Origin of the sequence: Streptomyces sp. 135, assembly GCF_020026305.1 — a bacterium.
Taxonomy (GTDB): Bacteria; Actinomycetota; Actinomycetes; order Streptomycetales; family Streptomycetaceae; genus Streptomyces.
Genome location: NZ_CP075691.1, coordinates 2735472 through 2847582, shown reverse-complemented (window position 1 = coordinate 2847582; position 112111 = coordinate 2735472). Strand labels below are relative to the sequence as shown.

Sequence of the window (112111 nt, the reverse complement as noted above, 5' to 3'; positions counted from 1 at the left end):
AGTGGTCGCAGGCGACGGCCGCCGTCGTGCCGTCCTTCACCCGGCCCGGCACGGCCGTGAACGCGTCCCAGACCGATGCGCCCCGCTCATCGGCGGCGCCCTCGATCTGGTGGGCCGAGGTGGACACGCCCCACAGGAAGTCACGGGGAAATGAAGGCAAGGGGGACATGGGGGATATCGGGCTCGCCGTGGTCGCTGCCATGGGCGGGATCTTCCGTACCGCCGAGTACGGAAGTCAATGGGCGTGCGCCGAAAAGATGAACAGTGCTCATGTTTCACTGCTCATGTTTTACTGCGCAGGTTTTACTGTGCAGGTTTTACGAACCCTCCTTCAGGACCCGCGAGATCAGCTGCCGCTGCGCCTCGGACAGCCGCGGATCCGAGCAGTACACCGTGCGCCCGTCCACCGTCAGCTGGTACTGGAAGCCGTCCGGCACCCCTATGGGCGGTGTGCTCCGGCCCTCGGCCATGGCCTGTTCCGCCAGCGCGTGCCACTCGGGGGCATCGGCCAGCGCCGAGGTGTCGACCTCGGCGTGCCGGTCGATGCCCGCGAATCCTCCCGTGCGCTTCACCTGGATACGCATGGGTCCTGTTTACTCCACCCCGTGGGCGGCCGGTAGCGCGCCATCAGCCGTCCGTGGCCGGCACCTTGACGGCGGACCACGCGTCGGTGACGGCCTTGAGCTCTTCGCCCTCGCCGTACTTCTGGCGCGCCGCGGCGACCGTCAGCTTCGCGAAGTCCTCGAACGACGCGTCCTGCGCCAGCTCCCCGCCGGTCAGCACGGCGTACCAGATCTGCCCGGCCCGCTCCCACGAATGGCCGCCGAGCGCCTCCGCGACCAGGTAGAACGCGCGGTTGGGGATGCCGGAGTTGATGTGCACGCCGCCGTTGTCGCGGCCCGTGCGCACGTAGTGGTCCATGTCGGCGGGCTGCGGGTCCTTGCCGAGCACGTCGTCGTCGTACGCCGTGCCTGGCTCCTTCATCGAACGCAGGGCCTTGCCGGTGACGCGCGGCGCGAGCAGGCCCGCGCCGATCAGCCAGTCGGCCTCCCGGGCGGTCTGGCCGAGCGTGTACTGCTTGATCATCGAGCCGAAGACGTCCGCCATGGACTCGTTCAGGGCGCCGGGCTGGCCGAAGTAGGTGAGGTTCGCCGTGTACTGCACGACGCCGTGGGTCAGCTCGTGGCCGATGACGTCCACGGCGATGGTGAAGTCGAGGAAGATCTCCTTGTCCCCGTCGCCGAAGACCATCTGCTCGCCGTTCCAGAACGCGTTCCCGTAGTCCTCGCCGTAGTGGACCGTCGCGTTCAGCGGCAGGCCGCTGCCGTCGATGGAGTCCCGCTCGTACGACTTCTGGAAGAGTTCGAAGGTCGCGCCGAGGCCCGCGTACGCCCGGTTGACGGTGGCGTCCTTGCCCGGCTTGTCGCCTTCGCCGCGCACCTTGCGGCCCGGCAGCTCGGTGCGGCGCTCGGCGTCGTGGATGGTGCGGTGGGGCTTGCCCGCCGCGGCCTCCTCGGGTGCGGCGACCGCGGGCGCGCCGATGACGGTCGTCAGCCGGCGGCGGGTGCGCTCGATGGAGTCCCGCTCCAGGGTGCGGCGGGCGGGTGCGGCGAGTGCCGGGTCCTGGCTCCGGGCCAGGGTGTCCAGGACGTGGGGCGGCACGATGGTGCAGAAGACGGGGTCGAAGCCCGTGGGGTTGGCGGTCATGGCGGCAATGTGGCACTGGGTCATGCCGCTGTCACTAGCTGCAACCATGATTGCTGAAATAGAGGGATTGATCACCACTAGGGGTTTATCCGGCGGCGGTCCCGCATACTGATACGGGCCCGCGCACAGAGCGCGGCTCGGCTAGGCTGCGGCACATCATGCGATTCGGGCTGCTTCTCCTTAGCTGCCGCGGCGAGGGCCTGTAGTCGAGGCCGACCCCCTCCCCGCGGAGTTCGGCGTTGCGCTAAGACCGTCGGCCGTCCTTCAGGACACTTCCGAGGAGCCCCGCACATGCCGAACTTCCAGCGCCCCACGTCCATGCCGATCCACAAGTACGGCCAGTACGAGCAGGTCGGCATCCCGGACCGCACCTGGCCGGACAAGCGGATCACCGTCGCCCCCCGCTGGCTCTCCACCGACCTGCGCGACGGCAACCAAGCGCTGATCGACCCCATGTCCCCGGCCCGCAAGCGCGCCATGTTCGACCTGCTGGTACGCATGGGCTACAAGGAGATCGAGGTCGGCTTCCCCTCCTCGGGCCAGACCGACTTCGACTTCGTGCGCTCCATCATCGAGGACGAGGACGCGATCCCCGAGGACGTGACGATCTCCGTCCTGACGCAGGCCCGTGAAGAGCTGATCGAGCGCACCGTGGAGTCCCTGAAGGGCGCCCGCCGCGCGACCGTCCACCTGTACAACGCGACCGCGCCCGTCTGGCGCGACGTCGTCTTCCGCGGCTCGCGCGACGCCGTCAAGCAGATCGCCGTGGACGGCACGCGGCTGGTGATGGAGTACGCCGACAAGCTGCTGGACGACCGTACGACGTTCGGATACCAGTACAGCCCCGAGATCTTCACCGACACCGAGCTGGACTTCGCCCTGGAGGTCTGCGAAGGCGTCATGGACGTCTGGCAGCCCGACGCCGACCGCGAGATCATCCTGAACCTGCCCGCCACGGTCGAGCGCTCCACGCCCTCCACCCACGCGGACCGCTTCGAGTGGATGTCCCGCAACCTCTCGCGGCGCGAGTTCGTCTGCCTGTCCATCCACCCGCACAACGACCGCGGCACCGCCGTCGCCGCCGCCGAGCTGGCCGTCATGGCCGGCGGCGACCGCGTCGAGGGCTGCCTGTTCGGCCAGGGCGAGCGCACCGGCAACGTCGACCTGGTCACCCTGGGCATGAACCTCTTCTCCCAGGGCGTCGACCCGCAGATCGACTTCTCGGACATCGACGAGGTCCGGCGCGTGTACGAGTACTGCACGCAGATGGAGGTCCACCCCCGCCACCCCTACGCGGGCGACCTGGTCTACACCGCCTTCTCCGGCTCCCACCAGGACGCCATCAAGAAGGGCTTCGACGCGCTGGAGACCCGGGCGGCGGCCGCGGGCAAGACCGTCGACGACATCGAGTGGGCCGTGCCGTACCTGCCCATCGACCCCAAGGACGTCGGCCGCTCCTATGAGGCCGTCATCCGCGTCAACTCGCAGTCCGGCAAGGGCGGCATCGCGTACGTCCTGAAGAACGACCACAAGCTGGACCTGCCGCGCCGCATGCAGATCGAGTTCTCGAAGATCATCCAGGCGAAGACCGACGCCGAGGGCGGCGAGGTCACGCCGGGCGCGATCTGGAGCGTCTTCCAGGATGAGTACCTGCCCAACCCCGAGAACCCCTGGGGTCGGATTCAGGTCAAGAACGGCCAGACGACGACCGACACCGACGGCGTCGACACCCTCACCGTCGAGGCCACGCTGGACGGCGCGGACACCGTTCTGACCGGTTGCGGCAACGGCCCGATCTCCGCGTTCTTCGACGCGCTGCAGGGCATCGGCATCGACGTACGCCTGCTGGACTACCAGGAGCACACGATGAGCGAGGGCGCGTCCGCGCAGGCCGCCTCGTACATCGAGTGCGCGATCGGCGACAAGGTGCTGTGGGGCATCGGCATCGACGCCAACACCACGCGCGCCTCGCTGAAGGCCGTCGTGTCGGCCGTCAACCGCGCCGCGCGCTGACTCTCCCACCGGCTCTCCACCGGCCCCGCCCGCCTCCGTGGCGGGCGGGGCCGCGTCGTCTCCCGGCCACCTCCGGCTCGCTCTCCTGTACGAGCTACTGACGCGGCATCATCGATGTGGCTAACATCACGCCAACGCGGCAATGCAGCCGGGGAGTTACGGAGGTGCGTGGTGCTGCCAGAACGGGGACTGAACGGCCGGAAAGCCCGCATCTCCGCCAGGCCCGTCTCACGCGGGCGGGCCCTGTGCCGGCGGGTGGTCGGAATGCACACCGCCTGGGACGCCGTCGGCGACGGCGAGTTCTTCTGCCCCGCCTGCGGCGGCGACCGCAACTACCAGCGGCTCACCGGACGGCGCCGCTTCGTCCTGCTCGGCCTGCCCCTCGTGCCGCGCGGCGCCGCGGGACCCGTCGTCCAGTGCGCCGCCTGCCAGGACCTCTTCGACCCCGACGTCCTGGACCACCCCACCACCACGCGGCTCTCCGCGATGCTGCGCGACGCCGTCCACACCGTGGTCCTCGCCGTCCTGTCCACGGGCGGCGCCGCCACGCGCGCCGCGCTCGACACGGCCGTCGGCACGCTGCGGGCCGCGGGCTACGACGACTGCACCGAGGAGCAGCTCGTCGCCCTCGTCGACGCGCTCGCCGCCGACACCGGCCGCGCCACCGAGCCCGACTGCGGCCCCGGCCTCGCCATCGAACTCCACGAGGCCCTCGGCCCCCTCGCCCCGCACCTCGCCCCCGCGGGACGCGAGGCGCTGCTCCTCCAGGGCGCCCGGATCGCCCTGGCCGACGGCCCCTACACCCCCGCCGAACGCGACGTCCTCGCCACGGCGGGCTGCGCGCTCACCATCTGCTCCGAGGACGTGACCCGGCTCCTCGTGGCGGCGCGTACGCCGTCCTGACGCCCGGCGCGTGACACCCCCGCGCGTACTCCGCCGGGAGTAGTCACCGCCCCGCGCCTCCCGGCGGTGTAACCGCGGACTCGCCCCCGGGCCCGACGGAACGCGGCCCGCTTCCCGGAAGGGTTGACCCCGAACACGTCACCCCTGCCGAAGGAGGCCCGTCATGGGGGCCGCACCGTCCATCACCGCGTCACGACGGCGCCGACGCGCCGTTCCCTGGGTGTTCCTGGGCCTGTGGATCGTCGTCTTCGCCCTCGCCTCGCCCTTCGCCGCCAAACTCTCCGACGTCCAGAAGGACCGGCCCGTCGACTACCTCCCCGCGAGCGCCGACTCGACGGAGGTCGCGAAGCTCCAGGACCAGCTGCCGGGCGGCGGCGCCACCGAGCTGGTGCTCGTCTACCACCGGGACGGCGGACTCACCGCCGCCGACCGCACGACCGCGGGTGAGCAGGTCGCCGAGATAGCGGGGGCGCACAAGCTCGTCGCCGAGCCCAAGGGCGTGCCCTCCAAGGACGGCACCACCCTGATGTACCCGGTGGCCTCCACCGAGCCAGGACAGGACGAGGAGAAACGGGACGCCCTCGTCGACGACGTGCGGGACGTCGCCCGGGGCGAGGGCGGGCTGAGCGTCGACGTCGGCGGCAACGGCGCCTTCGACACCGACGCGAGCGAGGTCTACAACGCGCTGGGCGGCCCCCTGCTCTACACCACCGCGGGCGTCGTCGCGCTGCTCCTGATCCTCATCTACCGCAGCCCGTTCCTGTGGCTCGTGCCGCTCGCCGTCGCCGGCATCGCGGACTACTTCGCGATGGCCGCCGCCTACGGCCTCAACCAGGCCTTCGGCACCGCCGTCAGCGGCCAGAGCTCCGGCATCATGACCATCCTCGTCTTCGGCGCGGGCACCGACTACGCCCTGCTGCTCGTCTCCCGCTACCGGGAGGAACTGCGCAGGATCGAACAGCCCTACGACGCCATGGCCGCCGCCCTGCGCGGCTGCGGGCCCGCCGTGCTCGCCTCCTCGGGGACCGTCGCCGCCGGGCTGCTCTGCCTGCTCGCCGCCGACCTCAACAGCAGCCGCGGCATGGGCCCGCTCGGCACCGTCGGTGTGCTGTGCGCGCTCGTCGCCATGCTGACGCTGCTCCCCGCGATCCTGGTGCTCCTCGGCCGACGGGTGTTCTGGCCGCTGATCCCCGCCTTCGGCAGCACGCCCAAGCGGCGGCGCTCCCTCTTCGCCGCCATGGGCAGCTCGGCCGGGCGCAGGCCGCTCGCCGTCCTCGCCTCCGGAGCCGTCCTGCTCGGCGCGCTCGCCCTCGGCGCCTTCAACCTGCCCGGCTCCCTCAAGCAGGAGGACTCCTTCACCAAGACCCCGGACTCGGTCGCGGCCATGGAGACGCTCGCCGCCGCCTACCCCGAACGCGGCACGCAGCCCATCACCGTCATGACCCCCGCGGGCCGCGTCCCCGACGCCCTCGCCGAGATCCGCGGCACCAAGGGCGTCGACAGCGCGGAGAAGGGACGTACCGCCAAGGGGTGGACCGAGATCTCCGTCCTCGCCTCGTCCGCGCCCGAGACCCCGGGGGAGACCGCCACCATCGAGGCGCTGCGGGACGGACTCGACGGCTCGTACGTCGGCGGAGCCAGCGCCCAGCAACTGGACCTGAAGGACACCAACGCCCGGGACCGGGCCATCGTCGTGCCGCTCGTGCTCGCGGCCGTGCTGCTGATCCTCGTCGCCCTGCTGCGCAGCCTCGTCGCGCCGCTGCTGCTGCTCGCCGCGGTCGTCGCCGTGTGGGGCGCCTCGCTCGGCATCGCCGGACTCGTCTTCGAACCCCTGCTCGGCTTCGAGGGCACCGACCCGGGGCTCGGGCTGCTCTCCTTCGTCTTCCTCGTCGCCCTCGGCGTCGACTACGGCATCTTCCTCATGCACCGCATGCGGGAAGAGAGCCTGAACGGCGCCGAACCGGGGGCGGCCGCGCTCACCGCGCTGCGCACCACCGGCGGCGTCATCGCCTCCGCCGGGCTCGTGCTGGCCGCGACGTTCGCCGTACTCACCAACATGCCCCTCGTCCAACTCGTCGAGCTGGGCTTCGTCATCGCGGTCGGCGTCCTGCTCGACACCTTCCTGGTGCGTACGTACCTGGTGACGAGCGCCGGCGTGGCACTCGGCCGCAAGGTGTGGTGGCCAGGCCCCCTGTCCAAGCCCCCGGCGGCGGCCCCCGCCCCCGAGGCCGAACGCGTCCGGGTGCCCTCGCCTTGATCCCCGCCTTCCTGGCGCCCCTCCTCTCCCGGAGGGGCGCCCCCGTACCCGAAGATGGGCCGGTGGACTCACCCGGCACAGGCCCGCGCACCGCCCCGGACACCGCACGCCGCAACCTCGCCGAGCGGGTCCTCGGCCCCGCCGCCCCGGGCGAACGGCTGCGCACCGACGCCCTGTTCGCCCTCGCCATGGCGGCGAGCGCCGTCGTCGTCGTCCAGGTCGTACGGGACAACGGCCATCCGCCCGGCGTCGCCGGCTGGGCCCTGCTGATCGCCGCGCACATCACCATCGTGTGGCGCCGCCGCGCCCCCATGCGCGTCATGGTCGTCCTGATGGCGATCCTGCTGACCTACCACTCCCTCGACGCCAACCACACCGCGCCCATGGCGGTCTCGATGGCCGGTCTCTTCACCGTCGCCTCCCGGTCCCGGCCGCGCAACACCGTCCTCGTCGGCGCCGCGGTCATCGGCGTCATGCTGGGCGTCAAGTTCTCCGAGGGCATCGCCGAAGGCGCCGAATCGCTGCGGATAACGGGCTGGATCGTCTCCTTCCTGCTGCTCGGCGTCTACGTCCGCATCCACCGCCAGTACGTAGCCTCCGTCGTGGAGCGCGCCGAACGGGCCGAACGCACCCGCGAGGAGGAGGCCCGCCGCCGGGTCGCGGAGGAGCGGCTGCGGGTCGCCCGCGATCTGCACGACCTCCTCGCCCACAGCATCACCCTCGTCGGCGTCCAGACGTCCGTTGCCGCGCACGTCCTCGCCGCCGCCCCCGACCGCCTGGACCGCGCGGCCGTCGCCAAGGCGCTCGACGACGTCGCCGAGACCTGCCGCACCGCCCGCGGCGAACTGCGGGCCACCCTGGAGGTGTTGCGCTCCGGCACCGACGACGGCACCGACGAGGCCAGGGGCCCGCTGCCCGGCCTCGGCTCGCTGCCCGACCTCGCCGAAGCGGCCCGCACCGCCGGAGCCCGCGTCGAGCTGAGCGTGACGGAGTGCGGGGCACCGCCGGCCGTGGGTGCCGCCGCCTACCGCATCGTGCAGGAGGCGCTCACCAACGCCGTGCGGCACGCGGGGCCCGGCCCCACCGTCCGGGTGGACGTCACCACCGGGGAGGCGGCGCTGAACGTGACGGTGACGGACGACGGTGCCGGTGCCGGCGTACGGGAACGCGGGGGCACGCCGGGGTATGGCCTTGTCGGGATGCGGGAGCGGGCCCGTACCGTCGGCGGCACCCTGGAGGCGGGCCCGCGACCGGAGGGGGGTTTCATGGTGTCCGCAGTGCTGCCCCTCGCGTCCGCGCCCCTGGGAGGCCTGACATGACGATCCGTGTGCTGCTCGCCGACGACCAGACGCTGGTGCGCGCGGCGTTCGCGATGCTCGTCGACTCCGCGCCCGGCATGGAGGTCGTGGGACAGGCAGGCACGGGGCGCTCGGCGGTCGACCTGGCCCGCTCGGCACGCGCCGACCTCGTCGTCATGGACATCCGCATGCCCGACCTCGACGGGATCGAGGCGACGCGGCTCCTCGCGGCGGACGAGGACCTCGCGGGCGTCAAGGTCCTGATGCTGACGACGTACGACACGGACGAGCACGTCGTGGACGCGCTGCGCGCCGGGGCGTCCGGCTTCCTGGTCAAGGACACCAGGCCCGCCGAACTCCTGGACGCCATCCGCACGGTGGCCGCCGGTGAGTCCCTGCTCTCACCGGGGCCGACCTCGCGGCTGATCGCCCGCGTACTGCGGGCGCCCGACACCGCCGGTCTGACGGTGGCGGGCGGGCCCGAGGGTCTCTCGGACCGTGAGCGGCAGGTGCTGGCACTCGTCGCGCGTGGCCTGAACAACACGGAGATCGCCGAGACCCTGGGCCTGAGCCCGCTCACGGCGAAGACGCACGTGAGCCGCATCATGGGCAAGCTGGGCGCCCGTGACCGGGCGCAACTGGTCATCGTGGCGTATGAGACGGGGTTGGTGGCGCCGGGTTCACGCTTCGGTGGTGGACGTCGCTGATGCCCGGTGGGGCGACGCCGGAGTCGCCGGCAGTTCTCGCAGTGCACGGAGGGGGGAGCAGAAGACCGGGAGGAAGGCGCCGGCCAGGCATACCGCGCCTGCCCATACGGCGATGCGTATGTTCGCGGCCTCACCGATGAGGCCGCCCAGGGCGGAGCCGATGGCCAGGGCGCCGGTGAGCAGGAAGCGGAAGGTGGCGTTCATGCGGCCGAGCAGCGGGTCCGGGGTCAGGTGCTGGCGCAAGGTGACGCCGAGGACGTTGTCGATGCCCGTCTTTGTCATGGCGGCCAGCCACCCGGCGCCGGCCACCCACAACCACGGACCGGTGTCGACCAGTGCGATGGCCGGTGCGGCGGGTGCGAACCACAGCCCGGCCAGGGCCAGGGTGCGGCCATGGCCGAGGCGGGCGGCGAGGGGGCGGGCGAGGCGGGCACCGAGCAGGATGCCCAGGCCGCCGGCTGCCCAGTACAGGCCGAGTGCCGCGGCGGGCAGGTGCAGTTCGCGGGTGAACAGCACCGGCAGCATGGCGTTGATCATCTGTGCGCCGAGGTTGCCGAGGGTCGCGGTGAGCGCCAGGGGCCGCAGTTCACGTGTGCCGAGGACATGGCGCAGCCCTTCCGTGATCTCGGTCCGGAGCCGTCGCTTGGCAGCCGAGGTCTCCGCGCGAGCGTGGTGACGGGCGATACCGGTGAGGCTGCAGGCGGAGGCGAGGTAGGCGAGGGAACCGCCGAGAATCGCCAGGGGTGCCGTGAGGAGTTGGACCATGAAGCCGCCGGCGCCGCGGCCGGCGATGTTGGCGCCGGCCATCAGGCTGACGATGGCGGCGTTCGCCGGCACCAGGCGCTCGCGGCCGACCAGTTCGGGCAGGACGCTCTGCGAGGCGACGTCGAAGAACACGGTGGCACAGCCCGTCAGCAGTACCACTGCGTACAGCTGCGGCAGCGAGAGCACGCCCAGCCACCAGGCCAGCGGGATCGAGGCGAGCAACACCGCGCGAGCGGCGTCGGCGGCCACCAGCAGGCGGCGCCCCGGCAGGCGGTCCACCCACGCGCCTGCGGGCAGCCCGATGAGCAGGAAGGCGGCGGTGGACAGCGCAGCCAGCGCACCGGCCTGGCCGGGGCCGGCGTCGAGCGTCGTGACGGCGAGCAGTGGTATCGCCACATAGCCGACGTTGCTGCCGAGGTGGCTGAGGGCGCTTGCGGCAAAGAGCGTGCGGAAGGCGCCCATGCGCCACGGGGAATCTGGGGCTTCGGTCATGCGGCGTACGGTGCGGGACCCGCGCGGGTCTCCCTAAGGATTTACGCTGAGCTAAATGATCGAGATCGAGTTCGCCACGGAGGACGTGGCCCGCACCCGCTTCGCGATCTCCCCGCTGTGGGAGGTGGTGGCAAGCATCCGGGTACTCAAGGGTGCGGACGCGCACGGCCTGCACCACACCTGGGCAGACCAGGTACGCCCGCGGCTGGCGGCGGCCGGCCTCGACCTGAGCCCGCTGTTCGACCTCGTCCCGATGCCCGTTCGCTCGCCCTGGGCCGGCCGCATCCCGGGGTTCATCTGCCCGCCGCCCACGACGCCGCTGCCGTCGCTGGACATCGAGCTGGCCACGGTGCGGGCCATGCCGCCGGCCCTTCTGCACACCACGGCCGAGGTGCCGGAATCGCGGATGGCGGCTCTGCTCGGTGACCCGGCCGCCGAGCTCGCGCGGCTGGCAGAGGTGATCGAGGCATACTGGGAGCTGGCGCTGGCCCCGTACTGGTCGCGCATCCTCACCCTGCTGGAGGGCGACATCCGCTACCGCGCCGGCCGCCTGGTCGCCGGCGGCGCGCAGCACTTGTTCACCGACCTCGACCCGCAGGTCAACTGGGCTCAAGGCACCCTGCACCTGGAACACCGCACCGTGCGCGGAGCACGTCGGCTCGACGGCCGGGGCCTGCTGCTGGTGCCCTCCGCCTTCGTCTGGCCGCGTGTCTTCTCCGTGCTCAGCGAACCGTGGCAGCCCTCGCTGCGCTATCCGCCCCGCGCCGTCGGCACGCTCTGGCACACCCGGCCCGCGACCGTCCCCAACGCCCTGGCGGGGGTGCTGGGCCGCTCCCGCGCGATGATCCTGACCGAGCTGACCGCCCCCGCGTCCACCACCGAACTCGCCCGCCGCACCGGCCTGACCCCCGGCGGCACCTCCCAGCACCTCACCGCCCTGCGGAACGCCGGGCTGGTCAGCGCGCACCGCGCGGGCAGGCAGGTCCTGTACGCACGCACCCAAGCCGGCCAGACAGTGACGGAGGCCGCGGAGCCAGGCTCCCCTCCCTCCACTACGACCGCGCAAACCCCTCCAGTTGGCCCCTGACCGGTTGAGTCGGCCCGGCTGGGCGTAGCGCTCAGTGACAGCGGACCGGGTCCGGGCATCCCGCGGCCTTGAGCGGCCTCGCGTGGCCCTTGAGCGGTCTCAGCCGCCGAGGACGACGGCGGCCGCGATGGCCGGCCCGAAGGCGCCGCCCAGCTGGTAGCAGAGGTTGAACAGCCCGATCGCGGTGGGGCGCAGGCCGGCCGGCGTGGGAGCCGTCGCGTACACGGCGAGCGTCGCCTGGCCCGCGCTGGTGGCGAAGACGGCCAGCGCCGCGACGAGCAGGAGCGGCGGCCCCCAAGGAGTCAGCGCGGCGGTGAGCGGGGCGAGCGCGCCGACGGTGAGCAGGATCGTCAGCACGCGGGGGCGGCTCATCCGCGCGGAGGCCGCGGCCAGCGCCATGGAGAGCACCGAGCCGGTCAGCAGGGCGGCCAGCTGGCCGGTGCCGATGGCGGCCGCCGACCAGCCGGTGCGCTCGCGCAGCAGTTGCGGCACGGTGAACAGCAGCGTGAAGTACGAGGTCGCGAGGGTGCAGGCGAGCGCGGCCGACAGGATGAACGCACGGGTGCGCAGCAGGGAGACCGGGACGAAACCGGTGGGGCGGGACCGGATGTGCAGGGTCAGCGGTATCGCGGCGGCGAGCGCGGCGGCCACCGCCGGGAGCGGGTAGCGGGGGACGAGGACCAGGGCCGTCACCATCAGGACCAGCAGGGCGGCGCCCCGGCCGTCGAAGGGGGCGCTGCGGGGCGGTGGCGTGAGGTCGGCGCGGCGCATGACCATCGGCAGGGCGAGGAGGGCGACCCCGCCGACGGCCAGGGAGACCCGCCAGGAGGCGGCGCCCGCGAGCACCGAGCCCAGCAGCGGCCCACCCGCGCCGAGGACGCCGAACCCCGCAGTGATCACGCCCATCCTGCGGACCGAGCCCGCGAGGCTCATCGCCGCCGTGATCAGGCCCGCGGCGCCCGCGGCCTGGGCCGCCCGGCCGGCCATGGCGGGTGACAGCCAGGGCGACACGGCGAGGACCGCGGTGCCGGTGACGATCAGGGCGGCGCTCAGCTTCAGCGTGGCGCCGAGGCCGCGGCGGCGCAGCAGGCCGGCCATCAGCGGCGTGCCGACCGCCATGGCCCAGGCGAAGACCGTGACGAGCCAGGTCGCGGAGGCGGTGCGGGCACCGAGTGAGTCCGCCATGTCGGGGAGGATCAGGACGGGGCTGTTGGCGCTCGCGGCAGCGGGGGCGGCGAGCAACGCCAGCCAGCCGACCGGGACGTGCCGCTGTGCCGCCGCAGGGGGCTTCGACGGAGGCTTCGCGAGCGGCTTCGTCAGGGGGGCGGGGTGGTTTCGGGTACGGATCAGCGGGGGCATGGCGGGCGGCTCCTGGGATCGGGGTGGCCGGTGGCGAGGGCAGGGGTGGCCCGGATGGACTGGAGCGCTCAGACCGTGGTGACGACCTCGTCGTAGGCGAGGCGGGGCGAGCGCGGGTACCAGGCGTCGTCGCCGGGCTTGCCGATGTTGACGATCATCAGCGGGGTGTGGTCGTCGTCCAGGAACTCCTTCTGGACGTCCGCGAAGTCGAAGCCGGTCATCGGGCCCGCGGCGAGACCGGCGGCGCGCACGCCCACGATGAAGTAGCCGGCCTGGAGCGTGGCGTTCACCAGCGCGGCCTGCTCACGGACCGGACGTTCGGCGAAGAAGAGGTCCTTGGCCTGCGGGAAGTGGGGGAGCAGGGAGGGGAGTTCCTCGTGGAACTCGTTGTCGGCGGAGAGGATCGCGACGAGCGGGGCCGCCAAGGTCTTCGCCCGGTTGCCCTCGTCCATGAGCCGCCCAAGCCGCTCGCGGGCCTCGGGGGAGCGGACCAGGGTGACGCGCAGCGGCCGTGGACGCGATCATCGGCCAGTGGGTCAAGGAGCGCCCCGACCTGGTGGGTGACCTCTGGCCGGTGGAGCTCTTCGGCCGCATCCAGCGGCTGGGCCTGACGGTCGACAGGATGGTCAAGGCGACGGCGGCCGAACACGGCCTGGATGTCGGCGAGTTCGACGTCCTCACCACCTTGCAGCGCTCCGGACCGCCCTACGCCCTCACCGCCGGTACCTTCCTGAAGGCCTCCATGGTGTCGTCAGGCACGATCACCAACCGCATCGACAAGATGGAGGCCAAGGGCCTGGTCAAGCGGGTGCGGGACGGAGCGGACCGGCGCACCGTCAAGATCCACCTCACCGAGCGCGGGCATGAGGTCACCCGGGCCGCCTTCGCCGACCACCTGGCGAAGTACACCCTGTTGCTCGCGGACCTGGACCGTGAACTGGTCGAGGACGCGGCCAACGGTCTCCGGTCCGTCCTGGAGGCGCTCGGCGACACCAGCATCAGGTGATGCCGGCGCGCGTTCAGAAGCCGTACGGTTCGTCATTTCTGTGGACGGATCCGTCGGTGAGCAAGTAGCGTCTGGCCCCGGACCACGCCGCGTGATGACGAACGGAAGGAGGCGAGTGCCGTGCAGTTCCCGACCATCCAGCGCTCCCTCCCCGCTACCCCGGTGTGGCACCTCTGATCCGACCGGGAGCGCTCCTGCCGTACGCATCCCGGAGGAACCCATGACCGATATGGTCATCCGCGCGCTCGACGAGAGCGACGCCCATCTGTTCGACGCACACCCCGACCCACTGAACGCCCGTGCCGCGCACCAGCGGACCACGCACCGCCCGCACTGGAAGCGGGTGGCCCTGCGCGACGGCGCCGTCGTCGCCCGCGGCGCCTGGTGGGGTGGTTCCGATGATGAGGAACCCGTCAACCTCAACTGGTTCGACGTCGCCGAGGGCGAGGTCGAGGCGGGGGCCGAACTCCTGCGCTCCGCCCCGTGGCAGGTCGAACTCGAGATCAATCTGCCCAGCGACTGGCGCGAGCAGCCCGCCCTGGCCGCGGCCGCCGAGACGCGCTTCGCCGCCGCCCGGGCCGCCGGCTACGAACTCCTGGTGGAACGCCTCCTGTACCGCTGGACCCAGGAACGCGGGCTGCCCGAGCGGCCCGGCCGCCTCGTCTTCGGCCCCGAGCCCGACGACGCGGTCTTCTTCGACGCGCTGCGCCGCATCCACGCGGCCACGCTGGACGCCCACGCGCTGAAGGCCGTCGCGGCGGGCGGCCTCGACCAGGCCGCGCGGCAAGAAATGGAGTTCTTCCACTGGTGCCCGTCCCCGCGGGAATGGTGGCAGCTCGCCCGCACCCCGGAAGGCGAACTGGCCGGCATCCACATCCCGGCGCACAACCCCTCCGGACCGACCATCGGGTTCATCGGTGTCCTGCCGGAACACCGCGGCCACGGCTACGCCTACGACCTCCTCGCCGAGTGCACACACTTCCTGGTGGAACAGGGTGCGGAGGTCGTCACCGGAGCCACGGACCGGGGCAACTTCCCCATGGCCGCGAACTTCACCAAGGCCGGTTTCCCCGTGGTGCGCGAACGCATCAACTTCCACCCCGTCGCCCGGACCGCCTCCAGTGACCGCTGACATCACGGGCTGACACCAACGGTGGCGGTCGTGGGCGATCACAGCAGAGACTCAGCGATCACGTCCGGGAAGACAACGGCTTCTCAGAGCAGCCCCGCCGCCGCCAAGCGCTTGCCCACCGTCTCCGTCTCGCGCTGCGAGAGGGGGATCTGCGGCTCCGCCGTCGCCGGGCAGGCGATCACGCCGCGCAGGTGCAGCGCCGCCTTGAAGGCTCCGAGCGCCGACGAACTGCCGCCCATCCGTGCCGGGTCGCCCGCCGTCACCATCCCGAACAGGCCGCACAGCCGCTCCTGTTCGGCCCGCGCCCGCACCCAGTCGCCCTCCCGGCAGGCCGCGTAGAGGCGTACGTACCCCGCGGGGTCGACGTTCCCGAGTCCCGGCACCACCCCGTCCGCGCCCATCGCGAGCGCCGAGTCGACCGTCAGCTCCGAACCGGTCAGCACGCTGAAAGCCCTCGGTACCGACCGCTTGCCGATGACCACGCTCCGGAAGGCGCCCTCGCCGCCGCTGGAGTCCTTCAGGCCCGCCAGCACGCCCTCCGCGGCCAGCTCCAGGACCAGGTCCGCGCCCAGTTTCACGTGCACCGACACCGGCAGGTCGTACGCGAGGACCGGCACCGGAGAGTGGGCCGCGATCAGCCGGAAGTGGCGGGCGATCTCGGCCGGGTGGGTGCGGGTGTAGAAGGGCGCGGTGACCACGGCCGCGTCGGCGCCCGCCTCGGTGAGCATCCGCACGTGGTCCAGGACGCGGGGCGTGGTCATGTCGATCGCCCCGGCGAGCACGGGCAGCTGGCCGCCGACGTGCCGGACCACCGTGTCGACGACGACGGCCCGCTGCCGGTCCGTCAGGTAGGCGACCTCCGACGTCGAGCCGAGCACGAACAGGCCGTTGACGCCGCCCGCGACCAGATGGTCGACGAGCCGCACCAGGGAGGCGGTGTCCACCTCGCGGTCCGGTGTCAGCGGTGTGCAGACGGGTGGTACGACACCGGTCAACAAGGTGGGAAGGGTCATGGGCGCTCCCTGCGGGTTCGGGCCGTGGCGGCGGCCTGGGCGGCCAGTTCGTGGGTCGACTGTCCTTCGGCCACGGGATGGTGACAGCGGAATCGATGCCCCGCCCCCGCCGACTCGACACCCGGCATCGCATCGGCGCACGTCTCGTCCGCTTTCCAGCAGCGCGTACGGAACGGGCAGCCGCTCGGCGGCCGGGTCGCCGACGGGACCGGGCCGGACAGCGGGATCGGGTCGATGGGGTCGAGCAGGCCGGGCGTGGCGGAGAACAGGGCGCGTGTGTACGGGTGCCGGGCGCGGGCAAGGATCTCGGCGGCCGGGGACTCCTCCACGATCCGCCCGAGGTACATGGTGATGACGCGGTCGCTCATCCTGCGCACGGTCTGGATGTCGTGCGAGACGAAGACGAGGGCGAGGCCGAGGCGTTCCTTGAGGTCCAGCAGGAGGTTGAGGATCTGGGCGCGTACCGACACGTCGAGCGCGCTGGTCGGCTCGTCGGCGATGACCAGGTCCGGTTCGAGGGCCAGGGCGCGGGCGATCGCGACGCGTTGGCGTTGGCCGCCGGAGAGTTGGCCGGGGAGGCCGTCGGCGAGGGCCTCGGGCAGGCCGACCAGGGACATCAACTCCCTTACGCGCGCTTCGCGGTCCCTTGCCGTGCCGCGTCTGTGCACGTCCAGGGGGTCACGCAGGATCTGGCGGACGGACAGTCTGCGGTTCAGGGCGGTCGAGGGGTCCTGGAAGATCATGCCGGTGCGGGTGCCGAGCTCCGTCCGCCGGGCGGCGGGGCTCATCGTCCAGAGGTCGCTGCCTTCGAACGACACCGTGCCGGTGGTGGGGCGCTGTACGCCGACCAGGACCTTGGCCAGGGTGGATTTGCCGCAGCCGGATTCTCCTACGACGCCCAGGGTTTCGCCGGGGGCGAGGGTCAGGTCCGCCGCCGTCAGGGCGTGGACGCGGTCGCGGGAGAGGAGGGTGCCGGAGCGGGCCCTGTGCGTGACGTGGACGTCGCTCAGTTCGATGAGGGGGGTGGTCATCGTGGCGGCTCTCCGGGTGCGGGTGTGTGGGGGCTGGACGCGCAGTTCCCCGCGCCCCTTCGGGGCGCCGGTGGTTCCGCCGGGTGGTGGCAGGCCGTCTCGTGGAGCGTGGCACCCACCAGCGTCGGGGTCACGTCGTGGCACACCGCCGTCGCCAGCGGGCAGCGGTTCGAGAAGCGGCAGCCCGGTGGGAAGTCCGCCGGGGACGGCACCACGCCCCTGATCTGCGTGAGCCGTTGCTGCGCCGACTCCAGGGAGAGCACGGAACCGAGCAGGCCGCGCGTGTAGTGGTGTGCCGGGGACCCCACCAGGTCGGCGGTGACGCCCGTCTCGACGATCTGTCCGCCGTACATCACCACCACCCGGTCGGTGACGTCGGCGACGAGCGCCAGGTCGTGCGAGACGAGGACCAGCGCGAAGCCCAGCTCCGCGCGCAGTCGCAGCAGCAGTTCGATGATCTGCGCCTGCACGGTGACGTCGAGCGCCGTCGTCGGCTCGTCGGCGATGATCAGCTTCGGGTCGCGGGAGAGGGCCATGGCGATCAGTACGCGTTGGCGCTGGCCGCCGGAGAGTTCGTGCGGGTAGCTGCGCAGGGTCCGGTCGGGGTCCAGGCCCACCAGTTCGAGCAGTTCGGTGGAGGTGCGGCGCCCACCCCTGCGTACGACCTGCTTGAGCTGGGAGCGGACCGTCATCGCCGGGTTCAGGGACGACAGGGCGTCCTGGTAGATCATCGCCATGTCGTGGCCGAGCAGCCGGCGCCGGGCCCGGGCCGGCAGGCCGGTCAGCTCCTGGCCGTCGAAGGTGACGCTGCCGGTGACGCGGGCGCCCTTGGGCTCAAGGCCCATCACCGTCAGCGCGGTCAGCGACTTGCCGCAGCCCGACTCGCCGACGAGGCCGAGGACCTCGCCGGGGCGCAGGTCGAAGGAGATGCCGTCCACGATGTCCACGCCGTCGTGCCGCCCGGGGAAGGCGACCCGCAGGTCGCGTACGTCCAGGACCGGCGCGCCGGACGGCAGGGGCCGGGCCCGCGCCCGCAGCCGGTCCGAGGCCTCGGCGAGGCCGGGCAGCTCCAGGACTTCGCCGGTGCCCGGCTCGGGCGCTTCGAGGGGGTCCTCGTCGCGGGCCGCGCCCGGCACGTCGCGCGTGGAGGGTGCCGCCCACGCGTCCGAGACGCCCTCGGAGAGGATGTTCAGGGCGAGGACCGTGATGAGCATGAGCAGGCCGGGGAAGACGGTCGCCCACCAGCCGCCGATCAGGACCATGTTCTTGCCGTCGGCGATGACGCTGCCCCAGGACGGGTCGGGCGGCCGCACCCCCGCGCCGATGAAGGAGAGCGACGCCTCGAAGACGATGGCCTCGGCGACCTGCACGGTGCAGAAGACCAGGATGGGCGCCGCGCAGTTCACGGCGACGTGCCGGATCAGGATGTGCGGGGTGCGCGCGCCGACGACGCGCTCGGCGACCACGTAGTCCTCGCCGTACTGGTCGAGGACGTTGGCCCGCACCACCCGGGCGATCGGCGGCGTGAACAGGAACGCGATCGCGCAGATCAGTACGGTGATGCCGCCGCCGAAGACCGCGACGAGCACGGCGGCGAGCGCGATGCCGGGGAAGGCCATGACGACGTCCAGGCAGCGCATCAGCGTCTCGTCGACGGCCTTGCGGGAGGTGGCCGCGACCGCGCCGATCAGTGCCCCGACGAGCAGCGCGAGCAGCGTGGCGCCGAGGCCGATGGCCAGCGACCAGCGCGCCCCGTACATCAGCCGGCTGAGGATGTCGCGGCCCAGGCTGTCCTGCCCCATCCAGTGGCGGGCCGAAGGGTGGCCTGTGCCGTCGACCTGGCTCTGCTGGTCGAGCGGGTCGTGCGGGGCGATGAGCGGCGCGAGGAGGGCGACCAGGACGACGAGGCCGACGACGCCGACCGCGATCCGGGACAGCACGGGCAGCTTGCGCAGCGAGCGCAGGCGGAGGCCGGGGACGGCGAGGCGTTCCGTGAGCTGCTTGCGGGTCATGAGCATCAGCTCGTCCCCCTCAGGCGCGGGTTGACCAGGAGGTGGAGGATGTCGATGACGAGGTTGACGACGACGAAGCCCACGGCGGTGGTGATGACGACGCCCTGGACGACGGCCGGGTCACCGTTCTTGACGGCGTCGATCATCAGTTTCCCCATCCCCGGCAGCGAGAAGATCGTCTCGATGACGACGGCGCCGCCCAGCAGATAGCCGACGCGCAGACCGAGCACGGTGAGCGGGTTGATGAGGGCGTTGCGCAGGACGTTGCGGCCGACGACCACCACCGGCGGCAGGCCGCTGCCGATGGCCGTGCGGACGTAGTCCTTGTCGAGCTCCTCGACCACGGCGGTGCGGATGATGCGGGTGAGGCCGGCCGCCACCGGCAGGGAGAGCGCGAGGGCGGGCAGCGTCATGGTCCTGAGCCAGCCGGTGAGGGAGTCCGCGGGGTTGATGTAGCCGCCGGTCGGGAACCAGCCGAAGTCCACCGCCAGGTACTGGATCATCAGCAGCGCCAGCCAGAAGCCGGGCGCCGCGACCCCGGTCAGCGAGACGACGCGGATGAGCTGGTCCGGCAGCCGGTCGCGGTAGATCGCGGCGGTCACGCCGAGGGCCAGCGAGAGGACGACCGCGATGCCGAGCCCCAGGAAGGTCAGCTGCATGGTGAGCGGCAGGGCGGTGGTGACCTGGTCGAGGACGGGGGAGCGGTTGAGGACGCTGATGCCCATGTCGCCCTGGAGGAGGTCGCCGACAAAGGCGATGTAGCGCACGGGCAGCGGGTCGAGGAGCCCGTTCTCCTGACGGAACTGATGCAGCTGCTCGGGGGTCGGGTTCGCGCCCTGGAAGAACGCGGAGGCCGGGTCGACGTCCGAGAACCGCATCACGAGGAAGACGAAGAGCACGATGCCGAGCAGCAGCGGGACGAGCAGGGCGATGCGGCGGGCGAGGATTCTGAGGACTGCGGTCACGGCGTGCGCCTCCCGAACCGGCCGTTCGTCAGGCCCACTTGGCCTGGAGCAGGTTGATCCCCGGATAGGGCTGGGCCTGGACGCCGCTGATCTTCTTCGGGTCCCAGGCCGTCATGAGTTCGTTGTGCACGACCGGATAGAGCACGGCCTGCTCGGCCACGACGTCGATGTAGTCCTGGATCATGGCCCGCTTCCTGCCCGCCTCCGGCTCGCGCGTGGCCTGCGCCATGTCCTTGAAGAGCTTCTTGGCGGTGGGGTTCTGGGCCCAGCGGGCGTAGCCCATCCAGAGGTTCTCGGGGCCGTAGTTGTAGTGCATGATCAGGTCGGCGTCGAGCCCGAACTGGTTGGGGTTCGAGGCGGCCGCGACGACCTGGAAGTCCTTCTTCTGGTCCAGCTTGGTGAAGACGGCGGTGGTCTCCTGCGGGTCGAGGGTGACCTCGACGCCGAGCTTCTCCCAGCCGTCCTGGATGGTCGGCAGGCAGTCCACGATCCAGCTCACGTTGACCGCCATGAGGTTGACCGTCAGCTTGCCGACGCCCGCCTCCCCCAGCAGCTTCCTCGCCTTCGCCAGGTCGTGGGCGTAGACGGTTTTGGCGGGCCGGTAGGAGGGGTTGGCCTCGTTGAGGAAGGACGTCGACGCCTTGCCGTGCCCCTTGAGGGCGGCCTCGATCATCTTGTCGCGGTCGATGGCGTAGTGCAGGGCCTGCCGCACGCGTACGTCGTCGAACGGCTTGTGCGCGGTGTTGAAGAGCAGGAAGAGGTTGTTCATGCCGGCGCCGCCCTCGACGGTCATGCCGCTCTTCTTCAGCTGCCCGATGTTGGCGTACGGGATGTTGTCGGCGATCTCCGCGTCCGCGCCGGAGCCGGAAATCTTGGCGACGCGCGGCGCGGCGTCCACGATCGTCAGCCAGTTCATCTTCTTGAAGGCGGCCTTGCGCGGGCCGTTGTAGTCCTCGAAGGCCTCGAAGGTGGTGTTCGACTTCGGGTGGTGCGCGGTCTGCCGGTACGGACCTGAGCCGATCGCCTTGCCCTTGGTCGCGTCCTCCCACGCGCCGGGCCGCGAGAAGACGTGCTTGGGCATGATCTTCGCGAGGGAGAGCCGCGCGGCGCCGTCGGGGAAGGGGAATTTGAGGATCAGCTCCACGGACAGGGCGTCGACCTTCCTGACCTCCTTCAGCCAGCTCGCGAAGAACCCCTTGGCGAGGGTCTGGGTCTTCGGGTCGAGGATCCGGTCGAATACGAACACCACGTCATCGGCGGTGACGGGCTTGCCGTCGTGCCACTTGGCGCCCGGCCGCAGGGAGAACTTCCACGTGGTCGCCTTGAGGTCGTCGGGGATCTCGGTGGCGAGCGCGGCATAGGGCTCACGGCTGATCGGGTCCGTGCCGAGCAGACCCTCGTAGATGTGTTCGTTGCCCGCCATGGCGAAGGCGGACGCGGTCTGGGTCGGGTCCCAGCTGCCGTCGTTGCCGTAGCCGATCACGGCCGTGAGCGTGGAGTCGCCGCCCTGGCCGCCGCCACCGGTCTCGTTCGTGGACTCGGGTCCCGCGGAGCAGGCGGAGAGCGTGGTGGTGACGGCGGCGGCCGCGCCCAGCGCTCCGGTGTACTTGAGGAAGGCCCGCCGGTCGGTCGGCGCGGCCGGGCGGGGGACGGTCCCGGTGGCCGGGCGGGGGCCCTCCTGGGCCGAGGTCCGAGGGATCAGGTGGCTCAGGTCGCTCTGGTCGCTCACTGTTTCTCCCCTTGTCTCCCTTGAGAGATCCCACGTCCTACGTCGTGGGTGGCGTGGCGACGATAGGAGGGGCAGGGGGGCCGGTCAAGGTCCCGCACACGGCATATCGACGCGTCGGCGGCCGGGCCCTTCTCACGGGTGAAAAGCCGGGGTGCCCGGTTTTGTATTCTCGGCAGGCGCGACCCATCGATGCGGCACCTGCGAGAGGCAACACCATGACCACCGAGCTGAGCCCCGACGCCCCGGCCCTGGCCGGCCTCCTGGAGCGGGCCAGGAAGGACTACGAGGACCTCGCGGGGCGCGGGCTCTCCCTGGACCTCACCCGGGGCAAGCCCGCACCGGAGCAGCTCGACCTCAGCGAGGACCTGCTGAGCCTGCCCGGCGGACGCCACACCTCCGCCGACGGCACGGACGTACGCAACTACGGCGGCCTCCAGGGCCTGCCCGAGCTCCGCGAGATCTTCGCCGAGCTGCTCCAGGTGCCCGCCGCCCAGCTGCTCGCCCTCGGCAACTCCAGCCTGGAGCTGATGCACGACTGCCTCGTGCACGCCCTCCTCGGCGTGCTGCCCGGCGCCACCTCGCGCTGGGTGGACCAGGAGCGCGTCGCGTTCCTGTGCCCCGTGCCCGGCTACGACCGGCACTTCGCGCTCTGCGAGCGGTTCGGCATCGACATGATCCCGGTGCCGATGACGGCCGACGGGCCCGACATGGACGAGGTCGAGCGCCTCGCCGCCGAGAACCCGGCGGTCAAGGGCATCTGGTGCGTGCCGAAGTACAGCAACCCCGACGGCGTCGTCTACAGCGACGAGACCGTGGCCCGCCTCGCCCGCATGGAGACCGCGGCCCCCGACTTCCGGATCTTCTGGGACAACGCCTACGCCGCCCACCACCTCACCGACGAGCCCGCCGAGATCGCCGACCTGCTCGGCGCCTGCGCCGAGGCCGGGAACCCGGACCGGGCGTTCGTCTTCGGCTCCACCTCCAAGATCACCGCGGCGGGCGCGGGCGTCGCCTTCTTCGGCTCCTCGCCCGCCAACGTCAAGTGGCTCCTCGCCAACAACCAGAAGCGCTCGATCGGCCCCGACAAGATCAACCAGCTGCGCCACGTGCTGTTCCTGCGGGACGCCGACGGTGTGCGGGCCCACATGGAGCGCCAGCGCGCCCTGCTCCAGCCCAAGTTCGAGGCCGTGGCCCGGATCCTCGACGCCGAGCTGGGCGGCACCGGCCTCGCGACCTGGACCTCCCCCAAGGGCGGCTACTTCGTGACCCTCCAGGTCCCCGACGGCTGCGCCAAGGACGTGGTGCGCCGCGCCGCCGAGGCCGGCATCGTGCTGACCCCGGCCGGCGCCACGCACCCCTACGGCGACGACCCGCGGGACGCCGTCATCCGCATCGCCCCCAGCTACCCGTCCCTCGCTGAGCTGGAGCAGGCCATGCACGGCCTGACCGTCTGCGTCCGCCTCGCCGGATACGAGCAGCGGGAGCGGGAGCAGCGGGAGCGCCGGGCCGTCTGACGCTTCGCTCAGGTGAGGGCCCCGGTGGGCGCGGGAGTGCGCGGCGGCACTCAGTGCTGCTGCGCCTTCTGCGGCGTCACCTCGCTCGGCCGCACGATGACGTGGCCCTCACCCCGAAGCATCAGCTGCACCGCCTCGCCCGAGCCGCCGCGGATCATCGAACCGATGGACTGCGAGCGGTGCAGGGACGTGGCGAGATCGGCGGTCCAGCCGACCACCGCGTCCGTGTCCACGTACACCGGCTGCTGCGGGGAGACGGGGATCACCAGCGGGTTGCCGTCGCAGACCAGGCCGAGGCGGCCAGCGCCCGTGAAGACGCTGTTGAACAGCCCGCCCCCGGCGATCCCCGAGCCCTTCACCGTCTTGATCTCGTACGAGAGGGTGGCGTCGAAGCACAGGACGTTGCGGCCGTTGACCGTGAGGACGTCGCCCGGTTCGACGTCGACGATGAAGCAGTTCTGCGCCTCGTGCGCGAACCACGCCTCGCCCTGGCCGCGCACGGCCATCAGCGGCAGTCCCTCACCGGTCATCGCGCGCTTGAGCATGCCGCCCACGCCCTGGCCCTTGCGCTCGAACTGCAAGTCACCGCGGTACGCGATCATCGCGCCCTGCCGCGCGAACATCTCACCGCTCACCGCGTACTTGATGGACTTGGCGTTCTGAAGGGTCATTCCGGGGGCCAGGGCCGGCTGCGCCATGTGGTCACTGGAGAACAAGTCACTCTTCATAGGGGCATCTTGGGCCAAGGGCGCCCCCACGCGGAAGCTAGGCGTTGGTGCCCGAGTCGACCGTTATCGCCGTGCCCGTGATGTTCCGCCCGCCGGGGCCCGCCAGGTGCAGGACCTGGGCCGCGACGTCGTCCGGGTCGAGGAAGCGGCCCAGGGCGGACAGGTCCCGCTGGAATTCCGCCTCGGGGGAGTCCGAGGGGTTCATGTCCGTGTCGGTGGAGCCCGGGTGCACGACGTTCGCAGTGATCCCCCTCGGGCCCAGCTCGCGGGCCAGCCCCCGGGTGAGTCCGGACAGGGCCGCCTTGCTCATCGCGTAGAGCGCTATGCCGCCGAAGGGTGTCCGCTCCGCCAGATTGCTGCCGATGCTGATGATCCGGCCGCCCTCCGGCAGGTGCCGCACCGCGCTCTGCGCCGCGAGGAACGCCGCGCTGACATGAATGGCCAGCGTGCGCTCCAACTCCTCGCGGGTGACGTCCTCCAACGGGCCGCTCGGAAATACGCCCGCGTTGTTCACCAGGATGTCCAGGCCTCCCAGCTCCGCCGCCGCGCGGTCCACCGCGCCCGTGACCGCGTCGGCGTCCGCCGCGTCCGCCTGGAGCGCCACGGCGCGCCGCCCCAGCGCCGCGACGTCCGCCACCACGTCCTTCGCCTTCGCCTCGCCGGCCGCGCTGACGTACGTGAACGCCACGTCCGCGCCCTCCGCCGCGAGCCGCCGCACGATCGCCGCGCCGATGCCCCTGCTGCCGCCCGTCACCAGCGCGGCCTTCCCCGCCAACGTCAACTCGCCCATCGCGCGCACGCCCCCCGCTTCTCGGCCCGTCACTGTGCCGGGCAACCGTCCGTGCCGGTCAGCTTTCTGTGCCGATCGACACAGAAATCGTCACACGCCCGCCCTCCCCCGTCAAGAGATATATTGAGTGAACGACACAGAAATCACCGCGCCAAGATCCTTAAGGGGTAGAGGTCATGACGGCGGCACGCGGGCGCCCCAGGAGCTTCGACCGGACCACCGCGCTGGAGCGCGCCATGGCCGTGTTCTGGGAGCAGGGGTATGAGGCGACGTCCATGACCGACCTGACCTCCGCCATGGAGATCCGCTCGCCCAGCCTCTACGCCGCGTTCGGCTCCAAGGAGAAACTGTTCCTGGAGGCCGTGGCCCTGTACGGCGCCACCGAGGGGGAGTTCATCGCCCGCGCCCTCGCCGACGAGCCGACCGCCAGGGAGGCCGTCGCGGCGATCCTCCGGGGGAACGTGCGCGCGTACACGGACGAGGCCAAGCCCGGCGGCTGCATGATCGTGCAGGCCGCCGCCAACTGCTCGGCGGAGAACGCGCCCATACAGGAGAGGCTCGCCCAGTGGCGCGAGGACGGAATCAGCAGCATCGCCCGCCGGGTCGAACAGGGCATCCTGAACGGCGAGTTGCCCGCCGACACGGACACCCGGGCGGTCGCCTCCTTCTACACCGCCGTACTTCAGGGCATGTCCGTCCAGGCCCGTGACGGCGCCACCCGCAGCGACCTGGAGAAGGTCGCGGAGCGGGCGATAGCGGCGTGGGACGTGGTCACGGGCGCGGTCAGCTCCTCGGCGACGGGGTAGAGCTCGCCCCCTGATTTGCCCCCTCCCGTGCCGTGGTGACAAGCAGCAGCTCGCGCAGGGCCGCACCCGGCGGCCCCGGCCGGACGGCGAGGCAGGTGACCACCGACGGCCCCGCCAGTGGTCGCACCGCCACGCGGGGCAGCGACGGCAGACCGCTCACCTCGTAGAACACGGTCCACGACGACTCACCCGGGCCGCCGATCGCCGTCAGTGTTTCCTGGAGTGTCGTGAACGGCGGCCCCAGAAGCGGCCGTTCCGCTCCCGCCGCACGCAGGGCCCCGGTGATCAGGTCGTGGAAGGGCGGGTTGTTCTCGCGCGGCGCGAGCCGCAGCGCCAGCCCGGCCGCCGTGAGCCGATCGAGCCGTAGGACCGTTTCTTCCGCCAGTGGATGGCCGGCGGGCAGCGCCACGTACAGCGGGTCGCTCCACACCGGCAGCAGTTCCAGCCCGGGGGCCGCGTCCAGCGCGCGTACGAAAGCGGCGTCCAGTTCGCCCGCCCGTACCGCCGCGAGCCGCTCGGCGGGCGGCAGGCGTCGCAGCGTGACCTGGAGGCCGGGCGCCCGCTCCGCCAGCTCGTTCAGTACGCCGAAGATCCGACCGCCAGGGGCCTGCACTCCGCCCACGCGCAGCACGCCGTCCGAGCCGCCCGCAACGTCGGCGGCGACCTGCCGGGCCCGCCGGGCCGCCGCGAGTACGGCCCGCGCCTCCGGCAGCAGCCGCTCGCCCGCCCCGGACAGCCGTACGTGCCGCGTGGACCGCTCGAAGAGGAGTACGCCCCACTCCCGCTCCAGGCGCCGCACTTGCTGGCTCACCGCCGACTGCACGATCCCGCAGCGCTCGGCGGCACGCGCGAACCCGCCCTCCTCGGCCACCGCCACGAAGTACTCCAGCTGCCGTAGCTCCATGCCCCCGCCTCGCTCCCGACTGGCCCCCGCCCCTGCCTGGATTGATCACGATCCGTGATTTCTGTGGGCGACAACAGCCGGTGGTACGCGATTGCTTCCCGGGTTCGAATGGCGTGCCAGACCGAATTCGCGCCCGCTCACCCACCCATATCCCCGAAAGGCCAGGACCCGTGGTCATACCCAACGGCAGCCCCAAGACACGCCCGCCGTTCGTCCGCCGCCCCACCGACGCCGAGTGCGTGCCCCTCCCGCATGGCGGCGGCTTCTCGCTGCTCGCCGACGCGAGCGACACCGGCGGCGCGCTCGGCGCGAACGCGCTGACCCTCGGCGAGGGCGCCGATGGTGCGCGCCCGCACTTCCACGCCCTGTCGCACGAACTGTTCTACGTCGCCTCGGGCACCGCCGAGTTCCTGCTCGACGGGGAGCTGTCGACCGTGGAGGAGGGCGGCCTCGTCGTGGTCCCGCCCCGCGTGCCGCACGCGTTCGGCGCGGCACGCGGCTCCACCGCCCGGCTGCTGGCCGTGCTGACGCCGGGCGTCGAGCGCTTCGGGTACTTCCGCGCGCTGGGCCGCATCCAGCACGGCCTGGAGTCCTTCGACAGTCTCCGCTCCGAACAGGACCTCTACGACGTGCACTTCCTGCCCACGTCGGCACCCTGGCGATGACGCTGCGGCCCGTACCGAAGCGTCGCCGCCGTACGGTCGGACCATGACGCTTCGCCACAAGGAATTCCGCGACCTGCACCGCCCCGGCGCACCCCTGCTGCTCCCCAACGCCTGGGACCACGCCTCGGCCGCCGCGCTGGCCGCCGCCGGGTTCCGCGCGGTCGGCACGACGAGCCTGGGGGTGGCCGCCGCCGCGGGGCTGCCGGACGGGGTGGGCGGTACGCGCGCGGAGACCGTACGGCTCGCCCGTGGCCTCGCCCGTCTCGACGTCCTGGTCAGCGTCGACGTCGAGGGCGGCTTCAGCGACCGCCCGCAGGACGTCGCGGCGCTCGCCGTCGAGTTGGCGGAGGCGGGCGTGGTCGGCGTCAACATCGAGGACGGCCGCCCCGACGGCACCCTCGCCGACCTGGACCGGCAGTGCGCGGTGATCCGGGCGGTGAAGGAGGCGACGGACGGCTGCCTCTTCGTCAACGCCCGCACGGACACGCACTGGCTGCCGGGGGACCACACGGCTGGGACCGAGGACCGGCTCCGCGCGTACGAACAGGCGGGCGCGGACGGCCTGTTCGTCCCCGGCCTGCGTGACGTACGCGTCATCGCCGAGCTGGCGTCGGCGCTCGACGCCCCCCTCAACATCCTCTACGCGCACGGCGGCCCCACCCTTCCCGAACTGGCCGAGGCGGGCGTGCGGCGCGTCAGCTGCGGGTCGCTGCTGTTCCGCGCGGCGCTGCACGGTGCCCTCGCCGCGGCCGAGGCGGTGCGGCAGGGGACGCCGCTCCCGGCGGGCATCCCTTCGTACGCCGACACGCAGGCACTGTCCGACAGCTTCTCCTGACAGCCGCTGCGCGCCCTTGCGGGGAAGGGCCGATTCCGCACCGTGTCAGGGGCATGTTCGAGGGCAACGGGGCCTCACCGGGCTGTGCGAGCCCGGAAGAACCGGAGAGAGAGGCCCCCTCCATGGCCGTGGTGTTCCTGTGCCTGTTCATCGTGATGGCGACGGTCCAAGTGGTGAAACCACAGCTTCTGTGGAGGGTGAACCGCCCTCTACAGAAGCCGTTCGTGAAGGACTACGACGCCACCGAGCCCAATCGCGCCGGCTACATGATGGAGCGGGCGGTGGGCTCGCTGGTGCTGGTCGCGGCGGTGGTCATGCTGGTCATCGAGCTGACCTGAGCGGTCTCACCGCAGGTCCGCCGTGACCGCGCCGGTGACGAACGCCTGCCAGGCGGCGGCGCCGATCACCAGGGCGGGGCCGTGCGGGACCTTGCTGTCCCGCACGGGGACGACGCCGGGGACTCCGTCGGCCACCTCGACGCAGTCTCCGCCCTGGCCGTTGCTGTAACTGCTCTTGCGCCAACGGGCGGCGCCGATGAAGTCGTAGGCGACCTCGACGCAGCTGCCGCCTTCGCCGTTGCTGTAGCTGCTCTTGCGCCAGCGGGCGGTGCTCAGGTCGTACTTGCGCATCGTCTGTAGTCCTCAGCCGCCGAGGTGATCAGGGCGAGGGACGCCTCCGGCGACAGCGCGGCGCCCCTGAGCAGATCGTATGTGCGCTGTGCGCGCTTCACCACTACTGGTTCGTCGACCAGGGTTCCCGCATACTCCGTTTCTGTATAGCCGGTTGGCGGCGCATCCTCGAACTCCATGAGCTTCAGCATCCCGCCCATGGAGGCGTGCGCCCCTGCCTCATACGGAAGCACCATCACCAACACGTGCCGCTCCCGCATCAGCGCTGCAACGTGGTCCAGTTGCTGCGCCATGACCGCCGGGCCGCCCACCGGGACGTAAAGCACATTCTCGTGCAGCACCACCCAATACTCGGGCCGTGTAGCGTCCTTGAGGATGCTCGCCCGCTCCAGCCTCGCGGCCACCTTCTCCTCGACGTACTCGTCCGTGACGAACGGGTTGGCTGCGATCATGACCGCACTGGCGTACTCCGCCGTCTGCAACAGCCCCGGAATCAGCGTCGGCGCGAACTCACAGATGCGCGTCGCCAGGGCCTCCAGCTCCACGACCGCCGCGAAATAATCCGCATACCGCTTGTCATCGATCAGCTTCCGGCACATTCGCTCGAAAAAACCACCGGTTTGCAGTACCTCGTCGATCCGCTGCGCCACATCCAACTGTGGCTTGCGAATGGCCTGTTCGAACTGCCCGACGTAGCCACCGGAGACGAAAACCCTTGTGCCCAGGGCCGATTGAGTGAACCCCGCGTCCTCCCGTCGCCGCTTCAGCTCCGTGCCGAAGAACTCCCACGCTGCCTGACGTGAACCATTGGCCATGGCCAACCGCCTTCCGCTGCCCCGCAGTTGTAGAGGGCAGACTCCTGCCAAGTGTAGATGCGGTGCGTCACCGTAGGGGCACGAAGAGTGAAAGCCGGAAGTGAAGGGGAGTGACGTGACGGCGGAATCCAAGCGCCACGCAGAGGTATGCGTCGAACTGGCGGAGGAAACATTGAGGGAATTGCGCGCCGCACTCGCACGAGCGGGAATTGCTCTGCCGTCCTTGCGGATCGACCCGGCGTCGGTCGCCAGGGAGGCACCGTGTCCGCGTATCGAATTGGGCGGTTGTTCCGCCGACGTGGCGGCGCGTCTGGCCGCCGCGCTGAGGAGCGCGCCGTGAACCATCCCGTGAACCTCCCCGTCGGCTCGTACGTCGTCGACACCCGCAATGGCCGCGTCGGCAGGGTCATGGGCTACGAGGGGCCCTACGTCCAGCTGCGGCCCTACGGCGGCGGCCGGGAGTGGGACTGCGCCCCGGAGGCGATCCGGGCGGCGACGACGGCGGAGCGGCTGCGCGCGGCGACGGCGTACGCGAACGCGCGGAGCCGGGGGGAGGTGCCTTGACGCTCAGCCGTACCGGGTGACGTTGCAGACGTAGACGCACTCGTGACGCGGCACGGGCAGGAAGCTGATGAAGCCGCGCCCGCCGAGGAGATCGAACTCACGCAGCCGGCCTTCGCGGTCGATCGGTCGGCCGACCCCGTCGGTGAGCTACTCCTCGCTCGGGTTCCAGTCCCAGGACCAGTCGGTCACAGGCAGGCCTCGGCTTCCGCCTCGTCCCGGATGCGGCGGATCTCGGCGATGGCGTCCGCCGGGTCTTGGTCCGCAGCGTTCACTGCTCCCCCCGGACCTGTGACCCCCTCGCGTACGCGAGAATGGCCCCATGAGTCTGTTCCGCGACGACGGCATCGTGCTGCGCACCCAGAAGCTGGGTGAGGCGGACCGGATCATCACGCTGCTCACGCGCGGTCACGGGCGGGTACGCGCCGTGGCGCGCGGCGTGCGGCGCACCAAGTCGAAGTTCGGGGCGCGGCTCGAACCGTTCTCCCACGTCGACGTCCAGTTCTTCGCGCGCGGCAGCGACCTGGTCGGGCGCGGCCTGCCGCTGTGCACCCAGAGCGAGACCATCGCTCCCTACGGTGGCGGGATCGTGACCGACTACGCCCGCTACACCGCCGGCACGGCCATGCTGGAGACGGCGGAACGGTTCACCGACAACGAGGGAGAGCCCGCCGTGCAGCAGTATCTGCTGCTCGTGGGCGGCCTCCGGGTGCTCGCCAGGGGTGAGCACGAGCCGCACCTCGTCCTCGACGCCTTCCTGCTGCGCTCCCTCGCCGTGAACGGCTACGCGCCCAGCTTCAACGACTGCGCCAAGTGCGGTCTGCCGGGGCCGAACCGGTTCTTCTCGGTCGCGGCGGGCGGCTCCGTCTGCGTCGACTGCCGGGTGCCCGGCAGCGTCGTACCGTCGGCGGAGACCCTGACCCTGCTGGGCGCGCTCCTCACGGGCGACTGGGAGACGGCGGACGCGTGCGAGGCGCGGCACGCACGCGAGGGCAGTGGGCTCGTTTCGGCCTATCTGCACTGGCACCTGGAGCGCGGACTGCGGTCTCTGCGATACGTAGAGAAAAGCTGAGACAAGCTGAGCAGCATCACCTGTGACGTAGGAGAGAGAGCCCCATGGCACGACGCGGAATCCTCGGACGGTCCCGCCGTGAGTACAAGACCCCCGAGCCGCACCCCACGGGCGCACGGCCGCCGAAGATCCCCGGCGAGCTGGTGCCGAAGCATGTCGCCATCGTCATGGACGGCAACGGCCGGTGGGCGAAGGAGCGCGGGCTGCCGCGCACCGAGGGGCACAAGGTCGGCGCGGAGCGCGTCCTCGACGTCCTCCAGGGCGGCATCGAGATGGGCGTCGGCGCGATCTCGCTCTACGCCTTCTCCACCGAGAACTGGAAGCGGTCCCCGGACGAGGTGAAGTTCCTGATGAACTTCAACCGCGACTTCATCCGCAAGACCCGCGACCAGCTCGACGAGCTCGGCATCCGCGTGCGCTGGGTCGGCCGCATGCCGAAGCTGTGGAAGTCGGTCGCCAAGGAGCTGGAGATCTCCCAGGAGCAGACCAAGGGCAACGACAAGCTCACCCTGTACTTCTGCATGAACTACGGCGGCCGCGCCGAGATCGCCGACGCCGCCCAGGCCCTCGCCGAGGACGTGAAGGCGGGCCGTCTCGACCCGTCCAAGGTCAGCGAGAAGACCTTCGCGAAGTACCTGTACTACCCGGACATGCCGGACGTCGACCTGTTCCTGCGCCCGAGCGGCGAGCAGCGCACCTCCAACTACCTGCTGTGGCAGAGCGCGTACGCCGAGATGGTCTTCCAGGACGTGCTGTGGCCGGACTTCGACCGCCGTGACCTGTGGCGGGCCTGCCTCGAATACGCCTCGCGCGACCGCCGCTTCGGCGGGGCGATCCCCAACGAGCAGCAGATCGCCGACAGCTAGGCACACGCGGCGGAGGGGGCCCGCGCCGGTCCGGCGCGGGCCCCCTCATGCACGTACGTACCGCTACTTGCTCGCGCAGTCCGCGCAGGTGCCGAAGATCTCGACCGTGTGCGCCACGTTCACGAAGCCGTGCTCGGCGGCGATCGACTCGGCCCACGTCTCGACCGCGGGGCCCTCCACCTCCACGGCCTTGCCGCAGACACGGCAGACCAGGTGGTGGTGGTGCTCGCCCGTCGAGCAGCGGCGGTAGACCGTCTCGCCGTCGCTCGTGCGCAGCGCGTCCACCTCGCCGGCGTCGGCGAGGGACTGGAGCGTGCGGTAGACGGTGGTCAGTCCGACCGAGTCACCCTTGTGCTTGAGCATGTCGTGCAGCTCCTGCGCACTGCGGAACTCGTCCACGTCGTCGAGTGCCGCGGCCACTGCCGCACGCTGGCGGGTGGACCTGCCTCGAACCGGGGCTCCCACGGTTGTCTCCTCGTGTCTGCGCTCTGGTCTGGGCCTGCTGGGCTTGCCGGGCCATTGTGCCAGGTCGCCCAGAACTCAGGTCAGAGCTTGGCTGCCGGCTGGGCCGGAACCGAGCACTCCGCGGGATCGCCGGTCGCCTCCGCGGCGGCCACGGCCCGCGCCCTGCGCCGGGCCAGCGGCGTCGCGAGCACCGTCAGCGCGATGAAGACACCGATGGTGAGCAGCACGATCGTCGCGCCGGGCGGCACGTCCTGGTAGTACGACGTCGCCGTGCCGCCGATCGTCACCGAGACGCCGATCGCCACCGAGATCGCGAAAGTCGCCGCGAAACTGCGGGTGAGCTGCTGCGCCGCCGCCACCGGCACCACCATCAGCGCGGAGACCAGGAGCAGGCCCACGACCCGCATGGCGACCGTGACCGTCACCGCGGCGGTGACGGCGGTGAGCAGGTTCAGGGCGCGCACCGGCAGGCCCGTCACGCGCGCGAACTCCTCGTCCTGGCTGACCGCGAAGAGCTGGCGGCGCAGACCGATCGTGACGAGGACCACAAACGCGGCGAGCAGGCAGATCGCGGTGACGTCCTCCTCGGAGACCGTGGAGAGCGAGCCGAAGAGGTACGACTGGAGGTTCGCGTTCGAGCCGCCGGGCGCGAGGTTGATGAACATCACGCCGCCCGCCATGCCGCCGTAGAACAGCATGGCGAGCGCGATGTCACCGCGCGTCTTGCCGTACCAGCGGATCAGCTCCATCACCACGGCGCCGACGATCGCGACCGCCGTCGCCATCCACACGGGCGAGGTCGAGAGCAGGAAGCCGAGGCCGACGCCCGTCATCGCCACGTGGCCGATGCCGTCGCCCATCAGGGCCTGGCGGCGCTGCACGAGGTAGATGCCGACGGCGGGCGCGGTGATGCCGACCAGGACGGCGGCGAGCAGGGCCCGCTGCATGAAGGCGTATTCGAGGATTTCCATCGTTCTTGCTCGCCCTCAGGTCAGCAGGCCGGTACGGACCGGTTCCGTGTCGGCGGGGTGCGGGTGGACGTGGTCGTGGCCGGGCAGGGCGTGCTGGCCGACGGCCCGCGGGGGCGGCCCGTCGTGCAGGACGCAGCCGTCGCGCAGCACCACGGCGCGGTCGATCAGCGGCTCGAGCGGCCCCAGTTCATGGAGGACTAGCAGGACCGAGGTGCCCTTCGCGACCTGCTCGCGCAGGGTGGCCGCGAGGACCTCCTGGCTCGCCAGGTCGACGCCCGCCATCGGCTCGTCCATGATCAGCAGCTCGGGCTCGGAGGCCAGTGCGCGGGCGATCAGGACCCGCTGGTGCTGGCCGCCGGAGAGGGCGTTCACGGAGTCCTTGGCGCGGTCGGCCAGGCCCACCAGGTCGATGGCGCGGGCGACGGCCTCGCGGTCGGCCTTGCGGAGCAGGCCGAAGCGGGCCCGGGAGAGCCGCCCCGACGTGACGACCTCGCTGATCGTGGCGGGCACGCCGCCCGCGGCTGTGGTGCGCTGCGGGACGTACCCGACGCGGGCCCAGTCGCGGAAGCGGCGGCGCGGGGTGCCGAAGATCTCGACCTCGCCGCCGCTGACCGGGACCTGCCCGATGACCGTGCGGACGGCGGTGGACTTGCCCGAGCCGTTGGCGCCGAGCAGGGCGACGACCTCGCCTCGGCCCACGGTGAGGTCGATGCCGCGCAGCACGGGGCGCGAGCCGAGCTCGGCCGTCACCTTGCGCAGGGATATGACGGCTTCACCTGAGCCGGGGGAGTCAGGGGACTTGCTCATGGCTCGTGCCTCCGTAGCCACAGGGGGTGGGGTCACTTGGCGCCCAGGGCCTTCCGCAGGGCCTGGAGGTTGGAGTCCATGACCTCGATGTAGTCGTCGCCCCTGGACTTCTTGGTGATGCCCTCGATCGGGTCGAGTACATCAGTCTTCAGGTTCGCGTCCTTCGCCAGGGTCCTGGGGTCCTGGCTCGTCGTCGTCGTGACGAGCTGATGGCCTCCTCGGTGAGGCCGTAGCGCTCGGCGAGGTAGCCGAAGGCGGCGTGGGTGGTGATGAAGACCTTCGGAGGCGCCGCCTTGGTGTTCTTCAAGCCGTCTTCGAAGCGCTTGTTCAGGCCATCGAGCTTCTTCACCAGCTTCGCGGTGTTCTTCTCGTACGTCGCCGCGTGGTCCGGGTCGGCCTTCTGAAGGGCCTTGCCGACGCCCTCGGCGACCTCGGCGTACCGCACCGGGTCGAGCCAGATGTGGGGGTCGGAGCCTTCGTGGGAGTGCTCGTGGCCGTGGTCTTCGTGGCCCTCTTCCTCGTGGCCTTCCTCGCCGTGCTCGGCATGCTCGTCCTCGTGGCCGTCGGCGTGGCCGCCGACCTCGGTGCCGTGCTTCTCCATGCTGGTCAGGGAGGCGGCGTCGACCTTGGTCTTGATGCCGGACTGGTCGATCGCGTCGTCGACGGCGGGCTGGAGGCCCTTGAGGTACAGGGCGACGTCGGACTCCTCCAGCTGCCCGCGCTGCTTGGCGGAGACGTCGAGGTCGTGCGGCTCCTGGCCGGCGTCGGTGAGGTTCGTGACGGAGACGTGGTCGCCGCCTATCTGCTCCGCGAGGTACTGCATGGGGTAGAACGACGCCACCACGTCGAGCTTGCCGTCCTTGTCGTCCGCGGCGGAGGAGGAGCAGGCGGTCAGTGCCGTGAGGCCGAGGACCGTCGCGGAGGCAAGGGCGGCGGTGGGTATCAGGCGTCGTCGTACGTTCATGACACTCATTTTCAACAAATGTGGAAACGATTGTCAACAAGGGGCCCCGGTGAAGGTCCCGGCAAGGAGCCCGAGGCCGCTTGTGGGGAACCGATTTGATTAGGGGGGTCTGGCCGCCGGTAACCTGAGGCATTCGCCTCGCCCACCGTCTTATGAAGAGAGCACCGTGGCCGCCGACAAGATCGACACCATCGTCAGCCTGAGCAAGCGCCGTGGCTTCGTTTTCCCGTGCAGTGAGATCTACGGCGGCCAGCGCGCCGCCTGGGACTACGGACCGCTGGGCGTCGAGCTGAAGGAGAACCTCAAGCGCCAGTGGTGGCGCTACATGGTCACCTCGCGCGAGGACGTCGTCGGCATCGACTCGTCGGTGATCCTGGCGAGCGAGGTCTGGCAGGCCTCCGGCCATGTCGCGACCTTCTCCGACCCGCTCACCGAGTGCCTCTCCTGTCACAAGCGCCACCGCGCCGACCACCTGGAAGAGGCCTACGAGGCCAAGCACAACCGCCCCCCGGCGAACGGCCTCGCGGACATCAACTGCCCCAACTGCGGTACCAAGGGCCAGTTCACCGAGCCCAAGCAGTTCTCCGGCATGCTCGCCACGCACCTCGGCCCGACGCAGGACACCGGCTCCGTCGCCTACCTGCGCCCCGAGACCGCGCAGGGCATCTTCACCAACTTCGCCCAGGTCCAGCAGACCTCGCGCCGCAAGCCGCCGTTCGGCATCGCGCAGATGGGCAAGTCCTTCCGCAACGAGATCACGCCCGGCAACTTCATCTTCCGCACCCGCGAGTTCGAGCAGATGGAGATGGAGTTCTTCGTCAAGCCGGGCGAGGACGAGCAGTGGCAGGAATACTGGATGGAGCAGCGCTGGAACTGGTACACCGGCCTCGGCCTGCGCGAGGAGAACATGCGGTGGTACGAGCACCCGAAGGAGAAGCTCTCCCACTACTCCAAGCGCACCGCTGACATCGAGTACCGCTTCCAGTTCGGCGGCAGCGAGTGGGGCGAGCTGGAAGGCGTCGCCAACCGCACCGACTACGACCTGTCGGCGCACTCCAAGGCGTCCGGCCAGGACCTCTCGTACTTCGACCAGGAGGCCGGCGAGCGCTACACCCCGTACGTCATCGAGCCCGCCGCCGGTGTCGGCCGCACCATGCTCGCCTTCCTGCTCGACTCGTACTTCGAGGACGAGGCGCCCAACGCCAAGGGCAAGCTGGAGAAGCGCACGGTCATGCGCTTCGACCACCGCATCGCCCCGGTGAAGGTCGCGGTGCTTCCGCTCTCCCGCAACCCGGAGCTGTCCCCGAAGGCCAAGGGCCTCGCGACCGCCCTGCGGCAGAACTGGAACATCGAGTTCGACGACGCGGGCGCCATCGGCCGCCGCTACCGCCGCCAGGACGAGATCGGCACCCCGTACTGCGTCACCGTCGACTTCGACACCCTCGACGACAACGCCGTGACGGTGCGCGAGCGCGACTCCATGAAGCAGGAGCGCGTCTCCCTCGACCAGATCGAGGGCTACCTCGCGACGCGGCTCGTGGGCTGCTGACCCTCTTCGCGCGGTGCGTGAAGCCCCCGGTTCCTCTCATGGAGCCGGGGGCTTCGCCGTATGTGTGCGTGCCTGGGTCTGCTTCTGTGTCTGTACGAGGATCGCGGCGTCCTGCGGCCGGGGCGCGAGGAGCAGGGTCATGCCGTACGCGCGGGGCGAGCCGCCGTCCTCGGTGATGTCCACCGTGCGCGGGGCGAAGTCGCCGACCGAGCGGCAGGCCCACCAGTCCGCCAGGTCCGGCCGCGCGGACCGCAGCAGCCCGGTGAGGTGCCGGAAGCCCTCGGCGTCGGGGCGGCGGTCCGCCCGTGTGCGCAGGTGCCGGTACAGGTCCATGGCGACCGGCTCCCAGCCGGGCAGCAGCCGCTGATGCCGCGCGTCGGTGACCAGCAGGAGCAGCAGATTCCGCCGGTCCTCGGGGAAGGCCGCCGGGTCGGGCCACAGCGAGGTGTACGCGTGGTTCCAGGCGAGGATGCCCAGGGCGGGGCCCAGGAGCAGCGCCGGACTGTCGGGCCAACTGTCCAGCACGGCCCTCAACTCGGGGTCGTACGCGGGCCGCGCGTCGCCCGGCGCCGGGGCGAACCCGGCGAGGGCCAGCGCGTGCCGGTGGGAGGCGTCGTCCAGGCGCAGGGCGCGGGCGACGGCGTCGAGCACCTGCCGGGAGGTGTCCACGCGGCCCTGCTCCAGCCACGTGTACCAGGCGACGGAGACCCCGGCGAGCACGGCGACCTCCTCGCGGCGCAGCCCCTTCGCGCGGCGGCGTGCGGTGCCCGGCAGCCCGACGTCACCGGGCGTGAGGCGCTCGCGGTGGGCGCGCAGGAAGCCGCCGAGTCCCGACCGGAGCGTCGCCGAGGTTGCCGTCGTGGTCGCCATGGGCCCAGCCTATGACCTGGACTCACCCCCACCGATGCCTCTCTGGCAGCGGCGGGCGGCCGGGCCGAGGCTGGTCCCATGACTGACACCCCGACGATGTGGCGCCGCCGCAACGACTCCACGGACCTGCCCGCCCCCCGCCCCTTCCTCCGCGTCTACACCGGCCCCGGCACGCTGGACGCGCTGGCGGCCTCGTACGAGCGGCTGCTCGGCACCGAGCGGGACATGTGGTTCACGTATCCGGAGAAGAACCTCGCCCTCGCGGCGGTCGGCGCCTTCCTCCTGATCGAGGGCACGGAGGAGACCCTGGCCCCCTTCCGCGCGACGCACGGCACGCTGCTCGTCGACTCGGCGCGGGCGTACCTGGAGCGCCTGGCGGCGGAGGGCGCGGAGATCACGGAGCCACTGATCAAGGTCCCGACGGGCTCGGGGTTCACGGCGCGGCACCGGGACGGGACGGTGATCGAGTACGTGGAGCACCGGCCGACGGAGGAGGGGTTGTAAGGGTTGTAACGGAGGAGGGGGGAAGCCGTCGGTGCCGGAGGCGGCGCCTGAGGCCCACGTGCGGGCCGGTGGCGCCGGGCGTCACGTGTCAGCCGTTCGATGACCGGCGTCCGGTGCCGTCTCCGGTGCCTCCAGGCGTTCCGCCGTCCGCTCCGCCGTCCCCCGCGCCCACCGCCCGCTGGACAGCGCCCCGATGAGCAGTACCGCCAGGCCGCAGCCCGCGATGATCCACCAGGCGGGGCGGCTCGCCTCGGTGAAGGTTGTCGCGTACGAGGACGTGGCGACCCCGGATGCCAGTACCGCGCCGATCACCGCCACCCCCAAGGTCTGGCCGATCTGGCGGCTGGTGGAGGCGACCGCCGCGGCGACGCCCGCCTGGGCGCGTGGCATGCCGGCGACCGCCGTGTTGGTGATGGGGGCGTTGACGAAGCCGAAGCCCAGGCCGAAGACGACGTATGCGGCCAGGCGCGTCCCGCCCGAGTCCTCCGCCTCGAACGCGGCGAAGAGGACGCCCGAGACCGTCATCGCCACCCCCGCGATCAGCAGCGGCAGGCGCGGCCCGCGGCTGCCGACCAGGCGGCCCGACAGCGGCGCGCAGACGAACGTCATGGCCGCCATCGGCAGCATCCACAGGCCGGCGTGGAGTGCGTCGAGGCCGCGTACGTCCTGGAGGTAGAGCGTCGAGAGAAAGAAGAAGCCGCTCAGGGACGCGAAGGCGCAGACCGCGATGGCCGTCGCCCCGCTGAACGGCGCCGACCCGAAGAAGCGCAGGTCGATGAGGGGTTCGGCGCGGCGAGGTTCGTAGGCGAGCAGGCCGAGCAGGGCCGCCAGGGCCGCGCCCGCGAAGGCGAGGGTCAGCGGGGAGGTCCAGCCCACGCTGGGCGCCTCGATGATCGCGTACGTCACCGCGCCGAGCAGCACGATCACCAGGAGCTGTCCGACCGGGTCCGGGCGGCGCGGCCGAGGGGCGCGGGACTCGGGGACGTACCGGATGGTCAGCAGGAGCGCGGCGAGGCCGACCGGCAGGTTGACCCAGAAGATCGAGCGCCAGCCGACCGAGTCGACGAGCAGACCGCCGACCAGCGGGCCCGCCGCCATGGAGATGCCGACGACGCCGCCCCAGACGCCGATGGCGCGGGCCCGTTCGCGGGGCTCGGTGAAGGTGTTGGTGATGATCGACATGGCGACGGGGTTGAGCATCGAGCCGCCCACCGCCTGGATCATGCGGAACGCCACCAGGCATTCGAGGTTCGGCGCGAGGGAGCAGAGCACCGAGCCGAGGGTGAAGACGACAAGCCCCGTCTTGAAGACCCTGCGGCGGCCGACGCGGTCGGCGGTGGAGCCGGCGAGCATGAGGAGCGAGGCGAGGACGAGGGTGTACGCGTCGATCGTCCACTGCATGCCCGAGACGCTCGCGTCGAACTCCTCGCGCATGGTGGGGAGCGCGACGTTCAGGACGGTGTTGTCGAGGCTGACGATCAGCAGGCTCATGCAGCAGATCGCGAGGACGAGCATCCGTCGGCGGGGGGTGAGTTCATCGGGCATGTAAGCGACGGTAGTCCTCAGGCGTGGGCAGGGCCCGGCTCAGCTCAGCCGTCGTGGCAGCCCCAGGCTCAGCACCGCCAGGCCGAGCAGGCCCACGCACTGCACACCGAGTACGACGGCGAACGCGTCGCGCATGCCGAGTCCCGGCACCAGCGCGAGGAAGAGCGAGCCGACCGTCGCCACGCCCACCGCCAGGCAGGACTGCTGCACGGTGGCCGCCAGACCGCTGCCCGCGCCCGCCCGCGCGGCGGGCACCGCGGCGAGCACGATCCGGTAGTAGAGGGCGAGTTCGACGCCCTGGCCGAGGCCGCACAGGGCCAGATCGGGCGCGAGCGCCAAGGGGCCGAGCGAGGGCCACGGCAGCCACAGGACCGTCAGGGCGAGCACCACCAGGCCCGAGCCGTGCACCAGCGCGCAGAGCGTCATCGCCCGGCCGCCGAGCCGGGCCACCAGGCGCGGCGCGAACATCGACGCCGCGATCTGCGTGACGCCCATCGGGACGATGGTCAGGCCCGCCTTGAGCGCGCCGTAGCCGAGGCCCTGCTGGAGCACGATCGCGCTGACGAACATCCAGCCGCTGAACCCGATGAAGATCGGCAGGCCGAGGACGAGGCCCCTGCGGACGCCGGGCGCGCGCAGCAGGGACGGGGGCAGCAGCGGGGCGCCGCCGGTGTGCTCCGCGCGGCGTTCGACGGCGAAGAACGCCCAGGCCAGCGGCGGGGCGGCGGCGAGCGTCAGCAGCGACCAGAGGGGCCAGCCGGTGGCCCGTCCCTCGGACAGGGGCAGGAGCAGGGCGGTCAGCGTGGCGCCGAGCAGGAGGGTGCCGCAGATGTCGCCGCGGCGGGGCTGCCCGGCCCGGCTGTCCGGTACCGCGCGCAGTGCGCACAGCAGGGCGGCGACCGCGACCGGCACGTTGACGAGGAACGCCATGCGCCAGCCGGTGCCCGCGAGGTCGGCGGCGACCAGGACCCCGCCGAGCACCTGCCCGAGGAGGACGCCGAGTCCGCTCACCGAGCCGTACAGCGCGACGGCCTTCGCGCGCCGCTCGCCCCCCGTCGTGGCGTGGATGGTGGCGAGGACCTGCGGCAGCATCAGCGAGGAGGCGGCGCCCTGCGCCACGCGCGCCCCCACCAGCCACCACGCGCCGGGCGCGAGCCCGCAGGCTAGCGACGTCAGGCCGAAGGCGGCCACGCCCCACTGGAAGAGCCTCTTGCGCCCGTACGAGTCACCGAGCCGCCCGCCGAGGACGAGCAGCACGGCGTAGGCGACCGCGTACCCGGCGACGATCATCTCCAGTGTGGCGGGGGAGGCGTGGAGGTCGCGTTCGATGCTGGGCAGGGCGACGTTGACGATGAAGAAGTCGATGCTGGAGAGGGCGGCGCCGAGGAGGACGGTGAACAGACCCAGCGGGGTGAGTGGGGTCAGCGGGGCGAGGCCCGTGGGCGCGGCGGCCTGCACGGAAGTCTTCTCGGAGTCGGGCTTGAGAGTCACGGCTACGACGATGTTGCGGCCCGCAGAGGGGTACCAGAGTCTCTTCATCCTGGTACCAGGCGCACCTGGAAACAGGCTGCGGCAGCGGGCAGCCTTGCTCCGTGACCGGTGCAGACATCCGCGGGCAGGAGCTCGCCGCCTTCCTCCGCAGCCGCCGTGAGCGCGTGACGCCCGAGCAGGTGGGGTTGGTGCGCGGTCCGAGGCGGCGCACGCCGGGGTTGCGCCGCGAGGAGGTCGCGCAGCTCTCCTGCGTGGGCGTCACCTGGTACACGTGGCTGGAGCAGGCGCGGCCCATCAAGGTGTCGGCGCAGGTCCTGGACGCCATCGCCAGGGCGCTGCTCATGGACCCGAGCGAACGCGCCCATCTCTTCGCCCTCGGCGGCGCCGTCGACCCGCGCCCCGAGGCCGAGTGCACGGCGCTGTCCGCGCAGGTCAGGCGCCTCATGCACCGGGTCGCCCCCTATCCGGCGACGGTGCAGAACGGCCGCTACGACGTCCTCGCGTACAACCGTCCCTGGACTCACGTCTTCGGCGACTTCGACGTGATGGAGCCCCGTGCCCGCAACTGCCTGTGGCTCCTGGCCACCGACGACAGGTGGCGGGCGACCTTCCTCGACCGGGACGAGATGCTGCGCGACCTGACCGCGAAGTTCCGCGCCGCCATGGCCGAGCACGGCGCGGAGCCCGCCTGGCGGGAGCTGCGGGACCGGCTGCTCGGGGTGTCCGCCGAGTTCCGCGAACTGTGGCAGCGGCACGAGGTGGCGACGGTGTCCCCACACGTCAAGCGCTATCAGCACCCGGAGGTGGGGCTGCTGCGCCTGGAGCACCGGATGCTGTGGATGGCGCCGCTGGCGCACGCGCACCGCCTCATCACGTACGTCCCCGCCGACGACGAGACGGAGGAGCGCCTGGAACGGCTGGCGGAGCTGTCCGGGGAGCAGGAGTGAAGGGCAGCCCGGGGGGCATCCGAAGAGCAGGAGTGAGGGGCAGTCCGGGGAGTGAGGGACAATAGAGGGTCCCGTCGTCCGTCCCGGAGAGCCCCCATGCCGTCCCAGCCCCTCACGATCGGCCCGCACACCGTACAGCCGCCCGTCGTGCTCGCCCCCATGGCGGGGATCACGAACGCGCCGTTCCGCACGCTGTGCCGGGAGTTCTCGGGTGGCAAGGGCCTCTTCGTCAGCGAGATGATCACGACGCGCGCCCTGGTGGAGCGCAACGAGAAGACGATGCAGCTGATCCACTTCGACGCGACGGAGAAGCCGCGCTCGATCCAGCTGTACGGCGTCGACCCGGCGACCGTCGGCAAGGCCGTCCGCATGATCGCGGAAGAGGACCTGGCCGACCACATCGACCTGAACTTCGGCTGCCCCGTCCCCAAGGTGACGCGCAAGGGCGGCGGCTCCGCGCTCCCGTACAAGCGGCCTCTGCTGCGCGCGATCCTGAAGGAAGCGGTCAGCGGCGCGGGCGATCTTCCCGTGACGATGAAGATGCGCAAGGGCATCGACGACGACCACATCACGTTCCTGGACGCGGGCCGCATCGCGGTCGAGGAGGGCGTGACGGCGATCGCGCTGCACGGCCGCACGGCCGCCCAGCACTACGGCGGCACGGCGGACTGGGACGCCATCGCGCGCCTGAAGGAGCACGTCCCTGAGATCCCGGTGCTCGGCAACGGCGACATCTGGTCGGCGGCCGACGCGGTCCGCATGATGGACGAGACCGGCTGCGACGGCGTCGTCGTGGGCCGCGGCTGCCTCGGCCGGCCGTGGCTCTTCGGTGACCTGGTCGCGGCCTTCGAGGGCACGGGCGCACCGCAGGCGCCGACCCTGCGCGAGGTCTCCGAGGTCATGCTCCGCCACGCGACGCTGCTCGGCGAGTGGATCGGCGACGAGTCGCGCGGCGTCATCGACTTCCGCAAGCACGTGGCCTGGTACCTGAAGGGCTTCGCGGTCGGCTCGGAGATGCGCAAGCGCCTCGCGATCACCTCGTCGCTGGCGGAGCTGGAGGACGGCCTCGGCGAGCTGGACCTGGACCAGCCGTGGCCGACGGGCGCGGACGGCCCGCGCGGCCGTACGTCGGGCAACAACCGCGTGGTCCTGCCGGACGGCTGGCTGAAGGACCCCTACGACTGCGCGGGCGTCGGCGAGGACGCGGAGCTGGACACGTCCGGCGGCTGACCTCCGGGGGCGAAGAGGGGGCGGCGATGACGTTGCGCGCCGATGTGGCCGCGTTGCTGGCGGAGGCCGGCATCGTGGACGTGGACGTCGACGATGCCGTTGCGGACGAGCATGTCCGATCGTCCGCCTACCAGCGCGTCGTCTCGGTGACGGCTTCCTCGCGGAGCCGCGACCGGGAGCGGGCGATCGTGGCCGCGATTCTGCCCGACCCGAACGAGCTTTCGGCCAAGACGGCGGTGGTCGCCCTCGTGGACCAGACCGCGATGAAGGCGGTCGGCCCCGCCGAGTTCCGGCAGTGGTCGGACGAACTGCTGCCGGAGATCGAACGGCTCAAGACGGAGTCGTTCCGCGAGTTCATTCGCCGGCGCATCAAGGACTGGCTGTTCTACCTGTCCGTCAAGGACAGTCACGTGCCGACGGCCGCCGAGTCGGCGGCCGTCACGGACTGGATGCAGCGCCACCTCGCCGAGTGGTCGACGTCGCCGGCGGTACTCGCCGTGATCGCCGAGTCGGCCCGCACCAGGAAGACACGGAACATCGCGAGGAACCGGGCCGGAAACCGCCTCCGTTGACCTGGAACCAGGCGCGGGTGAGGCGTGCGAAGGCAGTGGGTTTGGCGTTGGTGTTCTGGATCAGATGGTGGAACCACTCAGAGGCCGGTGGGCGCCATACGGTGACCCTCCCCGCCGAGCAGGTGGCGGAGCTGAAGAAGATCACGGACAACGTCTCCGGCTACGTGGCCGAAGCGGTCGCCAGGCAGATCCGGCACCAGCTCCTGGGGGCCGACCTGCGCAGCCACACAGACGAGCACGGTGCCTTCAGTGAGGAAGAGCTGGCCGAGGCGCGGGCGCGGATCTTCGGTACGACGTCGGCCGCCGACGGCGTGAGCGCCGCGTGAGCGGGCACATTGAGACCGTCGTCCTGGACAGCGAAGGGCTGTCGGCCTGGATGGCGCAGGACCGGAAGGTTCTGGCGATGTTCCAGGTGTTCCATGACATGGGGGCGGACCTTGTCGTCAGCGCCAACACCATCGTTGAGGTGAGCCACGGCAGGGTGAACCTGCCTCGACTGCACTGGGCGCTCTCCCGGGTCAAGGTGGAGCCGATCACGGAGGCAGCGGCCAAGGGGGCGGCCCAACTGCTCAAGGGTGCAGGTCTGCACGGACACAAGTACGCGATCGACGCCACCGTCGCGGAAGCGGCCTTGCGTCAGCCTGGCCCGGTCGCCATCCTCACGTCGGATGTCGATGACATGACCCGGCTGTGCGGCGGCAAGGCCCGGATGATCGGGCGCAGCGTGTCGCAGTAGTTCCGCACCTGCGCCGGCGGAGTGAACTCCGGGGCTGGCAGGAGGCTTTGCGCGCTCGAACCGGCCCCGTTTGGCCCTGGCGGCGCCGCGGTTGTTGTTGACGGTGATGTTGATGGGCGGCACGAAGCTGCCGCCCATGGCGCCGATGAAGCCGTCGGCGGCGGGCGTTGCCGCCGTTATGGCGCAGGAGTTCACGGAACTGGCGCTGGGCCTGGCCGAGCATGCGGCGGGGTTCGACACGGAGCTGTTCACCGGCACCGCGACGGAGTCCGAGGAGGACCGGGCGGCGCGGCTGGCCGTGGCCCGCGACGCCCTCGCCGAGCTGCGGGAGGTTGACCCGGTGGCGGCGGCCTACGCCCGTGCGCTGCTGAGGGCGAGCGACCTGCCCAAGCGGGCGCCGCGGCCCCGGCTGGCGCGCAAGGCGACGCCGCGGCGTACGGCTGTGCAGCGTGCGGCAGTGGCCGCGTGATCCGCATCGTCTCCGCGGCCTGCGCCGCGCGCCTTGCGTGTGGGGCATGCTGGGGAAGTCAGCGGGTGGGGCCATCGCCAGGCGGTGGCCGTGAGCACAGGACTTCGGGACGTGCGTAAGGCGCGCGGCTGGTCTCAGGAGCGAACTGGTTCGCGAGACCGAGCAGTACGCCCGACGGCACGTCACTGACGCTGCGCCAACCGCAAGTTTGCGGGTGTACATGCGGTCGAACGGGCGTGGAGGCATTACGAATTCGCGAAGCGCGCGGCACGGGACGGCACGCTGCGTGCATGCGGGCTGAGGTAGAAAACCCCTCTGTGGCTGGGGGGTCGTAGGCATCCACTTTGGGGCGAGCCTCAAAGATCACGGTCCCAACGTCGTGCTCTACCGGCCAGGTCCACAGACTGCCCGACGCGCCGGAAGCTTAGGGGGCCATGATCACTCGCCCCAAAGCAGCTCCCGCCCATAGCCGCTCCGCCGACCGCGCGAATTCCTGCGGTCCCTATTGGTGCGAGCGTCCCAAAAGACGAAACCAGGATCAGTCACCGAACGAGGCGGTGAATGCCTTCACTACGGTGTAAATGGCAGTCGCCGCAATGACGACCGTGGAAAGCGCCATCACCCGCCATTGGGTTACCCGGTCAGCGAGCCAATCGTCTTCGGGTGAACGTCGCCGCACATCTACATCGACTAGCGAGTGTTGACAGGTCATGGGGTGGGCGCGACCGTCGACGAGCACGGAGAAGGTCACTCGCTGCCTCTTCGCAAGGAGCCCAGGTCCAATCCTGATTTCCTGCCCCTCAATCTCGGCGGCGGGCACTCGGTTATCGAAGGGAAAAGATACAGAGGACAACACCGCGATGATCGGTGCACCCAGATCGAATGAGATCGGCTCGCCGGCATGAAACATGCTGGCAGGTATGTCCCGCCTGCCCGTGTTGGCGATCTCCACATCAACTATTCGGGGATGCTCAAGGCGCACATTGCTGTGACGTACCTCGATATCGGAGTCAGAGTGAAGCACACTCAATAGTGATGTGCCTCTGAGCTGGCAGTACGTCATGCGACGCTTGGGGTTGGCGGATCGGAGCGTCGCCCAGGCACCCAAGGTGCCTACCGCCATGGCGACGACTCCGCCGACTGTGATCGTCCAGAAAGCCTCGGATTCGTACCAAGCCGCTGCGAGTTGAACCATAGCGACCGATTAAATCATCGGCGCAAAGGCCCCTGGAGCGTCCGACGGGCAGGCACACCGACCCAGGCCAGACACCCACTCAAGCAACTTCGGGACGAAGTGGTCCTGTCAGCTGGACCCCCGAGAGGCTCCATTGACCCGTTGGGACATCGTGGACCACCCGTGGACGGCACCACTCAGTCGCTCGCACACGAGGCGCTGACCAGCGACATTTGCTGGAAGTGAACCGCCCTCCGGAACCGTATGCGGCTTCGCTGGTAGCGACCCTTCCAAGCTTTTGGCCTACGAGGTGGCTCAGCCGAAGGCCATGTCAGGGCCGACAGGAAAGCAGTGTCCTGCCGGCCACGGTCGCGGGTGGAGGGCACAACGAGGGCACAACGACTTCGCGCAGGTTCAATGACAACCAACGCCAGCAAACGCCGTTTAACCTGTTCAGAGGCTTGCCTCGACAACAACCGCAGGGAATGCCCGAAGGGGCGGCACCCCCGCACAGGGTGCCGCCCCTTCATCGGGGACCGGAGCCGTCGCCGCATCGGTTGAGGGTCGGGGACGCGGCGACGGCTCCGGGGTCTGGCTACCGGTGGTCGCTGCCCGCCGAGTGCGAGGCCGCGCGGCCCGCCTCCAGGCGGGCGACCGGGATGCGGAACGGTGAGCAGGAGACGTAGTCCAGGCCCACCTCGTGGAAGAAGTGCACGGACTCCGGGTCGCCGCCGTGCTCGCCGCAGACGCCGAGCTTCAGGTCGGGGCGCGTGGCGCGGCCGGCCTTGACCGCGTCCTTGACCAGCTTGCCGACGCCGTCCTTGTCGATCGTCTCGAACGGCGAGACCCCGAAGATGCCCTTCTCCAGGTAGGCGGTGAAGAACGAAGCCTCCACGTCGTCCCGCGAGAAGCCCCAGACGGTCTGCGTCAGGTCGTTCGTGCCGAAGGAGAAGAACTCCGCGGCCTCCGCGATCTGGTCGGCCGTCAGCGCGGCGCGCGGCAGCTCGATCATCGTGCCCAGCGCCAGCTTCAGCTCGACGCCGGTGGACTCGATGACCTCCGCGATGACCTGCTCGGCCTCCTCGCGGACGATCTCCAGCTCCTGGACGGTGCCGACGAGCGGAATCATGATCTCCGCACGCGGGTCGCCCTTGGCCTTCTTCCGCTCGGCCGCCGCCTCCGCGATGGCCCGCACCTGCATGGTGAACAGGCCGGGGATCACCAGGCCGAGGCGTACGCCGCGCAGGCCCAGCATCGGGTTCTGCTCGTGCAGGCGGTGCACGGCCTGGAGCAGGCGCAGGTCGTTCTCGTTGGCGTCCTTGCGGGACTCGGCGAGGGCCACCCGGACGGAGAGCTCCGTGATGTCGGGCAGGAACTCGTGCAGCGGCGGGTCGAGCAGGCGGATGGTGACCGGCAGCCCGTCCATCGCCTCGAAGAGCTCCACGAAGTCCCGCTTCTGCAGCGGCAGGAGCTCCTTGAGGGCGTCCTCGCGCTCCCCGTCCGCGTCGGCGAGGATCAGGCGCTCGACCATCTCGCGGCGCTCACCGAGGAACATGTGCTCGGTGCGGCACAGGCCGATGCCCTGCGCGCCGAAGCGGCGGGCGCGCAGCGCGTCCTCGGCGTTGTCCGCGTTGGCGCGGACCCGCAGCCGCCGTACGCGGTCCGCGTACGCCATGATCCGGTGCACGGCGGCGACCAGCTCGTCGGCGTCCTCGGCGCCCGCGTGCATGCGGCCCTCGAAGTACTCGACGACGGGGGAGGGCACGACGGGCACCTCGCCCAGGTAGACCTTGCCGGTCGAGCCGTCGATGGAGACGACGTCGCCCTCCTCGACGACGATGCCGCCCGGCGCGGTGAGGCAGCGCCGCTTGGTGTCGACCTCCAGTTCCTCGGCGCCGCAGACACAGGTCTTGCCCATGCCGCGCGCCACGACCGCCGCGTGGGAGGTCTTGCCGCCGCGCGAGGTCAGGATGCCCTCGGCGGCGATCATGCCGTCCAGGTCGTCCGGGTTGGTCTCACGGCGGATCAGGATGACCTTCTCGCCCGAACGCGACCACTTGATGGCGGTGTACGAGTCGAAGACCGCCTTGCCGACCGCCGCACCCGGCGACGCGGCGATGCCGCGGCCGAGCTGCTGCACCTTGGAGTCCGCGTCGAAGCGCGGGAACATCAGCTGCGCGAGCTGCGCGCCGTTGACGCGCTGGAGCGCCTCGGCCTCGTCGATCAGGCCCTGGTCGACGAGTTGCGTCGCGATGCGGAAGGCGGCGCCGGCGGTGCGCTTGCCGACGCGGGTCTGGAGCATCCACAGCTGGCCGCGCTCGATGGTGAACTCGATGTCGCACAGGTCCTTGTAGTGCGTTTCGAGGGTCTCCATGATCTGCATGAGCTGGTCGTACGACTTCTTGTCCAGCTGCTCCAGATCGGCGAGCGGCACGGTGTTGCGGATGCCCGCCACGACGTCCTCGCCCTGCGCGTTCTGGAGGTAGTCGCCGTAGACGCCCTGGTGGCCGCTGGCCGGGTCGCGGGTGAACGCGACGCCCGTGCCGGAGTCCGGGCCGAGGTTGCCGAAGACCATCGAGCAGACGTTGACGGCCGTGCCGAGGTCGTGCGGGATGCGCTCCTGGCGGCGGTAGAGCTTGGCGCGGTCGGTGTTCCACGACTCGAAGACCGAACGGATCGCGAGGTCCATCTGCTCGCGCGGGTCCTGCGGGAAGTCCCGCCCGGCCTCCGTCTTGACGATCTTCTTGAACTTGGTGACGAGCTTCTTCAGGTCGGCCGCTTCGAGGTCGGTGTCGACCGCGACCTTCTTCGCCTTCTTGGCGGCCTCAAGGGCGTCCTCGAAGAGGTCCCCGTCGACGCCGAGGACGGTCTTGCCGAACATCTGGATGAGCCGGCGGTAGGAGTCCCACGCGAAGCGGTCGTCGCCGGACTGCTTGGCGAGGCCGGTCACGGACTTGTCGGAGAGCCCGATGTTCAGGACGGTGTCCATCATGCCGGGCATGGAGAACTTGGCGCCCGAGCGGACCGAGACGAGCAGCGGGTCGTCGGCCTGACCCAGCTTCTTGCCCATCTTCTTCTCCAGGGCGTCGAGGTGCGCGCTGACCTCGTCGCGCAGCTCGGCCGGCTCCGCACCGCTGCCGAGGTACGTCTTGCACGCCTCGGTGGTGATGGTGAAGCCCGGAGGGACGGGCAGCCCGAGATTGGTCATCTCGGCGAGGTTCGCGCCCTTGCCGCCGAGAAGGTCCTTGAGGTCCTTGTTGCCCTCGGTGAAGTCGTAAACGAACTTCACCCCCTCGGTCGCCGCGGTCGTCTCACTCGTGTGAGCTACGTGGGGATCTTTGTTTTCCGACACGGGTCTCGACTCCTCGAGGACTCGGTGGCTGCCCTGACGGCGAGGAACATACCCAGATCGAAGGCGCCTGGGTACGTCCACTTGCGCGTCATGCGGCCGTAACCACCCGTCCGCCGCTAGATCGAAAGTGACTCTGCGGTAGGGAGAGGCCGACCGTTGTATTCAAGCCTTGAAGTCGCAACCCCCGTAGATCCTGGGAAACGCTCAAACGAGCGAGATATTCTCAGATGTGAGTTCACTTCATGAATGATCGAGCATTGGCACTGAGTGCCACCCCTTGGAGAAGTGCAGCCGCCCATGAAACGCTCATCTGAGCGCAAGGCCTATCAGGGGTGGCGAGAATCACGCCGTTTGAAGCGATGCGATGTCACCATCCGGACGCTCCGCGCCCGCCACGGGGGACGTCGCCCACGGCAGCTACACCCCCAGGGCGGCGAGCCGCTCCTCCGCCCGGTCCGGCGCGTACAAGTGCTCCACCACGAGCGTTGCCGCGCCGATCAGGGCCGCGCGCTCGCCCAGGCGGGAGGTGACGACGTCCAGGTGGGCGGTGGAGCGGGGCAGGGCCCGCTGGTACAGCAGCTCACGTACGCCCGTGAGGAAGGGGGTTCCGGCCAGATCTCCGGCGATCATGAGAACGCCCGGGTTCAGGAGGGTCACGACGGTCGCCAGGACCTCGCCGACGTGCCGCCCCGCCTCGCGCGCGAACCGTACGGCCTCGGGGTGGCCCGCCTCCAGGAGCGCCCGCACATCTGAGCCGGAGGCCGCCGCGACGCCCGCCTCCGTCAGCCTGCGGGCCACCGCCCCGCCGCTGGCCACGGCGGCGAGGCAGCCGTGCGAGCCGCACCGGCACAGGGCGTCCGCTCCCTCGGGCACCCGGATGTGGCCGATGTCGCCCGCGCCGCCGTCGATGCCCCGGTAGACCGCGCCGTCCACCACGACGCCCGCGCCGATCCCCGTGGAGACCTTGACCAGGGCGAAGGCCGCGCAGTCCGGGTAGTGGGTGTGCTGTTCGCCGTACGCCATGAGGTTGGCGTCGTTGTCGACGAGGACGGGGAGGTGGGAGAGGTCGGGGAAGCCGGGGAGATCTGGGAGGGCGGGGTGGATGAGGGTGGCGGAGGTGGCGGGCAGGGCCTCGGTGAACGCCCGGCGCAGGCGGGTCCTTATGTCGTAGCCGTCCCAGCCCGGCATGATCGGCGGCTGGACGACGCGGCCCGTCCCGGTGTCCACGGGGCCCGGCACGGCCAGCCCGATGCCGCAGACCGACGCGGCGGACCGCCCGCTCTCGCGCAGCAGCTCACCGAAGCGGGCGCCCAGTCCGCCGAGGACCGCGTCGGGGCCGTCCTCCACGGCGACGGGTCCCGACCGCTCGGCGATGATCTCGCCGCCGAGGGTGAGCAGGGCGGTGCGGGCGTGCCGGGTCTCCAGGGCGGCGGCGAGCACCACGGCGTGCGTCTCGTCGAACTCCAGGCGCAGCGCGGGCCGCCCGCCGAGCGGCGAGTCCACCGGGCCCCCGGCCCCCTCCCGCACCCACCCGGCCCGGAAGAGCCGCCCGAGCCGCTGCCCCACCGTGGCCCGCGACAGGCCGGTGACCTCCTGAAGGGCGCCGCGGGTGGTGGCCCGGCCGCTGCGTACGAGGTGCAGCAGTTCGGCGCCGGGCTGACCCGCGGCGGCGCGGGCGCGCGGGAGGGCGCGCGGCGGGCGCGGTGCCGTCGCCCGTGCCGGTGGGCTCGCTCACCGGGGCGCGGAGCCCTCCGTGGTGGTGCCGCGGCGTGCCGAGCCCATGAGTCCCTCCCGATCGAAAGGTGTCTTCGTCGGCGCTCACCGTACGGCCGACACGGCCCACGGCGTATTCCGGCTGGCCCCGGCGCAACCCGCCGCGTACCCCTTGTGCCCGTCAACTCAGCGTTACATATTGGGTTTTGCGCGTGAAGTAGACGTAACTCTAGAGTGCCCGACACCGAACTGACGGGACGTCGAAAGCCTCCGGGAGATCCACGTGGACCGCAGCACGACCACCCATCCCCTCGCGGCGCACCGCCCCGCCCGGCGCGCCGCCCCGTCGCGGGGCCCGCTGCGGGAGCGCGCCGCCGAGGTGCTGTGGGCGAACTGGACGGGGACCTCGACGGTGCCGTCCCGGGCGCTCTATCCGCACCAGTGGTCCTGGGACTCCGCGTTCATCGCGATCGGCCTGCGCCATCTCTCGCCGTTGCGCGCCCAGTTGGAGCTGGAGACGCTGCTGTCCGCCCAGTGGGGCGACGGCCGCATCCCGCACATCGTCTTCAACGACGCCGTGCCCCTCGACGCCTACTTCCCGAGCCCCGACTTCTGGCGGTCGGCCACGGCGGGCCGGGCGGCCGGAGCCCCCGCCGACGTGCAGACCTCCGGCATCGTGCAGCCCCCGGTGCACGCGCTCGCCGCCTGGCTCGTGCACCGCGCCGACCCCGGCCTCTCCCGGGCCCGCTCCTTCCTCGCCCGCCTCCGCCCCCGCCTCACCGCCTGGCACCGCTATCTCCTGGACGACAGGGACGCGGGTGGCGCGGGGCTCGCCGCCGTGCTGCACCCGTGGGAGCAGGGCATGGACAACAGCCCTTGCTGGGACGGCCCGTTGAGCCGCGTGGAGCCGGCGGATCCGGGCGCCTTCCGTCGCGCGGACCTGGACCACGGGGCGCCCGAGGACCGGCCGACCGACGCGGACTACGGGCGCTATGTGCGGCTCGCGGCGGACTACCGCGACCGGGGGTACGCCGACGTGACGGGACCCGACGTGCCGGGACCGCCCGACGCGGCCGGCCCCGGTGCCTCCCAGGGCGCGTTCCGCGTCGAGGACCCCGCGTTCAACGCCCTGCTGATCGCCTCGGAGTACGCACTCGCGCTGATCGACGCGGAGCTGGACGGCCCGGCGGGGCGGTCCTCCGCGCACCGCGCCCGCGCCCGGACCCTGACGGAGGCCCTCGTGGCACGCCTGTGGGACCCGGAGCGGGAGCTGTTCCTCTGCCGCGACCTGTGCTCCGGGGAACTCATCGGCGAGCGGGGCGTCACCGGACTGATCCCGCTGGTGCTGCCCGCGCTGCCGCCCGGCGTCGCCGCCGCCCTGGTGCGCACCGCCCGCGGGCCGCACTTCGGGCTCGGCGGCCCGGCGCGGCTCGTGCCGAGCCACGACCTGACCGGGGCCGCCTTCGACCCGCGCCGCTACTGGCGCGGACCGGCGTGGTTCAACACCAACTGGCTGCTGGAGAAGGGCCTCCGGCTGCACGGCGAGCAGGCCCTGGCGGACGGGCTGCGCGCGGACATGCTCGACGTGGCGGGTGCGTCCGGCTTCGCCGAGTACGTGGATCCGTACACGGGCGAGGGATGCGGCGCGCGCGGCTTCGGCTGGACGGCGGCGCTCACGCTGGACCTGCTGCGCGAGGGACGGGACGGGCTCTTCGAAGGGGCCGAAGGAGAGGGGTGGGGGGCATGAGTGACCGGCATCGGCTGCTGGTGCGGGGGCGGACGTTCGTGGCCGTCGGCGCGGGCGGCGACATCAGCGGGGTCGGCGGTGCGCGGGGCGGTGGCGCGGGGCCGGACGGCCTGTTCGTACGGGACGCGCGGCATGTGAGCCGCTGGCAGCTGACCGCCGACGGAGCCGTGCCCGAGATCCTCGCGCCGGTCGAGATGTCCGCGGCCGCCACCGACGCGGCGCGCTGCGTGCTCGTGCCGCGCGGCGGCCGCCAGGAGCCGCCTGCGTACACGATCCTGCGCGAACAGGCCGTCGCCGACGGCGCGTTCGTGGATTCCCTGCGGATCGTGAGCAACCGCCCGGTGGTGACCCGGGTGCGGATCGCGCTGACCGTGGACGCCGACTTCACCGACCAGTTCGAGCTGCGCGCCGATCACCGTACGTACGCCAAGCCGGGCGCCGTCAGGACCCGGCGGGCGCTCGACGGCGACGACGCCGTGCGGGGGGTCGAGTTCGGTTACCGGCGCGGCGAATGGCGGGCCCGCACCACGGTGACCGCCGACCCCGCGCCGGACGGCGTCGAGGAGACCGGCGCCGGCGCGCGTCGCCTCGTATGGACGCTGGAGGTCGACGCACACGACACGGTCGAGGTGGCACTGCGTGCCGTCGCGTGTTCGCATGGGGAGGCAGCGCCCCGGCCGCCCGACTCGCCCGCCGAGGCCGTACGTCAACTGGACGCGATGCGCGAAGACTTGTGGTCCGGTTTCACGCTGATCAGCGGATGGCCCGCCCTCGCCGACGCCTGCGCGCGCGGCCTCGCCGACCTCGCGGTGCTCAGGGTCCCGGCGACGGGCCCGGACGGCGAGGCGCTGAGCGTGCCGGGCGCGGGCGTGCCCTGGTTCCTGACCCTGCTGGGCCGCGATGCCCTGCTGACCTCGCTCTTCGCCCTGCCCTATGTGCCGGACCTGGCCGCGGCGACGCTGCCCGCGCTCGCCGCGACGCAGGCCACGGAGACCGTCCCGGGCGCGGTCGCCCAGCCCGGCAAGATCGTCCACGAGGTGCGGCACGGCGAACTCGCCCACTTCGGTCAGGTGCCGTTCGGCCGCTACTACGGCTCGGTCGACGCGACGCCGCTGTTCCTGGTGCTGCTCGGCGCGTACACCGAGCAGGCGGGGGACACCGCGCTCGCCCGCCGCCTCGAACCGGCCGCGCGCGCCGCCGTCGGCTGGATGCTGGACCACGGCGGGCTCACCTCGCGCGGCTACCTCGTCTACCGCGCGGACCAGGGCGGCCTCGCCAACCAGAACTGGAAGGACTCGCCCGGCGCGATCTGCTCCGCCGACGGCAGCGGGGCGAGCGGGCCGGTCATGGCCGCGGGCGCGCAGGGGTACGCGTACGACGCCCTGTGCCGCACCGCCTGGCTGGCGCGGACGGTCTGGGGCGACCCGGTGTACGCGGATCTGCTCGCGCAGGCGGCGGCCGATCTGCGCGACCGCTTCCAGCGGGACTTCTGGATGCCGGGGCAGAACTTCCCGGCCCTCGCGCTGGACGGCGAGGGCCGGCAGGCCGACGCGCTCGCCTCGGACGCCGGGCACCTGCTGTGGTCGGGCCTGCTCGACAAGGAGTACGGCGAGGCGGTGGGCCGGCGGCTCCTGGAGCCGGACTTCTTCTCGGGCTGGGGCGTGCGGACGGTGGCGGCCGGGCAGCCCGCGTTCCATCCGCTCTCCTACCACCGGGGTTCGGTGTGGCCGCACGACAACGCCCTGATCGCGCTGGGCCTCGCGCGCTACGGCCTGCACGACGAGGCCCGCACGGTGGCGCGCGGCCTGGTCTCCGCCGCCGCCACGGCGGACGGCCGCCTGCCGGAGGTCCTCGCGGGCTACGACAAGGCGGCGTACCCGGTGCCGGTCCCGTACCCCCACGCGTGCGCCCTGGAATCGAAGTCGGCGGCGGCACCGCTGGCGTTGCTGACGGCGGTGGGCGGGGCGTGACGCGTCTCCTATTCGGGAGGCGTCAAATAGTCAATAGGGCAAATAAGTTCGAGCGAGCGAATGGATGAGCGGGCGGGTGTTTGAGTAGGTGCCGGTTCGAGGTCGTCACCGGTTGATTTTCCTAACCGCACCTTAATGGGGTGTGTGTTCGACTTCCCTCATTGTGGTGAATCTTCTTACGAGGGGGTAATCGGACCTGCGGAGATGCCACAATCACTCCTGTCTCTAACGCCCCTCTGCGGAACGGGTGTTGGCCCATGGGTCGACGTACGGCCGCGCCTTTCCGAAGGGTCTCAGCCATGCCTTCATTCTCCGAATCCGACCGTCCTTCCGACGAATTCGACGAGGAGACTCGGCGAAAGCAGCGGGAGTTGGCCGAATCGGAGGCCAAAGAGGCACGCTGCCTACGGGTGAGGAACGTGCTGCGTGCGATGCAAGTCGGCATCGCCGTAGCAGGGGCGGAGACGGGCAACCCTGCTTACCGGTCGGCGGGAATGGTCGTTCAGTGGGTCATCGACCGAATTGAGGACTCCGAATGATGCGAGGCAAGGCATGAGCAAGGCCGCAAGCGACAAGCCGTTCCCGATTCCGGTGTCCCTGGGGCGGCAGGAGGCCTGGATCGAGGCAGTGTTGGCCACCGAGGGCGTGAACGTTCCCCGGGGTGCCCTGGAGAACATCGCCCCCTTCATCGTCGACCCCGAGGACACGCTCAGCGAGCCCGGCGACCGGGGCCGACGCACGCTCAAGAGCGGCACCGTCCGCCGTGTCCGGACGGATGCCGGTGACATGGTCGTCGCCGTCGTCCGGATGCACGGCGTCGGCGGCGTCCAGTGGGGCCACAACGAACGGATCAGCTCCATCTGGCGATCCGTCGCGGATCCGACGGTCGGCCGGGGGACCGAGCGGACGCTGGCCTCGGTCCGGCCATGGATGGGCGTCGATGACGAGGGTCGCGAGACGTGCCTCGCCGCGCTGGAGAGCACGGTGGCGGACCGGCGGGCACTGATGATGAACGCCGAGGACGCGGCGGACGCGCTGAAGCGGCGGGACAGGGTACGCCCGTACGATCTTGAGGAGGATCTCGTACTCAACGGGCAACAAGACCCCGGAATGTACGTTCCCCAGCAGGTGCGTCTCGAACAGAATCCGGAAAAAGATGCGGACGGTAATCCACTTTACCCGGAGTCCTATTGGGGGTGGATGGCTGTTCGAGGAAATAATCGAACACAGAAAAGGCAGTCGATTTTCCAGCTGACGTCCGGCGAGGTGCTGGCCGGAGTTCCGGTCGAGAAGCTGGAGCGGGACGGAGACGAGGTCATCTGCGACCCGCGTGTCTGGCTCCCTGAATTCTCCGCCGTGCTCAACCGGGAGTACGCGGAGACGGCCGACGACGAACTAGACCCCACGGGGGGTTCACGGGCGCGCAGGGCCGCCGCCATCGCGGTGGTGGACGCGCACCTGGTGATCGGCACCCCGACCCCGCAGCGCCTCTACCGCATCGTCCAGATGAACAACCGGCGCGATCACGTCCACCCCCCGCTGGAGTTCGACGCCCTCGACCGCTCGCGTGCGCTGGGGCGGAGCGTGCTCGGGATGTACGTGGCCCAGCGGGTCATGGACGAGAAGACGGCGGAGGTCCTCGCCGGGCTGGCGCCCATCCGTGAACTGCCCGACGCTTCACCGGACATGACGGTCTCGGAACTGCGGGACTTGCGCTCGATGCGGCTGCTCCAGGAACTGTTCCCGGTCGATCCGCGCAAGCGGCTCCTGCTGCGGCGTGCACTCAGCGAGAACCCGCCGTCACAGCTCAAGGCCTCCGAGATCAACCAGCGGGCCCGTACCTGGTCCGCGCTCACGTCCGAGAGCTACCCCATGCCCTGGAACCCCCGTGTGGGGCAGGTCTTTCCCACCAAGGTCCGCGAGGGCATCGTCCTGTCCGGACGCAGGCTGCCGGAGCTGTTGGCCGCCGCCGGCACCGATGACACGGCCTTCGACGAACTGGTGTCCTACCGCGCGGCCCACTGGCTGGCGTCCTTCGGCATCATCGAAGCGGACCGGGGCTCGCTCGACGGGCAGGAGGCGATCGCCGACACCGGGGAGCGGGTGCGCCGCTCCCGCCGCACCGTCATGAACTGCCTCCAGGCCCTCCGCCACGAGAAGAGTAGGCCGGCGGCGGTGGCACTCCTGAGGTCACTGGCCGCTGCCATGGACGACAGCGACCGGCGGCCCTGGCGGGTCAGCAGCTCGGGGAAGGAGATGGTGGGCCGCGAGATGACGCCGCTCTGGTTCGACTCCGAGTTCCCCAAGGACACCGGGACGAGGCCACGCAAGGCGGCGGCCGTGACCACCCCCCTGCCCGCGCCCGCCCCTGTGCCCGTCCCCGCGCCCGCTCCCACGCCCCCGTCGGCCCGCCCGTGCCCGCACTCACCCCGGCCCCGGCCCCGGCCGCGCCCGCCGCCGTGGCGCCCCCGCTCACCGTGCCGTTCCCGGCCCCGTCCGTCCCTCCGCCCCCCGGCGCCGCCGGGAAACCGCTCACCCCCGAGGCACTGGTGGACCTCATGGAGGCGCACATCCAGGCACTGCACGCGGCCTCCGGCGAGCTGGGTGATCTCGTCGGCGAGCTCACCGACCAGGCCGGGGCGGCGTCCGGCGCCCATCCCCTCACCCGGCAGCGGGCGGACCTGGCCGTACGCCTGCTGAACCAGACACTGGCCAGACTGCGCAAGCTGCCGGAGCTCATGGAGGACCTGACCGAACCGGAGTGAGGCGGGGCGGCCACGGCAGGGGGGAGGTTCAGTCGTCGATGCCCGATCTCTCCACCCCCGCCACGATCCACCGCTGGAAGAACAGGAAGACCACGAGGATCGGCACGATCGACACCGCCGCCGCGACGAACAGCTGGTGCAGCCGGATGACCTGGGAAGTCGTGAACGTGGCCAGCGCCACCTGGACCGTCCACGCCTCCCGGTCCTGGCCGATCACCAGTGGCCACAGGAAGGAGTTCCACGCGCCGATGAACACGATCGTGCCGACGGCCGCGAAGACGGGACGGGAGTTCGGGACGACCACGCGCCAGTACGTACGCCAGTAGCCGAGGCCGTCCACCCGGGCCGCGTCCTCCAGCTCCCTCGGGAAGCCGAGGAAGTACTGCCGGAAGACGAAGCACGCGAAGGCCGAGAAGAGCGTCGGGATGATCAGGCCGCGCAGGGTCGACACCCAGCCGAGGGACGAGACCAGCACGAAGCTCGGTACGAAGGTGACGGCCGCCGGGACCATCATCGTGCCGAGGATCGCGTAGAAGACGCGGTCGGCGTGGCGGTAGGGGACGCGCGCCAGGCCGTACCCGGCGAGTGAGGCGAGGACGACCGTGCCGAGGGTCGTGGCGACGGCGATCAGCGACGAGTTGAGCAGGGCGCGCGCCATCGGCACCGTCGGGTCGTCGAAGAGCTCCGAGAGGTTCGACCAGCGCAGCGTGGTGGGGAAGAACGTCCAGTCGGGGGAGGTGATGTCCTCCTCGGACGCGAGGCCGTTGCGGACGAGGAGGTAGAAGGGGATCAGGAACAGCAGGGCGAGCGCGAACAGCAGGACGACCCGCAGCGCGCGGCCCGCCCGGACCAGGGCGTCGTCCATGGGCCTTTTCGAGGGTGCCGTCACCGCTGTCGGTCCTCCTTCCCGCCGAGGCCGAACCAGCGCGCCTGGCCGACCGTCACCACCGCGATGACCAACGCGAGGATCACCGCGCCTGCGCTGCCGAATCCGAGGTTCTGCTCCTGGCCGAGCGCCGTGTAGTAGAGGTAGACGAGCGGCGGGCGGGCGTAGGGCGGATAGCCCTGGGAGTCCGAGAGCAGGTTGTAGAACTCGTCGAAGGCCTGGAAGGCGTTGATCACCAGGAGCAGCGTCACCGCGATCGACGTCGCGCGCAGCTGCGGGAGCGTGACGTGGCGCAGGACCTGCCAGCCGGGCCGCGCGCCGTCCACCGCCGCCGCCTCGTAGAGGGTGGGGGAGATCCGTTGCAGACCCGCCAGGAAGAGGATCATGTAGAAGCCCGCCTGGAGCCAGAGCCGCAGCGTGACGATGACCAGCCAGTACCAGGGCGGCTCCGTCGTGGAGAGCCACGCGATCTGGTCGGCGCCGAACCAGCCGAGGACGGTGTTGGCGAGCCCGAACCGCACGCCGTTGAAGATCGACAGCTTCCAGATCAGCGCCGCCACGACGTAGCTGCACGCGGCGGGCAGGAAGAAGACCGACCGGAAGAACGCCTGCGCCCGGTGCATGCGGTTGACCATCAGGGCGAGCGCGAGCGACAGGACGAACGTGGTGGGCACGATGAACGCCGAGAAGACCGCGAAGGTGACGAGGCTGCCGGTGAACGCCTCGTTCCGCAGCATCGACGTGTAGTTGTCGAAGCCGACGAAGTCGGTGGGGGAGACGGTGTTGTGGGCGTCGAAGAAGCTGAGGTAGACGCTCCAGGCGAGCGGTACGTATGTGAAGAGGACCAGGCCCAGCGCGAAGGGTCCGACGAACACCCAGAACCAGAGGGTGCGGTTCTGGGTGCCCAGCGGCTTCCTTCCCGGCAACGTCCGCCTCACCGCTTCTTCTTGACCCGGGCCAGCTCCGCCCGTACCTCGCGCATGACGGACCTGAGCTCGCTCTCCGGGTTCGCGCCGGACTTGATGATCCGGCTCAGCGCGTCCTGGTAGGCGGTGCGGCTCGCCGGTGTCCACAGCAGCGGCTGGGCGTAGCCGTACTCGGTGGAGTAGCGCACGGCGTCCTCCGCCGGCCCCTCCTTCAGCTTGTCGGCCTTCTTCGCGAGGGAGAGCCGGGCCGGGATGTGGAAGCCGTAGGAGAGCGCGAAGTCCTCCTGGTACTCCGTCCTGTCGATCCACAGCCACTTCAGGAAGTCCTTCGCCTCCTCCTTGTGGTCGCTGCGGGCGTTCACCGCCGCGCCGTACGACCCGACGGGCAGCGCGGGCCTGCCGCCCGAGCCTTCCGGGGGCAGGGCGAGGACACCGAAGTCGTCGCCCAGCGCCTCGCGTACGGCGGGCAGCGCCCACAGGCCGCACCACTGCATGGCGGTCAGCTCCTGCGTGAACGCCGAGGGGTCCGACCAGTCGGAGGGCGCGCCGAGCAGCAGTGACTTGTCGGCGTACAGCTGGCGCAGTCTGCCGAGGGCGCGGGCGGCGGCCGGGTCGTCGAAGCCGACCTCGCCGTCCTCCGTGACCGACTCCAGGCCGGCCGCGTACAGCGGGGTGATGCCGAGGGCGCCCGCGCCGCCGTCGTTGCCGAGGAAGAGGCCCTTCACCTTCTTCGTCGTCAGCGCCTTCGCCGCGTCGACCAGCGCCGCCAGGCTCCGGGGCGGCTCGACGCCCGCGTCGTCGAGCAGGCTCTTGCGGTAGTAGAGCAGGTGCATGTCGACGACCTGGGGGATCGCCCAGATCTTCCCGTCGTACGTCTTCGGGGCGAGCACCGCCGGGTCGAAGTCGTCCTTCACCCCGTCGAACAGGTCGGTGAGGTCGACGACCTGCCCCTTGCGGATCTGGTCCAGGGAGGGGCCGTTGACCTCGAAGACGTCGGGCCCGGAGTCGGTGAGCAGGGCCGCGGCGGTCTGCTCGTCGTAGTTGCCGGGCCGCCACTGCACTTGGACGTCGGCCTTCTCGTACGCGGCGGCGTACCGCTTCACGGCCTGCTCGGTGCCCGCCTCGCCGTACTGGTGGTACCACTGCGCGAGCCGCGGGCCCTTGCCGCCCGAACCCCCGCCGCCACGCCCCGTGTTCGACCCGCACGCGGTGAGCAGGCCGAGCGCCGCGCCGGTCCCGAGCAGTGTCCTGCGGCTGATGGTCATGCCGGTCGTCTCCCTACGTGAGGTCGGAGTACCTGTGCGTGTGCGTGTACGTGTCGGCCCAACGATCAACCATGCGCGGCGATTACGACAGTGGTGTTGCGGCCGAGTGTCACGCTTCGGGGACCGGAAGCCGGGAGCCGGGGGTGTGTGTCGCGTCAGCGCTCCGTCAAGGTGTCCACCTCGGGTGTATGTGCGGCGTCAAGGGTGGCGCCATGGCCGCGCGGCGCGTCCTACGGTGCCGCACATGGGACACGACAGGACGATCCGGGGCGCTTCCCGGCGCGGTGCGGTGCGGGGCAGCGGCCACCGGAGCGCCGGCGGCACGGCGGACACGGTGACTGACCGGAATTGGACGGCCCAGGTGCGGTCCGCCGCCCTGTGCGCGCTGGGGCTGCTGGTGCTCGTGGTCCTCCTCGACCTGGTCAGCGGCACCTTCACCGCGCTCAGGCTCGCCCTGTGGTGGGGGCTCGCCGCGCTGCTGTACGTGGTGCTGCACCCCGCGCGGGTGACGGCGGGCCCCGGCTGGCTCGCCGTCCAGGGGCTCGGCCGGCGCAGGCACGTCTGCACCGGCCTGCTGACCGCCGTGCGCTACAGCGAGGGCGTGGCGGCGCGGCTGGTCCTGTGCGACTCGCTCGGCCACCGCGTCGAGCTCGACCCCCGGGTCCTCGTCGCCGACCCGCTGCTGCTGCACCGGCTGGACCGGGGGGCCCGCGCCGCGCGGGAGGCCGGGCTGCTCAGGACGGGCTGCGCCGAGCTGCGGCGGCTCACCGAGCAGGTCGACGGGGCGGCGGCGCGCGGCGTGTTCGAGGCGTCGGACCTGCGGTAGGGCGGGGCCTGCGTCCCCTGCCGCGTGACCTTCGGGCCTGGGGGCGGCGCGGTAGATGGGGGAAACTGCCGGTATGGACATCGCCACCCGAGCCGACCTCGACGTACTGCTCCGCCGCTTCTACACGGCCGCGTTCGCCGATCCGCTCATCGGCCCGTTCTTCACGGAGATCGCCGGGACCGACCTCGATGTCCACCTCCCGCGCATCACCGACTTCTGGGAACGCGCGCTCTGGCGCACCGCCGACTACCGGCGCGACGCCTTCGCCCCGCACGCCGCGCTGCACACGGCCCGCCCGTTCACCGCCGAGCACTTCGGCCGCTGGGTGCAGCTGTGGCACGCCACGGTCGACGGGCTGCACCGCGGCCCGAACGCGGACCGCGCGAAGGCGCAGGGCGAGCGGATCGCGCTCGCCCTGCTGCGGCGCCTCGGCGGCAAGGACGCGCCCACCGCCGGGGACGGCCCCGGCTTCGTCCCGCTGGCGGCGGTGGAACTGCGGATGGCCGCGTAGAGCGTAGGGCGTAGAGGCGGCCCGGAGAGCGTCGGGCGAGCGGCGGCCGGTCAGGCGATCCGCACGGGATGCGTCTGGACGGCGACCTCGTCGTCGTCCAGGCACCGCCCCGTCTCCAGGTCGAACCGCTGCTTGAGGAGCGGCGAGGCGACGAACGGACGGCCGGCCTCGGAGCCGAGCAGGCCCCGGGAGAGCACCGCGGCGCCCGTGAACGGATCGCGGTTGTCGATGGCGTACGCGCGTCCCTCGCGGTCGAGGAAGAGCGCCGCCTGGCGGCCGTCGGGCAGCAGGGCGGCGATGCCCCGGCCCGGGGTCAGCCGGGCGCGCTCGCAGACCTCGAACCAGTCGTCGGCGTAGCGCAGGTGGACACGCGTGGGGGCGGTGCTCATCGGGAGGCTCCTTCCAGGGGGCGGGGGCCGATGGACAGCAGGGGCAGGTCCGGCTTGATCTGGTCGCGCTCCGGGACGAAGCCGACCGTGGGGTCCGGCACGCCCGGCGCGTTCACGAAGGACACGAAGCGCGCGAGCCGCTCCGGGTCGTCGAGGGTCTCGGCCCACTCGTCGCGGTAGTGCGTGACGTGGTCGGCCATCAGCGCCTCCAGCTCGGCGCAGATGCCGAGCGAGTCGTGGACGACCACGTCGCGTACGTGGTCGAGGCCGCCGTCGATCCGCTCCAGCCAGGCCGCGGTGCGCTCCAGGCGGTCGGCGGTGCGGATGTAGAACATCAGGAACCGGTCGATGAGACGGACCAGTTCCGCGTCGTCCAGGTCCTGCGCGAGCAGGTCGGCGTGGCGCGGGGTCGCGCCGCCGTTGCCGCCCACGTACAGGTTCCAGCCGCTCGCCGTGGCGATCACGCCGAAGTCCTTCGACTGGGCCTCGGCGCACTCGCGGGCGCAGCCGGAGACCGCCGACTTCAGCTTGTGCGGGGCGCGCAGGCCGCGGTAGCGCAGCTCCAGGTCGATGGCCATGCGCACGGAGTCCTGCACGCCGTAGCGGCACCAGGTCTGCCCGACGCAGGACTTCACGGTGCGCAGCGCCTTGCCGTAGGCGTGCCCGGACTCGAAGCCCGCGTCCACAAGGCGCGTCCAGATCATCGGCAGTTGCTCCACGCGGGCCCCGAAGAGGTCGATGCGCTGACCCCCGGTGATCTTCGTGTAGAGGCCGAAGTCCCGCGCCACCTCGCCGATGACGATGAGCTTCTCCGGGGTGATCTCGCCGCCGGGGATGCGGGGCACCACCGAGTAGGAGCCGTTCTTCTGGAGGTTGGCCAGGAAGTGGTCGTTGGTGTCCTGGAGCGCGGCCTGCTCGCCGTCCAGGACATACCCCTCGGCGCCGATCGTCGGGGCCAGCGAGGCGATGATGGAGCCGACCGTCGGCTTGCACACCTCGCAGCCCTCGCCGCCGCGCGCCGCCTCACGGCCGTGCCCGTCGAGCAGCGCGCGGAACGACGTGATCCGCAGGACGCGCACGATCTCGTACAGCTCCTGACGGGTCTGCCCGAAGCAGCCGCACAGCCCCTTGTCGCCGGACTGCGGAAGGAGCTGCCCGATGACCTTCACGCAACTGCCGCAGCCCGTACCGGCCTTGGTGCACTTCTTGACCTCGGGCAGCGTGGCGCAGGCCTGGATGGCTTCCTTGGTGACGTTGTGGCAGCTGCAGATCACCGCGCTGCCCGGCAGCGACTCCGGGCCGAGCGCGACGGGGGCGCCCGCGCCCTCGGGCAGCACCAGCTGCTCGGGCGGCAGCGGCGGCACGGTCCCGGTGAGCGGGCGCAGCAGGCCGTACGCCTCCGCGTCGCCGACGAGGATGCCGCCGAGCAGCTCACCGCCCGCGCCGATCACCAGCTTCTTGTACGTGCCCGAGCGCGAGTCGGAGTAGACGACGTCGAGGCAGCCCTCCGCCGTGCCGTGCGCGTCGCCGAAGGAGGCGACGTCGACGCCGAGGAGCTTCAGCTTGGTCGACAGGTCGGCGCCCGTGAAGCGCGCCCTGCGGTCGGCGGCGATGGCGGCGGCGGCCGTCTGCGCCATCTCGTACCCGGGCGCGACCAGACCGTAGACGCGGCCGTCCACGGCCTGCGCGCACTCGCCGATCGCGTACACGTCCGGGTCGCTGGTGCGGCACTGCTCGTCCACGGTGATGCCGCCGCGCTCGCCGACCGCCAGACCGTGGTCGCGGGCCAGCTGGTCGCGCGGGCGGACACCGGCGGAGAACACCACGAGGTCCGTGGCGAGCTCTTGGCCGTCGGAGAGCTTCATGGCGGTGACCGCGCCGTCCCCGTCGGTCACGATCTCCTGCGTGCCGGTGCCCGTGTGGACCGTCAGGCCCATGCCGGTGATGGTGCGCAGGAGCGCCGCGCCGCCGCCCTCGTCGACCTGCACCGGCATCAGCCGCGGCGCGAACTCCACGACGTGCGTGGCGAGTCCGAGGCCGCGCAGCGCGCCCGCCGCCTCCAGGCCGAGCAGACCGCCGCCGACCACCGCGCCGGTCGTCGCGCGCTTCTTCGCGTACTCCTCGATGGCGAGGAGGTCCTGGATGGTGCGGTAGACGAAGCAGCCCGTCGCGTCCTTGCCCGGCACGGGCGGCACGAAGGGGTACGAACCGGTGGCGAGGACCAGCGTGTCGTACGGGACGACGCGCCCGGAGCGGGCCGTGACCGTCCTCCCCTCGCGGTCGAAGCTCTCGGCGGGCTCGTCGACGTACAGCTCGATGCCGTGCGCGTCGAGGAACTCCCGGTCGGTGAGGGAGAGTTCGTCGGGCGTGCGGCCCGAGAAGTACGAGGTGAGCTGCACCCGGTCGTAGGCGGGGCGCGGCTCCTCGCAGAGCACCACGATCCGGTGGCTCGCCGCGAGACCGCGCTCGACGGCGGCCTCCAGGAAGCGCTGGCCGACCATGCCGTGGCCGACGAGCACGATCGTGGGGCGGTGGTGTGGGGCCCGCGGGGTGTGTACGGGGTTCGGGGGTGTCGGCATGTCAGCGGCCTCCGATGGGGGTCTGCCCTGCTCGAACGGAGTCGAGAGCTTGGGGATGGGTGAGCAGGTGGAGCAGGGGGCTGTCGTCGTCGGGCAGCGGGTCGTCCGCCTCCCAGGCGCGGGCGAGCGCGCCCACCGAGGCCAGGTCGCCGAGCAGGACGCCGCCGACCAGGCGGTCGCCGCGGACGACGACCTTGCGGTAGGTGCCACGGGTGGCGTCCGTGAGCTGGATGACGTCGTCGTCGGGGTGCGGCTCGGGGTCGCCGAACGCCGCCAGGTCCAGCGGACCCGGGCCCGCGAGGGTGAGGCGGGTGAGCATGCGGCTGCCGGTGTAGGGGGCAGCGCCACGGCCGAGGAGGTCGTCGGCGAGCGCGTCGGCCTGTTCCAGGGCGGGCGTCGCCAGGCCGTAGACGCGGCCCGCGTGCTCCGCGCAGTCACCGACGGCGCGGATGTGCGGGTCGGAGGTGCGCAGCCGGTCGTCCACGACGATGCCCTTGCGTACGTCGAGTCCGGCGGCCAGCGCCAGACCGGTACGGGGGCGCACGCCGCAGGCGAGGACCGTCAGATCGGTGTCCAGCGAGTAGCCGTCGGCGAGCTCCACGCTGCGCACGGCCCCGTCGGTGACACCGACCCCGCGCACCCGGCACTCGGTGTGCACCTCGACGCCGAGGCCGGTCAGGTGCGCCCGCACCAGCTCCGAGGAGGCCGGGTCGAGCTGACGCTCCATGAGCCGCTCGGCCTGCTGCGTCAGGACGACCTGCGCGCCCCGCTCGGCCAGCGCGCGGGCCGCCGAGACGCCGAGGAGACCGCCGCCGATGACCACGACGCGGACGCCGGGCGTGACGGCGGCGGACAGGGCCAGGCAGTCGTCCATCGTCCGGAAGGCATGCACCCCGCCCGGCAGCTCCCGGGCGCCGGGCGCGAACAGGCCGCGCAGGGGCGGCAGTACGGGGTTGGAGCCGGTCGCGAGGATCAGGGTGCCGTAGGGGACGACGGTACCGTCCGCGCAGTGCACCCGGCGCTCCGCGCGGTCGACGCGGACCACGCGGGTGCGCAGGGTGGTGCCGGGCGGCTTCGGCAGGGTGATCACGTCCGCGCCGTACCGGCCCGCGAGGACCTCCGCGAGCAGCACGCGGTTGTACGGGGCGTGGTCCTCCTCGCCGATGAGTACGGTGTCGGGGCCTCCGGGACCTCCGGCGCCTCCAGTGCCTTCGGGACTTTCGGCGCCGAGGCGCTGCGCTACGCGGGCGCCGGCCAGGCCCGCGCCGATCACCACTGCCGTGGATGTCATGCTCAGCAGCCTGCGGGGCGGGTGTTTCCCGGCCGGGGCCGCGTTGTTTCTCCGGGGGAACGGTGCGCTCAGCGTCCGCTCGGGGGTGGTGTGAGGGTTGGCTATAGGGTCGCGATCATGCCTGACATATCCATGACCACGGTCGTCGTGCTCTGCGTCGCCGCCCTCGCGGCCGGCTGGATCGACGCCGTGGTCGGTGGCGGCGGACTGCTGCTGCTCCCCGCCCTGCTGCTCGGCCTGCCGGGCGGTACCCCGGCCGCGCACGCCCTCGGCACGAACAAGGCGGTGGCGATCGTCGGTACGACGGGCGCCGCGGTGACCTACGTGAAGAAGACCCCCGTCGACGTGCCCACCGCCGTCCGGATCGGCCTCGCCGCGCTCGCCGGGTCGATGGGCGGCGCCTTCTTCGCGGCGGGGATGAGCACCGACGTACTGAAACCCGTGATCATGGTGGTGCTCGTCGCCGTCGGCAGCTTCGTGATGCTGCGGCCCGCCTTCGGCACCGCGCCCGCCGCGGAGCCCGCCTCACCGAAGCGGATCCTCGCCGCGATCGGCCTCGCGGGCCTCGGCATCGGCTTCTACGACGGCCTCGTCGGCCCCGGCACGGGCACCTTCCTCGTGCTCGCCCTGACCGCCGTGCTCCACCTCGACCTGGTCTCCGCGTCGGCCACCGCGAAGATCGTCAACTGCTGCACCAACGCCGGCGCCCTCGCGATGTTCGCCTGGCAGGGCGCCGTCCTGTGGCAACTGGCCGCGCTGATGGCCCTCTTCAACCTCGCGGGCGGCATGTTCGGCGCCCGCACGGCGCTCAAGAAGGGCAGCGGTTTCGTCCGGATCGTGCTCCTGACCACCGTCTTCGGGCTCGTGGTGAAGATGGCGTACGAACAGTGGGTCGCCTGAGCCCCGGCCCGACCCGCAGGGGCTCAGCGCACCGCGGTCAGATGCGCGAAGACCACCACGTTGCCCTGGTAGCCGGTCCGCTTCGAGTACTTGCCGCCGCAGGTGATGACCCGCAGCTCGGGGCGCGGAGCAGGGCCGTACACCTTCTCGTCGGGGAAGTCCTTGGCGTCGTACACCTCGTTCGCGTGGACCGTGAAGACGGCCACGCTGCCGTCCCTGCGCTCGACCTCGATGGTGCGGCCCCTGCTCAGCGCGCCCAGTTCGTAGAAGACGGCCGGGCCCTCCTTGTTGTCGACGTGGCCCGCGACGATGGCGGTGCCCCGCTCGCCGGGCGTGGTGCCCGCCTCGTACCAGCCGGCGAGGTTCTTCCGGCCCGGCGGCGGTACGTCGAGGCTGCCCTGCGGGGTCAGGCCGAGCCCCATCAGCGGTGCGTCGACGCCGATCGCCGGGATCCGCACGCGGTCGGGCGGGGAGGGCGGCAGCGCCGCGGTGCCGGCGGAGTGGTCGGCGCCCGGCCGGGACGGTGCGGCCTGCGCGGGGGAGGGCTGCGGTGGCGGGTGCGACGCGGTGCCGTTGCGCAGCAGCCACGCCCCGGAGCAGAGCGCCACGGCGGTGACGGTCGCTATGGCGGCGTTGCCGGTCCTCCTGCGCGTACCGGACGCCGTACGGGCCTTCGCCCCCGTGGCCCCCTTGGCCCCCTTGGCGCGGGTCGGCGTACGCGAGACGCGGCGTGTGACTGACGTACGGGAAACGCGACGTGTGCGGCGCATGCGGCATCCCCCTCGGGGTCGGTCGGGCCGGTTGCCCTCGTCCCCCTCCCCGCCCACGAGGGGACACGGGCAGGGAGGGGGGCAGGGGCGGCGGTACCGGTGGACAGCGGAGGGTGTCCGTCAGATCCTGTCGCCTCTCGCCCGGCGATGCAGGAGCCAGGTACCGCCCGCGGCGGCGACGGCCAGGGCGGCCACTCCCGCCGCGGTCTGCACGGGGTCGGGACCGAGCGTGCCGCCGACCCCCGTCTTCACATGTCCCCTCGGATGCGGCCGGGGTTGCTCCGCGGCGGCCGCGGTGGAGGTGATCGTCACCACCAGATCGCCCGCCACCTGCTTGTTCTTCACGGCGGCGCCTCCGGAACCGGAGCACTTCGCGACGATCTCGTAGGTGCCGGGCTGCGCGGACGGCGGCACCTCGAAGCGCCCGACCGCCTCCTCGGGGCGCTTGCCCGGCGCCAGGGTGAAGGCGCCCGCCCCGACCGCGCTGGCGTCCCCGCTCGCGGTCCCGCCGGAGCCGCAGGCCGTGGTGTGCACGGTGACGGCGGAGCCGGGGGTGACGGTGGCGGGGCGGATCTCCAGCCCGCCGACGGGGACGGCGGTCGCGGGGGCGGCCAGGGCGCCCACCGTCGCTACGGCGAGTGCGGTACCGGACAGCAGACGGGCGTTGCGCATGGTGCTCGTTCCTCCGAGGCCTCGCGGAACGCGCCCCGCGGCACCCCCAAGTGCCGCTGCGTCGGTCGAGTCCCGCTGTACCGAGGTAAAGGGCACTCGGCGGCGACCGCCTCCTGATGTGGCGCCACGAAGCCGTCCGTATGCCGCCCGTATGGGGGAACTTCGGCGCATCGGCGGGAGAGTTCCAGCAGGTCACCGGCGTCTGGCCGGCGAGATTCCGAAGAGCGTGCCCGGCGCCTGTGAATGGGTGACCCGACGCGGCGGCGCGCTCAGACCGTGTCCCAGGGCACCTCCTCGTAGACCCCGGCCACCGTCGCCATCAGCTTCTCGTCGACCGCGTACGCGACGGAGTCGACGCGCCGCACCGGGCTGACGCCCCACGCGTTGGTGACGAACGCCGCCGTGTACGACGGCAGGTCCGCGAGGGTGACGGGCGCGTGCGCGGTGGGCAGTCCGGCGGCCGGCAGGCGCGCCTCGATCAGCCGCATCGTGATGCCCGCCAGGTGCGGCGCGTTCGGCCACACGATCCGCGGGCCGCCCGGCGTGCGCTCGCAGAAGGCGATGTTCGTGACGGGCCCTCGCTGATCTGGCCGCCGGGGCCGGTGAGCAGCGCGTCGTCGAGGCCCGCGCGCCGCGCCAGCTCGCCGTAGTGGGCCTGTCCGAAGCCGCCCAGATGTTTGATGTGGGTGAAGGGCCGCTGGTACGGCACGGACATCATCGCCCGCGCGCGGTCCGCCATGGCGGCGGTCAGCACGGTGGGCGGCCGCACGGTCACCATCAGGGACGGTTCGCCTTCGGGGGCGTGGACGTGGACGCGTACGGAGGCGTCGTCGATGACGCTCGCGCCGGCGGGGTCGCCGCGCAGGATGTGCCGGATCAGGCCACGTACCCGCTCCCCGTCGAGCCCCCGCCCGAACAGTTCGCGCGTCGCCGCGTCGAGGCGGTCCAGATGGAGGTCGATGCCGCGCACCTTGCCGCCTCTGACCTGCATCGCGGTGAAGTGTCCGGTGTTGACGAGGACGGGCCACAGCAGGTTCTCCGCGGTGGCGGGGCGTCCGTCGATCTCCATGCGCTGCACCAGCGCAGGAGTTGTCATGGCGCCACGCTACGAGACGGCCTCCGACGCTTTTGATCTTGTGGCAAGATCACGGAATGCTACGACTAACCGACTTCATCATCGACTGCCCGGACACGATGAAGCTGGCAGCCTTCTACTCCGAAGTGACGGGGCTCCCGGTCAAGGAGGGCAGCAACGAGAACTGGGCCGGTATCCAGTTCGGCGAGATCGAACTGGCCTTCATTCAGGTGGAGGACTACCGCGCACCGCAGTGGCCCGACAACGAGCACCCCAAGCAGTTCCACCTCGACTTCGAAGTCGACGACATCGAGGCCGAAGAGCGCCGCGTCGTGGCCCTCGGTGCCACCCCGCAGCGGGACTGCGTCGAGCCCGACGGCTACGGCTTCCGCGTCTATACCGACCCCATCGGCCACCCCTTCTGCCTCTGCCGCAACAAGGGTGTCATCTGGACCGATCAGGGCCCCGTCTGGCCCAAGCGCGACTAGCCCCCGGCTTCCTGCGGACCGGCGGCGGTTCCGGCTTCCCCCGGCCCTGGGGCGCCGGCCTCCGCCGTGTCCGTGCGGCCCGCGGGGCCGCACGGGTTGTCCTCCAGCAGGCGGCGCGGCCCGGGGCCGCGCTCGCCCAGTTCGTCCCACGGGTTGGTCAGCGCGCACTTGGCGAGCGAGAGGCAGCCGCAGCCGATGCAGTCGGTGAGGTTGTCGCGCAGCCGCTGGAGGGTGCGGATGCGGTCGTCGAGATCCGCGCGCCAGCACTCGGAGATCCGTGCCCAGTCCTCGCGGGTCGGCGTGCGGTCCTCGGGCAGCAGACCGAGCACCTCGCGGATGGTGGCGAGCGGGATGCCGAGCCGCTGCGAGGTGCGGATGAAGGCGACCCTGCGCAGGGTGTCGCGGCTGTAACGGCGCTGATTGCCAGAGGTGCGGCGGGACTTGATGAGCCCCTCGCGTTCGTAGAACCGCAGGGCCGACGGGGCGACCCCGCTGCGTGTGGCGAGCTCTCCGACGGTGGCTTCCTTGGCGTCCGGTGCGAGATGCGCGGTCATGCGGTCAGATTAGCCACAGGGCGCGCTTGACCTGAACCATGGTTTAACTAAGAGGCTTGGCCCATGACTGAGACCACGTCCTCCTCGTCCACCCTGCCTTCCTCCTCCGCCACCGCGTCCTCCGCCGTCTCCTCGGACGCCGACGCGCCGCTCCGCGTCGCCGTGATCATCGGCAGCAACCGCGAGGGCCGCTTCGGGCCGATCGTCGCCGAGTGGCTGCTCTCCCGGGTCCGCGAACGCTCCGACCTCTCCCTCGACGTCGTCGACCTCGCCGAGGTCGACCTGCCGACCTCCCTCTCCTTCAACCCGTCCGCCGCCGTCGCCGCCGAACTCGCCAAGGTCACCCCGAAGCTGGCCGCCGCCGACGCGTTCATCGTCCTCACCCCCGAGTACAACCACTCCTACCCGGCGTCGCTCAAGAGCGTCGTCGACTGGCACAAGGCGGAGTGGGAGGCCAAGCCCGTCGCCTTCGTCTCCTACGGCGGGCTCTCCGGAGGCCTGCGGGCCGTCGAGCACCTGCGCCCGGTCTTCGCCGAACTGCACACGGTCACCATCCGCGACACCGTCTCCTTCCACAACGCGGGCGCCCTCTTCGACGACGCCGGCAACCACCGCGATCCGGCGGGCGCCGACGCCGCAGCCAAGGCCATGCTCGACCAGCTGGCCTGGTGGGGCTGGGCGCTCCGGGGCGCCAAGGCGGTGCGTCCGTACGGGAGTTGAGTAGGCGGGGGCCGTCGGCTCGGCGAGTCCTGGCCGCCGCTGTGCACAATCGCCGTATGGACGACGAACCGACGACGCAGCCCGCACCGACGACGCAGCCCGCACCGACCGCGCCGGCCGTACCCACCGCGCCGCCCGTACCAGGCACGCCGACCGCGCTGACCGTGCTGACCACGGCCGACGCGGAAGGCAAGGCGCGGGAACTCGCGTACGGCGCGATCCGGGCGCGGCTCGCGGCCTGTGCGCAGATCACCGGGCCCATCACCTCCGTGTACCGCTGGGAGGGCGAGATCGAGACCGCCCAGGAATGGCAGGTGCTCCTCAAGACGACCGCCGCCCGCTATGCGGCCCTGGAGGCGTGGCTCACCGAGGCCCACGACTACGACACCCCCGAGATCATTGCCACGCCGGTGGTCCGGGGGAGCGCGGCCTACCTGGAGTGGGTGGAGCGGGAGACCGCCGACTGACAACTCGCCCCCCACCCGCCCCAGAAGACGAAAACCGCAGCTCAAACGCCGACGCACTCGATCTGGCGTACTCCATCACTCATACGGACGACATCGCGTGACCACGAAGAGTCACCGCGATGAGACTCTGCGTGTGCCCTTCCGGTGCACGCGATCGGTGCGTGAGCACCACGTCCTCAAGAAGGAGTCGCTTCATGCGAGTTCGCCGTTCCCTGCCCGCGTTCGTCGGAGCCGTGACCCTCGCCCTCGGTATGTCGATGGCGGCGACCGCCACCGCGACCGCCGTCTCGCCGTCCGCCATCCAGAACCCCTGCGGGTTCTACGAGACCCACAGCGACGCCTACTACAACCACTGCACGAGCGACGGCTCGAAGATCCTGATCGAGATCGACGACTGGGGCCCGAACACCGTCAAGTGCGTCGGCCCCGGCGTCACCTGGATCGGCGAAGCCGGGGACGTCGACGGCGCCTGGTACATCGGGCGCACCTGCTGACCCTCTCCTAGCCCTGTCCCGACGGGCCCGGGCGCGCACCCGCCCGGGCCCTGCCCCTGTCCCCGTCCGTGTTCAGGACCCTGTCCCCGTTCATGGTCATGGGCTCCGCCGGTTCGAGCCGCACCGCGCACACCTTGAACTCCGGCATCCGCGAGACCGGGTCGAGCGCCGGATGCGTCAGCGAATTGGCCCGCCCCTCGCCCGCCCAGTGGAACGGCATGAAGACCGTGTCCGGACGGATCGACGACGTGACCCGCGCCGGAGCTACCGCCCGGCCACGCCGCGACACCACGGCGACCGCCTCGCCCTCCGCTATCCCGAGCCGCGCCGCGAGCCGCGGATGCACCTCCACGAACGGGCCGGGCGCCGCGGAGTTGAGCTCATCGACCCGCCGCGTCTGCGCCCCCGACTGGTACTGCGCGAGGACCCGCCCGGTGGTCAGCAGCACGGGATACTCCGCGTCCGGCTCCTCGGCGGCGGGCCGGTGCACGACCGGCACGAACCGCGCCCGCCCGTCCTCCGTGGCGAACCGGTCGAGGAACAGCCGAGGCGTCCCGGGATGCACGGCCACCTCGCCACCCGCCTCCTCGCCACCCGCCTCCACGTCACCACGGGGGCACGGCCAGAACACCCCCTCGCCTTCCCCCTCCCTCAACCGCTCGTACGAGATGCCGGAGTAGTCCGCGGCCCCGCCCGCGCTCGCCCGGCGCAGCTCCTCGAAGACCTCCCGCGGATCGGTGGGGAACTTCTTCCCGTGGCCGAGCCGCGCCGCGAGCCCGTGCAGCACCTCCAGATCGCTGCGGACCCCGTCGGGCGCGGACACCGCCCGGCGGCGCAGCAGCACCCGCCCCTCCAGGTTGGTCACCGTCCCCGTCTCCTCGGCCCACTGCGTCACCGGCAGCACCACGTCCGCCAGTTCGGCCGTCTCGGACAGTACGACGTCCGCCACCGCGAGGAAGTCGAGCGACCGCAGCCGCTCCTCCACATGCGCGGCCCGGGGCGCCGACACGACCGGGTTGGAACCCATCAGGAGCAGCGTCCTGATGTCCCCGCCGAGCGCGTCGAGCAGTTCGTACGCCGACCGGCCGGGGCCCGGCAGCGTGTCGGGGTCCACGCCCCAGACCTCCGCCACGTGGGCCCGCGCCGCCGGGTCCGTCAGCTTGCGGTAGCCGGGCAACTGGTCGGCCTTCTGGCCGTGTTCGCGCCCACCCTGGCCGTTGCCCTGCCCGGTCAGGCAGCCGTACCCGGACAGCGGACGCCCCGCCCGGCCCGTGGCGAGGCACAGATTGATCCACGCCCCGACGGTGTCCGTGCCCTTGGACTGCTGCTCGGGCCCGCGCGCGGTGAGCACCATCGCGGCCTTCGCGTCGCAGAACATGCGCACCGTCTCGCGCAGTTGGGGCACCGGCACGCCGGTGATCCGCTCGACCAGCTCGGGCCAGTGCGCCATCGCCGCCGCCCGCGCCTCCTCCCAGCCGGTCGTCCGCTCCTCGATGAACGCCTCGTCCGTGCGGCCCCCGGCCACGACCAGGTGCAGCAGGCCGAGCGCCAGGGCGAGGTCCGTGCCGGGACGCGGCGCCAGATGCAGGTCGGCCTGCTCGGCGGTGCGCGTCCGGCGCGGGTCCACGACGATCAGCGTGCCGCCGTTCTCCCGCAGTTCCGTGAGGTACCGCAGGGCGGGCGGCATCGTCTCGGCGAGGTTCGACCCGACGAGGATCACGCAGCCGGTGCGCGGGATGTCCTCCAGCGGGAACGGCAGCCCCCGGTCGAGCCCGAACGCCCGCTGCCCGGCCGCCGCGGCCGACGACATGCAGAACCGTCCGTTGTAGTCGATCTGCGACGTGCCGAGCGCCACCCGCGCGAACTTGCCGAGCGCGTACGCTTTCTCGTTGGTCAGCCCGCCTCCGCCGAAGACCCCGCAGGAGTCCGCGCCGTGTTCCGCACGCGCGCGGGACAGCTCGGCCGCGATCCGGTCCAGGGCCTCCTCCCAGGTGGCCGGCGCGAGCTTGCCCGTGGCGTGGGATCGGACGAGGGGCTCGGTCAGGCGCACCCGGGAGGAGAGCAGAGCGGGCGCCGTGCGTCCCTTGCCGCACAGGGCGCCCTTGTTCACGGGGAACGCCGCGCGCTCCACGACCTCCACGCCACCACCGGTGCCCGCCGTCAGCCCCATCCCGCACTGAAGCGCGCAGTACGGGCAGTGGGTCGCCGTCACCGCCGTGGCCACGGGAGTCGCGGAGGTCGCCGGTGTCGCGGGTGTCGCCGTGGAGTGCATGCCGCTCAGCGTCCGCCGTGCTTGTTACGTGCCCAGACGCGCTCGCGTTACGCACGCGGTAAGCCGGTCTCAGCCACGCGGGCACGCCACTGTGAGGTCCGGTGCGGAGGCAGGCCGGGGGATTCCCGCCGGGTACGGGGCGGGGCCCGCCGGGTACGAGAGCGGGCCCGCCGGGCGGCAACAGGTCCGCCCCCGGCCTCAGCGCCCCGAGGCCAGCGCCCGCTCCACGCCCGGCTCCCGCGGCCCGAGGAACCGAGGGTCGGGCCGGAACGCCGCGTCCAGCGCCGCCTTGCCCGCCGCGAAGACCTCCCGTGCTCCGCCGTAGTACCAGGTCGCGTCGTGCACCGCGTCCACCCCGACGCCGTACGACGAGACGCCCGCCGCGTCGCAGAGCGCCACCGCTCTGCGTATGTGGAAGCCCTGGCTGATCAGCACCGCCCGGTCCACGCCGAAGATCTTCTTGGCGCGGACGCAGGAGTCCCAGGTGTCGAACCCGGCGTAGTCGCTCACGATCCGCCGGTCCGGCACGCCGTGCTTCTTCAGATAGGCGCGCATCGCGTCCGGTTCGTCGTACTCCTCGCGGCTGTTGTCGCCCGTGACGAGCACGACCTCTATCCGTCCCGCGCGGTACAACTCGGCCGCCGCGTCCAGCCGGTGCGCGAGATACGGCGACGGCTCGCCCTTCCACAGGCCGGCGCCGAAGACCATCGCGACCCGTGCGCGCGGCGCGTCCGCGACCGAGCCGATCTTGCTGTCCGTCGTCACGAAGAGCCAGGTCGCGGGCAGCAGCGCGACGACGCACAGCGCCATCGCCCCCTGCACGGCCCGCCGCCGCCCCTTCCGCGTCCGCGGGAGCCGCGACCACGCCGGACGCCGCGACCACGCCGAGCGCGACGGCCCCGACGAGCCCGCACGCCACGCCGCCGCCGACCCCCGCAGCCGCTCCCACCAGCGCCGATTCACCTGGTCCATGTATGCCTCGCCCCCGTGCCACCCCTCGGACCTCCCCAGATCCGATCACTCCCCCCACCGTAGGCCACACCACCGGCGCCGCGTGCGCCCCGCAACCCGGACCCGCCCCTGAAACACCCCTGGCCCACCCCCGAGCCGGCCCCCCGACCCGCCCGCTGCCGCAGACCCCTGACCGACCCCCGCCCCCCACCGTGAGCCCGCCGCAAACAGCCGTCACGGCCGCGCAACGCCCCCGCAATCTGCCCCGGCCATCCTCGGTCCATGACGCCGTCGAACCCTCTTCACGACGACTCCGGCAGCACCCACCTCGACAGTACGGCGCAACTCATGGACCGCATCACCAGCCAACTCGGCAGCCGGCTCAGCCTCGTCTCACCCGACGGCAGCCGCCGCCCGGCCCCCCGCCCCCGTCCCGGCACCCGCCCCACCCTCGTCCTCGTCCCCCACGGCAGCCGCGACCCCCGCGCCCTCGCCACCGTCACGGCCCTCGCCGAGCGGATCCGCGAGCAGCGGCCCGGCCTCACCGTCCGCCTCGGGCACATCGAGCTGAACGAGCCGCTGCTCACCGACACCCTCGCCGCGCAGCAGGGCGGCCGGGCCGTGCTCGTCCCGCTGCTCCTGAGCCGGGGCCAGCACGTCAAGCGGGACATCCCGGCGGCCGCCGCCGGCGCCCCCCACCTCGACACCCGCGTGGCCGCCCCGCTCGGCCCGCACCCGATGCTCGCCGAGGCGCTGCACTCCCGGCTCGTCGAGGCGGGCTGGCCCACGGCCCCCGAGCACGGGCCCACGCCGCCGCCACGCGGTCGTCCTCGCCGCCGCGGGCTCCCGCGACCCCGAGTCGGCCGGTGACACCGAGGCCGCCGCCGCCCTGCTCGCCGACCGCCTGGGCGTGCCCGTGATCCCCGCCTACGCCGCCCCCACCGCCGCCTGTGCCCGCACCGTGCCCGACGCCCTTGAAGCCCTGGCCGCCGAGGGCCGGACCCGCACCGCCGTCGCCGCGTACTTCACCGCGCCGGGCCGCTTCGCCACCCAGAGCGCGGCCGCCGCCCCCTGGATCGCCGCATCCCCGCTCGGCGCCCACCCCGCGCTGGCCCGGCTCGTCCTGCACCGCTACGACCAGGCCCGCAGCGCCCCGTCGACGGCCGAATACCGGCGCCTCACCGCCGTCTGACGGGAGGCCAGATCCCCCTTTGTCACTGCTTGCGTCTACTGTCGGTGCATGGAAGGCACCGTGGAAGGCACAGCACCGAACGCGCGATACGAGGCCCAGGACGCCTGCGCGGCCTATGACGAGGCCGCCGTCGAGCGATGGGCCGCCGAGCCCGACAAGAGGCCGGGGCGTACGGCCTTCCAGCGCGACCGCGCGCGTGTGGTGCACTCCGCCGCGCTGCGCCGTCTCGCCGGAAAGACCCAGGTCGTCACGCCCGGCACGAGAAGCCAGGCCTGGGACGCCAGCGCCCGCACCCGGCTGACACACTCCCTGGAGTGCGCCCAGGTGGGCCGCGAGCTGGGCGCCGCCCTGGGCTGCGACCCCGACCTGGTGGAGACCGCCTGCCTCTCCCACGACCTCGGCCACCCGCCCTTCGGGCACAACGGCGAGCAGGCGCTGAACGAGGTGGCGGCGGACTGCGGCGGCTTCGAGGGCAACGCCCAGTCGCTGCGCCTGCTCACCCGCATCGAGCCGAAGCGCTTCGTGCGCTCGGAGTCCACCGGCGAGCTGGTCAGCGTCGGCCTCAACCTCACCCGCGCCGCCCTGGACGCCGCCACCAAGTACCCCTGGCGGCGCGGCGGCCACCCCACGGACCCGGCGTCCTCGAAGTTCGGGGTCTACGAGGACGACCGCCCGGTCTTCGACTGGGTCCGCAAGGAGGCACCGGGGCAGCGCACCTGCTTCGAGGCCCAGGTCATGGACTGGTCGGACGACGTGGCGTACTCGGTCCACGACTTCGAGGACGGCCTGCACGCCGGCCACATCGACCCCAACGCGCTGCACGCCGAACCGGAGCGGCGGGACATCTACACCGTGGCCCTCGGGCGCTACGTCCCCGCGGACACCGACCCCGAAGAGCTCGCCGAGGCCCTCGACCGCCTCCTGGAGCAGGAGTGGTGGCCGCACGGATACGACGGATCGGCCGTCGCCCAGGCGCGCTTGAAGGACGCCACCAGCCAGCTCATCGGCCGCTTCTGCCTCGCCGCGGAGACCGCCACCCGCGCGCGATGGGGGCCCCTCCCAGGCCGTCCAGGCACTGGGGGAGGCAGGGGGCCCCTCTCGCGGTACGCCGCCGAACTCGTCGTGCCCCGTGCGGCGCGGTGCGAGTGCGCGGTGCTCAAGGCCGTCGCCGACCTCTACGTGATGCAGCGCCCCGCGCAGGAGCGGCTCCGCGCGGACCAGCGCGTCGTCGTGGCCGAACTCGCCGAGGAGCTCACCGCCCGCGCCCCCGAGGGCCTCGACCCGCAGTTCAGGGCGCTGTACGACGCGGCGCCCGACGACCGGGCCGCGCGGCGCGTCGTGATCGACCAGATCGCGTCACTCACGGACGCGGCGGCCCGCGCCCTGCACACCCGCCTGACGGCGAGACAGCAAGGGAGCAGCGGCCGGTGACCATGGAGTGACCACAGGGCGTGACGAAAAGTGGCCTCTTGGGGCCACGCCCCCTTCCCCCATCACGCTCCGTGCGGGACGCTCCCTGTGGCGGCAAGGCTGTGTTCTTCGGCAAGGCTGTGTTCTTCCGGGGGCCACCCCCGGTACCCCCCGGCAAGGAGGCATCAAGTGGTCGACGCGCATCAGACGTTCGTCATTGTGGGAGGAGGTCTGGCCGGCGCCAAGGCGGCCGAGACGCTCCGTTCCGAGGGATTCACCGGCCGGGTGATCCTCGTCGGTGACGAGCGTGACCACCCCTACGAGCGCCCGCCCCTGTCCAAGGGCTACCTCCTCGGCAAGGAGGAGCGCGACCGCGTCTTCGTCCACGAACCGGGGTGGTACGCGCAAGCCGACGTGGAGCTGCACCTCGGCCAGCCCGTCGTCGCCATCGACCGCGCCACCAGGAGCGTGCGCCTCGGCGACGGCACGGCCGTCCACTACGACAAGCTGCTCCTGGCCACCGGCGCCGAGCCGCGCCGCCTCGACATCCCCGGCACGGACCTCGCGGGCGTCCACCACCTGCGCCGCCTCGCCCACGCCGACCGCCTCCGGCAGGTCCTCGCGGCCCTCGGCAGGGACAACGGCCACCTGGTGATCGCGGGCGCGGGCTGGATCGGCCTGGAGGTCGCGGCGGCCGCCAGGGAGTACGGCGCGGAGGTCACCGTCGTCGAGCGGGAGCCGACCCCGCTGCACGGCGTCCTCGGCCCGGAGTTCGGTCAGGTCTTCACCGACCTGCACGCCGAGCACGGGGTGCGCTTCCACTTCGGCGCCTCGCTCACCGAGATCGTCGGCCAGGACGGCATGGTCCTCGCCGTCCAGACGGACGACGGCGAGGAGCACCCCGCGCACGACGTGCTCGCCGCGATCGGCGCCGCCCCGCGCACGGCGCTCGCCGAGGCCGCGGGCCTCGACCTGGCCGACCGCGCGCACGGCGGCGGCGTGCTGGTCGACGCCTCGCTGCGGACCTCGGACCCCGACATCTACGCGGCGGGCGACGTGGCCGCCCAGCACCACCCGCTCTTCGGCACGGGGCTGCGCGTCGAGCACTGGGCGAACGCCCTGAACGGCGGCCCGGCGGCCGCCCGCGCCATGCTCGGCCAGGACGTCCGACACGACCGCGTGCCGTACTTCTTCTCCGACCAGTACGACGTGGGCCTGGAGTACTCCGGCTGGGCGCCCCCGGGCACGTACGACCAGGTGGTGGCCCGCGGAGACGTCGGGAAGCGGGAGTTCATCGCGTTCTGGCTGAGCGAGGGACGGGTGCTGGCCGGGATGAACGTCAATGTGTGGGAGGTCACGGAGACCGTCCAGCAGCTGATCCGCACGGGCGCCCGCCCGGACATCGAGCGCCTCGCGGACCCGTCCGTCCCCCTGGAGTCGCTGCTCGCGTGAGGGCCGGGCGGCGGCCCGGGCGGGAGTGTCACAGGCGAGCCGTAGTATTCGTACGTGGCAGGCAGGATCAATGACGAGGACGTGAAGGCGGTTCGGGACGCGGTCCCGATCGACGCCGTGGTCTCCGACTACCTCCAGCTGCGCAACGCCGGAGGTGGAAACCTCAAGGGCCTGTGCCCCTTCCACGACGAGAAGTCCCCGTCGTTCCAGGTCAGCCCGAGCAAGGGCCTCTTCCACTGCTTCGGCTGCCAGGAAGGCGGCGACACGATCGCCTTCGTGATGAAGATCGACCACCTCACGTTCTCGGAGACGGTCGAGCGCCTCGCCGCCAAGGCGGGCATCACGCTGCGGTACGAGGAGGGCGGGTACAACCCCAGCCACCAGCGCGGCGAGCGCATCCGCCTGGTCGAGGCCCACAAGGTCGCCGCCCAGTTCTACGTGGAGCAGCTGGAGAGCCCCGAGGCCGAGATCGGCCGCAAGTTCCTCGCCGAGCGCGGCTTCGACCAGGCCGCCGCGGCGCACTTCGGCGTGGGGTACAGCCCGGCCGGCTGGGACCACCTCACCCGCTATCTGCGCGGCAAGGGCTTCACCGACAAGGAGCTGACCCTCTCCGGCCTCTCCCAGGAGGGCCGCCGCGGCCCCATCGACCGCTTCCGCGGCCGCCTGATGTGGCCCATCCGCGACATCGGCGGCGAGGTCGTCGGCTTCGGCGCCCGCAAGCTGCGCGACGACGACAACGGCCCGAAGTACCTCAACACCCCCGAGACCCCGATCTACAAGAAGGGCCAGGTCCTCTACGGCGTCGACCTGGCCAAGAAGGAGATCGCCAAGACCTCCCGCGCGGTCGTCGTCGAGGGGTACACCGACGTCATGGCCTGCCACCTCGCCGGCGTCACCACCGCCATCGCGACCTGCGGCACGGCCTTCGGCGGCGACCACATCAAGATCCTGCGCCGCCTCCTGATGGACAACGGCTCGGCGCGGGTCATCTTCACCTTCGACGGCGACGCGGCGGGCCAGAAGGCCGCCCTGCGCGCCTTCGAGGACGACCAGAAGTTCGCCGCCGAGACGTACATCGCCATCGCGCCCGAGGGCATGGACCCCTGCGAGCTGCGCCTGGCCAAGGGCGACGAGGCGGTCGCCGACCTCGTCGAGCCCCGCACGCCGCTCTTCGAGTTCGCCCTGCGCCAGATCGTCTCCCGGTACGACCTGGAGACCCCCGCCGGCCGCGCCGCCGCCCTGGACGAGGCGGGGCCCGTCGTGGCCCGCATCAAGAACAGCGGCGCGCAGCACGAGGTGGCCGTCCAGCTCGCCGGCATGCTCGGCATCCTCGACACGCAGTTCGTCGTCAAGCGCGTGGCGCAGCTGGCCCGTTGGGCCCGTGACCGCGGCGGCCGGGGCCCCGCGCAGCCGCAGGGCAGACCCCAGCAGACGTACGCGCAGGGACCGCCCCCGCCCAGCGGCCCCGCGCTCACCCTGCGCAGCCCCGCCCACCGCACCGAGCGCGAGCTGCTCAAGCTGGCCCTCCAGCGCCCCGAGCTGGTCTCCCCTGCCTTCGACGCGTACGGGGTGGACGAGTTCACCGCCCCGCCCTATGCGGCCGTGCGCCAGTGCATCGAGGAGGCGGGCGGCGCCGAGGCGGGCATCGCCGACGCGCAGGCCTACCTCGCGCGCGTGCTCGACGCGGCGCCCGACGACACGGTGCGCCGCATGGTCACCGAGCTGGCCGTCGAGGCGATCCTGCGCAAGACCGTCGACGAGGTGTACGCGGGCGTGCAGCTCGTCCAGGTCCGGCTGCGCGCCGTCGACCGCCGCATCCGCGACGTCCAGGGCAGCCTCGCCCGCCTGGGCGCCGGCGGTGACCCGCAGCGGCTGACCGCGGTGCAGAACGAGTTGTGGGTCCTCCAGCAGTACGGCCAGGCGCTGCGCGACCGCGGGGCCGACGCCCTCTAGACACGTGGCCCGCAGGCGCGGCCGGCGGGGGTTGCCCCACGAGTAACCACGCGGTTACGGACCGGACTCAAAAAGTCACCGCACGCCCCTCGTGGCGGCCGTGTGTCGTACCCCACACTGGGTTCCGGTGCCTGAGTCCTCGGAGCGCGGCCGGCCCGCAGACAGCGGGCCCGACACCCCCGCGGTTCCACCCCTCGTGTCCGGGACGGACAGCGGCGAGGCCGTCGTCCCTCTCCCGTTGCCGCACGCCTCAGCAGCGATCACCCTGGAGGTCGCCCCCGTGCAGACCCAGACCCAGACCCTCGCCCAGAACGACACCGCCGCGTACCCCGAAGCGGACAAGGACGTCCTGGAGGCGGTCCCGCCGCAGAGCCGCGCCCCGCTGCACCCCGAGTCCGAGACCCCCGAAGTCCTGGAACCCCCCGAGGCCCTCGAACCGGAGACCGCCGACCTCCCCGCCCCCCGAGGCCGCACCGACACCGGCGGCCCGTCCTCCGACCTGTTCCGCCAGTACCTGCGCGAGATCGGGCGGATCCCCCTGCTCACCGCCGCGGAGGAGGTGGAGCTCGCCCGCAATGTGGAGGCCGGCCTCTTCGCCGAGGAGAAGCTGGGCAACACCCCCGACCTGGACTCCCAACTCGCCCTGGACCTCGACAAGCTGGTCGTCATGGGCCGGATGGCCAAGCGCCGCCTCATCGAGGCCAACCTCCGCCTGGTCGTCTCCGTCGCCAAGCGGTACGTGGGCCGCGGCCTCACCATGCTCGACCTCGTCCAGGAGGGGAACCTCGGCCTGATCAGGGCGGTGGAGAAGTTCGACTACGCCCGGGGCTACAAGTTCTCCACGTACGCGACCTGGTGGATCCGGCAGGCCATGTCCCGCGCCCTCGCGGACCAGGCCCGCACCATCCGCGTGCCCGTGCACGTCGTGGAGCTCATCAACCGCGTCGTGCGCGTCCAGCGCCGCATGCTCCAGGAGCGCGGGTACGAGCCCACGCCCGAGGAGGTGGCGGCCCAGCTGGACCTGCCCCCCGAGCGGGTCAGCGAGGTCCTCAGGCTGGCGCAGGAGCCGGTCTCGCTGCACGCGCCCGTCGGCGAGGAGGACGACGTCGCGCTCGGCGACCTCATCGAGGACGGCGACGCGACGTCCCCCGTGGAATCCGCCGCGTTCCTGCTGCTCCGCGAGCACCTGGAGGCGGTCCTCTCCACGCTCGGCGAGCGCGAGCGCAAGGTCGTCCAGCTGCGCTACGGCCTCGCGGACGGCAGGCCGCGCACCCGCGACCACGCGTTCGCGGACCAGCTGAGGGGCTATCTGGACTGACCGCCGGGGCGCCCCCTACGGGGCGTCAGTCGACCTCCGCCACCGCCTCCGCGAACTGCGCCGCGTACAACCGCGCATACGCCCCGCCCGCCGCCAGCAGGGCATCGTGCGTCCCCTGCTCGACGATCGCTCCGTTCTCCATCACCAAAATCGTGTCGGCGTCACGGATCGTGGACAGCCGGTGCGCGATGACGAAAGAAGTACGCCCGTGCGCGAGGCGTGCCATCGCCTTCTGGATGAGCACCTCCGTGCGGGTGTCGACCGAACTCGTCGCCTCGTCGAGCACCAGGATCACCGGATCGGACAGGAACGCCCGCGCGATGGTGATGAGCTGCTTCTCGCCCGCGCTCACGCCCGTGCCGTCGTCGTCGATCACCGTGTCGTACCCGTCGGGCAGGGTGCGCACGAAACGGTCCGCGTGGGCCGCGCGCGCCGCCTCCTCGACCTCCTCGCGCGTGACCTCCTTCGCCGCGCCGTACGCGATGTTCTCCGCGATGGTGCCTCCGAAGAGCCAGGTGTCCTGGAGGACCATGCCGATCCCGGCCCGCAGTTCGTCCCGCGACATGCCGGCGATGTCGACGCCGTCCAGCGTGATGCGCCCGCCCGTCACCTCGTAGAACCGCATGAGCAGGTTGACCAGCGTCGTCTTGCCCGCGCCGGTCGGCCCGACGATGGCGACGGTGTGGCCGGGCTCCACGACCAGGGACAGGTCCTCGATGAGCGGCTTGTCCTCGGCGTAGCGGAAGGAGACGTGCTCCATCTCGACCCGCCCGCTGAGCTTCGCGGGACGCTCGCCCGGCACCGGGTCGGCCTCCTGCTCCTCGGCGTCGAGGATCTCGAAGACCCGCTCGGCGGACGCGACGCCCGACTGCACGAGGTTCGCCATCGAGGCGACCTGCGTGAGTGGCATCGAGAACTGCCGCGAGTACTGGATGAAGGCCTGCACGTCACCGATGGACAGCGAGCCCGACGCGACCCGCAGCCCGCCCACCACGGCCACCAGGACATAGTTCAGGTTCGAGATGAAGAACATCAGCGGCTGCATGGCGCCGCTGATGAACTGGGCCCTGAACCCGGCGTCGTACAACTGGTCGTTCTGCTCGGCGAACGCCTTCGCCGACTCCTCCTGCCGGCCGAACACCTTCACCAGGGCGTGCCCGGTGTACATCTCCTCGATGTGCGCGTTCAGCTTGCCGGTGGTCTTCCACTGCTGCACGAACTGCGGCTGAGACCGCTTGCCGACCTTCATCGCCACGAAGAACGACAGCGGCACGGTGACCAGCGCCACCAGCGCGAGCAGCGGCGACACCCAGAACATCATGACCAGCACGCCGATGATCGTCAGCAGCGAGTTGATGAGCTGGCCCATCGTCTGCTGGAGCGTCTGGTTGATGTTGTCGATGTCGTTCGTGGCACGGCTCAGCACCTCGCCGCGCTGCCGCTTGTCGAAGTACGACAGCGGAAGCCGCGACAGCTTCTCCTGTACGTCGCCACGCAACCGGAAGACGGTCCGGTTGATGGCGCGGTTGGAGAGCCGGGTCGCCACGGCCAGCAGCAGGCCGGCCGCGAGGAACGTGCCGAGCGCGAGCAGCAGGACCTCGCCCATCGCGCCGAAGTCGATGCCCTCGCCCGGCGTGAAGTCGACGCCGGTGAGCATGTCGGCCATGCCGCCGTCGCCCTTGTCGCGCAGGCCCTCGATCACCTGTTCCTTCGTCAGGTCCGCGGGCATGTCACGGCCGATGATCCCCGCGAAGATCAGGTCGGTCGCCCTGCCGAGGATCTTCGGGCCGAGGACGGAGAGCGCGACGCTCAGGATTCCGGCCGCGATCATCCCGTACATCGTGGTGCGCTCCGGCCTGAACTGCGCGAGCAGCCGCTTGCCGGAGCCCTTGAAGTCCATCGACCGGGAGTCGGGGCCCATCATCGGTCCACCCATGCCAGGGGGCATTACGCGGCCTCCGCTTCCGTCAGCTGGGAGAGCACGATCTCCCGGTAGGTCTCATTGCTCTCCATCAGCTCGTGATGGCGGCCGCTGCCCACGACCCGGCCCTCGTCGAGGACCACGATGCGGTCGGCGTCCCTGATGGTCGAGACGCGCTGCGCGACGATGACGACGGTCGCCTCGGCGGTCTCCCGGGACAGCGCGCCGCGCAGCGCCGCGTCGGTGGCGTAGTCGAGCGCGGAGAACGAGTCGTCGAAGAGGTAGATCTCCGGGCGCTGCACCAGCGTGCGCGCGATGGACAGGCGTTGGCGCTGGCCGCCGGAGACGTTGGTGCCGCCCTGCGAGATCGGCGCGTCGAGCCCCTCCGCCAGGCCCGCCACGAACTCCTTGGCCTGGGCGACCTCCAGGGCGTGCCAGAGCTCCTCGTCCGTCACGTCCGGATTGCCGTACCGCAGGTTGGTCGCGACCGTGCCCGCGAAGAGGTACGGCTTCTGCGGGACCAGGCTCACGGTCCGCGCGAGCAGCGCGGGCTCGACGCTGGCCACGTCCACGCCGCCGACCAGGACCTGCCCCTCGGTCGCGTCGATCAGCCGCGGCACGAGGCCGAGCAGCGTCGACTTGCCGCTGCCCGTCGAGCCGATCACGGCGGTCGTCTCACCGGGGCGGGCGACCAGGTCGATGGCCCTCAGGACGGGCTCCTCGGCGCCGGGGTAGCGGAAGCCCGCGCCCCGGATCTCCAGGTGGCCGTGGCTGCGCAGCTCGCGCACCGGTTCGGCCGGGGGCACCACGCTGGACTCGGTGTCCAGGACCTCCTCGATGCGCTCGGCACAGACCTCCGCGCGGGGCACCATCATGAACATGAAGGTGGCCATCATCACCGACATCACGATCTGCATGAGATAGGCGAGGAACGCGGTGAGCGCGCCGATCTTCATGTCGCCGCCGTCGATGCGCCGCGCGCCGAACCAGACGACGGCGACCGACGAGACGTTCACGACGGTCATGACGATCGGGAACATCAGCGCGAGCAGCCTGCCGCTGCCGAGAGAGACGTCGGTCAGGTCGGCGTTGGCCCCGCGGAAGCGCTCCTTCTCGTACGCGTCCCGGACGAAGGCGCGGATGACGCGGTTGCCGGTGATCTGCTCGCGCAGCACGCGGTTGACCGTGTCGAGCCGCACCTGCATGGTGCGGAACAGCGGACGCAGGCGCCGCACGATGAGGCTGACGCTGATCCCGAGGACGGGTACGACGGCGACCAGCACCCCGGAGAGGGGGATGTCCTGGCCGAGCGCCATCACGATGCCGCCGACGCACATGATGGGCGCGGTGACCATCAGCGTGAACGACATCAGGACCAGCATCTGCACCTGCTGGACGTCGTTGGTGGTCCGCGTGATCAGTGAGGGGGCGCCGAACTGGCCCATCTCGCGCGCGGAGAAGGACTGCACGCGGTCGAAGACGGCGGCCCGGACGTCGCGCCCGAGGGCGGAGGCGGTGCGCGCGCCGTAGAAGACGGCGCCGATGTTGCAGACCATCTGCACGATGGTGACGGCGATCATGACGCCGCCGAAGGTGAGGATGTAACCCGTGTCCCCCTCGACGACGCCGTTGTCGATGATGTCGGCGTTCAGTGTGGGCAGATAGAGCGCGGCGCAGGTCTGGAGGAACTGCAACAGCACCAGCAGGGCGATCGGTTTCTTGTACGGGCGCAGGTACGTCCGCAGGAGTCGTATGAGCACGCTCGGTCTCTCGAAAGGGGTCGGGTGGCAGCGAGTTCGGCGAGGCCGCCCCCCATCCTGCGGCACCCGACCCCTCAGGCGGCAACCGATTAACCCATGACCCGGTCAAAAATAAGCCCCGGTAAAGAACTGGGGTCACACAAGGACCGGGCGGTGCTCCCGCCGGTGGGTCAGGAGAACGCGCCGGGGTGCGACTGCTCCCGGACCGTCGAGTACTGCTGACGCACCGCCTGGCCCACCGCGAGCTCCTCGCCCGGTTCGAAGATCTGCGCCGCCGCCCCCTGCCAGAGCGGGAGTTGCCCCGTCAGCGCCCACGCGGCCTGGCGCGCGGCGCCGATCGCGGCGTAGTCCGCGGGCTGCGGCACCACGACCTGCGTACCGAAGAGCATCGGAGCCGCCGCCTGCACGGCGGGCAGCTCGGCGGCGGCGCCCAGCAGGAACACCCGCCGCACGTCCACCCCGCGCACGCGCAGCACGTCGAGCGCGTCCCCGAGCCCGCAGAGCATGCCCTCGAACGCGGCCCGCGCCAGATGCTCGGGCTTCATCGACTCGCGCCGCAGCCCGGTCAGCGTCCCCGCGGCATGCGGCAGGTTCGGCGTCTTCTCCCCCTCCAGATAGGGGAGGAGGGCGAGGCCGTGCGCACCCGGCGTCGACTTCATGGCGAGCGCGGACAGCTCCTCCAGATCCGCGACGCCCAGCATCTCGGCGGTGCCGCGCAGCACCCGCACCGCGTTCATGGTGTGCACCACCGGCAGCTGCATCCCGGTGGCGTCCGCGAGCGAGGTGATCATCCCGCGCGCGTCGACCAGCGCCTCGTGGTGCACGGCCATCACCGACCCCGATGCCCCGAGCGACACCACGGCGTCGCCCTGCTGGACCCCGAGCCCGAAGGCGGCCGCCATCGTCTCGCCGGTGCCGGCCGAGATCAGCAGCCCCTCGGGCGTCGTCCCCGCGGGCTCGGCGGGACCGATGACCTCGGGCAGCATCGCCTGGTGCCCGAGCGCCAGCTCGACGAGGTCGGGGCGGTACGCGCCCGTCGCCGCCGACCAGTAGCCGGTGCCGGAGGCCCCGCCGCGGTCGGTCGTACGCCGCGCGGGGCGGCCCAGGAGCTGCCACACCAGCCAGTCGGGGGCCTGCATGAGTGCGGCCACGTGCCGCGCCGCCTCCGGCTCGGTCCTGGCCAGCCAGCGCAGCTTCGTCACGGGCTGCGCGGCCTGCGGCACACACCCCACGGCCTGCGCCCACGCCTCGCGGCCGCCGAGGGCGTCGATCAGATCCACGGCGGCCACCTGCGCACGTCGGTCGTTGCCGACGAGCGCGGGCCGCACCGTGTTGCCGTGGCCGTCCAGCGGCACCAGCGCGTTCTGCTGGGCGGAGACGCCGATGGCCTGCACGCCTTCGAGCAGCCCGCCGCCCGCCGCCTCGCCGAGGGAGAGCAGCCATGCCTGCGGATCGACGTCGGAGGGCCGGCCGCCCCCCTCCGCGCTCTCCAGCGGATGCGGGGCGTAACCCTGCTTGAGTACGGCGCCCGTGTCCGTGTCACAGACCACAATGCGCGTGAAATCGGGCGAACTGTCCAACCCTGCGACTATCCCCATGCCAGGAATTCTGCCGCACCGCACCAGGTGTCCCGTACCCCCGGCGGCACAAGGCCACCGGCGGTCACGGGCCCGCGTGCCGCTAGGTGTTGCTCGTGCCCCAGTCGTCCTCGCCGGAGCCCTGTCCCCGCTCGCGCAGCGACCGCACCCGGTCGGCGACCGAGTCGGGCATCCGGTCGCCCATCTTCTCGGAGACCGAATGGAAGGCCTTGCCCGCCACCTCGCGCCCTTGCTGGCTCGCGGACTCCACGGTGTTGCGCACGGCCGGGTTCTGCGCGATCTCGCGGGCGGACTTCCTCAACTGCTCGTAACGCTCGCGTCCGGCCCGGGTCCCGAGCACGTACCCGAGGGCCAGTCCCGCCACGAATGTGAGCCGGTACCGCATGGCTGCCACCCTTTCCTTGCGTCGGCGTCGCACGTCTCTCGCACCTCAGTCGCGCGTTCTGTCGCGCGGCTGTCACTCGTCTGTCGCTCGTCTGCTGATCGGCCGAGGGGATACCGATTGGCGGAGCACCCCCCTGCTTGCGCTAATGTATGTGTCGCAGCGAACGACCGCCGCCCGGAGAGTTCCCAGGTAGGTGCGTTCGATGCAAACGAGACGATCCCCTGTAGCTCAATTGGCAGAGCAGCCGGCTGTTAACCGGCAGGTTACTGGTTCGAGTCCAGTCGGGGGAGCTCGGTCTCCTGTAGCTCAATTGGCAGAGCAGCCGGCTGTTAACCGGCAGGTTACTGGTTCGAGTCCAGTCGGGAGAGCTGTACGGAAGGACCCCTGAGGAGCCGCTCAGGGGTCTTTTTCGTACCCCGGGGAACCACGACGGCTGCCCTGCGGTCATCATGGTCGAGCGTTGCCGACCATCCGAAGCAGGAGATCGTATGAGCGGCTATGCTGCGGCAGACGGCGCGCACAAATGTGCGCGACGCGCCGTTAGGGGCGGTAGCTCAGCCGGTTAGAGCAGCGGACTCATAATCCGTCGGCCGTGGGTTCGAGTCCCACCCGCCCCACCACGGAAGAAACGTCGTGACCTGCGAGGATGCCGGTTTCACGCTAGCTCGGACGAGGCGTTCGCCGCACGAACGCCGCACCGAAGCCTCGTACGATCACTCCTATGGCTTACATCAAGACCAATCCCCGGCTGTCCGGAGACCCCTCCTACACCGTCATGTGGCGGGCCGGGGGCACCCGAACGGGCCGCTGGTGCCGCGAGACGTTCGACGATGAGACGCAGGCGAACGTTTCCGCGACCTGGTCAATGGTCACGGACAGCAATGGCCGCCGGGGTGGGTCAAGGGCGAGGGCTTCGTCGAGATCAGCGAGCCGCCGACGCCGGATGCGGAGAAGTTTCCGGCCTACGCCCACGCCTACGTAGGGCTCCTGACCGACATATCCGAGCACACCAGGACCAACTACACGAGGTTCATCAACAACCACATGGTCCCGTGGTTCGGAGAGCTGTCCGTCTCAGATCGAGGGGAGAGGATCACTCGCGATCACGTCAGTCGGTGGATCCTGGATCTCCAGGATGGGAAACCGGGCCCCCTGCATGCTCCGGGGGACGAAGCGCCGCGCGTACGCGGCGAAGACGATCGCCAACCTCCACGGCCTGCTCTACAGCATCCTCCAGTCGGCCGTGGACGCCGACCCGGCTCTCCGCGACTCGAACCCCTGCGCACATACCAAGCTGCCCAAGGGGAACGACACAGAGGACGACGAGGTCTTCCTGGAGCCCGAGGAGTACGCCCTCCTGCGCGCGTACGTACGTGCCGACGCTATCGACATCATTGACGCGCTGGTCAGCACCGGCCTCCGGTGGGGAGAGGTGACGGCGCTCCAGCCTCGGGACTTCACCTTCGTCTCCAAGCGGCCGACGCTCCGCGTGCAGCGCGCGTGGAAGCGGCGGGGCGAGGGCGGGACGTTCCTCGGGGCCCCCAAGACCAAGAAGTCACGCCGGACCCTCGTGCTCACCCCCGACCAGGTGCAGCTGTTCCAGCGGATCTGCAAGGGGAAGAAGCCGACCGACCTCTTCTTCACTGCCCCAGAGGGCGGGGCTTGGCACTCCGGCGTGTTCCACGCGCACCGCTGGAAGCCCGCCCTGGACGCGGCCAACACCGCCGGCCTCACCAAGCGCCCGCGCATCCACGACCTTCGCCACACCCACGCTTCCTGGCTCATCGCTGGAAAGGTCCCGCTGCCCGTGATCCAGGCCCGCCTCGGCCACGAGTCGATCACGACGACCGTCGACCGGTACGGACACCTCCTGGAGTCCTCGGACGACGAGGTCGTGGCAGCCGTCGAGTGGGCGATGGGTGCTGCGATCACGCAGGCCGTCGCCAAGGCGGCTTGAGGGCGTTGCAGGACGTCAAGAGGCCGGACTCACTTCGGGGCGTCCGGCCTCCTGTTCCTTTAAATTCCAGCTGTGCAGTACCAGTACCGGGAAGTCGCCGGGCCACCTACTGGCGCCAGAACAGCAGATGGCGACGGAGCCTGGACAGCCGGGTGGGCCCGGTTTCCCGGGTGTCTCGCGCCAGCAAGCGACGGTCCCGGTCCCGGTTCTGATCCACTTCCGCCGCCGAGTACCGGCGGCTCCAGCGGACGCGGCCGTCGCGGATCCAGTAGTGCGACTGGCAAGGGAGGGACCAGTTGCCGATTGAGGGGGAGAGGGAGACGTTCTCGCCGTCGTAGGTTACGGACCATTGAGCCGGGGAGAGCGGCGTGATGACTTCGTGGCCGCACCCGCAGCAGCACAGGTGGCTGCAGGTGCGGTAGGGGACCGAGATGTAGAGCAGCCCTTCGTCCATCGTTGCGGGGAAGGTTTCGGTGAAGAGGGGATGCAGGGCGTCTTGTGTGGTCACCGCAGATCCTCGTTGGCGATCTCGTTGGTGATCAGCGAGTACGTGGTGTGGCTCTCGTCGGTGGCGTCGGCGTAGACGCCGATGGAGCGTTTCCAGCGGATGACGGCCAGGATGGCGTTGAGCGCGTTGAGGTCCGCGGTCTGAATGTTCCGTGCGTAGGCATCGCGTTTGGGTGCCGGTCGCGGGACGCGGTGACGGGCTGTGTCACGGCGGCCCGGAAGGCTCGTGGTGACGCGCAGCAGTCCGCTGAGACGGCCGTCTATCTCTTCGATGCCCATGCCGACGTCGATGAACGGCACGTCGTGGGCTTCGAGCCAGTCCATGATCGCAGGCTTGCTGGCCGCGTCGTCGGAAGCGAGGAATACGAACGTCGCTCCGTTGAGCAGGTCCAGGTTGTCCTCGTCGAGGTACTGCGCGCAGGCGGTCACGCCCTGGTGCATGTTCGAGTACACCGAGGCGAAGTAGGTGGCCTTGGGCGGACGGTCACGCAAGGTGTCGAGGGTGGGGGCGCCAGGCGCTCGGAAGGCGTTGTGGTTCTCGAAGGTGTCGCCGTCGATGAGGAGGATGGAGTCGACTTCGGTCTTGGCCACCTGGTCGAGGATGTAGCTACCGCTTCCCCCGAGACCGACGATCACGATGCTGTGACCTCGAAACCGGTGGTTGACGGTCGCGATGCCGGCGCGGGAGGTGGCTGTGTCCCGGTAGACGAAGGGGCTGTCGTCCTCGATCTCCTGCCACGCTGCCCCGGGGGTGGGGGTCACCGAAGGATTGAGCGCGTGCGCGTGGTCGGCGATGATCCGCGTGTACGCGGTGATCTTCGTGTGCTCGTCGGGATACCCGTTCGGGCTGGGCTTGCTGGAGAGCATGAAGTTCGCCTGCATACCCTCGGCGACCACCCGGGTCTCCGGATTGGCGAGGGGCAGGGGGCGGCCGTGCTCGGTGCACGGCGTGGACCCGCCGAACCAGATGCGGTGGTCGGTGCCGGAGACCAGGCGGTCTCCGCTGACGGTCACGGGATAGGTGAGGAATCCGTACTCGACGGCGCGGTTCTCGGTGACGTATGGGATATGCCGCACGACGATGTGACCGGCGTGAACGACGATGTCGAAGCCGTTGTCGAGCAGGCGGGAGAGGTCGGGGTCACGAGCGAGAAGTGCGGTAAACATCGAAGACCATCTCCTTCTTCACTCGGACGCTGTGGCCGGCCGTGAGGCTGCCCGTTCCGTGTCCGTCGTGCCCGCGGCTGTAGCGGACGGTGTAGGTGTCCTGGTCGTTCGGCGGCTGGCCGGGGTAGGCGAGCTCGACGACCTGCTCATAGGTGATCTCCTTAGCCTCCCAGGTGTGCGGGCGGGTGTTGACGACGATCGTGACGGGCGCGGGCCCGTGGTTGTCCTGAGGCATGGCAGTCCTCCTGTCGGATACGCAGACGGGCAACGGTGCGAATGTGCATCACTGCTCTAAATGTCGAGCAGATACGCTGTAGCAGAGGTGATCGACAAATCGAGCAGTGATGGAAATCGGGGACAATGATGAGCGAGAGTCCGACCGTGGACGTGCAGGCTCTGCACGCAGCGCTGGATGCGGCGCGCGCGGAGAAGGGGCTGTCATGGAGACAGCTCGCCAAGGACCTCGGCGTGAGCGCCTCGACCATCTCCCGCATGGCCAACGGGCTGAAACCGGACGTCACCGCGTTCGCGGCCATGACGACATGGCTGCGCATGCCGGCGGAGACCTTCTACGTGACACCGCAGGACGGATCCGTCGGGGAAGAACCTGAGTTGGTGGCGTCGCTCGTTCCTCTTCTCCGGGCGCGCAGCGATCTCAGTGGCGACGACGTCGCGTACCTCGAAGAGGTGATCAGTGCCGCCGCACGGCGGTTCCGCGCGGAACGTGAATCCCGGAGCAGCTGAGTTGTGCTGGACGCAGGCGCTGATGCGCGAGGTCGCACAGGAGGAAGGCACCGGGCTCGGTCTGGGGCCCACCGACCCGCTCGACCCGTATGTCTTGGCCGAGGAGCACGGCATCGACGTGTACACCCTTGAAGGCCTCCAGGAGTTCGAGATGACCGTCGCCGCACTCCACCACTTCACGGTGAGCAGTTCCTCGGCCTGGTCAGCTGCCTTGGTGCCGCTCGGGACGGCACGGGTGATCGTCGAGAACGAGTCCCACATACCCGTCCGCCGCCGCTCCAACATTGCCCATGAGCTCGGCCACTTCCTGCTGGAGCACTCCTTCGACGGCGTGATTCTTGGTGAGGATCACAAGCGGCAGTTCAATCCGGAGCAGGAGAAGCAGGCCACGTTCATGGCCGGCGAACTGTTGGTGCCTCTGGCGGCAGCCGAGCGCATGGCGTTCGACGGCTGGGACAACGCGCGCGTTGCGGCTGCCTACGGGGTCAGTGAGCAGTTCGCGCAGATGCAGATGAAAGGGCAGCGGGTGCGGGCACAGCGGGCAGCGCAGAAGTACGGCTTCAAGTCACCTGTGGGGCGCGCCCGGCCGTGAGGCGACCCAGGCGCCACTACACCGCAAGCGGAGTAAGGTCGTAAAGTTCTTGCGCTCGGCCTCGGAGGGACGGGTCGGCACGGAGAGGTCGCACTTTTCGCCTAGTCGGATTGTGGCGAGACCTACCACAGGCTCAGAGGCCGCCCTGCGGCGACGGCTACCTCGATTCGGCGGGCAATCTCGGTCTCGGACTCGCCGCGGTCTCGGCCCGCGCGGATTGCGGCACCGATCGCGCGCGAGCGGTCGGCGGGGCCGCGGAGGTCTGCGAGGGGGCTGCCGGGGTCGCGGCGGCGGGTGAGCCACTCCGCGCGGTTCTCGGCCGGGGTGCCAAGTCGGAGGTGTGTCGGTTGCTGGCAGGAGTGGTTGTCGCAGGTGTGGCTGACGGTCGGGCTGTCGGTACCCCAACCGAGTCGAGGGATGACACCGTGCGCGAGCTGGTACCCGTAGAGGTGGCCCGGCACCGTGCCGCGTCGGGTCCTGCCCGGCCGCGAGGCGGCCCTGAAGCTGGCGTGGCCGGTGCTGGAGATCCCGCCGAAGAAGAACCAGCAGTCCTCGGTTGACGAGGTGCGGTAGACCTTGGCCCAGTAGCGGGCCTGAACGGACTCGTCGGCCAGCCAGATGGCCCACTCAACCGCTGGTATGCGTACGGGTGTTGGTTCGCCGATGAGGGCAAGCTGTTCATCAACGGGAGCGGGCCCGGACCCGTCCGGTCGAGGACGACGTCGTTCGTCGCGTCGGTGAACCGACCCTCGCCCGCATTGCGGCCGACCGCGGCCTCTCCCTCGCGGACGACGCCGGTGACCCGGCCCTCCTTGCGGGCGGTAGTGAGGCCCGGGTTGCGGTGTGCCAGGTGGACGGCGGCCGGTGGGCAACTCTCGAAGGGGTGGCCGAAGTCTGCACAGACGCCGCAACAGTCGAGGATGCTGTCATCCGTTACGGAGAGCGATACGGGCGCACGCCGGCACCCGATCCGGAGCGGGTGGTCATCCGGATCTCAATCGAGAGGGCGATGGGGCAGAGCCTTGCTCCGCGCTCCCGGGCGGTCTCAAGCGCTGAGGCATAGAACGACCGTGCACAAGGGCGGGAGGCTGCTCTCCTCCCGCCCTTCCGTGGTGATGCACCGTAGGGCTTGTCCTGAGAACAACTGCCCGGTCGACTCGCCCCGCGGAACAGCCGGGGGCACGCTGGGAGGCGTGACAAACGCGCCGATCGTTGTGCACCGGCCCTCCCGGGTGGGCGGGGCCGGAGGGTCACCGTGCACAGCAACGACCGGGACGAGATTCTTGGCGCTGCCTACAGTGACCGCGACCTGGTTGTGTTCCTCGCAGGCACTGGCTTCGCCGACCCCGAGGCCGTCCTGGACGGCCCGCAGTGAGTGGAGTGGCGCGGCAGCGCTGCGCACGAATTTGGCGCCGTCTGACGTCGGCGCCGCACGAAGGAGGGGCGGGGAGAGCCCAGCTGAGGCTCATACGTCCGGTACCACCAGTCCGGGCGCTGTTTCTGCATGCCGCCCGGTCAGTGGCGCCCGGCACAGCCGCCGGGAATGAGGCTGCGCCGCCCCCAGACACGGCCTCGTGCCTCGTAGAGAGCCGGGGCAGAAGGGAGCTGGTCCCGCCGGTGCACCTGATCGAGTCCCAGTTCCGCCACCTGATGAAGGTCGCCGTCTCCGTACGAAAGGGGGCGATCTCCTCGTCCACGCTGTTCAAGCGGCTGCGCTCGGACTCCAAGAAGAACGCCACCTACGCCGCCTCCGCGAGGTCGGCCGGGTGATCCGCACCGTGCAGTTGCTGCGCTACCTGTCCGATCCGGCGCTTCGCCGGCGGGTGACCGCGGCGACGAACAAGACCGAAGCGTTCAACGGCTTCTCGCAGTGGATCGGCTTCGGCAACCAAGGGGTCATCGTGGACAACGACCCCGTCGAGCAGGAGAAGGCGATGAAGTGCAACGCCCTGCTCACCAACGCGGTCATCTTCCACAACGCCCTGGACATCGCGGGATCGTGCGGCAGTTGCTGGACGAGGGCCGGACGATCGAGCCGGAGGACCTGGCCCACATCTCGCCATATCTGACCGAACACATCAACCGGTTCGGCGAGTACAGCACGCATGAACTCGGCATCCAGCCCGAGGCGTACGAGACGAATCTGGACGTCGACTTCACCCAGCTCCGCGACGGGAACGTGACCGCCGAAGGTTTCGGCCAGGCCGCATGAACAAGGTCCGCTGGCGGACGCCGGCCAAGGTGCTGCAGGCTCGCTGCGAACTCCTCGGTGAAGGCAGGAATCACGATGGAGTGTCAGCCATGAGGGTAGAGACCATTGCTTGATCGATGAGGCGCGTAAGGCTCTCGGACACGGCATTCATAGCAGGGCAGTCCGACAGCATGAGGAGAGTAGCCGGATCTGGTAGGCGGACGTGAGTTTGCCCGGTGCCGTGGTCCCTGCGCACGACGGCCGTGAGTACCCCAAGCACCGCGGCGTCCGGGCATATTCGGACTGCCTCGGACCCCAGTTTGCCGTGCCAGAGAGACAGCCACACCGCCGGGGCCGCCTCACTTGTCATCGCCTGCTGGTCGTAACCCGCCAGGACGGTGAACCCGCTACGTTCCAACTGCTCGGTGAGCGTGACGACCGCGAGGTCCAGCGACATCTCCAACTGCAGCGCTCGTCCGAACATGACGCCACTCCTCCGCTCCATAAGTACAACTTTGCCACGCAGGCGAAATCCCTTATTTCCCTTATTCGGCCCGGCAGGGATAGCTTAGCGATTAACCCAAATTGATGAGCTATGATCCGGAGTTGAGCCGAATGTTCGGAACATCACGATGACTGCCATACGTGCGGCGTCGGCCTTCCCGTGGAAGCCGATGGCCGCTACGGCGGTGCTGTGGGGATCGGCCTTCCCCGCGATTGGCATCGCACTGCCGGGATACTCTCCGACGGCAATCGCCATGCTGCGAATCGGTATCGCGATACTCCTCCTGCTTCCCTGCCTGCTCCGCAAGCGCATCGGTGTTCTGCGGCTGCCCGACGCGACGCGGATGGCGACCTTCGGGCTTGCGGGCATGACGGCCTACCAGCTGCTGCTCTACGCGGGTGAGCAGAGCGTGGACGCGGGAACCGCAGCCATGCTCGTCTCCACTTCTCCCGTCTTCGTCGCCCTCATGGGAATGTTCCTCCTGGGAGAGCACCCCGGGGCCCAAGGGGTGGCCGGCCTCGTTGTGGCCCTGTGCGGGGCACTCCTGATCGCCGTGACCACTGGGCACAGTGGAGGCACGCTCGCCGGAGCGGGGCTCGTCATCATGGCCGCGGCGGCTCAGGCCACATCGTTTGTCGTGCAAAAACCCTTGCTCGCTCGGTACTCCGGCACCGAATGCACCTTCTACGGCAGCCTCTTCGGAATCGTGCCGCTTCTGCCGTTCCTGCCTTCGACCATCTCCCAAGCGGCAACGGCCGACTGGCACCGCACCGCCGCAGTGGTCTGGCTGGGTGTCGGTTGCACCGTTCTTGCCTTCTGGTCCTGGTCCCGCACCCTGTCGGCAACGACGGCTTCCACCAGTTCCTTGGTCCTGTACGGCGTTCCCGTCGCCGCCCTCGGCATCGACACGGCACTCACCCGAACAGCACCAAGTCACACGGCAGTTCTCGGGGGCATTCTCGTCCTTGCCGGAGTCGCCATCACTGCAACCCGCCGCCCCGCGCAACCTGTCGTCCGGGGCCGCGGCGCAGGAGCGCCTGGGCATAACCTCCGTGACACGCTGACGCACAGAAGGTGAAGGGGCGGTACCGTCGTAGTCGGTCGCACAAATGAGTAGTTCTGAGAGGTCGGAAATCCTCACCGGACCGCGTCCGGTTTATCCCTGATCTTCGTTCTCACAACCTCTCGCAAAACGGCTTTCGCACAAAGCCCCTCGCGATAGGTTCTGCGACATGCCAGAGCTCGCCGAACCGGCCGCCGCCGTCGAACAGCCGACGGCTTCGACACGAGTAGTGCCCTGTGCTCCACTAGTCGGGAATAGTTGTCAGCGGTCACCGTTGACGGCACTAAGACCGTGTCCTACGTGGTGAGGCGGATGAGTCGTTTGTAGCAGCACAGGGCGGCTGCCAGTCCGAGAAAGGCCAGGTAGTTGCGGGGATCGCGTTCGTAGCGAGGGCTCAGGCGTCGGTAGCCGGACAGCCAGGACATCGTCCGCTCGATGACCCAGCGGCGGCGGCCCAATCGTTCGCTGGACTCGATGCCTTTGCGCGCGATCCGTACTCCGATCCGTTTGCCACGTAACCATTTCCGCAGGTCGGCGCGGTCGTAGGCTTTGTCTGCGTGGAGGCGCTGGGGCTTGAGGTACCGGCCGCGGTGGGGGTCATGTCTCGTTTGGTGACCCTCGACCATGGGCTTCAGCCCTTCGCTGTCGTGGGTGTTGCCGGCCGAGACGCCGACGAGGAGGGGCAGTCCGTTCGCGTCCGACAGGACGTGCATCTTGGAACCCGGCTTGCCCCGGTCCACGGGGCTCGGACCTGTGCGTTCGCCCCCTTTTTAGCCCTCACGTGGGCGGTGTCCAGGACGACGCGGGTGACGTCGATGAGGCCGGCGTCGTCGAGTCGGCGCAGCACGGCTTCGTGCAGCCGCCCCCAGACTCCGGCTCTCGACCAGATCAGGAACCGGCGGTGGGCGGTCGACTTCGATATGCCGAAGCAAGGCGGTAGTTGGCGCCAGGCGCAGCCGCTGACCAGTACGTAGATGATGGCCGCGAACAGCGTTTCATCAGGCGTGTCCTGTGTTCCGCCGCCCTGCGGCCGCACCCTCGACGGCGGGATCAGCGGCTTCGCGATCTCCCACAGCCCATCCGGAACAATCCAACTCCACGCGCCCCGTCCCATACCGAGGTCAACGACGCCTCACCACGTAGGACACGGTCTTAGTGCTTCAGCAGCGCGAACCCGCCGCCGCAGCTCGGCCGCGCTCACCGGTCCTGCCGAAGTGGTGCTCACCCGCGCCCCCAGTCCTGTTGGAAATCTCTGCTCGTCGCGCGCACCGTAGGCACAGGTCCGCGGACATCTCGGACCAGCAACCCGGCGTTGCTTGTGGTGGGGCAGGCGCAAAAAATCTGTTGGCTGGCTGCTGCGAACTCTCGGCCTCGACCAGCGCACCAGGCCCGTGCCCGACCGATCCGCCCCGTGATACGGCGGCGATCTAACCTGCACACCTAACTGGACGAGGTGCGGAGGCTCCGGGAGGCGGCTCACCCCCGGAGCCACTCGTCGCGCAGCCGACGCACGGCTGCGATGGCCCGTACGGCCTTGTCTGCAAGCGCTGGGATCTGATCGAGGACATACCCCAGTACCAGGACACACCCCCCCCGAGCGCAGCAACCGCACCGGTTGCCCAACCGACCGTTTCCATCCGAACTGTCTCGCCTTCCGTAGGAGGTGATCAGTTCGGGCATGGCAGGCTCGGACCGACCACCTGTATCGGTGATCTGGTCGAGAGCCCAGGCCCGCACGCCGCTTCTCGGTGCTGTATTCGAGTCTCTGACGTCTTGAAGACCGCGTACCCATGGCTCGGGCTCCGTCCCCCTAACGGCTCCCCCTTGGCGTGTCGGACCGGTAGGGGCTACCGATTTCCCATCCTCGGCGTTGGTGTTGGACTACGGCACGTTAAGGCTTGTGTCCTCATCATTCCGTGACATGTTCTCGCCAGTGCCTTCGGCGTGTTTTCAACCATCAGCTCGTTGGGCGCCGGCCGGGGCGAAAGGGCTGCCGCATCGTCGTGGTGCGGGTGGTGAAGGCGGGGTTCCCTCCTCGGCCCGTCGTGCCCTCCTGAATGGTGGCTTCGTAGCGGACGGCGAGTTTGCCGTAGCGCGTCGCGACGCATCGCTAGCCAGCGGTGATGACCGTGGCCAGAACGTGGAGGAGGAGTCGACAGCGAGGTGAATCTTCGTGGTCAGCTCGCCGCGCGAGCGGCCGATGGAGTGGTCGTCCGGCTCGGCCACCGAGCCGTCCGGACGCGACCGGCCCGGATCGCGGTCCCCCTTCTCCGGGCCCCGGCGGCCTGCTGGTGGGTCCGGCAGATCGTGGAGTCGACGGAAACCTCCCGCTCGCGCCCCACCACGTCAGATCTGCGCCGGACTTGGGCTCATCGTCAGCGGTCCAGCACCGACACTAGCGGGCCGTCCCGCCGGGGGCGGAGTTCCAACAAAGACCACACAAGCTGATCGAGCGAGCATGAAGCGCGACTTGACGCCTTTCGTTGGCTGACCCGATACGACACCCGACGTCGGTACTCCCGTCCGTGCGAGGCTGCGGCGTGCCTGGAGCGGCGTGCACCCCTTCGGTTCCGGATTCCGCTCAGGACAGGAGGGCGGCGAGGGCGGCCTCCAGGCCCAGCTCTTCGTTTCCCGGGGGCACGAGAGCGACGGTCTTCTGCACGAATCTCTCGGCCGCCGGCGCCGAACAGCACAGCAGAGCACGGCGGCGGGCCGCGACCGAGGTGGCCCCGCTGAGCGCGAGGTACAGGGTGCGGGGCTGGGCCTCGACGGAGGGCCAGACCTCCACGTCTCCCTCGCCGGACCGTGCTCCCAAGCCGTTCATCAGGAGGTCCCGGCTGAAAGTCCAGGTGGACAACGGAAGGTTGCGGCTGAACAGTTCCAACCGGACGGCGAGCGGGTCGGAGGTGCGATAGCTGAACACGCCTTTCAAAGGGATGCACTGCAACGGATGCGCCAGATAGCGCATGCGGATGGTCGCGTCGATGCTCAGTTCCTGCATGGTGTCCTCCCCGGGCCCGAAACGTGGGCGACGGCGCGCCCACGGCGTGGCCCGCTCTGTTGTCCCGCCGTTTCAGGTCTGCGCACGGTCCTGCGCGCCGTGCAGAACATCGCGCTTCTCCGCCGCGGCGGCCGCCCGTGCGACCGCCGCGGCGAACCTTCGGGGCGCGTCCGCGCAGTCGCCCAGGAGGTAGTGGCTGAGCGACCGGTGCTCCGCGCCGACTCCGGGATCTTCCGCGAGGCGGGTCAGAAACTCCGTCAGCCCGTCGGCCCGCGGCGAAAGGATTGTGGCGGCGCCGGTGGTCGGATAGCGAACGCGGAACTCCTCGGCGCCGGATTCCGCGCAGTCGGTCACCGCGTAGGGCTTCTCAGTGGCCAGGAAGTCGGAGACCACACTGGAGATGTCGGCGACGAGTGCGTCCGCCTGGTCGAAGCACTCGTACAGGGCCGGGCCATCCTCCAGGATGACCCGGTGCTGCCACGGCTCCTCGCACTGCCAGTACGCGGCCGACCGGGCCGCTTCGAGTCTTCGCAGGCGTTCCACCGACCGGTGCAGATCGGCCGCGTTCCGGGACTGCTCGGCGTCGTCCCCGGTGCGCGGCGCCTTGGCGGCCGCCACCTGCCGGTCGAGTGCCCGCACCGCCGATGCGCGGCCCAGACGGGCCATATGGTCGCCGGTCGCTCCTCGGTCCTTCGCGCGCGCCGCGGCCGCCTCCTCGATCATGGCGACGATGCGGGTGTGCGCGGCGCGCGCCTCGGGGGCGCGGGTCCCGGTGAAGGGGTGCGGCCGGTACAGGACGCGGACCGGCACCGGGCTCGTCAGCAGCTTCCGCACGATGGCCTCGCCCGACACGATGAGCGACGTGTTCTGCGGGTGATCGTCCCACCCCTCCCAGGTGGGGGCGTACAGCACCGAGGGCATGTCCCGGCCGGTCGCGGACGTCCTGTCGAGGGTGGCAAGTTGAGGTCGTCCGACCTCGTGGATCGCGCTGTCGCGCACACCGACGTCCGCCCGCCGGTAGCGCTCCCGGCCCGCCCGGCCCGCCACCCAGACCTCGTCGTAGACCTTCGTGTACGGGTTGACGCTCGCCACCTTGTCGCTGTCACCGTGGCCGATGAACACGTGCCGGGCGGTGGGAACACGCAGGAAGTGGATGTTCTTGCCCGTGTTCGCGGCGTACAGCGCGACACGGACCGTGGAGAAGTCCAGGTTCATCACATGTGTGGCCGCGGGGACGCAGAGGACTGGCAGGATAGTGGGGGCTAGTCGGTTCAGCACGGCCCGTTCCCGCAGCAGCACCAGGGGGCGCTCGTCCAGGGCCTCCAGCGTGCGCAGCCACATGTTGATCTGGTACGCCGACTCCTTGGACCCGGAGAAGTACAGGACGACGCCCGGCGCGTACGACCGGAGCCAGTCATCGGTGGCCCCCAGTGCCTCCGGCGTGGACGGGACCCGGTACCGTCCGCCCGAGCAGGAAACCAGCAGCCCGCCCCACGCGGCGGTCGCCGCCAGGGACAGACCGAGACCCGTCCAGCCCGCCCCCTCGGCGCCGGCGGCCGCGGCGACGAGCCCCAGCACCCCCAGGGCCTCGACGACGAGCGACTTCTCGGCGGCCCGGCCGCGCACGTACGCGGGCGGAGCGTCCGGTATCCGAACGGCGAGCGGGATGTTGCGCACGGCAAGGGGAAGTTTGCGACGCAGTCGCACCCGGCGGGCCAGCATCGCCAGCGGCACCTGTGCCGCGGTGGTCAGCAGGAACGTCACGATCCCCGCCGCGCACAGCCCCGTGCCGCCCCACCCCGCGCGGGCCAGCAGCAGCACCGTCAGGAGCTGACGCGCCGCGGCGCGCAGGGAGACGCCGAACCGGAGCTGGCGCAGCCACGCCAGCACGGGGCTGCGCCGGCGGTGCAGTTCACCGTCCGCGCCGTAGCCGACCAGCATGACGGCGCAGAATACCGGCGCACTCGGCACCAGGGCGCTGAGCACGAGCAGGGGGAAACTCGACAACAACAGGCCGACTGCCACCAGATCCGCCCGGGACAGCCGTCGGGCACGCGTGAGGAGCGCGGCCCGGATCGCCCGCAAGCCCCGGTGCGCGCCTCCCGCGCCCCCGGCCCCGGTCTTCTGCACCGGCGGGGCGGCGCTCACCTCCTGGGTCATGCCGACTGCCTCTCTGGCAGCTCCGAGCGCCCCAGCGCCGGGGAGGAGAGCTCGGGCACCGCGGACGCGACCGGGTCCTGGCGCCGCACGTCGACGACATGACCCGTCATGGCCGACAGCAGGACGTCGACCGACGCCTGTGCCACCGCCTCCGAGGCCAGGAGCGTCTCCACCGGTTCGTCCCCGAAGGCCCTGGCGCGCATCGGGGTACGGGTGCGCTCGGGGTTGACACAGTTGATCCGCACGGAATGCGGAGCCCACTCCTCGGCCAGCGCCTGCGTCAGATTGACGGTGGCGGCCTTGGCGGACGAATAGAGGCTGTAGCCGCGCCGCCCGCGCGTGTAGCTGCTGGAGGTGTACAGCAGCAACTGGCCACCGCTCTCGGCGAGATACGGGAAGGCGGCCCGCGCGATGTGCACCGGCGCCAGGTAGTTGACGGCCGTCGCCTGCTCGATCGCCTCGGGCGACGTCGCCACCAGCTCGCCCGTGCGCAGCACCCCCGCGGTGTTGACCACGTGGTCAATACGTCCGGCCTCCCGGTACGCGACGGCCAGGGCGGCCGCCACGTCGTCTGGGTTCTCCACATGTGTGCCGGTCAGCGACCGGCTGAACCGGAAGACCCGCCCGCCATGGCCCTCGACGAAGTCACCGATGTCGGCACCGATGCCGTAACTGGCGCCGAAGACGACCGTGACCGTGCCCGCCAGCTGTTCCCGGTAGCGGTGTTCGGACAGCGGCAACGGTGCGGTGCTCGACTGCAGTTGGAAGAGTCTGTCGGCGAGGACGAGGTCGATGGGCTGCGTCACCTTCATGTTGTGCTCCTCACCGCGGACCACCACGATGGGCACCTCCGGCAGGTAGCGCAGCACCACACCGCAGTCGTCGGTGGCCTGGAACGCCGGGTCCTGGAGCGCCCGGCCGTAGGCGCGCCAGATTGTCGACAGCCAGAATGCCTGGGGCGTCTGCCCGCGCTGGAGTACGGCGCGGTCCGGCACGTCATTGATGAAGACGCCGCGCTCGCCCTCGTCCCGGGTCACGATCATCGTGTCCGCCGTCGGGATGGCGACGTCCACCGCCTCGTGCGTGTCCAGCGCCGCCACGCACTCCGCGATCACCTGGGTCGACACCAGTGGACGCACGGCGTCATGGATCAGCACCTTCACGTCGTGCCCCACAGGCAGTGACTCGCGCAGGAACTCGATGGCGCGCAGACTCGTCTCGTTGCGGGTCGCGCCGCCGGGCAGGACCACGCTCACCTTGGCGAGGCCGGCGCGCTCGACTATGGCACGGACCTCGGCGATGAAGTCCTTGTGCATGACGACGATAATCTCGTCGATGACGGCGGATTCCTCGAACACGTCCAGCGTGTGCTCGAGAATGGACTTACCGGCGACCTTGATGAGCTGCTTGGGCACATTCAGGCCGATACGCTGCCCGGTTCCCCCGGCCAAAACGACAGCGACATTCTTCGCCGAAGATTCTGTTCTCTTCACCAGTCCGCCTTAAGGATCTCACTCGCAGAAGTACGCCGCCCGTGCCCGTCTCGCTACGGAAGCGCCCGGCCCCCAAACGCATGATCAATTGCGACGGAGCCGCTCGCTTCACGTTAAGGTCAGCGCTACCTCCTTTAGGTGACTAAATGGTGACGCGGGCATTCCAAATGGTGACCGACGGCCTGTGAAGGTTGACCGGGATCTCGCCCGCGACCTATGGGAAAGGTGCGCTGCCGGTACCCGACAAGGCCGATCGGTGGCCGGGTCCCGAGCTTGTAATCTTTCGTTGCCGCCACTCCCTGTACGTTTCATCTGGTTGTCATAATGGCGCTTGACCAGGGAGGAAGTGTTCGATGAGTCGAAGCACAATGCAGTGGGTGCGAGCGGGCAAGGCCCGTAAGGCGATCGGAATATCCACGGCGGTTCTGGTTGGGACGACCGCCCTGGCGATCGGCGCGCAGCCCGCACTCGCCGCGGGCTCCGGTGCCGCGGGGAACAAGGGGTCCGGCCAGGTGCGCACGACGACCTTCTCGAACTCGGGCAATGAGGCGACCGGTGGCCCCTACACCAACGGCGTCTTCGACGACCTGGGTACCCCCCCCAAGAACCTGACCAAGTGTGGCGAATCCACTGACGCCACCGTCTTCGGCAACATCGGCAGTGCCGGTCTGTGGTCGGACCAGGGGTGCAAGTTCACGGTCGGCAAGCCCACCACGCTGTGGATCAGCGCAAAAGCCCACGTCACCGCGGCCGTTCCCGGTGTTGAGCCGCTGGACACGGCTCTCGGCTACTGGGACTTCAACAAGCTGGTCGACAACGGCGACCTGAAGATCCTGGCCACGGCGAAGAACCTGAAGGAGACCATCCCGGTCCCCGGCGCGCTGGGAAACGTGACGTGGTCGGGCTTCGAGAAGGGCTGGTTCGCGGGCGAGCACCAGTACGTCGGCAAGTGGCACAGCCCCGCTGCCCTGGTGTACGGCGGCTACAATCTGGACGAGCAGGTCTCGAGGTTTGGTCGTTTCACGGTCGTGCCCACCGCGAAGATGCTCGAGGACTATGGCGTCGGCACCGGCGCACCGATCAGTATCGGCGCCAACGCCGGCCTGAGCCCGAACGGCCACTGGGAGACCATCCACCTCGCGGTGGAGCCGGAGGAGCAGGACCCCACGAAGGTCGTCGACGACTCGGCCAGCGCCACCTACGGCGACGGCGCCACGTCGATCGACGTCCTGAAGAACGACGAGAACGTCACCTCGCTCGACAAGGTGTCGACGCCGTCCCACGGCACCGCCACGATCAGCAACGGCAAGGTCCTGTACACGCAGACCGAAGACATCGACGGCACCGACTCCTTCACCTACACGGTGACGGGCAAGGACGGCAAGACCTACACCGGGAACGTCACCGTCACCCTGCACAAGAAGGCCTCGTCGGACACCGACCTCTCGGCCGATGACGTCTCCCAGCTCGTCATGGCGGACTTCACCCACGACGGCCACGCCGACATCCTCGGCAAGGACGACACCACCGGCAAGGTCTACCTGTTCAAGGGCAACGGCGACGCCACCTTCCAGAAGGGCGTCCGCACCTTCGACAAGTGGTCCTACGACCAGACCGTCGCGGGTGACTTCGACGGGGACGGCAACACCGACCTCGTCGCCGAGTCCGCCGGCAAGCTGATGCTGTGGCGCGGTCACGGCAACGGCACCTTCGCCGCGCCGGACCAGATGACCGGCGGCTGGAGCAGCCTCGAGCAGACCACCGCGGGCGACTTCGACAACGACGGAGTCACCGACCTCGTGGCCATGGAGACGGCCGGATCCGAGCGGGGCACGCTCAGGCTGTGGCGCGGCACCTCCTCCACCGGCAACCCGTTCGCCAAGCCGAAGAAGCTGACCGGCGGCTGGCAGAACTACGCCGAGACCACCGGTGGCGACATCGACGGTGACGGCAAGGCCGACCTCATCGCCCGCAACGGCAGCGGCGAGCTGAAGCTGTGGCACTCCAACGGCGACCAGACCGGCAACCCCTTCGAGAAGCCGCGCCATCTCACCGGGTGGAACAACTTCTCGCAGACCACTTCGGGTGACTACGACGGCGATGGCAAGGACGACCTCCTCGCGATCGACGGCAACTACCACGAGGTGAAGGTCTGGCGCTCCACCGGACGGCTCAACAGCGGCGCGTTCGCCGCTCCGACCGTCGTCCAGCTCAAGGTGGACAACAGCTCGAAGTAACATCGCGCGGCGGTGACGCAGTACCCCTACGCGTGACACACAACCACGGCTGACGCGTAGCCGACGTGGAGGCCGATGCCCCATCGGCCTCCACGCTCGTGTGTACACGCCTCTCTCATCGAACCCGGCCGCGCGCCGAAGGAGTCGACCTCTCATGGGCACGAAGACAACAAGAGGGCAGCGAATTCGGCGCACCCTGCTGGCCGTCGTGGTGGGCCTCGTTCTCGTCGTCACGGGTTCCGGCCTCTGGGCCTACCACCATCTGAACGGAAATCTGCACGGCGTCGACATCGACGGGGCACTCGGCACCGACCGCCCGAAGGACATGGTCACGGGCGACCAGAACTTCGTCATGCTCGGGTCGGACTCGCGCAGCGGCAAGAACGGCGACCTGGCGGGCGGAGACACCAGCGGAACGGCCCGGGCGGACACCGCGATCGTGGTCCACGTGCCCGCCGACCACCACCAACGGGCCACGGCGGTCAGCATCCCGCGCGACACCCTGGTCACACGCCCGTCGTGCGGCACCCTGCCGGCGGCGACCCGCGTCATGTTCAACTCCATCTACCAGCGCGGCGGCCCGGCCTGCGTCGTCAAGACGGTGGAGTCGATGTCGGGCATCCGCATGGACCACTACCTCGAAGTCGACTTCGCCGGTTTCAAGAGGCTCGTGGACGTGCTCGGCGGCGTCACCGTGACCACGGACCGGCGGATCGACGACTCGGGCAGCGGGCTGCACCTCGCGGCCGGCACCCACAACCTAAAGGGCGACACGGCACTCGCGTTTGTCAGGACCCGGCACGGGATCGGCGATGGAAGCGACCTGGGCCGCATCGAGCTCCAGCAGAAGTTCATCCTCGCGGCGCTGCACAAGATCCAGACCGAGGGCACCCTGACGAACCCCGCCAAGCTGTACAAGGTGGCCGACGCCGCCACCAAGGCGCTCACCACCGACGACCACCTGGCGTCGCTGCTCTCCCTGACCTCCTTCGCCCGGGGACTGGACGCGCTGAACCCCTCCACGATGGACCTGCGCACCCTCCCCGTGAAGCTGGACGTGCGGGACCCCAACCGCGTGGTCGCTCTCGACTCCCAGGCGAACATCCTGTGGAAGGCGCTGCGTACGGACACCGCCGTGCCGCGCTCGGTCAAGAACGGACTCTGAGAGGTCGTTTTAATCTTGAGTGTGCTGTTATGACCAGTTTTTGTCCGTGTGTTGCGGTGGTACAGATGTGATGCTCGGGCTCACCGTGCTCTCTGGGCCGAGTGGTGTGATGTATGGGGTGCGAGTCGTCTTGCGCCTGTCTCATCCCACGGCATCCCTGTGTGCCCTGTGCTTCCGCGAGGCCGGACGCACGCCTGGGCGCACGCCCCTGGACCGCGGTACTTCCAGGACATGACGGAACGGCGTGCGTATCCAAGTGATCTGTCCGATGTCCGCTGGGAGTTGATCGAGCCGGGCTGTCCACTGGCGCTTCGAGCGACGCGGTCGGGCCCTGGACTTCGGACGCCCACCCCGGCATGACCTGCGCGAGATCATGAATGCGATCCTGTATGTGGACCGCACCGGCTGTCAGTGGGCCCATCTCCCGCACGATTTCCCGCCCTGGCAGTCGGTCTACGGCTACTTCGCCCACTGGCAGAAGGACGGCGTCTTCGCCCAGCTCAACGGGCTGCTGAGGGAGTTGGTACGCCAGCAGGAAGGGCGCGGCAAACACCCGTCGGCCTGCGTAATCGACGCGCAGAGCGTGAAGACCTCCACCAGCGTCCCCGCCACCAGCCAGGGCATCGACGCGGGCAGGAAGATCGTGGGCCGCAAGCGCAGCATCATCACCGACACCCTCGGCCTGCTGCTGGCCGTGCTGGTCACCGCGGCCGGCGTCCAGGATTCCGCCGCAGGCCGCACCCCTGTTGGAACACGCCGCCGCCGACCACCCCGGCCTGCGCAAGATATGGGTCGACGGGGGCTACCGCAAGCACTTCGTCGAGCACGCCGCCACCCTCGGCATCGGCCTCGAAATCGTCCAACGCAACCCCGGGACCAAGGGGTTCACCCCGATCCCGAAGCGGTGGACGGTGGAGTGGACCTACGGCTGGCTGATGCTCCACCGCCGCCTGGCGCGCGACTACGAGACTCACCCACATCGCTCCGAAGCCATGATCCACATCGCCATGACCGACCTCATGTCCCGCCGCCTCACCGGCGAAAGCACCATCTCCTGGCACGACCCGACATCACCACATCAAAGCCGTATCCAGGGATCAAACAACGGGATGAAACGACCTCTGAGCGGCGCCAGGCTCGGCCTCTCTGAGACCGCCCACGACGCGGCGCGCCCACGCGGCATGACAGACGTGCCGCGTGGGCGCCCGATGCCCGCCGGAGCCCCGGATTGCGTCCCCGGGAGCGCCGTACTCCTGTGTCCTGCTCGTGGTCAGGCCGCGGCGAGCCAGAGATCCGGCCCGAAGACCTCGTAGTGGATGTCGGCGGCCGCGACACCCCGTTCGAGCAGCTGCGCGCGCACCGCGCGCATGAAGGGGAGCGGACCGCACAGGAAGGCGCGGGTACCGGGCGCGACCGGTACGTCCACCAGATCCACCCGGCCGCCCCGGTACGCCTCGCTCGCCGGTCCGTCGGCGAGATCCTCGTACCAGAAGTGGGCGCTCGCATCGGACAGCTTGCGGGTCAGCGCCTCGTGGTCGGTGCGGAGTGCGTGCGACGCGGGTGAACGGTCGCCGTGCACGACCGTAACGGGCCCCGCGTGAGCGGTGGCGACGAGCTGCTCCAGCATGGCCAGCATCGGGGTGCAGCCGATGCCCGCGGAGGCGAGCAGCAGGGGTGCCTCGCCCGGGGGCAGGACCAGATCCCCGTACGGGGCCGACACCCGCAGCCGGGCTCCCTCACGGACGTGCGCGTGCAGCTGCGAGGAGACCTCGCCGTCGGGGCTCCCGGTCACCCGCTTCACCGCGATCGAACGGGTGTCGGCACCGGGGGCGCCGGTGAGGCTGTACTGACGTATCTGCCGTGCTCCGTCCGGGAGTTCGACCTGAACGGAGACGTACTGCCCGGGCCTGAACGCCGGCGCGGGCCGTCCGTCGGCGGGCCGGAGCACGAAGGCGGCGACCTCCGGTGTGGCCTCGGTACGGGTGACGACCTCCCACTCCCGCCACACGTCCGCGTCGACGACGCCCTGCTCCTCGTAGAGGCGCTTCTCCAGGACGATGAGCGCGTTCGCCATCAGCCAGTACACCTCGTCCCAGGCCCGGGCGACCTCCGGCGTCACCGCGTCGCCGAGGATCTCGGCGATGGCAGCCAAGAGGTGCTCGTGCACGATCGGGTACTGGTCGGGCCTGATGCCCACGGAAGCGTGCTTGTGCGCGATGCGGTGCAGCATCACGTCGGGCCGCTCGTCGGGGCGGTCCACCAGGTACGTGGCGAACGTCGCGATGGAACCGGCGAGGGCCTGGCGCTGCACGCCGGCGGCCTGGTTGCCGCGGTTGAACAGGTCACGCAGCAGCTCCGGGTGGGCGGCGAACATGCGCTCGTAGAAGCGCCCCGTGATGTCCTCGATGGCCGCGCCGACGGCGGGAAGCGTGGCGCGCACGACTGCGGCGGACTGCTCACTGAGCATCGAAAAAGCCTCTCTCTGCATTCAACAATTCCACGAACAATATGCAAGGCTAACGCCTTTCCCGAGCCGACCACCGTACCGCCGGTCAACTTTCGGAGACTTTTCGGAGGAACTAAGGAAGACGCGGCGTCGGCCGAAGTGGATCCGCGGTCCTGAAAACATGGGACCTTGTGCCCTGAGGTCGAGCCCTGCGAATATGCGAGTCTCTCTATGCTTGCGATATGGAAGAATCGAATGCAATATGGAAGAATTGAAGGGTATGGCAGGATGAAGGTATGGCTCATAGCAGGCGGAGCCGGCTATATCGGCGGGCACGTTGTCAAGTCCATGCACGATGCCGGTGAAGGTGTCATCGTGGTCGACGACCTGTCCACGGGATCCCGGGACAACGTGCCCGAAGGCGTTCCGTTCGTCCAGGAATCCATTCTGAACGGAGAGGCGCTCCGGAAGGTATTCCAGGAGTACGAGGTCGAAGGTGTCATCAACATGGTGGCCAGGACCCAGGTAGGGGAGTCGTTCACCCGTCCCCTGGATTACTACCAGCAGAATGTCGAGGGATTCCGAGTCCTCCTCGCGGCGATGCGGCAGGCCGGAGTTCGCAATCTCATCTACTCGTCCAGCGCCTCGGTCTACGGAGCGCCCGACGTCGACCTGGTGACCGAGGACCTGCCCTGTCACCCGATGAGCCCCTACGGACAGAGCAAGCTCATCGGCGAATGGCTCGGCGAGGCCGCCCACACGGCCTTCGACATGAGCGTCGTCAATCTGCGCTACTTCAACGTCGCAGGGGCCGTCACCCCCGCCATGGCCGACAAGCGCGTCCTGAACCTGGTGCCGATGGTCTTTGAGAAGCTGACCCACGGCCGGGCCCCGGTCATCTTCGGCGGTGACTACGACACGCCGGACGGCACCTGTATCCGCGACTTCATCCACGTGGCCGACATCGCGTCGGCCCACCTCGCCGCCGCCCGCCATCTGCGGGCCCACGACGACGCAGTGCTCCGCACGTACAACGTGGGGCGGGGCGAGGGCGTCTCGGTGCGCGCGCTCATCTCGATGATCTGCGAAGTGTCCGGTCTCTCCATACCGCCGGTCGTCGCGGACCGGCGCCCCGGGGACCCCGTCAAGGTAGTGGCCGACGCCCGGCCCATCCAGCGGGACCTCGGCTGGAAGGCGCAGCACAGTGTGTTCGACATGGTGGCATCGGCGTGGGAGGGGTGGTGTGCGCAGCACCCCCAGGCACGTGCGGTGCAACGACAAGTGTGAGGCGAAGGTGGTCAGTCACACCGACCTGCCAGCCCGTCAGGCCCTGCGGGCGACGCGCGCCGACCGGACGGCCGGCGCGGTGATGGGGCCGAAGGTCTGTGGCCGCATGCGATACCAGAGGATCGCGGAACAGTTCCTGCGGACCACGAGGACGGCGCGAGTCCCCGAGGTCACCGAGATATCCAGACGGTACGCGGTGGATGCCACCACCGCGCGCTTCGTGCAGCGTGCCATCCACACCCGGCTGCGGCGGCCCGCGGCCTCGGCGGAGGTCATGGTGCCCGTGCCCGGGGCCGCCAAATGGCAGTTCGTCACCTCCCACCTCAGAAGCCGGGTGCTGCGCGGGGAATGGCGGGATGTGGTGCCCACACGGCACACCTTGGCAGGGCAGTACCACGTGAGTCTGGACACCGTGGACCGCGCGCTGAAGATCCTGAAGGACGAGGGTCTGATCGGACACATCGACATGAGCCGCCGGCTCAGGGTCGCGCACCGTCCCATGCCCCTGGGCACCCGGCTGACCGCCTGATGCCTCCACCCGGCAGGCGTGGCGCCGCGCAAGCGTCCACGGCCAGGCCCACGGCGCGCCACGGCCACATCGCGCGGCGGGCCCGCCCGGACCGCACCGCGGACGCGTCAGTACCCGACTCACGAAAGGCGGCATCCACCATGGGTGACGTAACGGTCCTTCCGCACTCCCGCATCGGCGGCGAGATGCGCTCGGCGATGGCCGCCGACTTCAAGGACGCCTACCTGGCCGGCGACTCGGTCCGCGCCATCGCGGCCGGATCAGGACGTTCCTACGGCTTCGTGCACACCCTGCTGTCGGAGGCCGGCGTCGACTTCCGAGCACGCGGCGGCAGCCGATGACATACGTGTTTCGGCTCGGCGACGCGTCCGTGCCCGGCCCGGCCCGCACCGACGTGCCGAAGGTCCTCGAGGTTGGGACCTATGCCGACGGGGGGGTTCGGCGTGACCGGCGCACGATGGACACGCCGCCGATCACCGACCGACGGCCTTCGCGGAGGTCGACCTACACGCCTGACGGAGAAGCACATGTGGCGCGATG

Annotated in this window: 101 protein-coding genes, 3 tRNA genes and 6 pseudogenes (1 of these 110 running past the window's edge); 57 read left to right on the top strand and 53 right to left on the bottom strand. The window is 70.8% G+C overall.

Going from position 1 to position 112111, the window contains the following annotated elements:
- The 3 genes from KKZ08_RS12855 to KKZ08_RS12845 all read right to left on the bottom strand — a co-directional run.
- On the bottom strand, nt 1-169 hold the beginning of the coding sequence (locus tag KKZ08_RS12855; RefSeq protein WP_223779033.1) for a GH1 family beta-glucosidase. Its footprint begins 1169 nt before the window's first position; the window shows 169 of its 1338 coding nt (coding positions 1-169); it begins with the start codon at nt 167-169; its stop codon lies off the left edge, out of view.
- A 148-nt stretch (nt 170-317) separates the two neighbouring features.
- Nucleotides 318-584 (bottom strand): protealysin inhibitor emfourin, encoded by a 267-nt coding sequence (locus tag KKZ08_RS12850; protein ID WP_223774575.1) that lies wholly within the window; start codon nt 582-584, stop codon nt 318-320.
- A 43-nt stretch (nt 585-627) separates the two neighbouring features.
- Complete coding sequence (locus KKZ08_RS12845) at nt 628-1707, bottom strand: M4 family metallopeptidase (protein WP_223774574.1); 1080 nt, start codon at nt 1705-1707, stop codon at nt 628-630.
- 291 nt (nt 1708-1998) lie between these two features.
- Between KKZ08_RS12845 and leuA the strand changes: the two genes are divergently transcribed.
- From leuA to KKZ08_RS12820, 5 genes are all read left to right on the top strand, one after another.
- Nucleotides 1999-3720, top strand: a complete 1722-nt coding sequence (gene leuA, locus KKZ08_RS12840) for a 2-isopropylmalate synthase (protein WP_223774573.1) — start codon at nt 1999-2001, stop codon at nt 3718-3720.
- A gap of 171 nt (nt 3721-3891) precedes the next feature.
- Nucleotides 3892-4623, top strand: coding sequence for a TerB family tellurite resistance protein (locus KKZ08_RS12835; RefSeq protein ID WP_223774572.1), 732 nt, complete (start codon nt 3892-3894; stop codon nt 4621-4623).
- A gap of 163 nt (nt 4624-4786) precedes the next feature.
- Nucleotides 4787-6880 (top strand): MMPL family transporter, encoded by a 2094-nt coding sequence (locus tag KKZ08_RS12830; RefSeq protein ID WP_223774571.1) that lies wholly within the window; start codon nt 4787-4789, stop codon nt 6878-6880.
- Nucleotides 6881-6942: 62 nt separating this feature from the next.
- Complete coding sequence (locus tag KKZ08_RS12825; RefSeq protein WP_223774570.1) at nt 6943-8199, top strand: histidine kinase; 1257 nt, start codon at nt 6943-6945, stop codon at nt 8197-8199.
- Nucleotides 8196-8885: a response regulator transcription factor gene (locus KKZ08_RS12820; protein ID WP_223774569.1), complete on the top strand. Its 690-nt coding sequence runs from the start codon at nt 8196-8198 to the stop codon at nt 8883-8885. The genes KKZ08_RS12825 and KKZ08_RS12820 overlap by 4 nt, the downstream gene beginning before the upstream one ends.
- On the opposite strand, the gene KKZ08_RS12815 is transcribed toward KKZ08_RS12820, so the two are convergent.
- Nucleotides 8859-10142: an MFS transporter gene (locus KKZ08_RS12815; RefSeq protein ID WP_223774568.1), complete on the bottom strand. Its 1284-nt coding sequence runs from the start codon at nt 10140-10142 to the stop codon at nt 8859-8861. The two genes, KKZ08_RS12820 and KKZ08_RS12815, sit on opposite strands and share 27 nt — an antisense overlap.
- 55 nt (nt 10143-10197) lie before the next feature.
- Here KKZ08_RS12815 and KKZ08_RS12810 point away from each other — a divergent pair, with 55 nt between their 5' ends.
- Nucleotides 10198-11229: a DUF5937 family protein gene (locus KKZ08_RS12810; RefSeq protein ID WP_223774567.1), complete on the top strand. Its 1032-nt coding sequence runs from the start codon at nt 10198-10200 to the stop codon at nt 11227-11229.
- 99 nt (nt 11230-11328) lie between these two features.
- Here KKZ08_RS12810 and KKZ08_RS12805 read toward each other — a convergent pair whose 3' ends face one another.
- Nucleotides 11329-12588, bottom strand: coding sequence for an MFS transporter (locus tag KKZ08_RS12805; protein WP_223774566.1), 1260 nt, complete (start codon nt 12586-12588; stop codon nt 11329-11331).
- Between the two features lie 68 nt (nt 12589-12656).
- Nucleotides 12657-13097: pseudogene (locus tag KKZ08_RS12800) on the bottom strand (malonic semialdehyde reductase); the annotation flags it as partial.
- 2 nt (nt 13098-13099) lie between these two features.
- Between KKZ08_RS12800 and KKZ08_RS12795 the strand changes: the two are divergent.
- Together KKZ08_RS12795 and KKZ08_RS12790 are read left to right on the top strand one after the other, a co-directional pair.
- Complete coding sequence (locus KKZ08_RS12795) at nt 13100-13594, top strand: MarR family transcriptional regulator (protein ID WP_223774565.1); 495 nt, start codon at nt 13100-13102, stop codon at nt 13592-13594.
- Between the two features lie 220 nt (nt 13595-13814).
- Entirely contained in the window at nt 13815-14726 is a 912-nt protein-coding gene (locus KKZ08_RS12790) for a GNAT family N-acetyltransferase (protein WP_223774564.1), read from the top strand.
- Nucleotides 14727-14809: 83 nt separating this feature from the next.
- Here KKZ08_RS12790 and KKZ08_RS12785 read toward each other — a convergent pair whose 3' ends face one another.
- The 5 genes from KKZ08_RS12785 to KKZ08_RS12765 are packed head-to-tail and all read right to left on the bottom strand — an operon-like array spanning nt 14810 to nt 21476.
- Entirely contained in the window at nt 14810-15739 is a 930-nt protein-coding gene (locus KKZ08_RS12785) for a dihydrodipicolinate synthase family protein (RefSeq protein WP_223774563.1), read from the bottom strand.
- Nucleotides 15736-16770, bottom strand: coding sequence for an ABC transporter ATP-binding protein (locus KKZ08_RS12780; protein ID WP_223774562.1), 1035 nt, complete (start codon nt 16768-16770; stop codon nt 15736-15738). The genes KKZ08_RS12785 and KKZ08_RS12780 overlap by 4 nt, the downstream gene beginning before the upstream one ends.
- Nucleotides 16767-18788: a dipeptide/oligopeptide/nickel ABC transporter permease/ATP-binding protein gene (locus KKZ08_RS12775; RefSeq protein WP_223774561.1), complete on the bottom strand. Its 2022-nt coding sequence runs from the start codon at nt 18786-18788 to the stop codon at nt 16767-16769. The genes KKZ08_RS12780 and KKZ08_RS12775 overlap by 4 nt, the downstream gene beginning before the upstream one ends.
- Nucleotides 18788-19747, bottom strand: coding sequence for an ABC transporter permease (locus tag KKZ08_RS12770; RefSeq protein WP_223774560.1), 960 nt, complete (start codon nt 19745-19747; stop codon nt 18788-18790). Before KKZ08_RS12770 ends, KKZ08_RS12775 begins: the two co-directional genes overlap by 1 nt.
- A 28-nt stretch (nt 19748-19775) precedes the next feature.
- Entirely contained in the window at nt 19776-21476 is a 1701-nt protein-coding gene (locus KKZ08_RS12765; protein ID WP_223774559.1) for an ABC transporter substrate-binding protein, read from the bottom strand.
- A gap of 215 nt (nt 21477-21691) precedes the next feature.
- Here KKZ08_RS12765 and KKZ08_RS12760 point away from each other — a divergent pair, with 215 nt between their 5' ends.
- On the top strand, nt 21692-22990 hold the full coding sequence (locus KKZ08_RS12760; protein ID WP_223774558.1) for an aminotransferase class I/II-fold pyridoxal phosphate-dependent enzyme: 1299 nt from the start codon (nt 21692-21694) through the stop codon (nt 22988-22990).
- A gap of 50 nt (nt 22991-23040) precedes the next feature.
- Here the strand turns inward: KKZ08_RS12760 and KKZ08_RS12755 are convergent, their stop codons facing one another.
- Together KKZ08_RS12755 and KKZ08_RS12750 are read right to left on the bottom strand one after the other, a co-directional pair.
- Nucleotides 23041-23718, bottom strand: a complete 678-nt coding sequence (locus tag KKZ08_RS12755) for an AIM24 family protein (protein WP_223774557.1) — start codon at nt 23716-23718, stop codon at nt 23041-23043.
- A 37-nt stretch (nt 23719-23755) separates the two neighbouring features.
- Nucleotides 23756-24508 carry an SDR family oxidoreductase gene (locus tag KKZ08_RS12750; RefSeq protein WP_223779032.1) on the bottom strand — a complete coding sequence of 251 codons (753 nt, stop codon included), beginning with the start codon at nt 24506-24508 and terminating at the stop codon, nt 23756-23758.
- 176 nt (nt 24509-24684) lie between these two features.
- On the opposite strand from KKZ08_RS12750, the gene KKZ08_RS12745 reads away from it, so the two are divergent.
- Nucleotides 24685-25314: a TetR/AcrR family transcriptional regulator gene (locus KKZ08_RS12745; RefSeq protein ID WP_223774556.1), complete on the top strand. Its 630-nt coding sequence runs from the start codon at nt 24685-24687 to the stop codon at nt 25312-25314.
- On the opposite strand, the gene KKZ08_RS12740 is transcribed toward KKZ08_RS12745, so the two are convergent.
- Nucleotides 25292-26218 (bottom strand): LysR family transcriptional regulator, encoded by a 927-nt coding sequence (locus tag KKZ08_RS12740; RefSeq protein WP_223774555.1) that lies wholly within the window; start codon nt 26216-26218, stop codon nt 25292-25294. The genes KKZ08_RS12745 and KKZ08_RS12740 overlap by 23 nt on opposite strands.
- Nucleotides 26219-26388: 170 nt before the next feature.
- Between KKZ08_RS12740 and KKZ08_RS12735 the strand changes: the two genes are divergently transcribed.
- From KKZ08_RS12735 to KKZ08_RS12725, 3 genes are read left to right on the top strand one after another with little or no spacing between them, the layout of a single operon-like run.
- Nucleotides 26389-26883 carry a cupin domain-containing protein gene (locus tag KKZ08_RS12735; protein ID WP_223774554.1) on the top strand — a complete coding sequence of 165 codons (495 nt, stop codon included), beginning with the start codon at nt 26389-26391 and terminating at the stop codon, nt 26881-26883.
- Nucleotides 26884-26926: 43 nt separating this feature from the next.
- Nucleotides 26927-27718, top strand: coding sequence for an isocitrate lyase/phosphoenolpyruvate mutase family protein (locus KKZ08_RS12730; RefSeq protein WP_223774553.1), 792 nt, complete (start codon nt 26927-26929; stop codon nt 27716-27718).
- Between the two features lie 53 nt (nt 27719-27771).
- Nucleotides 27772-28056 (top strand): DUF6199 family natural product biosynthesis protein, encoded by a 285-nt coding sequence (locus KKZ08_RS12725; RefSeq protein WP_223774552.1) that lies wholly within the window; start codon nt 27772-27774, stop codon nt 28054-28056.
- A gap of 6 nt (nt 28057-28062) precedes the next feature.
- Here KKZ08_RS12725 and KKZ08_RS12720 read toward each other — a convergent pair whose 3' ends face one another.
- Both KKZ08_RS12720 and KKZ08_RS12715 read right to left on the bottom strand, forming a co-directional pair.
- Entirely contained in the window at nt 28063-28347 is a 285-nt protein-coding gene (locus KKZ08_RS12720) for a DUF397 domain-containing protein (RefSeq protein ID WP_223774551.1), read from the bottom strand.
- Nucleotides 28329-29162 carry a helix-turn-helix transcriptional regulator gene (locus tag KKZ08_RS12715; RefSeq protein WP_223774550.1) on the bottom strand — a complete coding sequence of 278 codons (834 nt, stop codon included), beginning with the start codon at nt 29160-29162 and terminating at the stop codon, nt 28329-28331. The genes KKZ08_RS12720 and KKZ08_RS12715 overlap by 19 nt, the downstream gene beginning before the upstream one ends.
- 348 nt (nt 29163-29510) lie before the next feature.
- Between KKZ08_RS12715 and KKZ08_RS12705 the strand changes: the two genes are divergently transcribed.
- The 3 genes from KKZ08_RS12705 to KKZ08_RS12695 all read left to right on the top strand — a co-directional run bounded on the left by KKZ08_RS12705 (nt 29511) and on the right by KKZ08_RS12695 (nt 31661).
- On the top strand, nt 29511-29726 hold the full coding sequence (locus KKZ08_RS12705) for a hypothetical protein (protein ID WP_223779031.1): 216 nt from the start codon (nt 29511-29513) through the stop codon (nt 29724-29726).
- 319 nt (nt 29727-30045) lie between these two features.
- The gene (gene recO, locus KKZ08_RS12700; RefSeq protein WP_223774548.1) at nt 30046-30795 is read left to right on the top strand and encodes a DNA repair protein RecO; all 750 of its coding nucleotides are present in this window, start codon (nt 30046-30048) and stop codon (nt 30793-30795) included.
- 44 nt (nt 30796-30839) lie between these two features.
- Nucleotides 30840-31661 carry an isoprenyl transferase gene (locus KKZ08_RS12695; RefSeq protein WP_223774547.1) on the top strand — a complete coding sequence of 274 codons (822 nt, stop codon included), beginning with the start codon at nt 30840-30842 and terminating at the stop codon, nt 31659-31661.
- 63 nt (nt 31662-31724) lie between these two features.
- Here KKZ08_RS12695 and KKZ08_RS12690 read toward each other — a convergent pair whose 3' ends face one another.
- From KKZ08_RS12690 to KKZ08_RS12675, 4 genes and pseudogenes are all read right to left on the bottom strand, one after another.
- Nucleotides 31725-32126: a transcriptional repressor gene (locus KKZ08_RS12690; protein ID WP_223774546.1), complete on the bottom strand. Its 402-nt coding sequence runs from the start codon at nt 32124-32126 to the stop codon at nt 31725-31727.
- A gap of 80 nt (nt 32127-32206) precedes the next feature.
- A complete protein-coding gene (locus KKZ08_RS12685; protein WP_223774545.1) occupies nt 32207-33097 on the bottom strand; it encodes a metal ABC transporter permease in 891 nt (296 codons plus the stop codon).
- 15 nt (nt 33098-33112) lie between these two features.
- Entirely contained in the window at nt 33113-33904 is a 792-nt protein-coding gene (locus KKZ08_RS12680) for a metal ABC transporter ATP-binding protein (RefSeq protein WP_223774544.1), read from the bottom strand.
- A gap of 32 nt (nt 33905-33936) precedes the next feature.
- A pseudogene (locus KKZ08_RS12675) lies at nt 33937-34868 on the bottom strand (metal ABC transporter substrate-binding protein).
- 166 nt (nt 34869-35034) lie between these two features.
- Between KKZ08_RS12675 and KKZ08_RS12670 the strand changes: the two are divergent.
- Nucleotides 35035-36417 (top strand): glycine--tRNA ligase, encoded by a 1383-nt coding sequence (locus KKZ08_RS12670; protein ID WP_223774543.1) that lies wholly within the window; start codon nt 35035-35037, stop codon nt 36415-36417.
- A gap of 36 nt (nt 36418-36453) precedes the next feature.
- Here KKZ08_RS12670 and KKZ08_RS12665 read toward each other — a convergent pair whose 3' ends face one another.
- A complete protein-coding gene (locus KKZ08_RS12665; protein WP_223774542.1) occupies nt 36454-37287 on the bottom strand; it encodes a helix-turn-helix domain-containing protein in 834 nt (277 codons plus the stop codon).
- Nucleotides 37288-37365: 78 nt separating this feature from the next.
- Between KKZ08_RS12665 and KKZ08_RS12660 the strand changes: the two genes are divergently transcribed.
- Complete coding sequence (locus tag KKZ08_RS12660) at nt 37366-37791, top strand: hypothetical protein (protein ID WP_223774541.1); 426 nt, start codon at nt 37366-37368, stop codon at nt 37789-37791.
- 81 nt (nt 37792-37872) lie between these two features.
- Here KKZ08_RS12660 and KKZ08_RS12655 read toward each other — a convergent pair whose 3' ends face one another.
- Nucleotides 37873-39336: an MFS transporter gene (locus KKZ08_RS12655; protein WP_223774540.1), complete on the bottom strand. Its 1464-nt coding sequence runs from the start codon at nt 39334-39336 to the stop codon at nt 37873-37875.
- Between the two features lie 39 nt (nt 39337-39375).
- Nucleotides 39376-40875: an MFS transporter gene (locus KKZ08_RS12650; RefSeq protein WP_223774539.1), complete on the bottom strand. Its 1500-nt coding sequence runs from the start codon at nt 40873-40875 to the stop codon at nt 39376-39378.
- 53 nt (nt 40876-40928) lie between these two features.
- On the opposite strand from KKZ08_RS12650, the gene KKZ08_RS12645 reads away from it, so the two are divergent.
- The 6 genes from KKZ08_RS12645 (at nt 40929) to KKZ08_RS12620 (ending at nt 44781) form a co-directional block, all read left to right on the top strand.
- On the top strand, nt 40929-41774 hold the full coding sequence (locus tag KKZ08_RS12645; protein ID WP_223774538.1) for a helix-turn-helix transcriptional regulator: 846 nt from the start codon (nt 40929-40931) through the stop codon (nt 41772-41774).
- Nucleotides 41775-41870: 96 nt separating this feature from the next.
- Nucleotides 41871-43004 (top strand): tRNA dihydrouridine synthase DusB, encoded by a 1134-nt coding sequence (gene dusB / locus KKZ08_RS12640; RefSeq protein WP_223774537.1) that lies wholly within the window; start codon nt 41871-41873, stop codon nt 43002-43004.
- 26 nt (nt 43005-43030) lie between these two features.
- Nucleotides 43031-43576 (top strand): hypothetical protein, encoded by a 546-nt coding sequence (locus KKZ08_RS12635; protein ID WP_223774536.1) that lies wholly within the window; start codon nt 43031-43033, stop codon nt 43574-43576.
- Between the two features lie 101 nt (nt 43577-43677).
- Nucleotides 43678-43902, top strand: coding sequence for a hypothetical protein (locus KKZ08_RS12630; RefSeq protein ID WP_223774535.1), 225 nt, complete (start codon nt 43678-43680; stop codon nt 43900-43902).
- Nucleotides 43899-44312, top strand: a complete 414-nt coding sequence (locus tag KKZ08_RS12625) for a DNA-binding protein (RefSeq protein WP_223774534.1) — start codon at nt 43899-43901, stop codon at nt 44310-44312. Before KKZ08_RS12630 ends, KKZ08_RS12625 begins: the two co-directional genes overlap by 4 nt.
- 112 nt (nt 44313-44424) lie before the next feature.
- Nucleotides 44425-44781 carry a hypothetical protein gene (locus KKZ08_RS12620; RefSeq protein ID WP_223774533.1) on the top strand — a complete coding sequence of 119 codons (357 nt, stop codon included), beginning with the start codon at nt 44425-44427 and terminating at the stop codon, nt 44779-44781.
- A gap of 538 nt (nt 44782-45319) precedes the next feature.
- Here the strand turns inward: KKZ08_RS12620 and KKZ08_RS12615 are convergent.
- The 3 genes from KKZ08_RS12615 to KKZ08_RS12605 form a co-directional block, all read right to left on the bottom strand.
- Nucleotides 45320-45976 (bottom strand): hypothetical protein, encoded by a 657-nt coding sequence (locus KKZ08_RS12615; RefSeq protein WP_223774532.1) that lies wholly within the window; start codon nt 45974-45976, stop codon nt 45320-45322.
- Nucleotides 45977-46550: 574 nt separating this feature from the next.
- Complete coding sequence (ppdK, locus tag KKZ08_RS12610) at nt 46551-49244, bottom strand: pyruvate, phosphate dikinase (protein ID WP_223779030.1); 2694 nt, start codon at nt 49242-49244, stop codon at nt 46551-46553.
- A 480-nt stretch (nt 49245-49724) separates the two neighbouring features.
- Entirely contained in the window at nt 49725-50951 is a 1227-nt protein-coding gene (locus KKZ08_RS12605; RefSeq protein WP_223779029.1) for an ROK family protein, read from the bottom strand.
- 352 nt (nt 50952-51303) lie between these two features.
- Here KKZ08_RS12605 and KKZ08_RS12600 point away from each other — a divergent pair, with 352 nt between their 5' ends.
- The 4 genes from KKZ08_RS12600 (at nt 51304) to KKZ08_RS12585 (ending at nt 57437) form a co-directional block, all read left to right on the top strand.
- Complete coding sequence (locus tag KKZ08_RS12600; RefSeq protein ID WP_223774531.1) at nt 51304-52767, top strand: hypothetical protein; 1464 nt, start codon at nt 51304-51306, stop codon at nt 52765-52767.
- Nucleotides 52764-54737 carry a glycogen debranching N-terminal domain-containing protein gene (locus tag KKZ08_RS12595; RefSeq protein ID WP_223774530.1) on the top strand — a complete coding sequence of 658 codons (1974 nt, stop codon included), beginning with the start codon at nt 52764-52766 and terminating at the stop codon, nt 54735-54737. Before KKZ08_RS12600 ends, KKZ08_RS12595 begins: the two co-directional genes overlap by 4 nt.
- Before the next feature lie 299 nt (nt 54738-55036).
- Complete coding sequence (locus KKZ08_RS12590; protein WP_223774529.1) at nt 55037-55276, top strand: hypothetical protein; 240 nt, start codon at nt 55037-55039, stop codon at nt 55274-55276.
- Between the two features lie 13 nt (nt 55277-55289).
- Complete coding sequence (locus tag KKZ08_RS12585; RefSeq protein WP_223774528.1) at nt 55290-57437, top strand: hypothetical protein; 2148 nt, start codon at nt 55290-55292, stop codon at nt 57435-57437.
- Nucleotides 57438-57530: 93 nt separating this feature from the next.
- On the opposite strand, the gene KKZ08_RS12580 is transcribed toward KKZ08_RS12585, so the two are convergent.
- The 3 genes from KKZ08_RS12580 to KKZ08_RS12570 are packed head-to-tail and all read right to left on the bottom strand — an operon-like array spanning nt 57531 to nt 60579.
- Nucleotides 57531-58367, bottom strand: coding sequence for a carbohydrate ABC transporter permease (locus KKZ08_RS12580; protein WP_223779028.1), 837 nt, complete (start codon nt 58365-58367; stop codon nt 57531-57533).
- Nucleotides 58368-58387: 20 nt separating this feature from the next.
- The gene (locus KKZ08_RS12575; protein ID WP_223774527.1) at nt 58388-59326 is read right to left on the bottom strand and encodes a sugar ABC transporter permease; all 939 of its coding nucleotides are present in this window, start codon (nt 59324-59326) and stop codon (nt 58388-58390) included.
- The gene (locus KKZ08_RS12570) at nt 59323-60579 is read right to left on the bottom strand and encodes a sugar ABC transporter substrate-binding protein (protein WP_223774526.1); all 1257 of its coding nucleotides are present in this window, start codon (nt 60577-60579) and stop codon (nt 59323-59325) included. Before KKZ08_RS12570 ends, KKZ08_RS12575 begins: the two co-directional genes overlap by 4 nt.
- 244 nt (nt 60580-60823) lie before the next feature.
- Here KKZ08_RS12570 and KKZ08_RS12565 point away from each other — a divergent pair, with 244 nt between their 5' ends.
- A complete protein-coding gene (locus tag KKZ08_RS12565; RefSeq protein WP_223774525.1) occupies nt 60824-61405 on the top strand; it encodes a hypothetical protein in 582 nt (193 codons plus the stop codon).
- Between the two features lie 73 nt (nt 61406-61478).
- Nucleotides 61479-61916 (top strand): group III truncated hemoglobin, encoded by a 438-nt coding sequence (locus KKZ08_RS12560; RefSeq protein ID WP_223774524.1) that lies wholly within the window; start codon nt 61479-61481, stop codon nt 61914-61916.
- Nucleotides 61917-61966: 50 nt separating this feature from the next.
- Here the strand turns inward: KKZ08_RS12560 and nirD are convergent, their stop codons facing one another.
- From nirD to KKZ08_RS12545, 3 genes are read right to left on the bottom strand one after another with little or no spacing between them, the layout of a single operon-like run.
- Nucleotides 61967-62305: a nitrite reductase small subunit NirD gene (gene nirD / locus KKZ08_RS12555; protein WP_223774523.1), complete on the bottom strand. Its 339-nt coding sequence runs from the start codon at nt 62303-62305 to the stop codon at nt 61967-61969.
- Nucleotides 62302-64884 (bottom strand): nitrite reductase large subunit NirB, encoded by a 2583-nt coding sequence (gene nirB / locus KKZ08_RS12550; protein WP_223774522.1) that lies wholly within the window; start codon nt 64882-64884, stop codon nt 62302-62304. The genes nirD and nirB overlap by 4 nt, the downstream gene beginning before the upstream one ends.
- A 1-nt stretch (nt 64885) precedes the next feature.
- On the bottom strand, nt 64886-66175 hold the full coding sequence (locus KKZ08_RS12545) for an FAD-dependent oxidoreductase (protein ID WP_223774521.1): 1290 nt from the start codon (nt 66173-66175) through the stop codon (nt 64886-64888).
- Nucleotides 66176-66292: 117 nt separating this feature from the next.
- Here KKZ08_RS12545 and KKZ08_RS12540 point away from each other — a divergent pair, with 117 nt between their 5' ends.
- The gene (locus KKZ08_RS12540; RefSeq protein ID WP_223774520.1) at nt 66293-67075 is read left to right on the top strand and encodes a TSUP family transporter; all 783 of its coding nucleotides are present in this window, start codon (nt 66293-66295) and stop codon (nt 67073-67075) included.
- Between the two features lie 23 nt (nt 67076-67098).
- On the opposite strand, the gene KKZ08_RS12535 is transcribed toward KKZ08_RS12540, so the two are convergent.
- The 4 genes from KKZ08_RS12535 to KKZ08_RS12525 form a co-directional block, all read right to left on the bottom strand.
- Nucleotides 67099-67845, bottom strand: a complete 747-nt coding sequence (locus tag KKZ08_RS12535) for a class F sortase (RefSeq protein ID WP_223774519.1) — start codon at nt 67843-67845, stop codon at nt 67099-67101.
- Nucleotides 67846-67965: 120 nt separating this feature from the next.
- Nucleotides 67966-68517 (bottom strand): hypothetical protein, encoded by a 552-nt coding sequence (locus KKZ08_RS12530; protein ID WP_223774518.1) that lies wholly within the window; start codon nt 68515-68517, stop codon nt 67966-67968.
- Nucleotides 68518-68786: 269 nt separating this feature from the next.
- Complete coding sequence (locus KKZ08_RS38965) at nt 68787-69005, bottom strand: hypothetical protein (protein WP_346657875.1); 219 nt, start codon at nt 69003-69005, stop codon at nt 68787-68789.
- Nucleotides 68996-69613 (bottom strand): aminotransferase class IV, encoded by a 618-nt coding sequence (locus KKZ08_RS12525; RefSeq protein WP_346657874.1) that lies wholly within the window; start codon nt 69611-69613, stop codon nt 68996-68998. Before KKZ08_RS12525 ends, KKZ08_RS38965 begins: the two co-directional genes overlap by 10 nt.
- Nucleotides 69614-69669: 56 nt before the next feature.
- Between KKZ08_RS12525 and KKZ08_RS12520 the strand changes: the two genes are divergently transcribed.
- Entirely contained in the window at nt 69670-70080 is a 411-nt protein-coding gene (locus KKZ08_RS12520; RefSeq protein ID WP_223774517.1) for a VOC family protein, read from the top strand.
- Here KKZ08_RS12520 and soxR read toward each other — a convergent pair.
- The gene (gene soxR / locus KKZ08_RS12515) at nt 70077-70634 is read right to left on the bottom strand and encodes a redox-sensitive transcriptional activator SoxR (protein ID WP_223774516.1); all 558 of its coding nucleotides are present in this window, start codon (nt 70632-70634) and stop codon (nt 70077-70079) included. The two genes, KKZ08_RS12520 and soxR, sit on opposite strands and share 4 nt — an antisense overlap.
- Before the next feature lie 63 nt (nt 70635-70697).
- On the opposite strand from soxR, the gene KKZ08_RS12510 reads away from it, so the two are divergent.
- The 3 genes from KKZ08_RS12510 (at nt 70698) to KKZ08_RS12500 (ending at nt 72315) form a co-directional block, all read left to right on the top strand.
- On the top strand, nt 70698-71354 hold the full coding sequence (locus KKZ08_RS12510) for an NAD(P)H-dependent oxidoreductase (protein ID WP_223774515.1): 657 nt from the start codon (nt 70698-70700) through the stop codon (nt 71352-71354).
- 56 nt (nt 71355-71410) lie between these two features.
- A complete protein-coding gene (gene cutA, locus KKZ08_RS12505; RefSeq protein ID WP_223774514.1) occupies nt 71411-71821 on the top strand; it encodes a divalent-cation tolerance protein CutA in 411 nt (136 codons plus the stop codon).
- Between the two features lie 194 nt (nt 71822-72015).
- Complete coding sequence (locus tag KKZ08_RS12500) at nt 72016-72315, top strand: DUF6355 family natural product biosynthesis protein (RefSeq protein ID WP_223774513.1); 300 nt, start codon at nt 72016-72018, stop codon at nt 72313-72315.
- A gap of 7 nt (nt 72316-72322) precedes the next feature.
- On the opposite strand, the gene KKZ08_RS12495 is transcribed toward KKZ08_RS12500, so the two are convergent.
- A complete protein-coding gene (locus KKZ08_RS12495; protein ID WP_223779027.1) occupies nt 72323-74539 on the bottom strand; it encodes a molybdopterin oxidoreductase family protein in 2217 nt (738 codons plus the stop codon).
- A gap of 246 nt (nt 74540-74785) precedes the next feature.
- Entirely contained in the window at nt 74786-75559 is a 774-nt protein-coding gene (locus KKZ08_RS12490; RefSeq protein ID WP_223774512.1) for an ElyC/SanA/YdcF family protein, read from the bottom strand.
- Between the two features lie 261 nt (nt 75560-75820).
- Between KKZ08_RS12490 and KKZ08_RS12485 the strand changes: the two are divergent.
- The 5 genes and pseudogenes from KKZ08_RS12485 to KKZ08_RS12465 all read left to right on the top strand — a co-directional run bounded on the left by KKZ08_RS12485 (nt 75821) and on the right by KKZ08_RS12465 (nt 82863).
- Nucleotides 75821-76730, top strand: a pseudogene (locus KKZ08_RS12485) (CbiX/SirB N-terminal domain-containing protein).
- 48 nt (nt 76731-76778) lie between these two features.
- Nucleotides 76779-78161: a deoxyguanosinetriphosphate triphosphohydrolase gene (locus tag KKZ08_RS12480; RefSeq protein WP_223774511.1), complete on the top strand. Its 1383-nt coding sequence runs from the start codon at nt 76779-76781 to the stop codon at nt 78159-78161.
- A 168-nt stretch (nt 78162-78329) separates the two neighbouring features.
- Complete coding sequence (locus tag KKZ08_RS12475; RefSeq protein ID WP_223774510.1) at nt 78330-79592, top strand: FAD-dependent oxidoreductase; 1263 nt, start codon at nt 78330-78332, stop codon at nt 79590-79592.
- A gap of 54 nt (nt 79593-79646) precedes the next feature.
- On the top strand, nt 79647-81545 hold the full coding sequence (gene dnaG, locus KKZ08_RS12470; RefSeq protein ID WP_223774509.1) for a DNA primase: 1899 nt from the start codon (nt 79647-79649) through the stop codon (nt 81543-81545).
- 127 nt (nt 81546-81672) lie between these two features.
- Nucleotides 81673-82863 (top strand): sigma-70 family RNA polymerase sigma factor, encoded by a 1191-nt coding sequence (locus KKZ08_RS12465; RefSeq protein ID WP_223774508.1) that lies wholly within the window; start codon nt 81673-81675, stop codon nt 82861-82863.
- A gap of 25 nt (nt 82864-82888) precedes the next feature.
- Here the strand turns inward: KKZ08_RS12465 and KKZ08_RS12460 are convergent, their stop codons facing one another.
- The 4 genes from KKZ08_RS12460 to KKZ08_RS12445 form a co-directional block, all read right to left on the bottom strand.
- A complete protein-coding gene (locus KKZ08_RS12460; RefSeq protein WP_223779026.1) occupies nt 82889-84787 on the bottom strand; it encodes an ABC transporter ATP-binding protein in 1899 nt (632 codons plus the stop codon).
- Nucleotides 84788-84810: 23 nt separating this feature from the next.
- The gene (locus KKZ08_RS12455) at nt 84811-86544 is read right to left on the bottom strand and encodes an ABC transporter ATP-binding protein (protein ID WP_223774507.1); all 1734 of its coding nucleotides are present in this window, start codon (nt 86542-86544) and stop codon (nt 84811-84813) included.
- Between the two features lie 170 nt (nt 86545-86714).
- The gene (locus tag KKZ08_RS12450) at nt 86715-88142 is read right to left on the bottom strand and encodes an FGGY family carbohydrate kinase (RefSeq protein WP_223774506.1); all 1428 of its coding nucleotides are present in this window, start codon (nt 88140-88142) and stop codon (nt 86715-86717) included.
- A gap of 82 nt (nt 88143-88224) precedes the next feature.
- Nucleotides 88225-88527, bottom strand: coding sequence for a YtxH domain-containing protein (locus KKZ08_RS12445; RefSeq protein ID WP_223779025.1), 303 nt, complete (start codon nt 88525-88527; stop codon nt 88225-88227).
- Nucleotides 88528-88744: 217 nt separating this feature from the next.
- Here KKZ08_RS12445 and KKZ08_RS12440 point away from each other — a divergent pair.
- From KKZ08_RS12440 to KKZ08_RS12425, 4 genes are all read left to right on the top strand, one after another.
- A tRNA-Asn gene (locus KKZ08_RS12440) sits at nt 88745-88817 on the top strand.
- A 5-nt stretch (nt 88818-88822) separates the two neighbouring features.
- Nucleotides 88823-88895, top strand: a tRNA-Asn gene (locus KKZ08_RS12435).
- 175 nt (nt 88896-89070) lie between these two features.
- Nucleotides 89071-89147 (top strand) — tRNA-Ile (locus KKZ08_RS12430).
- Between the two features lie 536 nt (nt 89148-89683).
- A complete protein-coding gene (locus KKZ08_RS12425; RefSeq protein WP_223774505.1) occupies nt 89684-90484 on the top strand; it encodes a site-specific integrase in 801 nt (266 codons plus the stop codon).
- Between the two features lie 106 nt (nt 90485-90590).
- Here KKZ08_RS12425 and KKZ08_RS12420 read toward each other — a convergent pair whose 3' ends face one another.
- The 3 genes from KKZ08_RS12420 to KKZ08_RS12410 are packed head-to-tail and all read right to left on the bottom strand — an operon-like array spanning nt 90591 to nt 92393.
- Nucleotides 90591-90992 carry a DUF6527 family protein gene (locus tag KKZ08_RS12420; RefSeq protein ID WP_223774504.1) on the bottom strand — a complete coding sequence of 134 codons (402 nt, stop codon included), beginning with the start codon at nt 90990-90992 and terminating at the stop codon, nt 90591-90593.
- The gene (locus KKZ08_RS12415) at nt 90989-92158 is read right to left on the bottom strand and encodes a ThiF family adenylyltransferase (RefSeq protein ID WP_223774503.1); all 1170 of its coding nucleotides are present in this window, start codon (nt 92156-92158) and stop codon (nt 90989-90991) included. Before KKZ08_RS12415 ends, KKZ08_RS12420 begins: the two co-directional genes overlap by 4 nt.
- The gene (locus tag KKZ08_RS12410) at nt 92133-92393 is read right to left on the bottom strand and encodes a multiubiquitin domain-containing protein (RefSeq protein ID WP_223774502.1); all 261 of its coding nucleotides are present in this window, start codon (nt 92391-92393) and stop codon (nt 92133-92135) included. The genes KKZ08_RS12415 and KKZ08_RS12410 overlap by 26 nt, the downstream gene beginning before the upstream one ends.
- A 146-nt stretch (nt 92394-92539) precedes the next feature.
- Here KKZ08_RS12410 and KKZ08_RS12405 point away from each other — a divergent pair, with 146 nt between their 5' ends.
- The 6 genes and pseudogenes from KKZ08_RS12405 (at nt 92540) to KKZ08_RS38630 (ending at nt 95706) form a co-directional block, all read left to right on the top strand.
- On the top strand, nt 92540-92902 hold the full coding sequence (locus KKZ08_RS12405) for a helix-turn-helix domain-containing protein (protein WP_223774501.1): 363 nt from the start codon (nt 92540-92542) through the stop codon (nt 92900-92902).
- A 22-nt stretch (nt 92903-92924) separates the two neighbouring features.
- Nucleotides 92925-93494: an ImmA/IrrE family metallo-endopeptidase gene (locus KKZ08_RS12400; protein WP_223774500.1), complete on the top strand. Its 570-nt coding sequence runs from the start codon at nt 92925-92927 to the stop codon at nt 93492-93494.
- A gap of 829 nt (nt 93495-94323) precedes the next feature.
- Nucleotides 94324-94557, top strand: a pseudogene (locus KKZ08_RS12395) (nitrilase); the annotation flags it as partial.
- A 554-nt stretch (nt 94558-95111) separates the two neighbouring features.
- On the top strand, nt 95112-95264 hold the full coding sequence (locus tag KKZ08_RS38640; protein WP_263303342.1) for a Tn3 family transposase: 153 nt from the start codon (nt 95112-95114) through the stop codon (nt 95262-95264).
- Nucleotides 95261-95563 carry a transposase gene (locus KKZ08_RS38635; protein WP_263303341.1) on the top strand — a complete coding sequence of 101 codons (303 nt, stop codon included), beginning with the start codon at nt 95261-95263 and terminating at the stop codon, nt 95561-95563. The genes KKZ08_RS38640 and KKZ08_RS38635 overlap by 4 nt, the downstream gene beginning before the upstream one ends.
- Nucleotides 95503-95706: a transposase gene (locus KKZ08_RS38630; protein ID WP_263303340.1), complete on the top strand. Its 204-nt coding sequence runs from the start codon at nt 95503-95505 to the stop codon at nt 95704-95706. The genes KKZ08_RS38635 and KKZ08_RS38630 overlap by 61 nt, the downstream gene beginning before the upstream one ends.
- 70 nt (nt 95707-95776) lie before the next feature.
- Here KKZ08_RS38630 and KKZ08_RS12385 read toward each other — a convergent pair whose 3' ends face one another.
- Nucleotides 95777-96169, bottom strand: coding sequence for a hypothetical protein (locus tag KKZ08_RS12385; protein ID WP_223774499.1), 393 nt, complete (start codon nt 96167-96169; stop codon nt 95777-95779).
- A 148-nt stretch (nt 96170-96317) separates the two neighbouring features.
- Between KKZ08_RS12385 and KKZ08_RS12380 the strand changes: the two genes are divergently transcribed.
- Nucleotides 96318-97268 (top strand): DMT family transporter, encoded by a 951-nt coding sequence (locus KKZ08_RS12380; protein WP_223774498.1) that lies wholly within the window; start codon nt 96318-96320, stop codon nt 97266-97268.
- 281 nt (nt 97269-97549) lie between these two features.
- Here KKZ08_RS12380 and KKZ08_RS12375 read toward each other — a convergent pair.
- The 5 genes and pseudogenes from KKZ08_RS12375 to KKZ08_RS12355 form a co-directional block, all read right to left on the bottom strand.
- A protein-coding gene (locus KKZ08_RS12375; protein WP_223774497.1) for an IS5 family transposase occupies nt 97550-98367 on the bottom strand; the annotation gives its coding sequence in 2 pieces (ribosomal slippage) (nt 97550-98025 and nt 98025-98367; 819 coding nt in all).
- A 1049-nt stretch (nt 98368-99416) separates the two neighbouring features.
- A pseudogene (locus KKZ08_RS12370) lies at nt 99417-99574 on the bottom strand (IS5/IS1182 family transposase); the annotation flags it as partial.
- 260 nt (nt 99575-99834) lie between these two features.
- On the bottom strand, nt 99835-100254 hold the full coding sequence (locus KKZ08_RS12365; protein ID WP_223774496.1) for an SsgA family sporulation/cell division regulator: 420 nt from the start codon (nt 100252-100254) through the stop codon (nt 99835-99837).
- Between the two features lie 72 nt (nt 100255-100326).
- Entirely contained in the window at nt 100327-102414 is a 2088-nt protein-coding gene (locus KKZ08_RS12360) for a CDP-glycerol glycerophosphotransferase family protein (protein ID WP_223774495.1), read from the bottom strand.
- Nucleotides 102411-103907 carry a bifunctional cytidylyltransferase/SDR family oxidoreductase gene (locus KKZ08_RS12355; protein ID WP_223774494.1) on the bottom strand — a complete coding sequence of 499 codons (1497 nt, stop codon included), beginning with the start codon at nt 103905-103907 and terminating at the stop codon, nt 102411-102413. Before KKZ08_RS12355 ends, KKZ08_RS12360 begins: the two co-directional genes overlap by 4 nt.
- Nucleotides 103908-104260: 353 nt before the next feature.
- On the opposite strand from KKZ08_RS12355, the gene KKZ08_RS12350 reads away from it, so the two are divergent.
- The 3 genes and pseudogenes from KKZ08_RS12350 to KKZ08_RS12340 all read left to right on the top strand — a co-directional run.
- On the top strand, nt 104261-106144 hold the full coding sequence (locus tag KKZ08_RS12350; protein WP_223774493.1) for an FG-GAP-like repeat-containing protein: 1884 nt from the start codon (nt 104261-104263) through the stop codon (nt 106142-106144).
- A 154-nt stretch (nt 106145-106298) separates the two neighbouring features.
- Nucleotides 106299-107309, top strand: coding sequence for an LCP family protein (locus KKZ08_RS12345; RefSeq protein WP_223774492.1), 1011 nt, complete (start codon nt 106299-106301; stop codon nt 107307-107309).
- Nucleotides 107310-107540: 231 nt separating this feature from the next.
- Nucleotides 107541-108367 (top strand): annotated as a pseudogene (locus KKZ08_RS12340) (IS5 family transposase); the annotation flags it as partial.
- Nucleotides 108368-108579: 212 nt separating this feature from the next.
- Here the strand turns inward: KKZ08_RS12340 and KKZ08_RS12335 are convergent.
- Nucleotides 108580-109776, bottom strand: coding sequence for a globin domain-containing protein (locus KKZ08_RS12335; RefSeq protein ID WP_223774491.1), 1197 nt, complete (start codon nt 109774-109776; stop codon nt 108580-108582).
- Between the two features lie 267 nt (nt 109777-110043).
- Between KKZ08_RS12335 and galE the strand changes: the two genes are divergently transcribed.
- The 3 genes from galE to KKZ08_RS12320 all read left to right on the top strand — a co-directional run bounded on the left by galE (nt 110044) and on the right by KKZ08_RS12320 (nt 111912).
- The gene (gene galE / locus KKZ08_RS12330) at nt 110044-111042 is read left to right on the top strand and encodes a UDP-glucose 4-epimerase GalE (protein ID WP_223779024.1); all 999 of its coding nucleotides are present in this window, start codon (nt 110044-110046) and stop codon (nt 111040-111042) included.
- Nucleotides 111043-111148: 106 nt separating this feature from the next.
- Complete coding sequence (locus KKZ08_RS12325; protein WP_223774490.1) at nt 111149-111571, top strand: GntR family transcriptional regulator; 423 nt, start codon at nt 111149-111151, stop codon at nt 111569-111571.
- Between the two features lie 140 nt (nt 111572-111711).
- Nucleotides 111712-111912 (top strand): helix-turn-helix domain-containing protein, encoded by a 201-nt coding sequence (locus tag KKZ08_RS12320; protein ID WP_223774489.1) that lies wholly within the window; start codon nt 111712-111714, stop codon nt 111910-111912.
- The last annotated feature ends 199 nt before the right edge of the window (nt 111913-112111 follow it).

What these genes read in the sequence shown, in the direction of transcription:
- KKZ08_RS12365 (WP_223774496.1), bottom strand. Translation starts at nt 100,254, where the DNA reads ATGCAGGAACTGAGCATCGACGCGACCATCCGCATGCGCTATCTGGCG.
- KKZ08_RS12745 (WP_223774556.1), top strand. Translation starts at nt 24,685, where the DNA reads ATGACGGCGGCACGCGGGCGCCCCAGGAGCTTCGACCGGACCACCGCG.
- KKZ08_RS12570 (WP_223774526.1), bottom strand. Translation starts at nt 60,579, where the DNA reads ATGACCATCAGCCGCAGGACACTGCTCGGGACCGGCGCGGCGCTCGGC.
- KKZ08_RS12740 (WP_223774555.1), bottom strand. Translation starts at nt 26,218, where the DNA reads ATGGAGCTACGGCAGCTGGAGTACTTCGTGGCGGTGGCCGAGGAGGGC.
- KKZ08_RS12580 (WP_223779028.1), bottom strand. Translation starts at nt 58,367, where the DNA reads ATGGACGACGCCCTGGTCCGGGCGGGCCGCGCGCTGCGGGTCGTCCTG.
- KKZ08_RS12545 (WP_223774521.1), bottom strand. Translation starts at nt 66,175, where the DNA reads ATGACATCCACGGCAGTGGTGATCGGCGCGGGCCTGGCCGGCGCCCGC.
- KKZ08_RS12350 (WP_223774493.1), top strand. Translation starts at nt 104,261, where the DNA reads ATGAGTCGAAGCACAATGCAGTGGGTGCGAGCGGGCAAGGCCCGTAAG.
- cutA (WP_223774514.1), top strand. Translation starts at nt 71,411, where the DNA reads ATGGACGACGAACCGACGACGCAGCCCGCACCGACGACGCAGCCCGCA.
- KKZ08_RS12655 (WP_223774540.1), bottom strand. Translation starts at nt 39,336, where the DNA reads ATGCCCGATGAACTCACCCCCCGCCGACGGATGCTCGTCCTCGCGATC.
- KKZ08_RS12660 (WP_223774541.1), top strand. Translation starts at nt 37,366, where the DNA reads ATGACTGACACCCCGACGATGTGGCGCCGCCGCAACGACTCCACGGAC.
- KKZ08_RS12380 (WP_223774498.1), top strand. Translation starts at nt 96,318, where the DNA reads ATGACTGCCATACGTGCGGCGTCGGCCTTCCCGTGGAAGCCGATGGCC.
- KKZ08_RS12425 (WP_223774505.1), top strand. Translation starts at nt 89,684, where the DNA reads ATGCTCCGGGGGACGAAGCGCCGCGCGTACGCGGCGAAGACGATCGCC.
- KKZ08_RS12780 (WP_223774562.1), bottom strand. Translation starts at nt 16,770, where the DNA reads ATGACCACCCCCCTCATCGAACTGAGCGACGTCCACGTCACGCACAGG.
- nirB (WP_223774522.1), bottom strand. Translation starts at nt 64,884, where the DNA reads ATGCCGACACCCCCGAACCCCGTACACACCCCGCGGGCCCCACACCAC.
- galE (WP_223779024.1), top strand. Translation starts at nt 110,044, where the DNA reads ATGAAGGTATGGCTCATAGCAGGCGGAGCCGGCTATATCGGCGGGCAC.
- KKZ08_RS12415 (WP_223774503.1), bottom strand. Translation starts at nt 92,158, where the DNA reads ATGTTTACCGCACTTCTCGCTCGTGACCCCGACCTCTCCCGCCTGCTC.
- KKZ08_RS12760 (WP_223774558.1), top strand. Translation starts at nt 21,692, where the DNA reads ATGACCACCGAGCTGAGCCCCGACGCCCCGGCCCTGGCCGGCCTCCTG.
- KKZ08_RS12815 (WP_223774568.1), bottom strand. Translation starts at nt 10,142, where the DNA reads ATGACCGAAGCCCCAGATTCCCCGTGGCGCATGGGCGCCTTCCGCACG.
- KKZ08_RS38965 (WP_346657875.1), bottom strand. Translation starts at nt 69,005, where the DNA reads ATGCGGCTGATCGAGGCGCGCCTGCCGGCCGCCGGACTGCCCACCGCG.
- KKZ08_RS12565 (WP_223774525.1), top strand. Translation starts at nt 60,824, where the DNA reads ATGGGACACGACAGGACGATCCGGGGCGCTTCCCGGCGCGGTGCGGTG.
- KKZ08_RS12560 (WP_223774524.1), top strand. Translation starts at nt 61,479, where the DNA reads ATGGACATCGCCACCCGAGCCGACCTCGACGTACTGCTCCGCCGCTTC.
- KKZ08_RS12540 (WP_223774520.1), top strand. Translation starts at nt 66,293, where the DNA reads ATGCCTGACATATCCATGACCACGGTCGTCGTGCTCTGCGTCGCCGCC.
- KKZ08_RS12830 (WP_223774571.1), top strand. Translation starts at nt 4,787, where the DNA reads ATGGGGGCCGCACCGTCCATCACCGCGTCACGACGGCGCCGACGCGCC.
- KKZ08_RS12585 (WP_223774528.1), top strand. Translation starts at nt 55,290, where the DNA reads ATGAGCAAGGCCGCAAGCGACAAGCCGTTCCCGATTCCGGTGTCCCTG.
- KKZ08_RS12320 (WP_223774489.1), top strand. Translation starts at nt 111,712, where the DNA reads ATGGGTGACGTAACGGTCCTTCCGCACTCCCGCATCGGCGGCGAGATG.
- KKZ08_RS12410 (WP_223774502.1), bottom strand. Translation starts at nt 92,393, where the DNA reads ATGCCTCAGGACAACCACGGGCCCGCGCCCGTCACGATCGTCGTCAAC.
- KKZ08_RS12345 (WP_223774492.1), top strand. Translation starts at nt 106,299, where the DNA reads ATGGGCACGAAGACAACAAGAGGGCAGCGAATTCGGCGCACCCTGCTG.
- dusB (WP_223774537.1), top strand. Translation starts at nt 41,871, where the DNA reads ATGCCGTCCCAGCCCCTCACGATCGGCCCGCACACCGTACAGCCGCCC.
- recO (WP_223774548.1), top strand. Translation starts at nt 30,046, where the DNA reads ATGAGTCTGTTCCGCGACGACGGCATCGTGCTGCGCACCCAGAAGCTG.
- KKZ08_RS12525 (WP_346657874.1), bottom strand. Translation starts at nt 69,613, where the DNA reads ATGACAACTCCTGCGCTGGTGCAGCGCATGGAGATCGACGGACGCCCC.
- KKZ08_RS12530 (WP_223774518.1), bottom strand. Translation starts at nt 68,517, where the DNA reads ATGCGCAACGCCCGTCTGCTGTCCGGTACCGCACTCGCCGTAGCGACG.
- nirD (WP_223774523.1), bottom strand. Translation starts at nt 62,305, where the DNA reads ATGAGCACCGCCCCCACGCGTGTCCACCTGCGCTACGCCGACGACTGG.
- KKZ08_RS12325 (WP_223774490.1), top strand. Translation starts at nt 111,149, where the DNA reads ATGCGATACCAGAGGATCGCGGAACAGTTCCTGCGGACCACGAGGACG.
- KKZ08_RS12480 (WP_223774511.1), top strand. Translation starts at nt 76,779, where the DNA reads ATGGAAGGCACCGTGGAAGGCACAGCACCGAACGCGCGATACGAGGCC.
- KKZ08_RS12450 (WP_223774506.1), bottom strand. Translation starts at nt 88,142, where the DNA reads ATGGGGATAGTCGCAGGGTTGGACAGTTCGCCCGATTTCACGCGCATT.
- KKZ08_RS12755 (WP_223774557.1), bottom strand. Translation starts at nt 23,718, where the DNA reads ATGAAGAGTGACTTGTTCTCCAGTGACCACATGGCGCAGCCGGCCCTG.
- KKZ08_RS12510 (WP_223774515.1), top strand. Translation starts at nt 70,698, where the DNA reads ATGACTGAGACCACGTCCTCCTCGTCCACCCTGCCTTCCTCCTCCGCC.
- KKZ08_RS12400 (WP_223774500.1), top strand. Translation starts at nt 92,925, where the DNA reads ATGCGCGAGGTCGCACAGGAGGAAGGCACCGGGCTCGGTCTGGGGCCC.
- KKZ08_RS12775 (WP_223774561.1), bottom strand. Translation starts at nt 18,788, where the DNA reads ATGCTCATGACCCGCAAGCAGCTCACGGAACGCCTCGCCGTCCCCGGC.
- KKZ08_RS12620 (WP_223774533.1), top strand. Translation starts at nt 44,425, where the DNA reads ATGGGCGGCACGAAGCTGCCGCCCATGGCGCCGATGAAGCCGTCGGCG.
- leuA (WP_223774573.1), top strand. Translation starts at nt 1,999, where the DNA reads ATGCCGAACTTCCAGCGCCCCACGTCCATGCCGATCCACAAGTACGGC.
- KKZ08_RS12850 (WP_223774575.1), bottom strand. Translation starts at nt 584, where the DNA reads ATGCGTATCCAGGTGAAGCGCACGGGAGGATTCGCGGGCATCGACCGG.
- KKZ08_RS12650 (WP_223774539.1), bottom strand. Translation starts at nt 40,875, where the DNA reads ATGAAGAGACTCTGGTACCCCTCTGCGGGCCGCAACATCGTCGTAGCC.
- KKZ08_RS12385 (WP_223774499.1), bottom strand. Translation starts at nt 96,169, where the DNA reads ATGTTCGGACGAGCGCTGCAGTTGGAGATGTCGCTGGACCTCGCGGTC.
- KKZ08_RS12445 (WP_223779025.1), bottom strand. Translation starts at nt 88,527, where the DNA reads ATGCGGTACCGGCTCACATTCGTGGCGGGACTGGCCCTCGGGTACGTG.
- KKZ08_RS12680 (WP_223774544.1), bottom strand. Translation starts at nt 33,904, where the DNA reads ATGAGCAAGTCCCCTGACTCCCCCGGCTCAGGTGAAGCCGTCATATCC.
- KKZ08_RS12460 (WP_223779026.1), bottom strand. Translation starts at nt 84,787, where the DNA reads ATGATGGGCCCCGACTCCCGGTCGATGGACTTCAAGGGCTCCGGCAAG.
- KKZ08_RS12615 (WP_223774532.1), bottom strand. Translation starts at nt 45,976, where the DNA reads ATGGTTCAACTCGCAGCGGCTTGGTACGAATCCGAGGCTTTCTGGACG.
- KKZ08_RS12535 (WP_223774519.1), bottom strand. Translation starts at nt 67,845, where the DNA reads ATGCGCCGCACACGTCGCGTTTCCCGTACGTCAGTCACACGCCGCGTC.
- KKZ08_RS12490 (WP_223774512.1), bottom strand. Translation starts at nt 75,559, where the DNA reads ATGGACCAGGTGAATCGGCGCTGGTGGGAGCGGCTGCGGGGGTCGGCG.
- KKZ08_RS12725 (WP_223774552.1), top strand. Translation starts at nt 27,772, where the DNA reads ATGTTCGAGGGCAACGGGGCCTCACCGGGCTGTGCGAGCCCGGAAGAA.
- KKZ08_RS12785 (WP_223774563.1), bottom strand. Translation starts at nt 15,739, where the DNA reads ATGACCCTTCCCACCTTGTTGACCGGTGTCGTACCACCCGTCTGCACA.
- KKZ08_RS12845 (WP_223774574.1), bottom strand. Translation starts at nt 1,707, where the DNA reads ATGACCGCCAACCCCACGGGCTTCGACCCCGTCTTCTGCACCATCGTG.
- soxR (WP_223774516.1), bottom strand. Translation starts at nt 70,634, where the DNA reads ATGACCGCGCATCTCGCACCGGACGCCAAGGAAGCCACCGTCGGAGAG.
- KKZ08_RS12685 (WP_223774545.1), bottom strand. Translation starts at nt 33,097, where the DNA reads ATGGAAATCCTCGAATACGCCTTCATGCAGCGGGCCCTGCTCGCCGCC.
- KKZ08_RS12730 (WP_223774553.1), top strand. Translation starts at nt 26,927, where the DNA reads ATGACGCTTCGCCACAAGGAATTCCGCGACCTGCACCGCCCCGGCGCA.
- KKZ08_RS12590 (WP_223774529.1), top strand. Translation starts at nt 55,037, where the DNA reads ATGCCTTCATTCTCCGAATCCGACCGTCCTTCCGACGAATTCGACGAG.
- KKZ08_RS12520 (WP_223774517.1), top strand. Translation starts at nt 69,670, where the DNA reads ATGCTACGACTAACCGACTTCATCATCGACTGCCCGGACACGATGAAG.
- KKZ08_RS12820 (WP_223774569.1), top strand. Translation starts at nt 8,196, where the DNA reads ATGACGATCCGTGTGCTGCTCGCCGACGACCAGACGCTGGTGCGCGCG.
- KKZ08_RS12665 (WP_223774542.1), bottom strand. Translation starts at nt 37,287, where the DNA reads ATGGCGACCACGACGGCAACCTCGGCGACGCTCCGGTCGGGACTCGGC.
- KKZ08_RS12635 (WP_223774536.1), top strand. Translation starts at nt 43,031, where the DNA reads ATGACGTTGCGCGCCGATGTGGCCGCGTTGCTGGCGGAGGCCGGCATC.
- KKZ08_RS12335 (WP_223774491.1), bottom strand. Translation starts at nt 109,776, where the DNA reads ATGCTCAGTGAGCAGTCCGCCGCAGTCGTGCGCGCCACGCTTCCCGCC.
- KKZ08_RS12720 (WP_223774551.1), bottom strand. Translation starts at nt 28,347, where the DNA reads ATGCGCAAGTACGACCTGAGCACCGCCCGCTGGCGCAAGAGCAGCTAC.
- KKZ08_RS12715 (WP_223774550.1), bottom strand. Translation starts at nt 29,162, where the DNA reads ATGGCCAATGGTTCACGTCAGGCAGCGTGGGAGTTCTTCGGCACGGAG.
- KKZ08_RS12750 (WP_223779032.1), bottom strand. Translation starts at nt 24,508, where the DNA reads ATGGGCGAGTTGACGTTGGCGGGGAAGGCCGCGCTGGTGACGGGCGGC.
- KKZ08_RS12500 (WP_223774513.1), top strand. Translation starts at nt 72,016, where the DNA reads ATGCGAGTTCGCCGTTCCCTGCCCGCGTTCGTCGGAGCCGTGACCCTC.
- KKZ08_RS12790 (WP_223774564.1), top strand. Translation starts at nt 13,815, where the DNA reads ATGACCGATATGGTCATCCGCGCGCTCGACGAGAGCGACGCCCATCTG.
- KKZ08_RS12595 (WP_223774530.1), top strand. Translation starts at nt 52,764, where the DNA reads ATGAGTGACCGGCATCGGCTGCTGGTGCGGGGGCGGACGTTCGTGGCC.
- KKZ08_RS12360 (WP_223774495.1), bottom strand. Translation starts at nt 102,414, where the DNA reads ATGACCCAGGAGGTGAGCGCCGCCCCGCCGGTGCAGAAGACCGGGGCC.
- KKZ08_RS12695 (WP_223774547.1), top strand. Translation starts at nt 30,840, where the DNA reads ATGGCACGACGCGGAATCCTCGGACGGTCCCGCCGTGAGTACAAGACC.
- KKZ08_RS12805 (WP_223774566.1), bottom strand. Translation starts at nt 12,588, where the DNA reads ATGCCCCCGCTGATCCGTACCCGAAACCACCCCGCCCCCCTGACGAAG.
- KKZ08_RS12810 (WP_223774567.1), top strand. Translation starts at nt 10,198, where the DNA reads ATGATCGAGATCGAGTTCGCCACGGAGGACGTGGCCCGCACCCGCTTC.